This window comes from Sphingobacterium thalpophilum, from assembly GCF_038396785.1.
GTDB lineage: Bacteria > Bacteroidota > Bacteroidia > Sphingobacteriales > Sphingobacteriaceae > Sphingobacterium > Sphingobacterium thalpophilum_A.
Window position 1 is genome coordinate 2,883,577 of the sequence record NZ_CP151087.1, and the last position, 115,343, is coordinate 2,998,919.

Annotated in this window: 94 protein-coding genes, 6 tRNA genes, 3 rRNA genes and 1 pseudogene (2 of these 104 only partly in view); 60 read left to right on the plus strand and 44 right to left on the minus strand. The window is 40.7% G+C overall.

The window, feature by feature from the left end; all coding sequences use genetic code 11:
* Nucleotides 1–141 carry the beginning of a prolyl oligopeptidase family protein gene (locus tag AACH28_RS12735; protein ID WP_286752240.1) on the minus strand. It extends 1,983 nt beyond the left edge of the window, so the window shows 141 of its 2,124 coding nt (coding positions 1–141); its start codon is at nucleotides 139–141; the stop codon falls past the left edge of the window.
* Nucleotides 142–462: 321 nt separating this feature from the next.
* Between AACH28_RS12735 and AACH28_RS12740 the strand changes: the two genes are divergently transcribed.
* The 11 genes from AACH28_RS12740 (at nucleotide 463) to AACH28_RS12790 (ending at nucleotide 7,583) form a co-directional block, all read left to right on the plus strand.
* Nucleotides 463–2,631 carry a M1 family aminopeptidase gene (locus AACH28_RS12740; RefSeq protein ID WP_341830668.1) on the plus strand — a complete coding sequence of 723 codons (2,169 nt, stop codon included), beginning with the start codon at nucleotides 463–465 and terminating at the stop codon, nucleotides 2,629–2,631.
* Nucleotides 2,632–2,691: 60 nt separating this feature from the next.
* On the plus strand, nucleotides 2,692–3,447 hold the full coding sequence (locus AACH28_RS12745) for a UDP-2,3-diacylglucosamine diphosphatase (protein WP_341830669.1): 756 nt from the start codon (nucleotides 2,692–2,694) through the stop codon (nucleotides 3,445–3,447).
* A complete protein-coding gene (locus AACH28_RS12750; protein ID WP_341830670.1) occupies nucleotides 3,429–4,019 on the plus strand; it encodes a Crp/Fnr family transcriptional regulator in 591 nt (196 codons plus the stop codon). Before AACH28_RS12745 ends, AACH28_RS12750 begins: the two co-directional genes overlap by 19 nt.
* A 66-nt stretch (nucleotides 4,020–4,085) precedes the next feature.
* Nucleotides 4,086–4,415, plus strand: a complete 330-nt coding sequence (locus AACH28_RS12755; RefSeq protein WP_070563291.1) for a multidrug efflux SMR transporter — start codon at nucleotides 4,086–4,088, stop codon at nucleotides 4,413–4,415.
* Between the two features lie 98 nt (nucleotides 4,416–4,513).
* Nucleotides 4,514–5,587, plus strand: a complete 1,074-nt coding sequence (gene prfA / locus AACH28_RS12760) for a peptide chain release factor 1 (protein ID WP_070563288.1) — start codon at nucleotides 4,514–4,516, stop codon at nucleotides 5,585–5,587.
* A 73-nt stretch (nucleotides 5,588–5,660) separates the two neighbouring features.
* A tRNA-Asp gene (locus AACH28_RS12765) sits at nucleotides 5,661–5,734 on the plus strand.
* Nucleotides 5,735–5,792: 58 nt separating this feature from the next.
* Nucleotides 5,793–5,869, plus strand: a tRNA-Asp gene (locus tag AACH28_RS12770).
* A 31-nt stretch (nucleotides 5,870–5,900) separates the two neighbouring features.
* Nucleotides 5,901–5,974 (plus strand) — tRNA-Asp (locus tag AACH28_RS12775).
* Between the two features lie 24 nt (nucleotides 5,975–5,998).
* Nucleotides 5,999–6,075, plus strand: a tRNA-Asp gene (locus AACH28_RS12780).
* Between the two features lie 178 nt (nucleotides 6,076–6,253).
* Nucleotides 6,254–6,607: a transposase gene (locus AACH28_RS12785; protein WP_286767917.1), complete on the plus strand. Its 354-nt coding sequence runs from the start codon at nucleotides 6,254–6,256 to the stop codon at nucleotides 6,605–6,607.
* The gene (locus tag AACH28_RS12790) at nucleotides 6,600–7,583 is read left to right on the plus strand and encodes a transposase (RefSeq protein WP_286767918.1); all 984 of its coding nucleotides are present in this window, start codon (nucleotides 6,600–6,602) and stop codon (nucleotides 7,581–7,583) included. The genes AACH28_RS12785 and AACH28_RS12790 overlap by 8 nt, the downstream gene beginning before the upstream one ends.
* On the opposite strand, the gene AACH28_RS25525 is transcribed toward AACH28_RS12790, so the two are convergent.
* From AACH28_RS25525 to AACH28_RS12800, 3 genes are all read right to left on the minus strand, one after another.
* Nucleotides 7,513–7,800, minus strand: coding sequence for a (4Fe-4S)-binding protein (locus AACH28_RS25525; protein WP_407073616.1), 288 nt, complete (start codon nucleotides 7,798–7,800; stop codon nucleotides 7,513–7,515). The two genes, AACH28_RS12790 and AACH28_RS25525, sit on opposite strands and share 71 nt — an antisense overlap.
* Nucleotides 7,801–7,862: 62 nt before the next feature.
* Nucleotides 7,863–9,104 carry an MFS transporter gene (locus AACH28_RS12795; protein WP_070563286.1) on the minus strand — a complete coding sequence of 414 codons (1,242 nt, stop codon included), beginning with the start codon at nucleotides 9,102–9,104 and terminating at the stop codon, nucleotides 7,863–7,865.
* A 359-nt stretch (nucleotides 9,105–9,463) separates the two neighbouring features.
* Nucleotides 9,464–13,555 (minus strand): glycoside hydrolase family 2 TIM barrel-domain containing protein, encoded by a 4,092-nt coding sequence (locus AACH28_RS12800; protein WP_341830671.1) that lies wholly within the window; start codon nucleotides 13,553–13,555, stop codon nucleotides 9,464–9,466.
* Nucleotides 13,556–13,901: 346 nt separating this feature from the next.
* Here AACH28_RS12800 and AACH28_RS12805 point away from each other — a divergent pair, with 346 nt between their 5' ends.
* On the plus strand, nucleotides 13,902–14,474 hold the full coding sequence (locus tag AACH28_RS12805) for a sigma-70 family RNA polymerase sigma factor (protein ID WP_341830672.1): 573 nt from the start codon (nucleotides 13,902–13,904) through the stop codon (nucleotides 14,472–14,474).
* Between the two features lie 24 nt (nucleotides 14,475–14,498).
* The gene (locus AACH28_RS12810; protein WP_341830673.1) at nucleotides 14,499–15,605 is read left to right on the plus strand and encodes a serine protease; all 1,107 of its coding nucleotides are present in this window, start codon (nucleotides 14,499–14,501) and stop codon (nucleotides 15,603–15,605) included.
* A 79-nt stretch (nucleotides 15,606–15,684) separates the two neighbouring features.
* Here AACH28_RS12810 and AACH28_RS12815 read toward each other — a convergent pair whose 3' ends face one another.
* Nucleotides 15,685–16,320, minus strand: a complete 636-nt coding sequence (locus AACH28_RS12815; RefSeq protein WP_070563280.1) for a peroxiredoxin — start codon at nucleotides 16,318–16,320, stop codon at nucleotides 15,685–15,687.
* Between the two features lie 413 nt (nucleotides 16,321–16,733).
* Here AACH28_RS12815 and AACH28_RS12820 point away from each other — a divergent pair, with 413 nt between their 5' ends.
* Nucleotides 16,734–17,870: an acyl-CoA dehydrogenase gene (locus tag AACH28_RS12820; RefSeq protein WP_046672309.1), complete on the plus strand. Its 1,137-nt coding sequence runs from the start codon at nucleotides 16,734–16,736 to the stop codon at nucleotides 17,868–17,870.
* A 74-nt stretch (nucleotides 17,871–17,944) separates the two neighbouring features.
* Here AACH28_RS12820 and AACH28_RS12825 read toward each other — a convergent pair whose 3' ends face one another.
* From AACH28_RS12825 to uvrB, 4 genes are all read right to left on the minus strand, one after another.
* Entirely contained in the window at nucleotides 17,945–18,349 is a 405-nt protein-coding gene (locus AACH28_RS12825; RefSeq protein ID WP_046672308.1) for a hypothetical protein, read from the minus strand.
* Nucleotides 18,350–18,358: 9 nt separating this feature from the next.
* Nucleotides 18,359–19,609, minus strand: coding sequence for a glutamate-5-semialdehyde dehydrogenase (locus tag AACH28_RS12830; protein WP_341830674.1), 1,251 nt, complete (start codon nucleotides 19,607–19,609; stop codon nucleotides 18,359–18,361).
* Complete coding sequence (gene proB, locus AACH28_RS12835) at nucleotides 19,606–20,637, minus strand: glutamate 5-kinase (RefSeq protein WP_046672306.1); 1,032 nt, start codon at nucleotides 20,635–20,637, stop codon at nucleotides 19,606–19,608. The genes AACH28_RS12830 and proB overlap by 4 nt, the downstream gene beginning before the upstream one ends.
* Nucleotides 20,638–20,993: 356 nt before the next feature.
* Nucleotides 20,994–23,027: an excinuclease ABC subunit UvrB gene (gene uvrB, locus AACH28_RS12840; protein ID WP_070563271.1), complete on the minus strand. Its 2,034-nt coding sequence runs from the start codon at nucleotides 23,025–23,027 to the stop codon at nucleotides 20,994–20,996.
* Nucleotides 23,028–23,310: 283 nt separating this feature from the next.
* Here uvrB and upp point away from each other — a divergent pair, with 283 nt between their 5' ends.
* The 8 genes from upp to AACH28_RS12880 all read left to right on the plus strand — a co-directional run bounded on the left by upp (nucleotide 23,311) and on the right by AACH28_RS12880 (nucleotide 31,973).
* Complete coding sequence (gene upp / locus AACH28_RS12845; protein ID WP_046672304.1) at nucleotides 23,311–23,958, plus strand: uracil phosphoribosyltransferase; 648 nt, start codon at nucleotides 23,311–23,313, stop codon at nucleotides 23,956–23,958.
* Nucleotides 23,959–24,062: 104 nt separating this feature from the next.
* Nucleotides 24,063–24,536 carry a ribonuclease H-like YkuK family protein gene (locus tag AACH28_RS12850; RefSeq protein WP_046672303.1) on the plus strand — a complete coding sequence of 158 codons (474 nt, stop codon included), beginning with the start codon at nucleotides 24,063–24,065 and terminating at the stop codon, nucleotides 24,534–24,536.
* A gap of 52 nt (nucleotides 24,537–24,588) precedes the next feature.
* Nucleotides 24,589–25,191: a nicotinamide riboside transporter PnuC gene (pnuC, locus tag AACH28_RS12855; protein ID WP_341830675.1), complete on the plus strand. Its 603-nt coding sequence runs from the start codon at nucleotides 24,589–24,591 to the stop codon at nucleotides 25,189–25,191.
* A gap of 23 nt (nucleotides 25,192–25,214) precedes the next feature.
* A complete protein-coding gene (locus AACH28_RS12860; protein WP_341830676.1) occupies nucleotides 25,215–25,748 on the plus strand; it encodes an ATP-binding protein in 534 nt (177 codons plus the stop codon).
* 150 nt (nucleotides 25,749–25,898) lie between these two features.
* Nucleotides 25,899–26,309: a BrxA/BrxB family bacilliredoxin gene (locus tag AACH28_RS12865; protein ID WP_070563263.1), complete on the plus strand. Its 411-nt coding sequence runs from the start codon at nucleotides 25,899–25,901 to the stop codon at nucleotides 26,307–26,309.
* Between the two features lie 270 nt (nucleotides 26,310–26,579).
* A complete protein-coding gene (locus AACH28_RS12870) occupies nucleotides 26,580–28,214 on the plus strand; it encodes an amidohydrolase (RefSeq protein ID WP_341830677.1) in 1,635 nt (544 codons plus the stop codon).
* A 196-nt stretch (nucleotides 28,215–28,410) separates the two neighbouring features.
* A complete protein-coding gene (locus tag AACH28_RS12875; protein ID WP_070563257.1) occupies nucleotides 28,411–29,313 on the plus strand; it encodes a GLPGLI family protein in 903 nt (300 codons plus the stop codon).
* Nucleotides 29,313–31,973, plus strand: coding sequence for a hypothetical protein (locus AACH28_RS12880; RefSeq protein WP_341830678.1), 2,661 nt, complete (start codon nucleotides 29,313–29,315; stop codon nucleotides 31,971–31,973). The genes AACH28_RS12875 and AACH28_RS12880 overlap by 1 nt, the downstream gene beginning before the upstream one ends.
* Before the next feature lie 262 nt (nucleotides 31,974–32,235).
* Here the strand turns inward: AACH28_RS12880 and lipA are convergent, their stop codons facing one another.
* Entirely contained in the window at nucleotides 32,236–33,117 is an 882-nt protein-coding gene (lipA, locus tag AACH28_RS12885) for a lipoyl synthase (RefSeq protein WP_046672297.1), read from the minus strand.
* A 173-nt stretch (nucleotides 33,118–33,290) separates the two neighbouring features.
* Between lipA and AACH28_RS12890 the strand changes: the two genes are divergently transcribed.
* Both AACH28_RS12890 and carB read left to right on the plus strand, forming a co-directional pair.
* Nucleotides 33,291–35,525 (plus strand): family 20 glycosylhydrolase, encoded by a 2,235-nt coding sequence (locus AACH28_RS12890; protein WP_341830679.1) that lies wholly within the window; start codon nucleotides 33,291–33,293, stop codon nucleotides 35,523–35,525.
* Nucleotides 35,526–35,879: 354 nt separating this feature from the next.
* Nucleotides 35,880–38,699 (plus strand): carbamoyl-phosphate synthase large subunit, encoded by a 2,820-nt coding sequence (gene carB, locus AACH28_RS12895; protein ID WP_115047090.1) that lies wholly within the window; start codon nucleotides 35,880–35,882, stop codon nucleotides 38,697–38,699.
* Between the two features lie 44 nt (nucleotides 38,700–38,743).
* Here carB and AACH28_RS12900 read toward each other — a convergent pair whose 3' ends face one another.
* From AACH28_RS12900 to AACH28_RS12930, 7 genes are all read right to left on the minus strand, one after another.
* Nucleotides 38,744–39,682 carry a formylglycine-generating enzyme family protein gene (locus AACH28_RS12900; protein WP_286777011.1) on the minus strand — a complete coding sequence of 313 codons (939 nt, stop codon included), beginning with the start codon at nucleotides 39,680–39,682 and terminating at the stop codon, nucleotides 38,744–38,746.
* Between the two features lie 168 nt (nucleotides 39,683–39,850).
* Nucleotides 39,851–41,257, minus strand: coding sequence for a Gfo/Idh/MocA family protein (locus AACH28_RS12905; protein WP_286752228.1), 1,407 nt, complete (start codon nucleotides 41,255–41,257; stop codon nucleotides 39,851–39,853).
* Between the two features lie 711 nt (nucleotides 41,258–41,968).
* Nucleotides 41,969–42,080: ribosomal RNA gene (rrf, locus tag AACH28_RS12910) — 5S ribosomal RNA — on the minus strand.
* A gap of 130 nt (nucleotides 42,081–42,210) precedes the next feature.
* A 23S ribosomal RNA gene (locus AACH28_RS12915) occupies nucleotides 42,211–45,092 on the minus strand.
* A 228-nt stretch (nucleotides 45,093–45,320) separates the two neighbouring features.
* Nucleotides 45,321–45,394: transfer RNA gene (locus AACH28_RS12920), tRNA-Ala, on the minus strand.
* Nucleotides 45,395–45,405: 11 nt separating this feature from the next.
* Nucleotides 45,406–45,479 (minus strand) — tRNA-Ile (locus tag AACH28_RS12925).
* Nucleotides 45,480–45,601: 122 nt separating this feature from the next.
* Nucleotides 45,602–47,130, minus strand: a 16S ribosomal RNA gene (locus AACH28_RS12930).
* The 16S, 23S and 5S rRNA genes sit together here with 2 tRNA genes alongside, the layout of an rRNA operon.
* A gap of 516 nt (nucleotides 47,131–47,646) precedes the next feature.
* On the opposite strand from AACH28_RS12930, the gene AACH28_RS12935 reads away from it, so the two are divergent.
* On the plus strand, nucleotides 47,647–47,880 hold the full coding sequence (locus tag AACH28_RS12935; protein ID WP_341830680.1) for a hypothetical protein: 234 nt from the start codon (nucleotides 47,647–47,649) through the stop codon (nucleotides 47,878–47,880).
* Between the two features lie 985 nt (nucleotides 47,881–48,865).
* Here AACH28_RS12935 and AACH28_RS12940 read toward each other — a convergent pair.
* Nucleotides 48,866–50,038 (minus strand): acyl-CoA dehydrogenase family protein, encoded by a 1,173-nt coding sequence (locus AACH28_RS12940; protein ID WP_341830681.1) that lies wholly within the window; start codon nucleotides 50,036–50,038, stop codon nucleotides 48,866–48,868.
* A 124-nt stretch (nucleotides 50,039–50,162) separates the two neighbouring features.
* On the opposite strand from AACH28_RS12940, the gene AACH28_RS12945 reads away from it, so the two are divergent.
* Together AACH28_RS12945 and lat are read left to right on the plus strand one after the other, a co-directional pair.
* A complete protein-coding gene (locus tag AACH28_RS12945; RefSeq protein ID WP_341830682.1) occupies nucleotides 50,163–51,692 on the plus strand; it encodes an aldehyde dehydrogenase family protein in 1,530 nt (509 codons plus the stop codon).
* Nucleotides 51,693–51,711: 19 nt separating this feature from the next.
* The gene (gene lat / locus AACH28_RS12950; protein WP_286770668.1) at nucleotides 51,712–53,001 is read left to right on the plus strand and encodes an L-lysine 6-transaminase; all 1,290 of its coding nucleotides are present in this window, start codon (nucleotides 51,712–51,714) and stop codon (nucleotides 52,999–53,001) included.
* 59 nt (nucleotides 53,002–53,060) lie between these two features.
* On the opposite strand, the gene AACH28_RS12955 is transcribed toward lat, so the two are convergent.
* From AACH28_RS12955 to AACH28_RS12965, 3 genes are all read right to left on the minus strand, one after another.
* Nucleotides 53,061–53,828, minus strand: a complete 768-nt coding sequence (locus tag AACH28_RS12955; RefSeq protein ID WP_341830683.1) for a suppressor of fused domain protein — start codon at nucleotides 53,826–53,828, stop codon at nucleotides 53,061–53,063.
* A 77-nt stretch (nucleotides 53,829–53,905) separates the two neighbouring features.
* Complete coding sequence (locus tag AACH28_RS12960) at nucleotides 53,906–54,310, minus strand: energy transducer TonB (RefSeq protein ID WP_070562031.1); 405 nt, start codon at nucleotides 54,308–54,310, stop codon at nucleotides 53,906–53,908.
* A gap of 115 nt (nucleotides 54,311–54,425) precedes the next feature.
* Nucleotides 54,426–55,409, minus strand: coding sequence for a hypothetical protein (locus tag AACH28_RS12965; RefSeq protein ID WP_286770666.1), 984 nt, complete (start codon nucleotides 55,407–55,409; stop codon nucleotides 54,426–54,428).
* A 224-nt stretch (nucleotides 55,410–55,633) separates the two neighbouring features.
* Here AACH28_RS12965 and AACH28_RS12970 point away from each other — a divergent pair, with 224 nt between their 5' ends.
* Together AACH28_RS12970 and AACH28_RS12975 are read left to right on the plus strand one after the other, a co-directional pair.
* Nucleotides 55,634–56,140 carry a GbsR/MarR family transcriptional regulator gene (locus AACH28_RS12970; protein ID WP_112373885.1) on the plus strand — a complete coding sequence of 169 codons (507 nt, stop codon included), beginning with the start codon at nucleotides 55,634–55,636 and terminating at the stop codon, nucleotides 56,138–56,140.
* A 4-nt stretch (nucleotides 56,141–56,144) separates the two neighbouring features.
* Nucleotides 56,145–57,062 carry a TIGR01777 family oxidoreductase gene (locus AACH28_RS12975; RefSeq protein WP_341830684.1) on the plus strand — a complete coding sequence of 306 codons (918 nt, stop codon included), beginning with the start codon at nucleotides 56,145–56,147 and terminating at the stop codon, nucleotides 57,060–57,062.
* Between the two features lie 29 nt (nucleotides 57,063–57,091).
* Here the strand turns inward: AACH28_RS12975 and AACH28_RS12980 are convergent, their stop codons facing one another.
* Entirely contained in the window at nucleotides 57,092–59,203 is a 2,112-nt protein-coding gene (locus AACH28_RS12980) for a type IA DNA topoisomerase (RefSeq protein WP_112373886.1), read from the minus strand.
* A gap of 111 nt (nucleotides 59,204–59,314) precedes the next feature.
* Complete coding sequence (locus AACH28_RS12985) at nucleotides 59,315–60,673, minus strand: deoxyguanosinetriphosphate triphosphohydrolase (RefSeq protein ID WP_286727371.1); 1,359 nt, start codon at nucleotides 60,671–60,673, stop codon at nucleotides 59,315–59,317.
* Nucleotides 60,674–61,282: 609 nt separating this feature from the next.
* On the opposite strand from AACH28_RS12985, the gene AACH28_RS12990 reads away from it, so the two are divergent.
* Both AACH28_RS12990 and AACH28_RS12995 read left to right on the plus strand, forming a co-directional pair.
* The gene (locus tag AACH28_RS12990) at nucleotides 61,283–61,636 is read left to right on the plus strand and encodes a transposase (RefSeq protein ID WP_286767917.1); all 354 of its coding nucleotides are present in this window, start codon (nucleotides 61,283–61,285) and stop codon (nucleotides 61,634–61,636) included.
* Entirely contained in the window at nucleotides 61,629–62,612 is a 984-nt protein-coding gene (locus tag AACH28_RS12995; RefSeq protein ID WP_286767918.1) for a transposase, read from the plus strand. The genes AACH28_RS12990 and AACH28_RS12995 overlap by 8 nt, the downstream gene beginning before the upstream one ends.
* Here AACH28_RS12995 and AACH28_RS13000 read toward each other — a convergent pair.
* On the minus strand, nucleotides 62,609–63,730 hold the full coding sequence (locus AACH28_RS13000) for an IS110 family transposase (RefSeq protein ID WP_341830685.1): 1,122 nt from the start codon (nucleotides 63,728–63,730) through the stop codon (nucleotides 62,609–62,611). The two genes, AACH28_RS12995 and AACH28_RS13000, sit on opposite strands and share 4 nt — an antisense overlap.
* A gap of 135 nt (nucleotides 63,731–63,865) precedes the next feature.
* Here AACH28_RS13000 and AACH28_RS13005 point away from each other — a divergent pair, with 135 nt between their 5' ends.
* Nucleotides 63,866–64,924 carry an aldose epimerase family protein gene (locus tag AACH28_RS13005; RefSeq protein ID WP_341830686.1) on the plus strand — a complete coding sequence of 353 codons (1,059 nt, stop codon included), beginning with the start codon at nucleotides 63,866–63,868 and terminating at the stop codon, nucleotides 64,922–64,924.
* 84 nt (nucleotides 64,925–65,008) lie between these two features.
* On the opposite strand, the gene argH is transcribed toward AACH28_RS13005, so the two are convergent.
* Nucleotides 65,009–66,340, minus strand: coding sequence for an argininosuccinate lyase (gene argH, locus AACH28_RS13010; RefSeq protein ID WP_341830687.1), 1,332 nt, complete (start codon nucleotides 66,338–66,340; stop codon nucleotides 65,009–65,011).
* 583 nt (nucleotides 66,341–66,923) lie between these two features.
* Between argH and rbfA the strand changes: the two genes are divergently transcribed.
* From rbfA to AACH28_RS13030, 4 genes are read left to right on the plus strand one after another with little or no spacing between them, the layout of a single operon-like run.
* Nucleotides 66,924–67,295 (plus strand): 30S ribosome-binding factor RbfA, encoded by a 372-nt coding sequence (gene rbfA, locus AACH28_RS13015; RefSeq protein ID WP_070562015.1) that lies wholly within the window; start codon nucleotides 66,924–66,926, stop codon nucleotides 67,293–67,295.
* A gap of 29 nt (nucleotides 67,296–67,324) precedes the next feature.
* Nucleotides 67,325–67,972: a leucyl/phenylalanyl-tRNA--protein transferase gene (gene aat / locus AACH28_RS13020; protein WP_286754838.1), complete on the plus strand. Its 648-nt coding sequence runs from the start codon at nucleotides 67,325–67,327 to the stop codon at nucleotides 67,970–67,972.
* Nucleotides 67,965–69,053 (plus strand): aminotransferase class V-fold PLP-dependent enzyme, encoded by a 1,089-nt coding sequence (locus AACH28_RS13025; RefSeq protein ID WP_341830688.1) that lies wholly within the window; start codon nucleotides 67,965–67,967, stop codon nucleotides 69,051–69,053. Before aat ends, AACH28_RS13025 begins: the two co-directional genes overlap by 8 nt.
* A 2-nt stretch (nucleotides 69,054–69,055) precedes the next feature.
* Nucleotides 69,056–69,706 (plus strand): hypothetical protein, encoded by a 651-nt coding sequence (locus tag AACH28_RS13030; RefSeq protein ID WP_070562009.1) that lies wholly within the window; start codon nucleotides 69,056–69,058, stop codon nucleotides 69,704–69,706.
* A gap of 50 nt (nucleotides 69,707–69,756) precedes the next feature.
* Here AACH28_RS13030 and AACH28_RS13035 read toward each other — a convergent pair whose 3' ends face one another.
* Nucleotides 69,757–70,155: a hypothetical protein gene (locus AACH28_RS13035; protein ID WP_341830689.1), complete on the minus strand. Its 399-nt coding sequence runs from the start codon at nucleotides 70,153–70,155 to the stop codon at nucleotides 69,757–69,759.
* A gap of 221 nt (nucleotides 70,156–70,376) precedes the next feature.
* Here AACH28_RS13035 and AACH28_RS13040 point away from each other — a divergent pair, with 221 nt between their 5' ends.
* The 5 genes from AACH28_RS13040 to hemL all read left to right on the plus strand — a co-directional run bounded on the left by AACH28_RS13040 (nucleotide 70,377) and on the right by hemL (nucleotide 77,004).
* On the plus strand, nucleotides 70,377–71,216 hold the full coding sequence (locus AACH28_RS13040) for a hypothetical protein (RefSeq protein ID WP_070562005.1): 840 nt from the start codon (nucleotides 70,377–70,379) through the stop codon (nucleotides 71,214–71,216).
* A gap of 219 nt (nucleotides 71,217–71,435) precedes the next feature.
* Complete coding sequence (gene hemA / locus AACH28_RS13045; protein WP_336830176.1) at nucleotides 71,436–72,677, plus strand: glutamyl-tRNA reductase; 1,242 nt, start codon at nucleotides 71,436–71,438, stop codon at nucleotides 72,675–72,677.
* Nucleotides 72,678–73,029: 352 nt separating this feature from the next.
* A complete protein-coding gene (gene hemC / locus AACH28_RS13050) occupies nucleotides 73,030–74,616 on the plus strand; it encodes a hydroxymethylbilane synthase (protein WP_341830690.1) in 1,587 nt (528 codons plus the stop codon).
* A 90-nt stretch (nucleotides 74,617–74,706) separates the two neighbouring features.
* Nucleotides 74,707–75,690, plus strand: coding sequence for a porphobilinogen synthase (gene hemB / locus AACH28_RS13055; protein WP_046674929.1), 984 nt, complete (start codon nucleotides 74,707–74,709; stop codon nucleotides 75,688–75,690).
* 3 nt (nucleotides 75,691–75,693) lie between these two features.
* A complete protein-coding gene (hemL, locus tag AACH28_RS13060; protein ID WP_046674928.1) occupies nucleotides 75,694–77,004 on the plus strand; it encodes a glutamate-1-semialdehyde 2,1-aminomutase in 1,311 nt (436 codons plus the stop codon).
* Nucleotides 77,005–77,095: 91 nt separating this feature from the next.
* Here the strand turns inward: hemL and AACH28_RS13065 are convergent, their stop codons facing one another.
* The 4 genes from AACH28_RS13065 to AACH28_RS13080 are packed head-to-tail and all read right to left on the minus strand — an operon-like array spanning nucleotide 77,096 to nucleotide 79,422.
* Nucleotides 77,096–77,641: a DUF4252 domain-containing protein gene (locus AACH28_RS13065; protein ID WP_083295802.1), complete on the minus strand. Its 546-nt coding sequence runs from the start codon at nucleotides 77,639–77,641 to the stop codon at nucleotides 77,096–77,098.
* Between the two features lie 6 nt (nucleotides 77,642–77,647).
* A complete protein-coding gene (locus AACH28_RS13070; protein ID WP_046674926.1) occupies nucleotides 77,648–78,169 on the minus strand; it encodes a DUF4252 domain-containing protein in 522 nt (173 codons plus the stop codon).
* Nucleotides 78,170–78,175: 6 nt separating this feature from the next.
* Nucleotides 78,176–78,865 (minus strand): hypothetical protein, encoded by a 690-nt coding sequence (locus AACH28_RS13075; protein WP_286710086.1) that lies wholly within the window; start codon nucleotides 78,863–78,865, stop codon nucleotides 78,176–78,178.
* 41 nt (nucleotides 78,866–78,906) lie between these two features.
* Nucleotides 78,907–79,422 (minus strand): RNA polymerase sigma factor, encoded by a 516-nt coding sequence (locus AACH28_RS13080; RefSeq protein ID WP_286710087.1) that lies wholly within the window; start codon nucleotides 79,420–79,422, stop codon nucleotides 78,907–78,909.
* Nucleotides 79,423–79,695: 273 nt separating this feature from the next.
* On the opposite strand from AACH28_RS13080, the gene AACH28_RS13085 reads away from it, so the two are divergent.
* Complete coding sequence (locus AACH28_RS13085) at nucleotides 79,696–80,532, plus strand: hypothetical protein (RefSeq protein ID WP_112374060.1); 837 nt, start codon at nucleotides 79,696–79,698, stop codon at nucleotides 80,530–80,532.
* A 105-nt stretch (nucleotides 80,533–80,637) separates the two neighbouring features.
* On the opposite strand, the gene AACH28_RS13090 is transcribed toward AACH28_RS13085, so the two are convergent.
* On the minus strand, nucleotides 80,638–81,930 hold the full coding sequence (locus AACH28_RS13090) for a DUF3472 domain-containing protein (RefSeq protein WP_341830691.1): 1,293 nt from the start codon (nucleotides 81,928–81,930) through the stop codon (nucleotides 80,638–80,640).
* A 429-nt stretch (nucleotides 81,931–82,359) separates the two neighbouring features.
* Between AACH28_RS13090 and AACH28_RS13095 the strand changes: the two genes are divergently transcribed.
* The 4 genes from AACH28_RS13095 (at nucleotide 82,360) to AACH28_RS13110 (ending at nucleotide 85,761) form a co-directional block, all read left to right on the plus strand.
* The gene (locus AACH28_RS13095) at nucleotides 82,360–83,514 is read left to right on the plus strand and encodes a sensor histidine kinase (protein ID WP_341830692.1); all 1,155 of its coding nucleotides are present in this window, start codon (nucleotides 82,360–82,362) and stop codon (nucleotides 83,512–83,514) included.
* 62 nt (nucleotides 83,515–83,576) lie between these two features.
* On the plus strand, nucleotides 83,577–84,266 hold the full coding sequence (locus tag AACH28_RS13100) for a LytTR family DNA-binding domain-containing protein (protein WP_341830693.1): 690 nt from the start codon (nucleotides 83,577–83,579) through the stop codon (nucleotides 84,264–84,266).
* Between the two features lie 75 nt (nucleotides 84,267–84,341).
* Nucleotides 84,342–85,064, plus strand: a complete 723-nt coding sequence (locus AACH28_RS13105; RefSeq protein ID WP_070561986.1) for an intradiol ring-cleavage dioxygenase — start codon at nucleotides 84,342–84,344, stop codon at nucleotides 85,062–85,064.
* 10 nt (nucleotides 85,065–85,074) lie between these two features.
* Nucleotides 85,075–85,761: a hypothetical protein gene (locus AACH28_RS13110; protein WP_341830694.1), complete on the plus strand. Its 687-nt coding sequence runs from the start codon at nucleotides 85,075–85,077 to the stop codon at nucleotides 85,759–85,761.
* A 273-nt stretch (nucleotides 85,762–86,034) separates the two neighbouring features.
* Here AACH28_RS13110 and argC read toward each other — a convergent pair whose 3' ends face one another.
* The 3 genes from argC to AACH28_RS13125 form a co-directional block, all read right to left on the minus strand.
* Nucleotides 86,035–87,048 (minus strand): N-acetyl-gamma-glutamyl-phosphate reductase, encoded by a 1,014-nt coding sequence (argC, locus tag AACH28_RS13115; RefSeq protein WP_139144907.1) that lies wholly within the window; start codon nucleotides 87,046–87,048, stop codon nucleotides 86,035–86,037.
* A gap of 102 nt (nucleotides 87,049–87,150) precedes the next feature.
* Nucleotides 87,151–88,335 (minus strand): argininosuccinate synthase, encoded by a 1,185-nt coding sequence (gene argG / locus AACH28_RS13120; protein ID WP_070561980.1) that lies wholly within the window; start codon nucleotides 88,333–88,335, stop codon nucleotides 87,151–87,153.
* Between the two features lie 161 nt (nucleotides 88,336–88,496).
* A complete protein-coding gene (locus AACH28_RS13125; protein ID WP_070561978.1) occupies nucleotides 88,497–89,213 on the minus strand; it encodes a GNAT family N-acetyltransferase in 717 nt (238 codons plus the stop codon).
* 575 nt (nucleotides 89,214–89,788) lie between these two features.
* Between AACH28_RS13125 and AACH28_RS13130 the strand changes: the two genes are divergently transcribed.
* Complete coding sequence (locus AACH28_RS13130) at nucleotides 89,789–90,052, plus strand: hypothetical protein (RefSeq protein ID WP_046674987.1); 264 nt, start codon at nucleotides 89,789–89,791, stop codon at nucleotides 90,050–90,052.
* A 22-nt stretch (nucleotides 90,053–90,074) separates the two neighbouring features.
* Here AACH28_RS13130 and AACH28_RS13135 read toward each other — a convergent pair whose 3' ends face one another.
* Nucleotides 90,075–92,183 (minus strand): S9 family peptidase, encoded by a 2,109-nt coding sequence (locus AACH28_RS13135; protein WP_341830695.1) that lies wholly within the window; start codon nucleotides 92,181–92,183, stop codon nucleotides 90,075–90,077.
* A 326-nt stretch (nucleotides 92,184–92,509) separates the two neighbouring features.
* Here AACH28_RS13135 and AACH28_RS13140 point away from each other — a divergent pair, with 326 nt between their 5' ends.
* The 6 genes from AACH28_RS13140 (at nucleotide 92,510) to AACH28_RS13165 (ending at nucleotide 98,362) form a co-directional block, all read left to right on the plus strand.
* Entirely contained in the window at nucleotides 92,510–94,135 is a 1,626-nt protein-coding gene (locus AACH28_RS13140; protein WP_341830696.1) for a S8 family serine peptidase, read from the plus strand.
* Nucleotides 94,136–94,215: 80 nt separating this feature from the next.
* Nucleotides 94,216–94,407 carry a hypothetical protein gene (locus AACH28_RS13145; protein WP_341830697.1) on the plus strand — a complete coding sequence of 64 codons (192 nt, stop codon included), beginning with the start codon at nucleotides 94,216–94,218 and terminating at the stop codon, nucleotides 94,405–94,407.
* A 165-nt stretch (nucleotides 94,408–94,572) separates the two neighbouring features.
* Entirely contained in the window at nucleotides 94,573–95,250 is a 678-nt protein-coding gene (nth, locus tag AACH28_RS13150; protein ID WP_341833116.1) for an endonuclease III, read from the plus strand.
* Between the two features lie 67 nt (nucleotides 95,251–95,317).
* Entirely contained in the window at nucleotides 95,318–96,343 is a 1,026-nt protein-coding gene (recA, locus tag AACH28_RS13155; RefSeq protein ID WP_046674918.1) for a recombinase RecA, read from the plus strand.
* 191 nt (nucleotides 96,344–96,534) lie between these two features.
* Nucleotides 96,535–97,302, plus strand: a complete 768-nt coding sequence (locus tag AACH28_RS13160) for an endonuclease/exonuclease/phosphatase family protein (protein WP_341830698.1) — start codon at nucleotides 96,535–96,537, stop codon at nucleotides 97,300–97,302.
* 19 nt (nucleotides 97,303–97,321) lie between these two features.
* Nucleotides 97,322–98,362, plus strand: coding sequence for a metallophosphoesterase (locus tag AACH28_RS13165; protein ID WP_341830699.1), 1,041 nt, complete (start codon nucleotides 97,322–97,324; stop codon nucleotides 98,360–98,362).
* A 204-nt stretch (nucleotides 98,363–98,566) separates the two neighbouring features.
* Here AACH28_RS13165 and pruA read toward each other — a convergent pair whose 3' ends face one another.
* The 6 genes and pseudogenes from pruA to AACH28_RS13195 all read right to left on the minus strand — a co-directional run bounded on the left by pruA (nucleotide 98,567) and on the right by AACH28_RS13195 (nucleotide 102,922).
* Nucleotides 98,567–100,204, minus strand: coding sequence for an L-glutamate gamma-semialdehyde dehydrogenase (gene pruA / locus AACH28_RS13170; protein ID WP_341830700.1), 1,638 nt, complete (start codon nucleotides 100,202–100,204; stop codon nucleotides 98,567–98,569).
* A gap of 168 nt (nucleotides 100,205–100,372) precedes the next feature.
* Nucleotides 100,373–101,032, minus strand: a pseudogene (gene msrA / locus AACH28_RS13175) (peptide-methionine (S)-S-oxide reductase MsrA).
* A 155-nt stretch (nucleotides 101,033–101,187) separates the two neighbouring features.
* Nucleotides 101,188–101,796 carry a superoxide dismutase gene (locus AACH28_RS13180; protein WP_088160108.1) on the minus strand — a complete coding sequence of 203 codons (609 nt, stop codon included), beginning with the start codon at nucleotides 101,794–101,796 and terminating at the stop codon, nucleotides 101,188–101,190.
* Nucleotides 101,797–101,897: 101 nt separating this feature from the next.
* Nucleotides 101,898–102,365, minus strand: a complete 468-nt coding sequence (locus tag AACH28_RS13185) for a nucleoside deaminase (RefSeq protein WP_088160107.1) — start codon at nucleotides 102,363–102,365, stop codon at nucleotides 101,898–101,900.
* 9 nt (nucleotides 102,366–102,374) lie between these two features.
* Nucleotides 102,375–102,716 (minus strand): tRNA-binding protein, encoded by a 342-nt coding sequence (locus AACH28_RS13190; protein ID WP_075990896.1) that lies wholly within the window; start codon nucleotides 102,714–102,716, stop codon nucleotides 102,375–102,377.
* Nucleotides 102,713–102,922: a hypothetical protein gene (locus AACH28_RS13195; RefSeq protein WP_070561956.1), complete on the minus strand. Its 210-nt coding sequence runs from the start codon at nucleotides 102,920–102,922 to the stop codon at nucleotides 102,713–102,715. The genes AACH28_RS13190 and AACH28_RS13195 overlap by 4 nt, the downstream gene beginning before the upstream one ends.
* Nucleotides 102,923–103,009: 87 nt before the next feature.
* On the opposite strand from AACH28_RS13195, the gene AACH28_RS13200 reads away from it, so the two are divergent.
* The 5 genes from AACH28_RS13200 to AACH28_RS13220 all read left to right on the plus strand — a co-directional run bounded on the left by AACH28_RS13200 (nucleotide 103,010) and on the right by AACH28_RS13220 (nucleotide 111,243).
* Nucleotides 103,010–103,606, plus strand: coding sequence for a porin family protein (locus AACH28_RS13200; RefSeq protein ID WP_341830701.1), 597 nt, complete (start codon nucleotides 103,010–103,012; stop codon nucleotides 103,604–103,606).
* A gap of 171 nt (nucleotides 103,607–103,777) precedes the next feature.
* A complete protein-coding gene (locus tag AACH28_RS13205; RefSeq protein WP_341830702.1) occupies nucleotides 103,778–104,548 on the plus strand; it encodes a succinate dehydrogenase cytochrome b subunit in 771 nt (256 codons plus the stop codon).
* A 57-nt stretch (nucleotides 104,549–104,605) separates the two neighbouring features.
* The gene (locus AACH28_RS13210) at nucleotides 104,606–106,540 is read left to right on the plus strand and encodes a fumarate reductase/succinate dehydrogenase flavoprotein subunit (RefSeq protein ID WP_317668549.1); all 1,935 of its coding nucleotides are present in this window, start codon (nucleotides 104,606–104,608) and stop codon (nucleotides 106,538–106,540) included.
* A gap of 14 nt (nucleotides 106,541–106,554) precedes the next feature.
* On the plus strand, nucleotides 106,555–107,328 hold the full coding sequence (locus tag AACH28_RS13215; protein WP_317668550.1) for a succinate dehydrogenase/fumarate reductase iron-sulfur subunit: 774 nt from the start codon (nucleotides 106,555–106,557) through the stop codon (nucleotides 107,326–107,328).
* 162 nt (nucleotides 107,329–107,490) lie between these two features.
* Complete coding sequence (locus AACH28_RS13220; RefSeq protein WP_341830703.1) at nucleotides 107,491–111,243, plus strand: ATP-binding protein; 3,753 nt, start codon at nucleotides 107,491–107,493, stop codon at nucleotides 111,241–111,243.
* A 310-nt stretch (nucleotides 111,244–111,553) separates the two neighbouring features.
* Here the strand turns inward: AACH28_RS13220 and AACH28_RS13225 are convergent, their stop codons facing one another.
* The 3 genes from AACH28_RS13225 to AACH28_RS13235 all read right to left on the minus strand — a co-directional run bounded on the left by AACH28_RS13225 (nucleotide 111,554) and on the right by AACH28_RS13235 (nucleotide 114,534).
* On the minus strand, nucleotides 111,554–112,480 hold the full coding sequence (locus AACH28_RS13225; RefSeq protein ID WP_336836808.1) for a hypothetical protein: 927 nt from the start codon (nucleotides 112,478–112,480) through the stop codon (nucleotides 111,554–111,556).
* 99 nt (nucleotides 112,481–112,579) lie between these two features.
* Nucleotides 112,580–113,731: a GDP-mannose 4,6-dehydratase gene (gene gmd / locus AACH28_RS13230; RefSeq protein WP_046674906.1), complete on the minus strand. Its 1,152-nt coding sequence runs from the start codon at nucleotides 113,729–113,731 to the stop codon at nucleotides 112,580–112,582.
* 248 nt (nucleotides 113,732–113,979) lie between these two features.
* On the minus strand, nucleotides 113,980–114,534 hold the full coding sequence (locus AACH28_RS13235; protein ID WP_075994619.1) for a lipocalin family protein: 555 nt from the start codon (nucleotides 114,532–114,534) through the stop codon (nucleotides 113,980–113,982).
* 54 nt (nucleotides 114,535–114,588) lie between these two features.
* Here AACH28_RS13235 and AACH28_RS13240 point away from each other — a divergent pair, with 54 nt between their 5' ends.
* Together AACH28_RS13240 and AACH28_RS13245 are read left to right on the plus strand one after the other, a co-directional pair.
* Nucleotides 114,589–114,921, plus strand: coding sequence for a hypothetical protein (locus tag AACH28_RS13240; RefSeq protein WP_341830704.1), 333 nt, complete (start codon nucleotides 114,589–114,591; stop codon nucleotides 114,919–114,921).
* An 87-nt stretch (nucleotides 114,922–115,008) separates the two neighbouring features.
* Nucleotides 115,009–115,343, plus strand: partial view of a lysylphosphatidylglycerol synthase transmembrane domain-containing protein gene (locus AACH28_RS13245; protein WP_341830705.1) — the 5' portion only. It continues 580 nt past the right edge of the window; the window shows 335 of its 915 coding nt (coding positions 1–335); the start codon lies at nucleotides 115,009–115,011; the stop codon falls past the right edge of the window.

The following is a 115,343-nucleotide window of genomic DNA, read 5'->3' on the forward strand; positions in this document are numbered from 1 at the left end:
GGCTATCTTTTCACCCCAAAATTCATCCACGACGGTTCCTTTATTTGTCGTCGGATATGTCAACTGTTGTCCATAACCAGTCGTCGCTGTACCTGCCATACCTATCATCATTAGGATAAGACCAAAATTCTTATTTATCATAAAACCTTATACTTGTTTCAACCAATCTAAGTTTTATTCACTTAGCATTTGAAAATTCAATTTGAGTTGAATATAAACAAATTTATCGACCTCTTACCTACCTCAGGCAGTTTTTTCTCTTCCTCGAATAATAACTAAAAAGCCTAGATTCATCACTTCCCGCTTGTCCTTTACGTTAGTATCCAAACTACCTAAATCAAAGCGAATAAATAAACAAAACATGGGCCGCTCATAGTAGCGTTAGACACATTTCTGCAGCGTATATTTTTATCCCAACCGAAATTTCTTTAGATTTATTTAAATCTTGAAAATACTATAACCATGTTTAAAAAAGTCATATACCTTTCTTTGTCGATTTTCATTCTTCAAATCGGAATAAGCGAAGCACAACAATTACCTATAGATCAGCAATATCGAGCCACCCCTACCAAGATCAACGATCTTGTCCACACCAAACTCGATGTACGTTTTGACTATACAAACCAATTTCTGAATGGCAAAGAATGGGTCACTTTACAACCCTATTTCTACCCAACAGACTCCCTCCGCCTTGACGCAAAAGGCATGGATATTAAACAGGTATCTTTGGTCAATGGCACACAAATGATTCCCTTGAAATATACCTATGATGATCACTCTCTACTGATTAAGCTCGACCGGAATTACCTTGCAAAGGAGCAATATACAGTATACATCGATTATACCGCAAAGCCCAATTTATTGAAGGCGCAGGGCAGTGCAGCAATCAACGATGCTAAGGGGCTTTATTTTATCAATCCAGATGAACGCACACCCAACAAACCTCGTCAAATATGGACACAGGGCGAGACTGAAGCATCATCAGCCTGGTTCCCGACAATTGATCGCCCCAACCAAAAGACGACGGCTGAAATCTCCATGACCGTTCTTGACAATTACGTCAGTTTATCGAACGGTGCATTGAGCAATCAACAGAAAAATAGTGATGGCACACGTACAGATACCTGGAAAATGGATTTACCACATGCCCCATATCTATTTATGATGGCCGTTGGTGATTTTAAAATCTATCAGGACAAATACAACAATATCCCCGTTGACTACTACCTTGAACCGAAATATGCACCCTATGCCAAAGATATCTTCGGAAAGACACCGGCCATGATGGATTTTTACAGCAAGACTCTAGGCGTTCCTTACCCTTGGAATAAGTATGCACAGATTGTCTGTCGCGATTATGTCTCAGGCGCCATGGAAAATACAAGTGCAACCCTACATGGCGAACATGTACAAAAGACAAAACGCGAATTGTTGGACGATAATCAGGAGGGAACGATTGCCCATGAACTGTTTCACCAGTGGTTTGGCGATTTGGTAACAGCAGAATCTTGGTCCAATTTGACCATGAATGAATCTTTCGCTACTTTCGGCGAGGTTATCTGGCGTGAGCACGATGGTGGTAAAGATCGTGGCGATAAATCTAGATTTGAAAAACTCCAGTCTTATCTCAAATCGACAAAAAATGGAAAAAGTCCGACTTTAGCCCGTTATTATTATCATGATAAAGAAGATATGTTTGATAATATCAGCTATGCAAAAGGTTCATTGATTCTCTATGCTTTAAAAGAACAAATGGGTGATGAAGCGTTCTATCAATCGCTGAAAAAATATTTGACAGACAATTCCTTTAAAACCGGCGAACCGCAACAGCTCCGTCTAGCGATGGAAGAGGTGACCGGAAAAGACTGGGCTCCGTACTTCAATCAATGGTATTACCAAGGTGGGCATCCAATTTTGAAAATCACGACAAAAAACGGAGAGAACAGTATCATCCTGAATGTAGCCCAAATTCAAGATTCAACCGTGCAGACATTCCAGCTTCCCTTAGCCGTCGATATCTATACGAAAAATGGGAAGATCAGACAGACCTTTCAACTCAACAAGCGGAATGCCCAATTTATGATTCCTTTACCTGCTGCTGTTGAATTTATTGATGTCGATCCCGAAAAAACACTCGTTGGTCAAATTCAAATCGATAAGTCAGATGCCGACTATCTGTATCAATATGAGCATGCACCTTCATTTGCTAACCGCGTCGGTGCGATTGCATACGCCTCAAAAAATCCGACAAATACCATCAGCCAGCAAATCTTAACAAAAGCATTGGCGGATACCGATGCGGATCTTGCTGCAACAGCAATTCAAGGGCTCGATTTAAGCAATCCCACGGTTCGCAAATCAACAGAAAAAACAATCTTGACACTTGCAGAGAAATCCGAAGCCTCTGTCATCCGCGCCTCTGCGATTCAAAAGCTCGCACAGACAAAAGATAAAAAATACAAAAGTCTAATTCTGAACGCTGTAAATGACAAATCTTATATGGTTATCGCAAGTTCAATCATGGCGATAAAAAGTGCTTATCCCGATCAACTTCAGCAGTCTTTGAAGCGCATTGATCCCGATGCCACGGAATATCTAAAGGCGCTCATCACCGAATTATCGAAATCATAGCAAATTATATTGTGGCGGCGAATTTTGTATTCGCCGCCATTTTTTTTTAGTTTTGGCCACATGTCAACAAGAACAAAAATTTATTTTGCCTCCGACTTTCATCTTGGATCTTACCCCTTGGAACGTTCACGGGAAAGGGAGCTGCAAATTATACAGTGGCTGGACCAGATCAAAACAGATGCTGCACAGCTCTATCTTGTTGGTGATATTTTTGATTTCTGGTTTGAATATGCCACGGTTGTCCCGAAAGGCTATATCCGCTTTTTGGGTAAATTAGCCGAAATTTCGGATCTCGGCATTCCCATTACTTTATTTAAAGGAAACCACGATATGTGGATGTTTGACTACCTCAAAAAGGAATTAAATGTTCAGATCATCGACAATGAGCTGGAATTAAAACTCAACGGAAAACACTTTTATATTCACCACGGCGATGGATTAGGTTCGGGTGATTACAAATACAAGGTACTCAAGAAAGTATTTCGGAGCCGTCTCTGCCAATGGTTATTTGCGCGGTTGCACCCAAATTTTGGAATCGGAATCGCGACACGCTGGTCCCAACATAGTAGGCTTTCGAATAATGAGGACGAAAAGTTTTTGGGTGAAGACAAAGAATGGCTGATTGGCTATGCAAAGGAGCTGGAGTCAACCCAACATCACGACTATTATATCTTTGGCCATAGACATCTTCCCTATGATGTTGAACTCAACTCCAATAGCCGTATTCTAAATTTAGGGGAATGGATCAATTACCATACCTATGCAGTATGGGATGGTGAAACTTTACGTTTGGAAAAATGGGCGAGCAAATCCTAATTTCTTTATCCGATTGCCTGAACGGTTACCACTTTCTAACGCCTGAAAGTGCTGTAAAATTGGAGCAGGTCAGTAAGAAAATCACAGCGAAAAGAAATAGCCTGCTGATCGAACAGGACAAAATTCAAAAAAATCTCTATTTTCTGGCTTCCGGATTAGCCCGCGTTTACTACGAGACGGCCAACCGTCAGATTACCTTGGATTTCGTTTCACCCGGTGGAACGCTCATATCCATGAATAGTTATGTCCATGATACCCCGGGTTATGAAAATATAGACCTTTTGGAGGACAATGTTGTTTATCAGATAGACCAAAAGCAACTTTTTGATCTCTACGAAAGTGATATTGCCATTGCCAACTGGGGAAGAAAGATGGCTGAACTTGAATTTATCAAGGCCGAGCAACGAACCATGTCCAAGCTCTTTAATACTGCCCAAGAGCGCTATGCCGAGTTACTTCAAAAATACCCTCAATATATTCAACGGATCAAACTTGGTTACATCGCCTCCTATCTCGGTGTCAGTCAGGTTACCCTAAGCCGGATTCGCGCAAATATTCACACAAATTTTTAACATTTGTAAAAATTATTATCGCCCTAAAGCCGGATCTTTGTATCGAAACAAAAAATCAAAAAAGATATGAACTGGGTATTTTTAATATTGGGTGGATTATGTGAAATCGGCTTTACGACCTGCTTAGGTAAAGCCAAAGATGCGACCGGAAATGCGCAATGGCTCTGGTACGGTGCCTTTGTCGTATTCTTATTTGCAAGTATGGGCTTATTGATCAAAGCTACACAGACACTTCCCTTAGGCACAGCTTATGCTGTTTGGACCGGAATAGGTGCAGTAGGTACCGTTTTAATGGGGATCATCTTCTTTAAGGAGCCTGCAGATTTTTGGCGCATATTCTTTATTTTCACGCTGATTGCTTCCATCGTGGGACTAAAAGCAGTTTCCTCTCATTAATAGCAGGCTAGGTTGTTTAAAAGCAACAAAATTTCCTTACTTTTGTACACTCAATAGTAATCTAGGTCATACATTCCTAGAAGAAGCATTTTTGATATATGTTAGATAAATTACAAGCGATAAAAGAAAGATGGGAAGAAGTGGAAGCTGAATTGAGCAACCCTGATACCATGCAAGATATGAAACGTTTTGCCAAATTGAATAAAGAGTACAAAGATTTGGGCAAAATCGTGGATCAGTACCATATTTACAAAAATATGGTGAGTAATATTGATACCAATAAGGACATCATCATGAACGAGAAGGATCAAGAACTTCGTGAGATGGCTAAAGAAGAATTGGATCTTTTATACGTAGCAAAAGAAGAAAAAGAAGAAGAAATTCGCTTAATGTTGATTCCTAAGGATCCTGAAGATGCGAAAAATGCCATTATCGAAATTCGTGGTGGATCAGGTGGTGATGAAGCAGCCTTATTCGCTGGCGACCTTTACCGCATGTACACACGTTATTTCGAAACCAAAGGCTGGCGCAACGAAGTAATGGACGTTACCGAAGGAACTTCTGGCGGTTATAAGGAGGTGATCTTAAAAGTCATCGGTGAAGACGTTTACGGACAATTGAAATACGAATCAGGTGTACATCGTGTACAACGCGTTCCGGATACGGAGACACAGGGTCGTGTACATACTTCTGCAGCATCTGTTGCAGTTCTTCCTGAAGCTGAAGATGTCGATGTTGAGATCAATCCGGGTGATATTGAATTACAGACATCCCGTTCAGGTGGTGCTGGTGGACAGAACGTCAACAAGGTTGAAACAAAAGTGCAGTTGACGCATAAACCAAGTGGTATCGTTGTGGTTTGTCAGGTAGAACGTTCCCAATTAGCCAACCGTGAGTTAGCGATGGAGATGTTGCGGAACAAACTTTACGAGCTCGAGTTGAACAAAAAGAACGGCGACATCGCTGCAAAAAGAAAAACTTTGGTATCTACTGGAGACCGTTCGGCAAAAATTCGTACCTATAACTACCCACAAGGTCGCGTAACGGAGCACCGTATTGGAATGACGATGTACAACTTACCGGCAATTATGGACGGTGATATTCAAGGTATTATCGATGCATTGCAGTTTGCGGAGAATGCAGAGAAGATGAAAGACGGTCAAGTAGATTAGTTTTTTTTCAAAAAATCTTTGCAGATACGTAAACAAACGCTATATTTGCACACCTTCTGAGGAGAAGGGTTGAGGTCTGGTAGTTCAGCTGGTTAGAATACATGCCTGTCACGCATGGGGTCGCGGGTTCGAGTCCCGTCCAGACCGCTTCAAAAGAGAGAGAAATCTCATACGTTCTTTAACAAATAAGTTTTTAAGATTTTTAGGTCTGGTAGTTCAGCTGGTTAGAATACATGCCTGTCACGCATGGGGTCGCGGGTTCGAGTCCCGTCCAGACCGCCAAAAATTATTAAAAACAATCCTTAAGATTTTAGGTCTGGTAGTTCAGCTGGTTAGAATACATGCCTGTCACGCATGGGGTCGCGGGTTCGAGTCCCGTCCAGACCGCTAAAATTTTAAAAACACATTGTTGGTCTGGTAGTTCAGCTGGTTAGAATACATGCCTGTCACGCATGGGGTCGCGGGTTCGAGTCCCGTCCAGACCGCCAACAAGAAAAGCATCATTTATAATTAAATGATGCTTTTTTTTTGCCTTAACAATACAACAACTATTATTTTTTCAATTCGTACTGAAGTGCTCCAGAAGGGCAATGCTTGGGATCAAGCTGAATTCTTGGGGGGAATGTCAAAAATTTCTTAGTTTAGCATCCTTAATACAGATATCCCTTGCAAGAAGCCGAACGTAAATTACTGTCCCTATTGATGCCCGAAGGGCTATTGGAATACTTTCAGATTTTAGAAGTCGATCAGGTTGACAATCAGCTCCACATTTATTTAGATGAGCTTAATATTGCTCCGACAGGCTATCAGAACAGCAAGTTGGAGTCAAAGGGCTTCATGCCTTCCACTGAGATTTCAGACTTTCCCATTCGAGGCCAGAAAGTTACGCTACATATCCGCCGTCGTCGCTGGACGGTCCTGGATACCGGAGAGATCATCACAAGAGATTGGAATCTGGTGCGTGAGGGTGCTCGAATGACTACGGAATTCGGGCTTTTTTTAAAGAAGATATTTGGATAATCATCCTGTAAGCGCCCAATTGGTAGGTCTGTTCTTCCAAATGGACGGTAAGCAACTACAGGATCAATACAAGAACCATCTCAGTGACTTCCAGGACTGGGACCAAAAGCCACACGCAGAGCAATGGACCCTTTTTCCTGATAACATATCGGAACACCTGAGCATCGATGAGACCAGCTTTAGCAACGGTGAACTTTACACGATCGTAAGCAGTAAATCAGCAAAGGGCAGGAAGGGAACCATATTGGCTACCATAAGAGGGACAAAGGCGGAAGATATTATTGCTGTATTAGAGCGCATTCCACTTAAACTAAGGAACAAAGTTAGGGAAGTAACGATGGATATGGCCCCCAATATGGCAAAGGCTATCCGTAGGTGTTTCAGAAATGCCAGAAGGGTTATCGATCGGTTTCATGTACAAAAACTTGCTTATGATGCTGTTCAGGAACTCCGTATCAAATACCGATGGGAAGTCTTAGATGCAGAAAGCAAAAAAATAATGGAATCGCGAAAACGGGGTATCCCATATGACCCCGAGTTGTTGCCTAATGGTGATACGCTCAAACAGCTATTAGCTAGGTCGAGACACCTCCTGTTCAAGCATCCAAGTCGATGGTCGGAAAGCCAAAAACGCCGTGCAGAACTGCTGTTCATCAGGTTTCCCAAGCTAAAACAGGCTTATGATCTTGGAGTTGCCTTAGGTGACATCTTCAATAAATGCAGGGATAAAAAAGTTGCTTTCACAAAGTTAGGACTGTGGCACAACCAGGTTGAGAACGCGGGTATTGCTTCATTCGAGAGTGTCGCAAGATCCATTGCAGCACATCATCAATACATTCTCCACTACTTCGACAATAGAAGCACCAATGCATCCGCAGAGTCCTTCAATGCAAAACTCAAAGCTTTCAGGAGCGTCTTCCGTGGAGTAAGGGATACAACATTCTTCCTGTACAGAGTGATGAAATTGTATGCTTAAAAATGATTACCCCCCAAACTTTCGGTATGATCCAATGCTTGATCTGTTCAATCAATTCAGCTGTACTGGCATTTTGGGCTGTGATCCAAGGCCTATCTTTCGGATGATACACATTTGGGAGACTCTTCACGCAAACCGCAGCATGTGCACAGCGTTCAGGTATCCAAAGAACGGTTATCTCTCCATTTGGATGTGGATATCTAACTATTTTTTCCATAATTCCATCTCTCTTTAGCAATTTATATTTTAAGAACTAATAACGATAAGAACAATTTTGTTTTAAGAATTGGCTTTTCGCTTTTTAATCATACTGCTCACCCGGTAGATCATAAAAATACCGATGATAGAGAGCAGAATCACACTCATCCCTAATGTAGGATAATGTTCCAAGGGGCTTTCTTTTGTTTCTTGAACAATGATTACACCTGCTAGCGAAGCTGCCACACCTCCTGCCAGCTGCTGCAACGATGAACTGATACTCATAAATGCACCCCGATCTTTCATCTCCGGAACAGCCGTGATCAAAGCGGAAGAAGGCGTCATCCGACTTAAAATGCCCGCCATCATTAAAATGTTTAAGATAACAACAATATAAAATGGAGTAACGCCTAGGTTCGTGTAGATAAATACGACAACCATGAGCCAAAGGGAAGCGAACGCGAAAATCTTAAACTTATCGTAACGGTCGCTCAATTTCCCGACGATAGGCATAATAATCAATGAAGCGATACCCGAAATCATAAACAACATCGGCAGCTGCTCGTGGCTAACTTTGAGGTTATTGACTGCAAAAGCACTTCCAAAAGGCATCATCATATAACCTCCAATGGATAGCAAGGCTGTTGCAGCAAAGCCGATACGATATTCTCGCTGTGAAAAAGTCAGCCAAAGGTGCTTTAACGCAGATTGATGTTTCTGAAGACCGATATGTGCTGTAATCGGAATGAGTTTAATTGCAATGATAATGACAATAATTAAAGCCATCACGGCAATCCATAAAAAGGCACTATGCCAGCCCCAATTGTTTGCGATATACAGACCTATCGGAATGCCTAGGACCTGGCTGGCGCCAAAGCCCATCTGTACAAAGCCCATCACACGTCCACGTTGCTGAAGCGTAAAGATATCGGTGATAATAGCCATGGAGATCGAACCAATGACTCCTCCAAAGAGGCCCGTGATAATTCGAGCAGCGACCAAAGTCCAATAATCGTTGGCAAAACTACAGCAGAAAGTTCCGATAATAAAGCCAGAATAGAAAAAAAGCAGCAGCTTCTTTCGATCAAAACGATCGGCAAAACCCGCGGTAAGCAGCCCCGAAGCACCCGCGCTAAAAGCATAGGCCGAAACCGCAATGCCAAATTGAGCTGGTTTGAGATCGATGGCTTTCATCAGGATATCCCCCATCGGTGACATCACCATAAAATCAAGCACGACCGTAAATTGTGTCATGGCCAATAAAAAGACCACCAGTTTTTGGTATGCCGTAAAAGGCGCATTATCAAGTTTATTTATTTCCATACTGTCCGGTTTGCCTCGGTTTAAACTGGCCTAAAAATACAGAAGTGCGCGAACATTATATGTAATAAGTTTGCAAAATTATCGCCCGAGACCTTACCTTACCTTACCTTACCTTACCTTACCTTACCTTACCTTACCTTACCTTACCTTACCTTACCTTACCTTACCTTACCTTACCTTACCTTACCTTACCTTACCTTACCTTACCTTACCTTACCTTACCTTACCTTACCTTACCTTACCTTACCTTACCTTACGTAAAACGAAACGATCGCACTATTTAATCTTATCCTAGGTCGCCAACAAAAAAGCCAGCACCTGTTTGACAGGTGCTGGCTCAATATGCGATTTAAAGCAAATTATTCAGCGATAACAGCAAATTCAGCTCCGGAAGCATAATCATCACCACGTTGGGAGTTAAGTCCTGTAAAGCGGATATAACGTCCTTTCACAGGCTTTTCGAATCGAACAGTTTTTAATTTTTTATTCCGTTCAAAAGATCCGGACATCACATCTTCCCAGTTCTTCCCATCTTTACTCACCTGGATCTTATAATCCTTGATATCACCATTCGGTCCATCCTGTCTTGGTAGAAAAGTGAAGCCCTTAATTGTTTTGCTACTTCCAGCATCAAAATCAACCCAATGTGGATACTGTGCTACGGTAACCGAATACATCGTGTGCCAAATCGAGGAAGGATCTCCATCCAATAGGTTCTTGGCATCCCCTTCACCAGTCTCCTGACTTGAAGCAAAAACAACCTCCATTGGAATGGTTTCGATTTTAGTGTATTGTTGTGTTACCTTCAATTTTTCATTTTGCTGATACCAAGCCGTTACTGTACCACCGGCGCGTAAGTCAAAAGGCGCTTTATAGACACTTGCCTTTGCATTGTTCAAACTGTATAATACGGTCTCATTTTTATTTCCCGATTGAATAGAAACTTCTCCATTTGAACTTCTTGCCAACGAAATGGGCGCGTCACCGGCAGTCGCTACCTGAGCCTTTGCTATCATATCATTGTTCTGAATCGGACGGATAATGAAACCGATAGCCGTTGGTACTGCTTTCACACGGTCCTTTTCTAACGGTGGCCCTTGTCCACAGCTATTACCACCAAGTCCTGTTACAGCTGCATCAAGATGCACGTGTACGCCCGAACTTTTTGGTAATTGATAAGAGTGCGGTGCAAAGGTCAACTCAAGCTCACTATAGTCCAAAGCGGATGTTGATAAATGCTCTTTCGCAATAAAAACAACTCCCTGTCCAGCATTATTTGTCAATGCTGTCCAACGCACATCCTCATTGTTACTCATATTTTGCGGATTAGGCCATGGCACAAACTGATCTTTTACAGTGCTTTTGTGCAATTCAATAAATTGTGCTGTCTTCCGATCAGCATAATTATTGATCGGTCCACGTCCATAATAACTATAATTGCCATACTCGGTCGGTAATTGCAAAGCATATCCCAATCGAGCTAATACAACACTTGCATTATTGGATGTAATACTCGACGACAATTCAATAGAGCCATCCTTATAAATTGTCCAGATCTGATTGCTTGTAAATTTAAAATCATCTTTGCCAAAAGGCTTATCCGTATGCTCTTTAAGCGTGTAGGTTCCCGAAGTTCCCCCCAACAAAGACGCGCCATATGGAGCTTGCGATTCAACCGTAAACGCCAATACAACTGTTCCATCTTTCTTGGTATAACTGTTTGAAGACAAAACCTTATGTTTAAGGTTATGTAATCCTTTTTCAAACCATTGTTGGTAAGCCCAGTTGTCATTGTCAACCGGAGCACGTAGTGCATCCAATTTTGGGCCTTCGCCATCGCGGATAACTTGTTTACCGGCATATGTTAGATTATATATCGAGCCTGTTTTATTGTCAAACTTCGCGATAAACTGATCTCCTTTCACCACCTGCAAATCACCTTCTTTGGAAAGCGACGGAGCCCCTCCTTGTGCAACAGCGGAAATCAACGGTTTATTTTCAGCCGCTTTGACAAACAGTTGTTCCTCCATTTGAACAAAACCTTTGGCCGCCCAAGGTCGATCTGTATTGAGAATAAACTGTACTTTTACAAAATACTCCGATCCCGCATCTAACTGCGCATAATTTAACGGCAATATAAGCTGCTTGCGTTGGCGCGCTGTCGGCAAATCAGCGGCACTGATTGTACCTGCACTATTTTTTACTTCTACCCCATCCTTATATAGCGACCATTGAACCTGATAATCGGATAGATCTTTAAAATAATTTTTATTGAAAAGCTCAATTTTCCCCTGTTGAATATCAACAGCCTTTACGCCCGCATTTTGGTACACTTTCTTGACCTCAAAATTCTGTGGTTTAGGTTTCATATCGGCAAAGATCAACCCATTATTGACAAAGGTTCCATCATTGGGTTTGTCTCCAAAGTCGCCGCCATAAGCGAGAAAGCGTTCGCCGGTCTTCTTATCGTAATAATACATGGCCTGATCAATCCAATCCCAAATGGCACCGCCCATAAAGAAGTTGGTCGATTCGATGGCTTCCCAATAATCAATTAGGTTACCAACGGCATTACCCATGGAATGTGAATACTCCGAGATATGAAATGGATATTTCAATTTGTAAGTGCCTTTTACAGCTCCTCTTACCCAGTCTATTGAGGGGTATTGATTGGAGCCCATATCAACGATTGTATTGTTACGCTCGTATTGAACAGGTCTTGACGTATCGATTTTCTTGATAGCCTGATAGGCGGCCACGAAATTATCACCCGGACCGGCTTCATTTCCTAAAGACCAGATAACCACTGCCGGATGGTTGATGGTCGAATGCACCATCTCGATATTACGGGCTACATGGGCATTTTTCCATTCAGGAACATGAGAAAGAGACTCTTTGCCATAATAATATTCATGGCTTTCGATATTGGCCTCATCCTCGAGATAAATTCCATATTTATCGCATAAATAATACCAATAAGCAGGTTCTGGATAATGCGAATTCCGGACATGGTTGATATTCGCCCGTTTCATTAATTTCACCTCAGCTTCCATCTGTTCTCTGGTCACTACTTTGCCATGTTCAGGATTGGTTTCATGACGGTTGACGCCTTTCAGTTTCACCGTCTTACCATTGACATAATAATAACGTCCGGCCAAGCCAAATTCATCATCCGCAGCCTTGGTATCTTTAATCTCAACCTTTCTAAATCCAACATAGGTAGAGATAGTCTCAACTGTTTTGTTCTTTTTATCCTTCAATTCAGCCACCAAAGTATACCGATAAGGTAATTCGGCAGACCATTTATCCGGATTTTTGACGTTCAACGTTGCGGCGACGCTATTAGAAACTTGACCATCCAGGGCTGGCACAGCTGATGAAGCTTCTGTCTGATCAACAAGGGTATTCTCGTCACTGTATAGCTTATTTTTATAAAGTGAATAAACTACTTTATACCCTTCAGCTTTCTTACTACCCAGATTGCGTACAGTACTCGTAATTTTCAACGAACCATTTTCGTAATTGCTGTCCAAGTCTGGAATGGCCGCTAAATCGCGAATCTGAACTTTTGGCGTTGAAGTAAGCGAAACATCCCGAAATATCCCGGGCAATCTAAACATATCCTGATCTTCCAAAAAGGAAGCGTCCGAACTCCGGTAAACTTCAACAGCCAACACATTTTCAGCACCTTTTTTTAAGTAAGGCGAGATATTGAAAGATGCGACGTTTCTGGAATTTTTTGAAAATCCGACATATTTGCCATTTATCCACAGGTAGAAAAAGGAGTCTACACCATCAAAATTGATAAATACCTCACGACCGTCCCAATGAGTAGGTACTGTAAAGTTACGTCGGTACGATCCCACTTCATTACGGTAGACATAAGTTGTCCAATCTTGGGCCGGCGTCCGCATAACTCCACCGCGCCAATCATCGACCTTTACTTGATGATGAAAGATCACACGTTGATTGGTATAAATAGGTACACCATATTTTAAGCTTCCATCCTTCTGTATACCATAAATATTCCAGCTCATAGGGACTGGAACAGATTCCCAGGCACCCACATTATAATTCGGATCATAAAAGTCCTTTGGTCGCTCTTCCGGGGTCTTTACCCAGTTAAACTTCCAGGATCCATTGAGCGAAAGCCAATAGTTACTATGCTCGGGAAGTACTTTTCGCGCACTTTCTACGTTCTGAAAGGAGAAGAACGACGCATGCGGCAACTCCTTATTAAGTGATAATAATTGAGGCGATTCCCATTCATTCCCTTTTGGAGCCGTTGTGGCTCCATACTGGAAACCGTCGATAGATGACGTAATCGTTTGCCCTATCGTGACGGTAGTGTCCAGCGACAGCAATGAGGCTAGAATCGTTGAAAAAATAACAGAGTTTCTTAACATAATGTAATTAAGCAATTTAGTCCAGGAAACCAAATGTAACTTCATTTTGTAGTAATAACAAGCAGATTATTAAAGCACTCGATTGCGAAACTTTTTCGATACAAAAAAGATCATATCGAACTTTAAAATTGTTCTATAGGTTCTCCATTTGAGGATCGTACATAAAACAATGTAAAAATGTAAAAACGTAAAAAATTGACCCGGCGAAAAATAACGATGTCCTCCCAAAAGAAGCTGATTCCAATAAAAAACAAATGCTTTCGGTTTCAAGGAATAAGCCTTATTTTTGGGGATAGATTTCACTTTAAACAAATAAAAGTTTACGTTTGAAAATATTTCGAAGAATTTTATTTTTCAAAGGGTTACAATTTAAGCATTAAGGTATTAATAGGTGAGTAAATTCAGTAAATCAATCCTGCTAGAAAATGATGAGCAAATCATTGAAGGCATCAAAGACGGCAACAGCTTGGCGATAGATGCTATCTACAAGCGGTACTATCCGTCTATAAGCCATATGATCTTGCAAAACAATGGAAGTGAGGATGAAGCGAAAGATATTTTTCAAGAAGCTGTCATTGTGCTCTACGATAAAGTTTCCAAAGGGAACTTTGAGCTCAGCAGCAAACTTAAAACATATCTTTACTCGATTTGCAGAAGGCTTTGGCTTAAGCAACTCAATCGTGCTGGTTTTGGCAACAGTGACATTAGCGGTTATGAAGATTCCTTATTTGAGGAAGAAGATCTACAACAGCATCAAGAACTTGAAAAGAAGTTCGACCAAATGGAACTTGCCTTAGAGAAAATGGGAGAACCTTGTAAGACAATCTTACATGATTTCTACATCTTAAACCATTCGATGCAGGACATCTGTGATAAATTTGGTTATACCAATACAGATAATGCCAAGACTCAGAAGTATAAATGCCTACAACGGCTGAAAAAAATATTTTTTTCAACAGATTAAAATTAGTGTAACACCATGGGAACAATGAATCAAAAAGAATTTTTCGAATTAGCAGACCAGTATCTTCGCGACGAATTATCGGCCGAAGAAAAAGCTGCATTTGAATCTTTTTGTGCTGATCAGCCCTCCTATGCTGCCCAATTACAACAACACTGCGCATTTGTTGCCAATATGAAAGAAACCAGTCAACGGCTGGATTTCAAAAATGCTTTAGCACAATCAGCAAAAGAATACCATAAAACCCAAAACAAACCCGCAAAGGTAGTTCCTATAAAACAATCAGCGGTAATTTCACTTTGGGAACGCATCAAAGCAAGTTCTTTAGTGGCTGCAATGGTAGCGGTATTTGCAGTATTTGGCACATTATGGCTGAGCGGTTATTACAGCAACCTCGAGAAAGCATCTTCCGATTACAGTGCATTACGTAGAGACATGAACAATGTCAAAAAGAACGTCAACGCACACAACGCTGCTATCAGGGATATCAATGACAAAAAATTTGTAAAAGGTACCGAAAGCCAGTTTGGTGCAACAGGATTTATGTTGACGACAGATGGCTATGTCGTCACCAATTACCATGTCATTAGCGGGGCTGATTCGATCTATTTACAAAATAGTAAAGGCGAATCGTATAAAGCACAAATCGTACACACCGATCCAAGCAAAGACTTGGCTATCTTATACATCGCAGATAAGACCTTTAAGAAAGCTAAAAGCTTACCTTACACGTTCAAAACGTCGACTTCAGATCTTGGTGAAGATATTTATACGATCGGGTTTCCTCGGGACGAAGCAGTATATGGTCAGGGATACCTAAGTTCATCAACAGGTTATGCCGGTGATACCATCGCTTATCAGATCTCCGTACCTGTCAATCCAGGTAACAGTGGCGGTCCGGTATTGGATAGCAGAGGTAATGTGATTGGTATTATTTCCGGAAAACAACGTGGCATAGATGGTGCCGCCTTTGCAATCAAAACGAAATCAATCTTGAACGCCTTAGCGGACATACCAAGTGATTCACTGGTTACCGGTCTTAAGATCAACAAAAAGAATAGCTTGGCAGGTTTACCAAGAACAGAACAAATCAAGAAAATGCAAGACTATATCTACATGGTTAAAGTCTATTAGGAGGCATTTAGAACTTATAAAAAAGGCAACGTTTTTCAACGTTGCCTTTTTTTGTTCTTTAATTCCAAGGGCTTACTCCCTATAGATTAGGCTGTGGCGTCGTTCTCAAATACGGTTTGATCTCTTTGAAGCCTTTTGGAAATTTAGCAGGAATATCTTCTGTCTTGATCGCTGGCACAACAATAACATCTTCACCATGCTTCCAGTCAGCGGGCGTAGCGACTTGATAATCGGCAGTTAACTGTAAAGAATCAATGACCCGTAAAATTTCATCAAAATTACGACCTGTTGATGCTGGATAGGTCAGCGTCAATTTGATCTTTTTGTCAGGACCGATAATAAATACGGAACGTACGGTCGCTGTTGCGGAAGCATTTGGGTGGATCATATCGTACAATTCGGATACATGATGATCTTCATCAGCAATAACCGGAAAATTCACTTCGGTATTTTGCGTTTCATTGATATCCTTAATCCAATTCAAGTGATCGTTTACATTATCGACGCTTAGCGCAATGGCCTTCACACCCCTCTTGTCAAATTCAGATTTCAATTTTGCCGTACGGCCCAACTCTGTAGTACATACCGGCGTATAATCTGACGGGTGCGAAAAGAAAACGACCCAGCTATCTTTGATATAATCGTGAAAGTCTATTTCACCAATGGTTGTTTGCGCTTTGAAATTTGGCGCTTCATCCCCTAATCTTAAACTCATAATCTTATTTTTTAAATGTGTTTAAATTATATAGTCTACAAATATAGTAGATTAAATTTAGCAAACAAGTAATTCTTCAATTTTTTAAATTGAAATGAAAAAACTAAACTTAATCCAATTGAAAGTAGGGATTTTACAATTATAAACAAAATGAAAACCAACATGCCCCTTGCTACTTGTCCGCCCTACCCTGGCCATTACTTTCCAAAATGCTTATAATGATTAGCTCAAGTAGTTTAAAAAGTAATTTGCTATATTACTATGCTTGCATAATATATATTTTGTATATTTGAGTATGTTGGTACACCGAGCTCATAAAATGATTGTGAGTTGGGAGGAAACTTTTTGACAGCAAACCTTATTATATAGACGTTATCGGCTTGGTAACTGATGAACCAAAAAACTGAAATGCCATGAATTTTGAATTAAGCGAAGAGCATAAAATGATCCGCGACGCAGCGCGGGAATTTGCCCAGGAGCTAAAGGCTGGGGCAATCGAGCGCGATGAAGCCGCAAAATTTCCAACAGATTTTGTCAAGCAAATGGGCGAACTAGGGTTTATGGGTATCATGACCCCCGAAGCTTATGGCGGAGCTGGAATGGATACGTTGGCCTATGTTCTTGTGCTCGAAGAAATTGCCAAAATTGATGCCTCAGCGGCCGTTATCGTATCCGCCCACAATTCCCTGGTATTATATGGACTCAATGCTTATGGTACAGAGGAACAAAAACAAAAGTACCTGATTCCTTTAGCGAAAGGTGAAAAACTTGGTGCTTTTGCGTTGTCAGAACCTGAAGCTGGTTCGGACGCCTCCTCACAGCATACCACCGCCGAAGATAAAGGGGATCACTATCTCCTAAATGGTACAAAAAATTGGATCACCAATGGTGGCCATGCCGATATCTATCTTGTCATTGCACAGACACACCCTGAAAAAGGTCACAAAGGAATCAATGTATTGATCGTTGAAAAAGGGCTGCCGGGATTTACTATAGGTCCCAAAGAAAACAAATTGGGTATCCGTAGTTCCGATACCCATTCACTTCTATTTTCTGACGTTCAGGTTCCCAAGGAAAACCGTATCGGAGAAGATGGCTTCGGATTTAAATTTGCGATGAAAACACTCGATGGCGGTCGCATTGGGATTGCGGCACAGGCCTTAGGAATTGCTGCGGGTGCCTATGACCTTGCTTTGGCTTACTCAAAAGAACGAAAGACCTTTGGAAAACCGATTTCGGACCATCAGGCCATACAGTTTAAATTGGCCGACATGGAAGTTGATATCGAGGCGGCTCGACTTTTGACGTATAAAGCTGCCTGGACGAAAGACCAGGGGCTTCCTTACGGTAAAGAAGCTGCCATGGCCAAACTGCATGCGTCTGAAGTTGCCATGAAACACACTGTCGAAGCTGTACAGATCCACGGTGGCTACGGTTACGTAAAAGAATATCATGTCGAAAGGTTAATGCGCGACGCAAAAATCACGCAAATATATGAGGGAACTTCTGAGATCCAACGTCTGGTGATTGCCCGTGAGATCCTTCGCTAAGCTGTCCGTCATGCAATGAACCCAAAAAGTTAAACACTTTTTTAGGGCTTTGCATGACGGATAGCTTTATTAATCTAAAGACTCTTCAATTTGTTATCGATCATAGCAAGATATTGATAATCCTGAAAGGCAAAGCTCGCCGTTTCAGCCATCGCCAGATTCAAAATAAACTTTGCTTTACGAAGTAAATTCTCCTGATTGCCATCTGTAGCATTCAACCCATCAAATAACAACGTTAAAGCCAATGGATGTAGTTGCTGAATTTGAAGATCTGTTTTGAGATATGCCGAAAGTTCATTTTCGGAGAGATTTAAAAAATAGGTCCTACTCTTTTCGAAGAATTTCTCATAAGCATCTTCAAACACTGCTGGATCAGTCGGCTCCGTAAAAGCATCATGCCCTTCTGTCCATATGCGAAGAAATTTACCAATTTCTTCGATCCAATTCATCAATACATCTTTCTTAAAACTTAATCCCATGATCTATGCTTATCTGATCTGTCCATTTCCACGGACAATCCACTTCTCTGTTACCAATTTTTCCAATGCAAATGGTCCACGGGCATGTAACTTTTGGGTCGAGATACCTATTTCTGCACCCAGACCAAACTCACCTCCGTCCGTAAAACGTGTAGATGCATTGGCATATACCGCGGCAGCATCCACTGTATTCAAAAATTGTTCAATATGGAGTTCACTGGAAGAAACAATACATTCCGAATGTTTGGAAGAATATTTTGCGATATGCTCCAAAGCTTCGTCCAAACTGGTGACCGTCTTTATTGAACACTTCAAATCTAAAAATTCTCTTCCAAAATCCGCTTCTTCTGCGCGCTTTAAATTTGAAAAATTTTGACCCTGTAATACCTCATAAGCTGTAGGGTCCGCGAAGACTTCCACCTGAGCATCTTCAAAATAAGTTTTCAATTTCGTTAGGAACTCGGCAGCAACAGCACGATCGACCAAAACAGTATCTAAAGAATTACACACCGATGGCCTGGAAATTTTAGCATTGGCAACAATTTTCGCTGCCATATCCAAATCTGCTATACGGTCCACATAAGTATGGCATACTCCTGCTCCAGTTTCAATAACTGGTACTTTAGCGTGTTCCCTGACATAATCGATCAGCGACTGTGAACCCCGTGGTATGATAATATCCACGAATTGGGTAGCTTCCAATAATTCCGAAACATGCTTCCTATCAACAGGCAACAGTTGCACAATAGTTGTTGCAATACCATACTGCTCTAAGACAGCATGGATCACTTTCAACAACGCCTCGTTGGTGTGTAACGCGTCCGAACCACCGCGCAATAGACAAACGTTACCCGACTGAATACACAATGCAGCAACGTCTATCGTCACATTAGGTCGCGATTCGTAGATGACCCCAACGACTCCGAGTGGAACCGTAATTTTCTCGATCTCCAATCCATTTGGCAATATCTTTTTTAGTAATAACTGATCTGTTGGATCCGCCAACTGAGCGATCTGCTTAACACTGTCAGCCAAACCTTTTAGACGATCGCTATTGAGCAAAAGACGATCCTTTTTGGGGTCGTCATCAGCCATACGATCCAAATCAATCTTATTGGCTTTTAATACATCAGTAGTATGTGCGATAAGACCTTCTGCGATGGCATTTAAAATAGTTATTTTGGTATCAGGAGCCAGTTGTTGCAAAATTTGTTTTGCTTTGGCCGCCGCCTGAAGTTGGTTTAAGATGGATTCACTCATAATAATACAATATCATTTGCATGTGCAATTTCTACATTTTTTTTACTGGTCTGGGACAAAGCGGATGAATCCATCTTCGCGCGGGCAACGGCAACAGTTAAGCCTTCTAGATTGACAATATTTAACACTTCTCCTTTTTCAAAATGCTCGACGATACGGGTTACCCCCACAGCGAGTAAACTTTTGTGCTTCAATAATGCTTCCTCCGCTCCACGATCAACCATCAATTCCCCTTTTATTAAACTTCCACTCGCGAGCCATTTCTTGCGGGAAGAGATCTTCTTACTTTGAGCCAGACACAATGTGCCAGTCTCGTGCTTAACCGCTTTTTGTATCGCCTCCTCGGTTTGCATACTAAAAATCACCACAGCAATCCCCATTTGATTGGCCAATCGGGCAAAGTTCAATTTCGAGGTCATTCCCCCTAATCCTACGGAAGATTTATCCTTCCTTGCCAGCCCTAAAATATCCCGGTCAATTGTTTCAATTTGCGGTATAATCTTGTTGTTTGCATCCAACACACCAGGAACGGAAGTGCTAAACAGTAATTTTTCGGCACCAAAACCAACAGCAATCAAGGTTGCCAGCTCATCATTATCTGAAAACTTCAGTTCTTTATTACTCACCACATCATTTTCATTTGCGATTGGAATAACATTGTTCCGCCACAATTCCTCATACGTATTTTTCAATTGTAGAAATTGATCCCGATTGGAAAAGTGATGTCGCTCACATAAACTCTGCGCCAATGAAATTTTAAACGGTCGGAAATAAGTAGAATACGTATTAATCAATATAGGGTTCCCAATTGCAGCAGCTGCTTTGCGTTCGGATAGCGTTCCTGTGTAGCTGGGCAGAAAACGTTTACCGGCAGCAACAGCACCTGAAGAGACCAAGACGATATTGTATTTCTTTTGTAAGGAAGCAATTTGCCTAGCGATCTCCAAAACAATACGTTCATCAACTTCTCCCTCTTTCGTGGTAATAGAAGCCGATCCAAATTTGACAACGAGAATTGGCTTTTTCATTTTTTAGTATGTTTTAGTTTAGATTTGAGCACTAATTTACTGAGAAGAATTTGATTTACGCAAAATATGTTAACAATTGAACAATATAGTTCAATCGTTAACCTTAGGAAGTACGGCCCAATCTATTAGGTCCAGGAGCATTCGTGTACCCGGCGTTTATCCCGTAGGAAATTTTACTTTGGCAGAATGCTGCGGAAAGCACAAAAAACAGTATTATGCTGTAGATTAAATGTTTCATATGTAGCCAATTTATTTACAATTGCTACAAATATGGACGGTGGAATCTTAATTTATACGCTATTTAGCGTCGTTTAACAAATCTTAAATTGATTAACAATAACTAAAACCGACTTCCTTTACGAAGGGAATCGCTCTTCATAGAGCTTCTCCAAGGAGAACATTTCATCACGATATTTCGCTGCTTCCAAGAAATCCATTTCTTTCGCTGATTTATCCATTTTCTTCCGTACGTTATCGATCGCTTTCTTCAGATCCTTCTCACTGAGATACTGCATCACTGGATCAGCTGCAATGGCCTGCGACGGATCAGGTTCAACATAAATTTTAGGTTCAATACCCGAGAAATCAGCAACAGAAGTCTGCTCTAAGATCTCTTCTCTTGTTTTGCCCACAGTACGCGGTGTAATGCCATGTTCCAAGTTATATTTCATCTGCTTGTCTCGGCGACGATTGGTTTCATCTATTGTGACACGCATGCTATCCGTCATTTTATCCGCATACATAATAACCCGACCTTTATCATTCCGGGCCGCGCGACCAATCGTCTGAATAAGCGATCGTTCGGAACGCAGAAAGCCCTCCTTATCCGCATCGAGAATAGCAACAAGCGTGACCTCCGGCAAATCAAGCCCCTCACGAAGTAAATTCACCCCGACCAGGATATCAAATTCACCCAAGCGGAGCCCCCGCAAGATTTCAACCCGCTCCAAGGTTTTAATTTCAGAGTGGATATAACGGACTTTTAAGTTCAGCTTGGTCATATATTTGGAAAGTTCTTCAGCCATGCGTTTGGTCAATGTAGTAGCCAAAACACGTCCTCCCTCTTTAATGGTCTTATCGACTTCTTCCAAGAAATCATCGACCTGATTAATCGCTGGTCGTACTTCAATAATTGGATCCAGAAGTCCTGTTGGGCGAATGACCTGCTCAACGACAACACCTTCGGTCTGCTGCAGTTCGTAATCGCCCGGAGTCGCCGATACATAAATCGTCTGATTTGTCAAGGATTCAAACTCCGGAAAGTTTAAAGGTCTATTATCCAAAGCCGCGGGCAACCTAAACCCATGTTCTACCAAGGAAACTTTTCGCGATCGGTCACCTCCATACATCGCACGTAATTGTGGTAAGGTCACGTGACTCTCATCAATGACCAGCAGGTAATCTTCCGGAAAATAATCCAGCAAACAGAACGGACGCATCCCCGGTTGTCTACCATCAAAAAAGCGGGAATAATTTTCAATCCCCGAACAATAGCCCAGTTCACGCATCATTTCCAGATCATAATTGACGCGCTCCTCTAAACGCTTCGCCTCCAGCATTAAGCCCTCGTCTTCCAGTTGCGTTTTCCGTTGCATCAATTCATCTTGGATAGCCCAGATCGATTCTTTGAATTTTTCTTTCGGTGTAACGAAGAGATTTGCTGGAAAAAGAGCAAGATCTTCCATCTTGTTGAGCGTTTTCCCTGAAATGGGATCGATCTCACTCAGTTCATCAATTTCATCCCCAAAGAATGAAATCCGAATAGCATTATCCAAGTATGCCGGAAACACGTCCACTGTATCACCTTTAACCCGAAAGGTACCCCGTTTAAACTCTGTGGTCGTTCGCGAATATAAAATCTCCACCAGCTTATGCAGGAAAGCGTTTCTAGTGACAGTCATACCGACCCCAAAACGAAAGATAGACCGGGAGAAATCTTCCGGATTTCCCATACCGTAGATACAGGATACCGAAGAGACGACAACGATATCACGCCGTCCCGACATCAATGACGACGTGGTTGCCAAACGCAGCTTTTCGATTTCCTCGTTAATCGCCAAATCCTTCTCGATGTAGGTATTCGTCGAAGCAATAAAAGCTTCGGGTTGATAATAATCGTAATAAGACACAAAATAGTTGACCGAGTTATTGGGAAAGAACTGTTTGAATTCACCGTACAACTGAGCCGCCAAAGTTTTATTGTGGCTTAAAATCAATGTCGGCTTTTGGGTTTCCTGAATCACATTAGCCACAGTAAAGGTCTTACCCGAACCTGTCACCCCCAAAAGCGTCTGGTATTGCTCTGCCTGCTCTACCCCTGCTACCAACTGCTTAATTGCTTCTGGCTGATCGCCTGTGGGTTTGTACTCCGATGTCAATTCAAATTTCATATATTTCCTGTGTCTTTAAGAAAACCATTCAGGCCTTTTCCAGCAAACATTGCACCACGAATTGCTTGAGCCCTAAGCTCAAAAACAGTTTTTGTAATCCGATGGTTTCAATCTGCTTCAAGACGATTTGTTGACCTGTGGTCCAGGCCATATCCTGCTATGTTCTTACACAAATTTACTAAAAATTTTACCATTTTAGCGCAAACTATAATAATACCATAGATGTTATTACTTTCAATTGATTATTTATTATCTTTAGCTTAACTGAACTAGCACACACGCCATGGTCACTATTCTATCTACCCAAAATAGCATTGCAAATCATTTTATTGCCGAACTGAGAGATATCACGATTCAACAGGATCGCATGCGCTTTCGTCGGAATCTGGAACGATTAGGTGAAATTTTCGCTTATGAAATCAGCAAGACGATGGCTTATAAACCTGTTGAAGTTGAAACTCCGTTAGGTGTGGCCAAAACCCATCTCTTGATGGAACAACCCGTACTCGCTACAATTCTGAGAGCGGGGCTTCCCTTTCATCAGGGACTTTTAAATGTATTTGATCATGCCGACAATACCTTCATTGCGGCCTATCGGCATACCAAAAAGAGCGGTGAGTTTGAAATTCATAAAGAATATGTTAATACACCAAACTTAGATAATCGTACAGTAATCATTGTAGACCCCATGTTGGCCACAGGAAAGAGCCTTGTATTATGCTGTAAGGATCTCCTGGCCGAATATGACATCAAGGAATTACATATTGTTGCAGCCATTGCATCCGAGGAAGGACTGAATCACGTTCAGGCTTTTGTACCTACGGCACACATCTGGGTAGGTGACGTCGACCACGAACTGACCTCAAAAGCTTATATTGTACCTGGACTCGGTGATGCCGGAGACCTGGCCTACGGTGTAAAACATCATTAATGTGGATAAATTATTTAAAACTAAATTAACACTTAGCTCATTGAAATTCAGTAAATTTATGTCAATGATGAAGTTTAATTTTTTTATATCTAATCTATATCGCTATGAGATGGCAAAAATACAATGGCGAATCCATTCGCTCCACGATTTTCGATGCTGTTGAGGAAGTCATTAAACGAGAAGATGCCCTAGGGAATAAGCTCAAGGTTTATATAGGCACCGATTCCCAAGTCAAGAGAGGCATCATCGACTTCGCTACAGTCATCGTCTTTCTCCGGGAACATAAAGGTGGATTTATGTTTATCCAACGGGACAAAAGGCATCACCGAATGAGCATTAAAGAAAGGATGCTGCTCGAAGTCCAAAAATCCATCGATATAGCCTATCAACTCTGCCCCCTCCTCGAAAAACACAAAGTAGACCTCGAAGTCCACGCCGACATCAACACCAATCCAAATTTCCAGTCAAATGTTGCCCTGAAAGAAGCCATGGGCTATATTATGGGTATGGGATTTGTTTTTAAGGCCAAGCCCGAATCTTTTGCCAGTACCAATTGTGCGAATAAACAGGTTCAATAATTGACTATAGGGCAGACTTTGTATATTTAGGGTGTAATTTTTAATACACCACATGCAGGATTTTTTTCAGCAGATTGCACGTCAATTTGCCCAGACCTCTTGGCTCGAATGGTTAGGTACGCTGACAGGCTTTCTTTGTGTCTATTTGGCCGCTAAGCAAAATATATGGAACTGGCCAATCAGTATCATCAGCGTAGCGTCCTACGCGATTCTGTTTTATAATGCCAAACTGTACGGAGATACTGTACTACAGTTCTACTTCCTGTCCACAGCTGTGTACGGTTGGTATTATTGGATAAGACGAAAAGAAGAAAAAAAGAAACCTATCGTCAAAACCAGCAAGGGACAATTGCTCCTTTGCCTCCTGGCAATCCTGATCCTAACGCTATCAATCGGTTATCTCCTCGATAGCAAGACAAATTCCGATGTCCCTTATATTGACGCATTCTGCACCTCCGTAAGTTTTATTGCTCAATTTCTGATGACGCGCAAAGTGCTTCAAAATTGGCTCTTATGGGTATTTGTGGATATTTGTTATATCCCGCTCTATATACACAAAGACCTTATGCTGACCGCAGTACTCTACCTTGTTTTCACGCTCATCGCTTGGAATGGCTATCGCGATTGGCAGAAAACCTATAAAAATTTTGCGTAATATTGCCTATCAAAACGATCGATGTGGAAAAAGATTTCATAAAAATTGCCGTTGTTGGCCCCGAGTCCACCGGAAAATCAACGATGGCACAATTTCTTGCCAAGGAATTTCAGACGGTATGCGTACCCGAGTATTCACGTTATTATTGCCAAAGCCTCAACAATAAATATACCCTGCAGGACGAAGTCAATATGTTTTATGGACAGGTAGCCCTAGAGGAAGCCCTGACCCCTTTAGCGCAAGACCAGCTCCTCATCTGTGACACCACCTTTCTTACGGTAAAAATTTGGTCAGATCATCTTTTCGGTCATACGCCGCAGGAAGTCACCGATAAAATTCAACAACATGTTTATGATCTCTATCTGCTGATGGATATCGATCTACCTTGGCAGGATGATCCACTACGGGATTTTCCCGAACACCGCGAACACTTCATGGAGATCTGGAAAAGCGAATTGAACGCCATTAATGCGAATTACCGTCTTATTTCCGGGCTCGGCGACCAACGTCTTGAAAATGGACTTCATGCGGTAAAAGATTTTCTGACATTGATTTGAGACAAGTGTCTTGACGAAGCAGCCTTTTACAGCTATATTTGTAAGCATAAAGTATAGCTGTTGTTTATACGGACTAAGAATACTTGCCCAGCGACAGAAAGCTTTATAGAAACAATTAAAATAGAATATTAACATTTTACTTAAGAAATAATGTATCCAGAATATTTAGTAACTCCAATGCGTCAAGAGTTAGTTGATGCAGGATTCGAAGAATTAAAAACTCCTGAAGCAGTTGATCAGGCTATCGCATCAGAAGGAACTGTCTTTGTGGTTGTAAACTCTGTTTGTGGTTGCGCTGCAGCAAATGCACGCCCAGCTGCAAAAGCTGCTGTAAAAAATGAAAAACACCCAGCTAAATTGGTCACTGTTTTCGCAGGTATGGAAACTGATGCTGTAAACACTGCACGTAACTACATGTTGCCTTATCCGCCATCTTCACCAGCAATGGCTTTATTTAAAGACGGAAAATTGGTACACATGATTGAAAGACATATGATTGAAGGTCGCCCGGCACAAATGATTGCTGACAATTTAGTTGCAGCATTTGACGAGTACTGTTAATCACGTATTTTGATTTTTGAATTAAAAAGGCTGTCCAAGTTATTTGGATAGCCTTTTTGCATTTGGATAATCCGTATTCGCATTACTTTTCCTTCAGGTTGCCTTTCACTACTTTACTGATGATCTCCTGTCCCAATAATACGCGACAATTCAGCGTAGGTACTTCACGTAAAGCAATTCGATAAGTCAAAACCCCGAGTCCGCATCTCCAATAGATCTAGCCCCAAGCCTAGTTTCCGTTTATTCAAAGCTTTTTGCTATTTTTAGGTTATGAAAACCTTCCCAATCATCATTTTTTTGTTCTGCTTGACCATCATTTCATGTTCACCACAAACGAAAGTGGATCTCATTGTTTATCATGCGCAAGTATATACTGTAGATTCAGCTTTTAGTACGGCACAGGCTTTTGCTGTCAAAGACGGTAAATTTATTGCCATCGGTTCCGATGAAGAAATACAGCGGAAGTACAAAGCAATAGAAAAAATTGATGCGCAGGGGAAGGCCATTTATCCGGGATTCTACGATGCTCATGCCCATTTATTTGACGAGGCCGAACTAATGGATCAAGTCGACCTAAACGGTAGCGATTCTTTCGAGGAGGTTATTCAACGTGTCAAAAACTACCAGCAAAAAAATCCGGACAAAACTTGGCTGATCGGTGGTGGCTGGGACCAAAATCGCTGGAAAGATAAAACTTTCCCAACCAAGGACCTACTCGACAAAGCTTTCCCAGATATCCCCGTCTACCTCATGCGTGTAGATTATCATGCGGCGGTAGCCAACTCCAAAGCGCTAGAATGGGCCAAATTAACCAGTATTCCCACGATTCGTGGCGGTGTGGTCGGCGGGAATAATAATATCCCCAATGGCCTCTTGATCGACAATGCAATGGATCTTGTCAATAAGACAATCCCGGTTCCGAGTGAGAAAGATTACTTAAGAATGCTCAAGCGAACGCAAGACTCCCTCCTTTCCGTCGGTCTAACCACTATTGTAGACGCAGGTTTATCAAAAGAAAGACTCGATCTCCTAAAAAAATACTATCGCGAAGGACAGTTGAAAATTAGAGATTATGCCATGATCCTCGGCAATCCCCAAAACATAAAGTCATTTATCGAACAGGGTTTCTATGAAACGGACCGTTTCGAGATCAAAGGATTTAAACTGCTCGCCGATGGTGCATTGGGATCTCGTGGCGCATGCCTCCTCGCACATTACCATGATGCCCCCACCCACGGCTTTCTCCTCCATAGCCCCCGGGAATACGAAGCCATGATCAAACAGATTGCCGAAAGTAAGTTTCAGGCAAATACCCATGCAATAGGCGATTCGGCCAATCGTATTATTCTGGATATCTATGGCAAATACCTCCACAATAATGGCGACCGTAGATGGCGCATCGAGCACGCCCAAATTATATCGCCTACAGATTTTGACAAGTTTCGAAAGTATCAAATCATACCATCTGTACAACCTACACACGCAACCTCCGATATGTACTGGGCCAAAGATCGACTTGGTGAAGAACGTATGAAAGGCGCTTACGCTTATAAGCGTCTGTTGGCAGAATATGGCAAACTCGCTTTGGGGAGTGACTTTCCGGTTGAACATTTTAACCCCATATATGGTTTCCACGCCGCTGTAGCACGTGTCGACAAAAAAGGCTATCCTAACCACGGGTTTCAGATGCAAGATGCCATAAGCCGTGAAGATGCCTTAAAAGGAATGACGATCTGGGCGGCATATTCTTGTTTTCAGGAGAAAAAACGAGGAAGTATCGAAGTGGGAAAAGATGCCGATTTTGTTATCCTCGAAAAGGATATCTTGAAAATTCCAAATGAGCAACTGCGAAATGTAAAAACAGAACGGACAGTAATTGCAGGTGAGACCCTGTTTAAAAGATAACAAGAACTGATATGCCTAGCCATACCCAATAAACTTATACCGCTAACGAAACAAGATAGCTAACAAAAGTATTGCTAACAAGTCAAACCTTTCTTAACCTGCATTAGCATAACCCTAGGGAGGATAATAACGAAAAGTTCAAATAAATTTTTAGAATTACGAATGTTTCGTATATTTACGATATAAACATATATTTATGAAATATTCATTATCAATCCTACTGTCTGTGGCCACGCAGCTATTATTTGCACAAGAGCGTACTCCTGCCATCGCTAAAGTACATTACGAATTCAAACATGTCAATGACAGTACCCAACGGGACCAATTTTTACGCGATGAAACAGTGGTTTACCTGAATCAGCAGGGCAGCTACTATACGTCATATTCATCCAAACGCATGCAGGAAGAGGTCAAAAAACAGATGGAAGATCCCGCATTTTCCGGCAATCTAACCCTTACTACGCGCTCCTCGCCCTCATCATCATCTTATCTAATCAACCCCGATCAAAATAAAATAACTGAGGTAATATCCGTTGCTAGTGACCATTTCTCCATTACTTCACCATATCCCACACAGGATTGGGAAATCTTGGGAGATCGTAAAGAAATCGGTGGTTACAATTGCCAAAATGCAAAGGCAACATTCAAAGGCCGCACTTATATCGCCTGGTTTACAACCGAACTTCCGTTTTCCTATGGTCCCTGGAAACTCCATGGTCTACCCGGACTTATCCTTGACGCACGGGACACAAAAAATGAAGTGATTTTCGCTTACGCCGGATTCGATAAAATTGAAGATGGAAAAACATTTGTCGAACTACCACAAAATACCATCGCAAGTACGGCAGATGAAGTAAAGAAAATTCAGGAAGCCTTTAAGGCCAATCCTCAAGCCTACATGCAAGCGCAATCCGGAAAGAATAGAGCCATCAATGTAGGCTCAAACGGAAACATCGTTGCCGTTCGATCCGGTAATTCAGGTGGAAGCTCCCCTATTGGTGCTTTGGATCCATCCAAAATAAAAAGTTTCAATATTTCAAGAGACGATAAATACAAACCTTCGAAGGTTACCAATAATCCGATAGAGCTGACGCCTTAATGAAAGTATTTCTATGTTTATTTATAGTCGTTTTGCTTGGGCAAATAACCTTTGCCCAGCAAACGATTAGTGGAACGGTCCAAGTGGATAAGACACAGCATCCCGTACCCTTTGCCAGTGTCAACATCCTTTCAGACGGTAAAATCATCGCTTTCAAGCCGACAGATAAAGATGGGCGTTTCACAATCACATTGACAAAGGAATATGCGAGCCTTTACCTGCAGATCAATCACCTTACTTACGAAAAATTTGAACTCAAACTTGGCACACAGACATCCAATCTTCGGATCGCCCTCGTTCCAAAAACCAATCTGCTACAAGACGTCATTGTAAAGAGCAAACCTAAAGTGAGCCGTTCAAATGATACGATTTCCTACGACGTCGGATCTTTTGCCAAAGAGGAGGATCGCAATATAGGCGACGTAATCAAACGCCTTCCGGGCATGGAAGTTACCGAATCGGGGCTTATAAAATACCAGGATAAAACCGTTTCTAAACTTTACATTGACGGTGACGATCTGTTGGAAAATCGCTATGGTGTAGGTACACGGACAATCCCGCATAAAATGGTAAAGGACATTCAGGTGCTCGACAATCACGAACATTATAAGGTCCTTAAAAATAAAAGATTTACAGACGACGTCGCCATCAATCTCGTTATCAAAGAGGAAGCCAAGCTGAAGCTCACTGGACAGGCCAAAATTGGCGTCGGCACCCCCAATCTCTATGATCCTGAATTGAATTCAATCCTATTCAACAAGAAAGTAAAGATGCTGAATGTTCTCAACGGGAATAATACAGGTCATGATCTTTCCGGAGATATTATTGGAGCCAATCAATCCTCTTTACTGGCCAAGTTCAGCAGCTCGACTATCAACAATCTCCTGGCGACGAGCACAACAGGCAGTCCAAATATTCCTAAAAACAATTATTACTTCAACAATACCGGTTCACTGAACACCAATAACCTATACAATCTCAAGAATCTCTGGCAGCTAAAATCCAATATTCAGGTTTTATACGACAACGATAGGCAAAATAATGCCTCAAACACGCAATACCTGCTCGATGATGGTGACGTTTATTTTAATGAGCAAAATCACATGAAAACAGCGCGTTGGCTTGGCGCAGCCAGACTTTCGGCATCTACCAATACGGAAAAGAAATATGCGAGCAATACTTTATCATTTGAATATGAAAAAAAAGATATTACAGCATTGCTGGCAAACTCCTCAGGGCAGATCGAGCAGTTCCAAAAACACCACATCAAGGGATTCAGCAACTTGTTCAGCTATATACCCCAACTTAAAAACAATGACATTATTGCAATCAACTGGTCTTTAAATTATGGCAATAAACCGCAGACATTACAGATCTATCCCGGTGTTCTTCCAGAAATACTCAACGATAGCATTCCCTATAAAAGCAGCCGCCAGCAAATCGAAGTTCCTTCCTTTTTTACGGAGATCAGTACAGGTTATCGCTTCAATAAAGGCAGAATCAAACAATATTATCAAATTGGCTTCAATACAGATCGTCAACATTTCAACTCACTCCTTACCATAGTAGATAATGAGCAACGTGTTCGAACATTGGGCGATAATACCCGTAATAATCTGTATTGGAGCAGATCCCAAGCGTTTATTACACCGCAATATTCCTGGAAAACAAATCGATTTGAAACCCAGCTCGAGATCCCGATCACCTATTTGTTTACGCATTATGAAGATGTCAGCCATCAACTGGCCACGTCCAAAAATTCCATGCTGATCAATCCTAATTTAAAAGCAAGATGGCAGATTTCACAAGAAGACTATCTTCAATTTAACTATCAATTTGCGCAGGATATAGGCAATATTGAAGATATATACCGTGGTGCCGTATTACGGAACTATAGAATGCTTAGCCAAAATAATGCAGCGCTAAATGAATCCAAAAAACATACGTTTAATCTCAATTATAATTTGGCCCGCACCCTAAAAGTATTATTTGCAAATGCAGGTATTAGCTATACAAGATCGCTTTCCAACACGATGTTATCGTCCGTTATAAAAAATAATATCACCGAAAACATATTGGTCAATATGGATAACCTGCAAGATCGATGGTCATCTCAGATCGGATTTGATAAATACATCTTCCCTTTGGCAAGTACCCTCAAACTAAAAGGAAGCATTTCTTACTTCAAATACAATCAATTGTTAAACAATGCGCTAGTGCCTACTCGAAGTATGAGCTATCTATTTCAGCCCAGTATTGAAGCTAAGGTATTTAAATCTTATAATATTTCCTATTCAGGACTATTCAATTGGAGCCGGAGCAAACAACAGGGCCTTGACAATGCGATCCAAAACAAAACTACCACCATGATGCATAACATAGGCTTTCCAGCCAGTCCCTTTAAAAATGGCTTTATGCGGCTAAACCTACGTAATCTTTCCACCTTTCAAACAAACATGAAGAATGCAAGTTATACCTTCATCGACTTTTTTACGCGCTATAAGATCAACAAGTGGAAAATGGATATCGAATTGGAAATGAATAATTTGGTCAATATCAAAAACTATCGCACCTACCTGATGACGGCCAATATGATTTCACAGAATGAATTTGAACTTCGCGGGAGAACAATTTTACTTCGTACAGTTTTCAACCTTTAAGACTCGAACCATCGGAAAGAAACAATTACGTTTTCTAGTGCTCGTCTATTGTTGTGCCCATAGACCAATCTCTTCCAATTGAAATCTCGCTATTTTAGCAGATTATCGATGATGAACAAGAGTAATAAGTTTTTCAACCCCTAGAGGCAAACCGTTTCATTTAAAAAAAAATAGAAAAAAGAAGCCTGAGCAAAAAAATCACCCAGGCTTCTTTTTATATCTTGCGAAAAATATTCTTTGTTAAAAAACTTAGAAATGTTTTCTATTGCATATCAAATAAATGTTTCTCTGCATGGTAAGAAGAACGAACCAGCGGTCCAGACTCCACATACTTGAATCCCATTTCCAAACCAATTTTCTGATATTTCTCAAATTGTGCAGGCGTAATCCACTCGATTACAGGATGGTGAGCTTTGGTAGGCTGTAAATATTGCCCCAGTGTCAAAATATGTACCCCAACGTTATATAAATCTTGCATTGCCTCGATAACATCTTCCTCTGTTTCACCTAAACCAAGCATAATTCCTGATTTTGTACGGAGTCCAGCTTCAGAAATTCGACGCAGACACTCAAGTGAACGATCATATTTAGCTTGAACGCGAACTTCTCTTGTCAAACGACGTACAGTTTCAAGGTTGTGCGAAACAACCTCTGGACGTACTGCAATCACGCGGTCCAAATTATCCCATTGTCCTTTAAAATCTGGCAAAAGTGTTTCTAAGGTTGTTTCAGGACTTTCCCTTCGGATGGCATTAATTGTCTCCGCCCATATTATCGAACCACCATCTTTTAGGTCATCACGATCCACCGAAGTGATCACACAGTGTTTTACCTGCATTAACTTGACAGAATTGGCAACACGATTAGGTTCATCCAGATCCACCGCCAACGGACGGCCTGTTGCTACCGCACAAAATGAGCAAGAACGTGTACAGATATTTCCCAAAATCATGAAGGTTGCTGTTCCAGCCCCCCAACATTCGCCCATATTCGGGCAATTTCCACTCTCACAAATTGTATGTAATTTATGCTCGTCTACAAGACTTCTGACATGTCTATATTCTTTACCAACAGGCAATTTGACACGCAACCAATCAGGCTTGCGTTGTGCAGGAGTTGCCGGAATAACTGGAAGTTCAATCATACAACAAAGTTAAGGATTAAAAATGTAATTTCTAACCGTCAATTTGTTGGTTTTATATCATAAAAAATGAGCGATTACCGTCAATAATAGAATTATGAAACAAAAATTAGGATATTTGTGTTGATTATCATTAATCTAATAACAAAACTATGCGACTGAGCCGATCTTTATCCATGTTGTTACTTGGGGGTGCAACCATTTTTACAGCACAAGCCCAAACCAACTTTGACATTATACCCAAACCTTCGAAAATCACCTTGGCTACTGGAACATACGCTATCCCTGCACATCTTCAGGTTATTGTTTCAGATGAATTTCAGGAGGCGACACAGTTACTTACTGAACACCCCGCCATCAAAAGCCTCACTGTCGAAGTACTCAAGAAAAATAAAAAAGGCCCTAAAGAAGGCTTTCGCATTATTAAAGCTGTCGATGCAGATAATCTGAGTAAGAACGCCTATTCCATTCAAATCGATGAAAAAGGCCTGCTACTCAGGGCTTGGAATGTACCTCAGGTGATCAATGGGATTTACACGCTGGTTCAATTAGGCTATCTACAAGCCGATCCAAGTAAAGTAGCCTATGCGACTATAGTCGATGAGCCTCGCTTTGCTTATCGTGGATTACACCTGGATGTATCGCGCCATTTTATGCCGCTATCTTTTGTAAAAAAGTATATCGACATCATGGCCATCTATAAGTTCAACAACTTTCATTGGCATTTAACCGATGGAGCGGGATGGCGATTGGAGATTAAGAAATACCCGGAATTAACACAAAAGGCGGCCTGGCGAACACATACCAGCTGGAAAGATTGGTGGAACAATGGTCGTCAATATGTAGAAAAAGGTACGCCAAATGCCAGCGGTGGATTCTACACACAGGAGGAAGCCCGCGAATTGGTCGATTATGCAGCCGGCAAAGGAATCAATGTTATTCCCGAAATAGAAATGCCCGGACATTCGGAAGAAGTATTGGCTGTGTATCCCGAACTCTCCTGTTCCGGAAAGCCCTATAGTCAGGGAGAATTCTGTATCGGCAATGAAAAAACCTTTGAATTTCTGAAAAATGTATTGGATGAAGTGCTTACAATATTCCCTTCCCAGTACATTCATATCGGTGGTGATGAGGCTGAGAAAAAGCATTGGGAAACCTGTCCAAAAGATCAGGCACTCATGCAGAAAGAAGGACTGAAATCTGTCGACGAACTGCAGAGCTATGCCATCAGACAAATGGATCAATACCTGCAATCTAAGGGTAGAAAACTGATCGGTTGGGACGAAATCCTACAAGGGGGACTTACCGAAGGAGCTACCGTCATGAGCTGGCGCGGTGAAGATGGCGGCATAAAGGCCGCAAATGCAGGACACGATGTCATCATGACTCCCGGTTCACACCTCTATTTTGATTCTTATCAGACAGACCCTCGGACACAGCCTGAGGCCATCGGCGGTTACCTGACACTGGATAAGGTGTATTCATATGATCCTATTCCAGCGGCCATACAAGGAGATAAAGCCAAGCATATTCTCGGAGCACAAGCGAATATATGGACAGAATATGTTTCTACCACCGAACACCTTGAGTATATGGTATTCCCACGTGCATTGGCTTTAGCAGAGGTCAATTGGACCAATAAAGATGGGAAAAGCTGGACTGACTTTCGTCGAAGACTGCAATCTCATTATAAGCTTTTACAAGATCTGAACGTCAATTATTACCGTCCTTCCTTTAATGTCGCTTATACGGCCACCTACAATGCAGCTAGAAACAACAATAAAATTATGCTGACAACCGAGCAACTAAAAACAGATCAGATCCGATATACCATTGATGGCAGTGAGCCTACAATCCAGTCTACGCCGTATACCGGACCATTTGAACTCAGCTCGACAGGCCATATCAATGCGGCTTATTTTCTAGATTCTATCAAAATTGGTCCAACCCTATCCTTTGATATTGACATTCATCGCGCTATCGGAAAAAAAGTAACGTACAACACAGCATGGTCGGGATATCCAGCACAAAAAGATTCTACCTTAACAAATGGAATCATGGGTGGACTTTCCTATCACGATGGCCAATGGCAAGGATTCACCAGTCCGATTGATGTGGTCGTGGATATGGAACGTAGAGAAGAAATACACCAGGTAGCCATGAATTTTATGCAGATGATTGGCCCGGGCGTTTACATGCCCGGAGAAATGGAAGTCCTGCTTTCGGATAATGGCCGTACCTTCAGATCGGTAGGAACAATCAAAAATGATATATCCGATAAAGAGTCCAAGTTGACTTTCAAAAGGTTTGAACTCAAACTTGACAAAGCACAGCAGGCGCGTTATATAAAGATCAAAGCCAGCAATCCTAAAAAAGGATACTTGTTTACAGACGAAATCATCGTTTATTAAACACATCTGGACAGTTTTCTAAACCTGCATGTTTTATTGACTTGTGGTTTCTCATTAAAGCATCAATGAGTTCAAAACTCACTGTTATCGGAAAACAACAACCTTCATGATTTCACAGCACCAATAGCTCTAAAATCATGAAGGTTCTATACTCGTTTTTGTTTTTCAGGACTACTTTTCCAACAAACGGCATTTAATTTTGAAATATTATTAAAATAAATACTTAATTTTCAAAATTTAAAATGTAACTTTGCACTCCGACAAAGCAGTCGGAATGACCCTTCCCCATGAGCTATTTTTGATTGTCTTTGCTCAGATTTACAATAGGAAATTTAATTTTTTGAACTAGATATAATGCCAAGAAACACTTCCATTAAGTCGGTTTTAATCATCGGATCAGGTCCCATCGTTATCGGTCAAGCTTGTGAATTTGATTATTCTGGATCTCAAGCATCCCTTTCATTGAAAGAAGAAGGTATTGAAGTATCCATCATCAACTCAAACCCTGCAACAATCATGACGGACAAAGTTGTTGCGGACAATGTCTACTTACTTCCATTAACTTGCGAAAGTATTGAAGAAATTTTGCAAAAACACAACATTGACGCTGTACTTCCTACCATGGGTGGCCAAACGGCTTTGAACTTATGTATCGAAGCTTCCAACCTAGGCCTTTGGGAAAAATACAATGTAAAAGTTATCGGTGTTGATGTTGCTGCCATTGAAAAAACTGAAAACCGCGAAGAATTCCGTCAATTAATGGTTGATATCGGTGTGGGCGTTGCAACATCCAAAATTGCAAACTCATTCCTTGAAGGTAAAGAAGCGGCACAAGAGATTGGCTATCCGCTTGTTATACGTCCATCTTATACCCTTGCAGGTACGGGAGGTGGATTTGTTCACAGAAAAGAAGATTTTGACGCAGCCTTAAATAGAGGTTTACATGCATCACCAACACATGAAGTTTTGGTTGAACAAGCTGTATTGGGCTGGAAAGAATTTGAGTTGGAATTACTTCGCGATACCAATGACAATGTTATCATCATCTGTACTATTGAAAACTTTGATCCAATGGGTATCCACACTGGAGACTCGATCACTGTTGCACCAGGCATGACATTATCAGACAAATGTTATCAAGATATGCGTAATCAGGCTATCCTGATGATGCGTTCAATTGGTACATTTGCGGGTGGTTGTAACGTTCAGTTCTCTGTAAACCCAGAAAACGAAGAGATCATCGCCATCGAAATCAATCCACGTGTATCACGCTCTTCCGCTTTAGCATCGAAAGCAACGGGTTATCCAATTGCGAAGATTGCAGCTAAACTGGCGATCGGTTACAACTTAGATGAATTACAAAATCAGATCACAAAGACAACATCCGCATATTTTGAACCAACATTGGATTATGTGATTGTTAAGATCCCTCGTTTCAACTTCGATAAATTCAAAGGAGCAAACAAGGAATTAGGTCTACAGATGAAAGCGGTAGGTGAAGTAATGGCAATCGGCCGTACATTTATCGAAGCTTTACAGAAAGCATGTCAATCCTTAGAGACTGGCCGCGCTGGTTTAGGCGCTGATGGTCGTCAATGGAGAAACCTTGACGAAATCATGGATAGTTTGGAACATCCAAGTGGTGACCGCTTATTCCATATCAAAGATGCTTTCGAATTAGGCGTTCCTTTGGAATCTATCCGTAAGGCAACACGTATCGACAAATGGTTCTTAGTACAAATCCAAGAGTTGGTACACCTTGAGCAAGAATTACGTCGTTATCAATTGAATAATATTCCACGCGACTTCTTCATGACCTTAAAACAAAAAGGTTATTCAGATGTGCAAATCGCATGGTTATTAGGAAATGTAACCGAGGATCAAGTTTACGATCGTCGTAAGGAGTTAGGCATCAACCGTGTTTACAAAATGGTCGATACTTGTGCTGCAGAATTCCCTGCACAAACACCATACTACTATTCGACGTTCGAAGAAGAAAACGAATCCATCTCTTCAGATAAAAAGAAAATCATCGTTTTAGGTTCTGGTCCAAACCGTATTGGTCAAGGTATCGAGTTCGATTACTCTTGTGTACACGGCTTATTGGCGGCTAAAGAATGTGGTTACGAAGCGATTATGGTTAACTGTAACCCGGAGACTGTATCGACAGACTTCAATATGGCTGACAAATTATACTTCGAACCCGTATTCTGGGAACACGTACGTGAGATCATCGAATTAGAAAAACCCGAAGGTGTTATCGTTCAGTTGGGTGGACAAACGGCTCTTAAAATGGCTGAGCGTCTAGAGCAACTTGGCGTAAAAATCATCGGTACTTCATTTGAGAACATGGACTTGGCAGAAGACCGTGGCCGTTTCTCCGATCTATTGAAAGAATTAGAAATTCCATATCCAAGATACGGTGTCGCAACTTCAGCAGAAGAAGCATTACAAGTTGCAAACGAAGTTGGCTATCCAGTATTGGTTCGTCCTTCGTACGTATTGGGTGGACAAGGCATGAGCATTGTCATCAACGATGAAGATTTAGAAAAAGCTGTCGTCAACTTATTGAAAAACCTTCCTGGAAATCATATTCTGATTGACCACTTCCTGGATCGTGCAGAAGAAGCTGAATCAGATTCAATCTGTGATGGTGAAGATGTACACATCATTGGTATGATGGAACACATCGAGCCTGCAGGTATCCACTCTGGCGACTCATCGGCAGTATTGCCTCCATTTGGCCTTTCACAAGCTGTTCAGGACAAAATGGAAGAATACTCTATTAAGCTAGCAAAAGCGTTGAACGTAAGAGGTCTATTAAACATTCAGTTTGCTGTCAAAGGTGAAAATGTGTATGTTATCGAGGCTAATCCACGTGCATCACGTACAGTTCCTTTCATTGCTAAAGCATATGATGTTCCTTACATCAATATCGCAACTAAAGTCATGTTAGGTGTCAATAAGTTGAAAGACTTTACGATTGAACGTAAATTACAGGGATACGCGATTAAAGAACCTGTATTCTCTTTCAACAAATTCCCTGAAGTAGACAAGCAATTAGGCCCTGAAATGAAATCAACTGGTGAAGCAATTCGCTTTATCAAAGATCTTCACGATCCTTATTTCAGAGAATTGTACAATCAAAAATCAATGTTTTTGAATGCACAATAAGGCATATCAATCAAATAGAAAAGGCTTGCAAATGCAAGCCTTTTCTATTTGATATCTTTCACACAGCGAAATCCAACATTATTTGTAGGACTGTTGACCTCCCCTTTTCCTCTGCTTCCGGCTTTATACCTTTCACAATATTGATCGTTGCAAAGAAATGACCCGCCCCGTTGAACGCGTTTTTCGAGGTTTGGCTCCTGCGGATCATAAGAATCCTGTGGTCCTTTGGGATTCACTGCTGTACTATGCTGATAGTAATCGGGCCTATAAAAATCAGCACACCATTCCCACACATTCCCTTCCATATCATACAGTCCCAATGCATTTGCCTGAAATGATTTTACAGGTGCAGCCCCCTCAAACCCATCTTCCTTTGAATCTTGCACAGGAAATTTTCCCTGATAAATATTTGCGGTCCATTTACCATTAGGCTTCAAGTCCTTTCCCCAATAATACAAGTCGTCGTTTGCATCATTACTTCCCCTAGCCGCATATTCCCATTCCGCTTCTGTCGGCAGTCGTTTGCCCGCCCACTTCGCATAGGCTGCGGCATCTTCATAGGCAACCTGAACAACAGGATAATTCATTTTGTCCTTTATTGAGCTATTCGGTCCCTCGGGATGTTGCCAGTTAGCACCAGGGACATACTCCCACCACATCAGGTAATTATTTAATGAATTGAGTTCTTTGGGCTTAGAGAACACAGCCGATCCCGGGACTAACATCTTGGGATCCACCCCCGGAAAATCTTTCGGATCCAACTCCCGCTCAGCAACAGTTACATAACCCGTCTCCTTTACAAACTGCGCAAACTGTGCATTTGTGACCTCATGTTCATCCATATAAAATGAATTTAGTTCAACCTGATGTAGGGGCTTACTATCTTCAAAATTTGAACTTCCCATTAGAAATTTGCCCCCTTCGACCAATATCATTTTGTCCGCATTCTTGCTTTTTAGCTGGGCAATTTGGGATTTTATCATACCAGCGCGCGTAGGTATATTTTCCCCAACACAACAGGAAAGTGTATCCTTAGTGGAAAATAACGATAAACAGGTAATTAGAGTCAGATTGAATAACATAATTAAAGATAAACATAAAAGGGGAACAATAAAAAGTTCCCCTTCAATAAGTCATTTTATATAGGAGGGCTATACGCCCAATTGTATATTTTCTTTTTTCGCTGATCTCGAACGGATAGGCGTATTTCCGCCACCTTTTAACGTGATTTCTACCGGCGTATTATTTTTCCATGCACCTTTTGTGAAATCCGGTACATCAACTGTTTTACAGTTCTTTTCGACAGATTCGAAACTCAACGGTACGATACAGCTCCATGAAGCAGCGTCATAGACATCCTGATCCAAAGGTAATCCATTGCGCAAACAATCAATTAGACGCCAGTCCATCATAAAATCCATCCCACCGTGTCCACCGACCTGCTTTGCCTGCTCACCAATATATTTTACCAATTCTGGGGTGTATTTATCATACAGTTCTTTCAATTTCTGTTCTGTAATGAATTCATGACCAAAAGCAATATTCTCCGTAGGATACTTTTGTGCAAACCCTTTGGTACCACTCAGTGTATGTAGCCTAGAATAAGGTCTAGGAGAAGTAACATCATGCTGCAACATAATCGTTTTCCCTTTGGCCGTACGGATAAGCGTTGTATTCATATTACCACGGTATTTCTTTCCTACAAATTCCTGAAAAAAAGAATCCTTAGCGGCTAACTCTTTCGCTTTTTCTCCCATCATAAAATCACTGGAAGACATCGCCACAAGATGATCCATTTTATCCCCTCTATTGATATTTAAGCATTGTGCCACAGGTCCAAGTCCATGTGTAGGGTACAGATTTCCATTTAGTTTTATATTTTCTCTTAGGCGCCACATGTTATCATAGCCATTTTTTGCAAAGTTAAGATCAAGCAAATCGTGAATATAAGCACCTTCAGCGTGAACGAGCTCGCCAAACAAGCCTTGGCGCACCATATTCAATGTCAGCATTTCGAAGAAATCATAACAGCAGTTCTCCAGCATCATACAATGCTTTTTAGTTGCCTCGGATGTTTTTACCACCTCCCAACAATCCTTGATTGTCAAAGCGATCGGGACTTCACAAGCCACGTGATTACCCGCTTTCATCGCCGCAATACTCATCGGAGTATGATAATCCCAAGGCGTACAAATATAGACCAGATCAAGCTTCTCTTCTTTCAACAAGGTTTTCCAGCCATCTTCACCTGAATACGCTTTAGGAGCTGCTAGACCTTTCGATGTAACAATTTTTGTTGCGCGCTCCACCCGGTCTGGATGCTTGTCACAAAGTGCGACAATTTCGCATCCCTCAATAAAGGACAAGCGTTCAACAGCACCAGGACCGCGCATACCCAGTCCTATCACCGCTACTCTGACTTTATCGATTTTTGGAGCTGCATATCCAGACATATTAAACGACGCGGCTGCCGTATTGGCATTGACCAGAGTAGGGAGTGAAACAGCCAGCGATGACAATATTCCGGCTTTTTTAAGAAAATCTCTTCTAGAATCCATAATTTAAAGTTCATATAAATTTAAAGGGACCAATTGGTCCCTCTAAAAAATCACCTATTTTAAAACAAACTAAACAGTCAATAGAAAAAATCCTTTTGGATCGGATTTTATAGTTGGTTCTATTTAAAGAACTTAATCTCTATAACAATAATATAACACTTTTTTCTAAATAAAAAATGAAACTTGAAAGCAATCGTTTGCTTAATCTACACAAACGATTGCTTAAATTTTTATCTTCGTTGTTTTTCAATCGATATTCTGCAGCCACAGAGTTTTTAATAATGAAATTCCGAGTAGAATAATGGCATTGCTACAATATAATCCAGCAATGATTACTAATGAATGCCGAGCTGCATTTGTTATCGTTAAGCAATTGTAACTTCACAGAGGCCTAGCTAGAGGTATAATGTTATCGGGTTCCTGATCGGGATATGTGGATGAGAAATAGTATGTGGATACAATGATATCTGCCTTATTAAGCTTAATAATAGTGTAGAATGACCGTATAACATATGAATTTTATAGCAAGAACTATAGCCACTCACTGTATAATTCGCAACAGTTGGATAGCCTATAAGGAAAGTAAACTCAAGCAACGTACTGCGATAACCAATAGGCGGAGGATATGCAATAGCATTGTACGGGGAAGTACAGGCAGGTAGCTAAACGAAAGAAGCCCTTGACTGTTTCCAGCAAGGGCTTCCGTGTAAAAAAAGGCACCGACCTACTCTCCCACCTGTTACGGCAATACCATCGGCTCTGGCGGGCTTGACTGCTCTGTTCGGAATGGGAAGAGGTAGACACCGCCGATATAGGCACCTAAAAATCTTTATTGGTCTGCTTCCTTTTAGGAGCATCAGGCCAACTGACATATCTATTGAAAGAGCTTCGTTTCTGTTTTGTTATTCTTTTCGTTTCTAAAAATTAAAGAGGAAGACAACAGTGTTATCTGCTTGAGAAAGCTTCGGGCTATTAGTACCACTTGGCTTTGGTCTCTCAACCTTTACACCTATGGCCTATCAACGTAGTCATCTTCTACGACCCTATAAGGAAGTCTCATCTCGTGGCTAGTTTCGCACTTAGATGCTTTCAGCGCTTATCTATTCCAGACGTAGCTACCCTGCCGTACACCTGGCGGCATAACAGGTTCACCAGAGGTCTGTCCAACCCGGTCCTCTCGTACTAAGGTCAGATCCACTCAAACTTCCAACGCCCACAACAGATAGGGACCGAACTGTCTCGCGACGTTCTGAACCCAGCTCGCGTGCCACTTTAATGGGCGAACAGCCCAACCCTTGGGACCTTCTCCAGCCCCAGGATGTGACGAGCCGACATCGAGGTGCCAAACCTCCCCGTCGATATGAGCTCTTGGGGGAGATCAGCCTGTTATCCCCAGCGTACCTTTTATCCTTTGAGCGATGGCCCTTCCATACAGAACCACCGGATCACTATGTCCGTCTTTCGACCCTGTTCGACTTGTCGGTCTCACAGTCAAGCAAGCTTATGCCATTGCACTCCACGTACGGTTACCAAGCGTACTGAGCTTACCTTTGAAAGCCTCCGTTACCTTTTTGGAGGCGACCACCCCAGTCAAACTACCCACCAAACAATGTCCTCCACATGATGGAGTTAGAAACCGAATACAGAAAGGGCGGTATTTCAAGGTTGATTCCATGACTCCTGGCGAAGCCACTTCAACATCTCCCGCCTATCCTACACATCCTGTACCCAATCTCAATGTTAAGCTATAGTGAAGGTGCATGGGGTCTTTCCGTCCCGTTGCGGGTAATCGGCGTCTTCACCGATACCACAATTTCACCGAGCTCATGGCTGAGACAGCGCCCAGATCGTTACACCATTCGTGCAGGTCGGAACTTACCCGACAAGGAATTTCGCTACCTTAGGACCGTTATAGTTACGGCCGCCGTTTACTGGGGCTTCGATTCAATGCTTCTCTTGCGATGACATCCCCTCTTAACCTTCCAGCACCGGGCAGGTGTCAGGCCTTATACTTCATCTTGCGATTTTGCAAAGCCATATGTTTTTGTTAAACAGTCGCCTGGGCCTTTTCACTGCGGCTGCTCTTTCGAGACAGCGCCCCTTCTCCCGAAGTTACAGGGCCATTTTGCCGAGTTCCTTAGCCATGACTCACTCGAGCACCTTAGGATTCTCTCCTCGACCACCTGTGTCGGTTTGCGGTACGGGTCTTCATAACCTGAAGCTTAGCGGGTTTTCTTGGAAGTCTGTTTACCTGCTCTATCAGCGCCACCGGAGCTTTGCTGTACTATTGGGTTTCAGCAGGGTCGGCGGATTTGCCTACCGTCCCTATACCTACGCCTTTCAACGAACTATTCCGTCAGTTCGCGGCAGTGTCACTACTCCGTCACCACATCGCAGTTATGAAGAGTACTGGAATATTAACCAGTTGTCCATCGGCTTGCCCCCTTCGGGTGCGCCTTAGGTCCCGACTGACCCTGATCCGATTAACGTTGATCAGGAAACCTTGGTCTTTCGGTGGGCGGGTTTCTCACCCGCCTTATCGTTACTTATGCCTACATTTGCTTTTCCATAACCTCCACAGTTCATTGCCAAACTGCTTCCCCGGCGATGGAATGCTCCCCTACCAGATGCATATCTTTCAATGCAAATCCATAGCTTCGGTACCGTTCTTGATGCCCGTTTATTATCCACGCCCGGCCGCTCGACTAGTGAGCTGTTACGCACTCTTTAAATGAATGGCTGCTTCCAAGCCAACATCCTAGCTGTCTGGGCAACCGGACCTCGTTAGTTCAACTTAGAACGAATTTGGGGACCTTAGCTGATGGTCTGGGTTCTTTCCCTCTCGGCCTTGGACCTTAGCACCCAAAGCCTCACTGCCGGCTATATTTGATAGCATTCGGAGTTCGTCTGGATTTGGTAGGATTTGACTCCCCCGCACCCAATCGGTAGCTCTACCTCTATCAAACTCTACGCCGACGCTGTTCCTAAAAACATTTCGGGGAGTACGAGCTATTTCCCAGTTTGATTGGCCTTTCACCCCTACCCTCAGGTCATCCGGAAACTTTTCAACGTTTATCGGTTCGGTCCTCCATTACATGTTACTGCAACTTCAACCTGCCCAAGGGTAGATCACAAGGTTTCGCGTCTACCTCATCTGACTATGCGCCCTATTAAGACTCGCTTTCGCTTCGGCTGCGTCCCTGAAGGACTTAACCTTGCCAGACAAGAGTAACTCGTAGGCTCATTATGCAAAAGGCACGCTGTCACAGGACCTGCCTGCTCCAACCGCTTGTAAGCACACGGTTTCAGGTTCTTTTCACTCCCCTGTTCGGGGTTCTTTTCACCTTTCCCTCACGGTACTGGTTCACTATCGGTCTCTCAGGAGTATTTAGCCTTACCAGATGGTGCTGGTGGATTCCCACAGGATTTCTCCGGTCCCGCGGTACTCAGGATACCACTATGTCAACATTCTTTACCTGTACGGGGCTCTCACCCTTGTCGCGCAGTTTCCCACCTGCTTCCAGTTCATAGCGCTGTACAATGTCGTGGTCCTACAACCCCGACCATGCCGTAACATGATCGGTTTGGGCTCTTTCCCGTTCGCTCGCCACTACTTGGGAAATCATTGTTATTTTCTTCTCCTACGCCTACTTAGATGTTTCAGTTCAGCGCGTTCGCGTTTTATACGACTATTCTTCAAATAGTCAGGTTGCCCCATTCGGAAATCTCTGGATCAAGTCGCATTTGCCAATCCCCAAAGCTTATCGCAGCTTATCACGTCCTTCTTCGCCTCTGAGAGCCTAGGCATCCCCCGTGTGCCCTTATTTACTTTCTTCACCGGCATAGCCTTTTGCTACTATGCGGCTGCTTTTGATATATATACCCATATGCTACGTAAAGATTCGTTCGGCCTTGACCGAGGGTCTCCTCTCTACATCGAACACATACACGTATTGTCTCTATACTGTTGTCTTCTCTTGTAATTTTTTTTCTCTTTCAATATGTCAAAGAACTCTTTTTCCGGTATATATGAAGTATATCGCTATATACTTCCCCGGAGATGTGGAGAATAACGGATTCGAACCGTTGACCCCCTGCGTGCAAGGCAGGTGCTCTAGCCAGCTGAGCTAATTCCCCAAACGTTTTCGTAGTCCCGAGCAGATTTGAACTGCTGACCCCTACATTATCAGTGTAGTGCTCTAACCAACTGAGCTACGGGACTAGCTTATCTTGTTCATCTCTTTCTCTCGGTCCTGCTCCCTTAGGGGCGGGCACTTTCTTCTGATGTTTTTTTCTTCTTGCAATCATATGTAACGTGACGAGCACCGATCTTCGATACTCTAGAAAGGAGGTATTCCAGCCGCACCTTCCGGTACGGCTACCTTGTTACGACTTAGCCCCAATTATCGGTTTTACCCTAACACGCTCCTTTCGGTAACATGCTTTAGGTACCCCCAACTTTCATGGCTTGACGGGCGGTGTGTACAAGGCCCGGGAACGTATTCACCGCGTCATTGCTGATACGCGATTACTAGCGAATCCAACTTCATGGGGTCGAGTTGCAGACCCCAATCCGAACTGTGAATGGCTTTTAGAGATTAGCATCATATTGCTATGTAGCTGCCCGCTGTACCATCCATTGTAGCACGTGTGTAGCCCCGGACGTAAGGGCCATGATGACTTGACGTCGTCCCCACCTTCCTCTCTGTTTGCACAGGCAGTCTGTTTAGAGTCCCCATCTTAAATGCTGGCAACTAAACATAGGGGTTGCGCTCGTTGCGGGACTTAACCCAACACCTCACGGCACGAGCTGACGACAGCCATGCAGCACCTAGTTTCGTGTCCCGAAGGACGAGTGCGTCTCTGCACTCTTCACTAACTTTCAAGCCCGGGTAAGGTTCCTCGCGTATCATCGAATTAAACCACATGCTCCTCCGCTTGTGCGGGCCCCCGTCAATTCCTTTGAGTTTCACCCTTGCGGGCGTACTCCCCAGGTGGATAACTTAACGCTTTCGCTTGGACGCTGGCTGTCTATCGCCAACATCGAGTTATCATCGTTTAGGGCGTGGACTACCAGGGTATCTAATCCTGTTCGATCCCCACGCTTTCGTGCATCAGCGTCAATACCAGCTTAGTGAGCTGCCTTCGCAATCGGAGTTCTAAGACATATCTATGCATTTCACCGCTACTTGTCTTATTCCGCCCACTTCAAATGGATTCAAGCCCATCAGTATCAAAGGCACTGCGATGGTTGAGCCACCGTATTTCACCCCTGACTTAATAGGCCGCCTACGCACCCTTTAAACCCAATAAATCCGGATAACGCTCGGATCCTCCGTATTACCGCGGCTGCTGGCACGGAGTTAGCCGATCCTTATTCTTCCAGTACATTCAGCTAGATACACGTATCTAGGTTTATTCCTGGACAAAAGCAGTTTACAACCCATAGGGCAGTCTTCCTGCACGCGGCATGGCTGGTTCAGGCTTCCGCCCATTGACCAATATTCCTTACTGCTGCCTCCCGTAGGAGTCTGGTCCGTGTCTCAGTACCAGTGTGGGGGATTCTCCTCTCAGAGCCCCTAGACATCGTCGCCTTGGTAAGCCGTTACCCTACCAACTAGCTAATGTCACGCGAGCCCATCTCTATCCTATAAATATTTAATCAACCGAACATGCGAACTGTTGATATTATGCGGTGTTAATCTCTCTTTCGAGAGGCTATCCCCCTGATAGAGGTAGGTTGCTCACGCGTTACGCACCCGTGCGCCACTCTCACCATCTTCGAGCAAGCTCTCCGATGGATCCCGTCCGACTTGCATGTATTAGGCCTGCCGCTAGCGTTCATCCTGAGCCAGGATCAAACTCTCCATTGTAAAATGAAGTTTTTGATTCCAACTATTTATAATAATCAGAATTCTTTTTTTATATCTCTGATCTTGGATCGAATTGAACAATTACTTGAATTTGTTCATGACTTTCGACTTTCGTCTGTCTACTCGTCACGCTTACATGATTGTGTTTTCTTAAAGAACTTTTCTCGCTTCAACTTCCGTATCCGCTATATTCCGAGGGCATTGCGCCCCTCTTTATCGTTTTGTTTTTCCCTTCGTTTCCGTTGGGACTGCAAAGGTAGAAATCTTTTTTGAACTTCCAAAAACTTTCTGAAGTTTTTTTTCTTTTCTCTTTTTCCGATTTCCGCGTTTAAAATAAAATCAGCGGGATTTTAAATCCTGCCAGACTTCTCTTAAACCCTTCTTTTTTTTCATGGTTCCTTCTTTTGAAGTAACCGTCCCTCCCTTGCGGAGTGGTGCAAAGATAAGGAGTTTACAAACAAACTTCCAAGCCTTTTGTTCTTATTTATTTCATTTTCCCCTTAACTGCCTGTAACGGTGCGATATTCTTTTTGTAAAGCAGGTGATCGGAAGGCTGGGATGGTTGATTCCGCAGCGGAATGGGACTGGGAACCGGACTTTGGTGCGGGCTTTACAGGGAAAGAGGGATGGACATTGTATTGTTCGATCTGTTTCTGCCTAAACTCAGGAACCACTTTGGTAGCCCTCTTGGCTCAATGCCCAATTGAAGATGGTGTACACTGGCGCAGCCGATGGACGGACGGATATTGATAAGGCCAGAAAGATCGCAGCGGAAAGAAACCGCAATGCAGGATATAACAGGGGACGGACGGATACCGTACTTTCTTATCTGTTTACTTAGGTTTAGTTTAGGGTTTAGTTAGGGTTTGTTTAGGTATAGTATAGGTTATATCTAAACAAACCCTAACTTATTGCTAAGCTAAATATAAACAAAAGCTAACCTAAGGAATAAGAAGCCCTCAACTTTTCTTTATTTACTGGGGAAGCATGGCTCATTTAGGGCAAACTAGGGTTCCGCCTCGTGGACAGGGCTCCGGCTGCTGCGCAGGGCTTGCGGGAACCTTCGGCCCCCATATCCACCTGCTTCGTACCATGCTCGGGGCAGATTTGCCCTGCAACCGTGTTCTGTCCGTGTTGAGTCCGTGTTGAGTCCGAGTCTAAGCCCGCACTTACCCCGCTGCCAACACGGGCAAATGACGCTCCGAACGCGACCATATCCCCTGGATGCCCCTAAAAAAGGCCAACGCCAATCCGAACCGCAGCCGAAAAACTCCGCAGCGACGCTGCAACACGAAAACAACTCGGAAAAACACGCTATAAAGAAGGAAAAAACCATTTCGCGGTACTGATTTGCCGTACTGATTTCAAGCATCGGAATTAAATACAATGCTTATGAAGAAGTTAGCCTGTTATCGGCTTGAACGGCGACTGATCATAGCGCTCACATGGAATGACCAAAAGAGAACGATAGAATATACCTACAGGGACAAATGAGGTCTATTGAATCCTTATTACATAATAAGTATTAACACCACATAATTATATAAGTATTAGCGCTAACAAAATTATATAAGTAATAAAATTACATAGGCATTAACATGATGTAGAAGCATCCACGAATCCACACTAATGCAGCAAAATATACACAAACGATGCCACCTCTTATTGACTAAAAATTCAATAAATCATAGCATCGTTTATTACTGTATAAAGCGTGTTCGTACGAAGAAAAAGATTAAGAAAAAGCGTTCAGCCCCGTAATATCTTGTCCTGTGATCAATAAATGAATATCATGCGTCCCTTCATAGGTAACTACAGACTCTAGGTTCATCATATGCCGCATCATTGGGAAGTCACCGACAATCCCCATTCCGCCAAGAATCTGCCTAGATTCACGCGCTATCTGCAGCGCCATATTCACATTGTTCCGCTTTGCCATGGAGATTTGCTGAGGAGTAGCACGCCCCTCATTCTTGAGTACTCCTAAACGCCACGACAGCAACTGCGCCTTGGTAATTTCTGTCAGAAATTCCGCCAGCTTCTTTTGCTGCAATTGAAAACCGGCAATTGGCTTTTCAAACTGATGTCGCTCCAACGCATATTGAACCGCAGTTTCATAACAGTCTATTGCTGCTCCGATCACGCCCCATGAAATTCCATAGCGGGCCGAATTCAAACAGGAAAGTGGGCCACGCATTGAATTTACAGCAGGAAGTATATTTTCCGCAGGGATATAAACATCATGAAAAACCAATTCACCTGTTTTGGAAGCGCGCAACGACCACTTATGCATGGTCTCCGGAGTTTCAAAACCAGCCATTCCGCGCTCAACAATAACTCCCCGTACTTTCCCGGCCTCATCTCGCGCCCAAACGACGGCAATATCACAGATAGGCGAATTTGTAATCCACATCTTTGCTCCATTTAATAAAAAACCAGCTCCTTTTGCCGTCAATTTCGTTTCCATTCCACCCGGATCAGAACCATGATTAGGCTCAGTAAGCCCAAAAGAACCGACCAACTCCCCCGATGCCAACCGCGGTAAATATTTACGACGTTGCTCCTCACTACCAAAGGTATAAATCGGAAACATCACCAAAGAGGATTGCACCGATGCTGCCGAACGAATTGCCGAGTCGCCGGCTTCCAATTCCTGCATAATTAAGCCATAGGAAATCTGATCCAACCCTGCCCCACCATATTCGACAGGAATATAAGGTCCCAACGCTCCAATTGCCCCCAATTTAGGCATCAAACCCGCAATAGCACGGTGCTCCTGCGCCGCATCTTCAATGAAAGGCTTTATCTCTGTTTTCACAAAATCACGGACAGACTGCCGTATCAGTTTATGTTCTTCGGACAATAAATCGTCCACCTGGTAATAATCGGTATTAATCTGTTTGATCATGATATAGTCTACATTAGCTATCTAAGATAACGATTATTTTTCACTGAACAATATTCAGAACAAACTTGTCAACAAAAAATTTATTTCATATATTTAAACTATTCCACGAATAAAATAAACCATTATGATAAAATCAGCGCTTAAAACACTTGGAATATCTTCCCAGAATTTAGGATCATCAACTGGACAGCAATGGTTTTCCGAAGGTAAAGAATTCGAATCCTTTTCACCTGTCGATGGAAAACTCATCGCAAACATAAAAAGTAGCAATCGTAAAGACTATGAAGCAGTCATTAAGCAGGCCGGAGATGCATTTTTACACTGGCGCCTACTGCCTGCTCCAAAAAGAGGAGACATCGTTCGCCAGTTGGGAGACAAGCTACGTGAGCTTAAACCTACTCTCGGAAAATTAGTTTCCTATGAAATGGGAAAATCTTACCAAGAAGGCATGGGTGAAGTCCAAGAGATGATCGATATCTGTGACTTCGCCTTGGGCCTATCCCGTCAATTGTATGGTAATACCATCCATTCGGAACGTCCTGGGCACCGCATGTACGATCAATATCATCCTTTGGGTGTCGTCGGTATTATTACAGCATTTAACTTTCCAGTGGCGGTATGGGCATGGAACACCGCCCTCGCCTTGGTCTGCGGCAACACTGTCGTCTGGAAACCCAGCGAAAAAACACCGTTATGTGCCATAGCTTGCCAAAAATTATTTGCAGAAATCTTACACAACAACGGGCTGCCCGAGGGAATATCCAACCTCATTATGGGCGACAGGGAAGTTGGCGAGTGGCTTTCGGCAGACAACCGCATCGCCTTGATTTCTGCAACAGGATCTACCCGAATGGGAAAAGAAGTCGCCGTTACCGTAGCACAACGCCTTGGTAAAACACTTTTGGAGCTCGGTGGAAACAATGCGATCATCGTTACTCCAGACGCCGACTTAAAAATGACCATTATCGGTGCTGTATTTGGTGCCGTAGGTACAGCCGGACAACGCTGTACAAGTACCCGAAGACTTATTATCCATGAGGACATTTATGACAACGTCAAAAAACAACTGACAAAAGCTTATGGTCAATTAAAAATTGGTGACCCTTTGGACACGAAAAATCATGTGGGACCATTGATCGACAAAGCCGCCGTAAAATCATACTTAAACGCACTGGACAAAATTAAAACACAAGGGGGAAAAATGCTGATCAAGGGAAAGGTCCTTGAAGGCAAAGGGTATGAAAGTGGCTGTTATGTGCAGCCTGTCATTGCCGAAGTTGAAAATCATTATGAAATCGTACAGCATGAGACCTTTGCCCCTATTCTTTACTTAATCAAATACAAAGGGGATATCAGTGCGGCCATAGCACTTCAAAACAGCGTCGCCCAGGGATTGTCTTCTGCCGTTATGACCAACAACCTACGGGAAGCCGAGCTATTTCTCAGTGCTGCTGGCTCTGATTGTGGTATTGCCAACGTCAATATCGGCACATCGGGCGCCGAAATCGGAGGTGCTTTTGGAGGCGAAAAGGAGACTGGCGGAGGCCGGGAGTCTGGATCAGATGCCTGGAAAGCTTATATGCGCCGCCAGACAAATACCATCAATTATACAACTGACCTTCCCTTGGCACAAGGTATCAAATTTGATTTATAAACCATTTACACACAAAACTATGAGCAGCGTACATGAAAGATTAAGCAAACATATATTAGCCGATGGATTCCCTTTGGTTATGGATATGGAGAAATCCCATGGTTCTTATGTCGTGGATGAAAATGGGAATGAATACCTCGATATGTTCAGTATGTTTGCCTCCATGGCCGTGGGTTACAATCATCCACATTTGGTCAAACAACGTGACTTCCTGGGTAAAATGGCCGTCAATAAGCCAGCCATGTCAGATATTTACCCCAAAGAGTTTGCTGATTTTGTCGACACTTTTGATCGCGTAGCCATACCGAAAGAACTCCCCTATGCCTTTTTCATCTCGGGGGGAACACTCGCCGTGGAAAATGCATTAAAAGCTGCCTTCGACTGGAAGACAAGGCTTAATTTCGCACAGGGAATACAAAAGGAAGCCAGCCAGGTCATTCACTTTAAACAGGCTTTTCATGGTAGATCGGGCTATACCCTGTCATTAACGAATACACAAGACCCCAGAAAATACCTTTATTTTCCAAAGTTCAACTGGCCACGCATTACCAATCCTAAATTGAGCTATCCCTTAACAAGCGAACATATCGATCAGACGATTGCTTTGGAGGAAAAAGCTGTCTCGGAAATACGTCAGGCGATCACGGCTAACCCCAACGATATTGCCTGCATTATTATTGAACCGATACAGGGTGAAGGTGGCGACAACCATTTTCGAAAGGAATTTTTCGTACAGCTTCGTCAAATATGTGATGCAAATCAGATCCTCTTAATTTTTGATGAAGTACAGACGGGATTGGGTATCACGGGAAAAATGTGGGCTTACCAACATTACAACGTCATTCCCGATATCATTGCCTTCGGCAAAAAAGCACAAGTCTGCGGTATACTGGCGAGCAAGGAAAAATTTGATCAGGTGGAACATCATGTCTTTCAAGAATCCAGTCGTATCAATTCGACATTTGGTGGCGATTTTATGGATATGCTCCGCTTTAAATTAATTCTTGAAGTCATAGAGCAAGAAAACCTGATTCAAAATGCGGCAGAAAAAGGGCGCTATCTACAAGATAAGCTCCAGGAACTGCTATCGAAAAAACCGCAGCTGTCCAATTTACGGGGTGAGGGTTTATTCGTTGCAGTGGATTTCGAATCGGAAGCTGCACGGAATGAATTTATCAAGAAAGCCTACGCCAATAAACTGATTATGTTAGGCTGTGGAGAGAAAAGTATCCGTTTTAGACCGCACCTCAATGTGAGCTATGAGGATATCGATAAAACGATAGCAATTATAGAAAAAAGTATTTCCTAAAAAGATATGCAATGCTAAAAGCTCTAAAATAGCCCATCGCATTGCATATTTTTTATAAACTATCTATCTTTACAGACATTGGGACGGTCGATATCGACCAGCTCGGAAATTCCATATTCATCAAACAAGTCTAAGAGTGCATCTGTGCCCTCTTCCAGTTTGTAATCCATCTCTTCTTTATACACGGGAATCATTGCATAAAAATTGATCAGATTACCATCTTTGGTCTTTAACTCCAAAAATTCCTCATCAAAACTTAACATAGGCGGAAGCAGCAACATACAACCGAAACCTGTATTTGCAATATCTTCGGCTTCCATGCCATTGGGAATGGTATGCCCATAGCCCAGCCAGGTTTTGTACTCATGTGGAAACCGCGCTAATCTTTTCAAAAAGTAGACCGGCCAATAATTATTGTCATCCTGAAATTCCTCTTCTCCGATCTTCCAATCAGCGGGTAGCACAACCATTAGCTCTGCGCGCTCATAAGACTCTTTGTTTTCCACTTCATCTGGAACATGCATAGCCAGGTCACTCATGCCCGAAGTAACCAAGATATGGTATGGATAATTTGCACTTGGTTTAATCCAATGCACATCGATATGAACAAACTCAGAGATTATCTCATGGAACACCATATCGGGTTCGGCAATATATTTGGTCAAATGCTCCTCAATCTCATCCAGATAAACACATTGTACCTCCGGAAATAAGTTTTTTGGATCCTTATCATCAGATTGATCTTCATAACGGTAGACCGTAGAACCTCCGGCAGTAATTTCTGTATCTTTTTTATCAGGCGAAGATTCCTCCGCTCCGCTACTCATAATCTTTTTGACTTTATCCCAAAATGACATATTATCTTATAAATGGTGAAAATTTAAGCTATTCTTTTCTTATCAATTTATTCGATCACAGCAACGACAGGTTGCCTGAATCTTGTTTTAACCGGTTTTCCCTTGACCTGACCAGGCATCCATTGTGGCGACCGGCGCATAGCAGACAACACAGCCTTTGCAAACTCGGGGCTTATCTTATCGGGATTCTCGATTTCAATATTGCAGATCGCCCCATCCTCGCAAACAATAAATTTCAGAATTGCCGTTTGCCGAGATCCGTATTTTGCATAGGCCACACTGTCCATTGCCCGGACTGTTCCGGACAGATCCAGATTATTTTGTATAAATTTGGACCAGGCCACCACCCCGCCCTTGAAATAGGGAAAATCATCAACATGCTGTGCGATACTGTCTGCAGGGATATCCCGCTTAGCAATCACTTGTGCACTTGCGGAAGTACACCATACCATAAAAAGTAAAACTGAAAAAAGAGTCTTGAATCCTGTTAAATACATACCCTATCCTATCCATAACCGTACCATTTAACGCTTATATAAGATAATTTATTACTTTAATTCTTTTGGACTAATTGAGCGGCCTAGCAATATCAGTAACAAACTCTCCTGCTTCGTCAACAAGAAAACTAATCGGATGCTCTGGATTTTTAATAATCTCGAACAAGGTCAAACCCCAAGGTTTCCAAAAATTTTCCAAAACTTGGCCATAGGTCTTGTTTTGCCAATGATCAAAGATAGGTTTCATCGACATATCTGCTAATGGCATCGGTTCAACATAGACTTTTTGCGGGGTATTTAAATAGGTATAATCTGGTAAACGATTAAATAAGTAGGCTGAATAAAAATAGCGTGCACACAATTCTTCAAACTGAATGGGATGCAATGTTTTGCCCGCAATAACCTTGAGGATATCTTCGTGATAAATATTGTTTGTGGCATTATCTTGAAGACAGGCGATTACAGCAAAGTCCTTCATGCGGATAGAAAAGATCAAGGTATTGATTTCATCACGATACATAAATGTATCGGGTGCATTCTCAACCGGTACAACAACCAATGAAAATGGGAAGGTATTTTCAAACTCCATCGGTACAACCAGCGACTGCAACATCGCATGGAGATTTGTAAAACGCTGTGCAAGCGCCTGAGAAAAGTTCATATCTTCGCCAGAAGCTTTTTGCTGCCGAATTCCCGCAAGAATTTCATTAAAGACCACCCCATAGATGATTTTTGTCATCCATTGAAACAATAATAAGGGATCCAACTGTTTGACGGCTTCATAACCTTGTTCAAACGACTGTTCTACCACACGTTCCATTTGTTCGATCGCTTCAGCTGCAGTTATGGAACAGGGGAGCTTCAACGATTTATAAGTCACCAGATTCTCATCCAGCATTTTAAAAGGTTTATCTTCCAATTGAAAAGATTTCATCATCCATACAGGAAACACCTGAATGGATTCTTCTTCCGATTGGAGTTTATTTCCTGTTAAAAAACAAATATCTGAATCAAACTGAAATTGTTTGAATGGATTATACAAAGTTGCCGCCATAATGCAGGCAAAGTTAAAACAAATCGAAAAGTCCGCAAGAAAAGCAAATTCTTATTACGATATGGTGACTTGTCTATTTAAACTTATTTTATTTTCAGAAATTTTTGAAAGTTCAAAAACTTTAAATAACTTTAATATAGGCAATCATAAAAAAAGGACGAGAAAGCCGATCGGTTCAATAGTCCGATAAAAACAAATTGAGGTATTGGCAAAATAAAAGCACGATGGAATTACAAGAAGCAAAACAGCAATTTATAGACACCTGGGGGGCATTAGGTTCTGAATGGGGAATCAACAAGTCCGTTGCGCAAGTTCATGCCTTACTCCTCTCGGCAAGCAATCCCATGTCTACAGACGAGATTATGGAAAAGTTGGTGATCTCGCGCGGCAATGCCAATATGAGTATCCGACAATTGATCGATTATGGCATCGTCTACAAAAAGCATATTGCCGGCGACAGAAAAGAATATTTTGTTGCCGAGAAAGAAGTCTTAAAATGGGCCATGAAAATTGCGGTAATGCGTAAGCAAAAAGAACTTGACCCCGTTATGGATATTCTAAAGGATATCAGCCGAAATACAGAGAAGGATCAGACGGCAGAAGGTAAGGAATTCCATAAAACGGTCAAGGACATCCAAAATCTGACGGATCAACTCGAAACTATTGCCAACAAGATTTTCAATACTAGCGGTGGAGATTTATTAATTAAATTGATCAAATTAATGATGTAGCATCATGAACTGGACTGTAAACACACTTGCCATGCGTAAAATAGTCATCGCTGGAGGAACAGGTTTTGTTGGACAATATCTTTCCGAGAGATTTCAGACATTGGGTTACCAGGTTATCGTCATTGGCCGTCGGCAGGGCAATATCCTTTGGACCGATCGATCCGGCATTTCCGATGCACTGGAAAATGCGGAGATGCTAATCAATCTAGCCGGAAAGTCTGTCAACTGTCGATATAACGAAAAAAATAAGGCCGAAATATTTTCTTCAAGAACAAAGACCACAACGATTCTTGGTGAGCTGATCGCAGGCTGTACCAATCCACCAAAATTGTGGCTCAACTCCAGTACAACAACCATTTATAGGCACGCCGAAGATCGTCCGATGACCGAAAGTTCGGGGGAGATCGGAACAGGTTTTTCTGTTGATGTTGCCAAATTATGGGAAAAGACTTTTTTCGACTTCAAATTGGAAAAGACAAGACAGGTGGCACTTCGGATGGCGATTGTTTTGGGTGCGGATGGAGGTGTTATCCTGCCTTTTAAAAATCTTGTCCGGGCTGGACTAGGGGGCATACAAGGAAATGGCCAGCAATATTTTAGCTGGATCCATATTGAAGATCTTTTTCAAATTATTTTGTTCTTAAAAGATCATGCGGATATGGATGGTGTCGTCAATTGTGCGGCCCCCCACCCCGTTACGAATAAAACTTTTATGGCGACTTTTCGACAAGTAATGAACTGTAAAATTGGTCTACCATCTCCCAAATGGCTGCTGGAAATAGGTGCTGCTTTTATTGGCACGGAGACAGAGCTGCTTTTAAAAAGCCGTTGGGTATTACCTGAAAAGCTGGAGAATAGTGAATTTACGTTCAGGTTTCCATCGATTTCAAGTGCTTTACAGGATATTCTGCAGCGGGAATAAAATTTTAAGGTTAACGTGGGGTAAACCATTTACCCCACGTTAACCTTAAAATTTTCAAATACAAGCGGCGCAGTGACAATAGCACCCTCATTATTTTTTACCCCTTTAAACTCGGAGGTTTTTCCTTTCTCCAACAAGTTCTTCATCTCTTTTTCGTCGAGAAAGATACCATTCAATGTCCGCCAGATCTTAAAATCACATCCACGGGCATAATGGTCGCATTGGGCTACTTTATCGTAGAGCAAAATCAATCCCTGCTCACATTTCGGACATTTTATCTTTCCTTTTTGTTGAGGTTTAACTTCCTCTTGCGCGAGAGAAATCCGCAGCGTCAACAGTTCTTTTGTAATTTTGGCCGTATAATCCTTAATATGTTTCATAAAAACATCATAGGACACTTTATTGGCTCGCATTTCCTCCAGCTTCTGCTCCCATTTACCGGTCAAGGTTACCTTGGCAATGGAACGATCTTTTACAAGATTGTATACCGCAAGTCCTTTTTCCGTTGGGATCAGTTTTTTCTTGTCGCGTTTAATATAATCCCGCTGGAAAAGTGTTTCGATAGTTGCGGCTCGTGTAGCAGGTGTACCAAGTCCACAGTCCTTCATAGCCTGCCGCATTTCATCGTCTTCAATTTCCTTTCCCGAAGTTTCCATGGCCTTCAATAAGGAGGCTTCGGTATGTATGGGTCTTGCTTTGGTAAAACGTTCGGCAAGTTCGAGGGTCAGAATCTGCAATAATTCCTCAGCTAACAGCTTCGGTAACTGCGCATTTTCATTATCCTGATCGTCATTGTTTTTATCTTCATCGGGCGCTTCGATCTGCTCCGCGGAAAGACGCCAGCCGTATTGCTTGATTACAGTACCTTTGGCGATAAGTTCAACCCCCTGCGCATCAATTGTCACGGTGGTAATATCTTTTATACATACTTCCGAGAAACTTTCCACCATGCGCTTGGCGATCATATTGTAAACATTCTGTTGCTCTTTGAGCATGGGACCCGGCTTTTCATCCGTCACCAATAGGGCGTGGTGATCGGTTACCTTTTTGTCATCGACAGAACGTTTGTTCAATTTTGCACCGATCAGATTTTTTGCGATCGACGAGATGGATTCATCTGCGGTATCCGACAAATGTTGAAAAAGTGCGCCAATTTCTTCAAAAACATCCTCACCGATGTAACGGGAACCCGTACGCGGATAAGTGATGACCTTCTTTTCGTAAAGTGTTTGCGCAATACTCAGTGTCTGATCGGCCGAATAACCATACTTCTTATTTGCATCCTGTTGCAGCGATGTCAAATCAAATAGCAAGGGCGGTTGCTCTTTTGTTTCTTTGGCTTCCACCTTTGCCACGCGGGCATTAGAACCAACGGTCAATCGCGCAATGGTTTGCTCGGCGACATCCTTTTTATCGATCTTATTGGAGGTTGCCTTAAAACTGATATTATCTTTTTCAAAACCGGCCTGAATTTTATAGAATGCCTGGGGTTTAAAGTCTTTATTTTCCAGATAGCGCGAACAGATCATGGCCAAGGTTGGCGTCTGAACGCGGCCCAAAGAAAGTAATCCTTTATTCCCGGCCGCCAAGGTGATGGCCTGCGTCGCATTGATACCGATTAGCCAGTCCGATTCCGAACGTGAACGGGCAGACATGTACAGGCTATCGTATTCCGTACCTGCTTTCAAATTGGCAAAACCTTCTTTAATGGCTTTATCCGTTTGGCTCGATATCCAAAGGCGTTTAAAAGGTACTTTAGAACCTAAAAAATAGTATATATTACGAAAGATCAATTCACCCTCCCGTCCCGCATCGGTAGCCACAATGATTTCTTCGGCCTGTTCCAACAGGGATTTTATGGTGTTGAGTTGCTTAACTGCTCCGGTATCATCCATCTGCTTGCCATCACGCTTCACTTTCTTCGATTCTAGCTTAAATGTGGATGGAATGATCGGCAAATTTGAAATTGTCCACGAATTGTATCCGTAAGCCTGTGGCGTACAGAGTTGAACCAAATGGCCAAAAGCATACGTAAAAGCATAGCCATTGCCGGCGATATAACCGTCTTTGACTTCCTTCGCCCCCATCACTCGAGCCAGATCACGCGCCACGGAGGGCTTTTCAGCAATTACAACCTTCATTTTAGATATGAGATGTTAGATTTTCGATCCGAGACTTTAGGATAATACCCTCAGGTATTACAGCGAGTCTCAATTTAATATTGATATTTTACCCCTTTACCTGAAACGTCCCTATTCTATGGATGGTATTGTTATTCCCTTGATTTTACGGTACAGCTCTATGGCATAAACGTCAGTCATACCTGAAACAAAATCCAATACACAACGGATTTTGGAATACGAATCTTGTTTATCCGTATAAAATTGTTCAGGAATTAATGCAACGAGCTTTTTATCGTAATTGTTCTTGTTCTTCTTTAGGTATGCCGGAACAAACTCTTTTAATAGGGCATCCATCACCCGGTAACCAGCAATCTCAATTTGCACAACCGTGGGCGCATTATAGATTTTTGCAATGGAAATCTTCGAGATTTTTTTCATTTGTGTAACAATGTCCTCATCTAAGGCATCCATTAACGCTGATCCGAAAGTTCCTGACAGAAATTTGTCCTGCTCACGTACAAAGACATCAACACATCCTTTAATCAAGGTATTGATCGCTTTAGCACGCAACAATGCTACACGGCTTGGGGTATCCAGCAATCCATCGAGCCTGTCGCGAAGATTTTCTTTGCCACAGAGCGGCAATAGTAATTCTTCCACTTCTTGATAGGACAATATCTTAAGATGATGTGCATCTTCCAAATCAATAATATTGTAACAAATATCATCCGCAGCCTCCACGAGATAAACCAAAGGATGTCTTAGGTAGCCCTTTGAATTGGAAGGATCTTTTAATAATCCCAATTCATTAGCAACCTTCTCAAATGCTTTTTGTTCTTCCGTAAAAAAGCCATATTTCTTGCGATGATGGCTTTTCTTGAGGTGGCCATCAATTGCCAGACAGGGGTATTTTACAATGGAAGCCAGGGAAGTATAGGTCAATGCAAAACCTTTGGGATCCTTTCCTTGAAAGGCATGTGTCAGAATCCGTAGCGCATTGGCATTTCCTTCAAAGTGGGTCAGATCGGCCCATTCTTCGGCTGTTACCTGCTCTTGGTATTTACGTCCATCGCCATCTGTGAAATATGTGGAAATAGCGGATTCACCAGAGTGACCAAAGGCCGGGTTGCCCAGGTCATGTGACAAACATGCCGCAGAGATAATATTTCCTACTTCTTGCAAAAAAGGGTAATCATTATCCAGGTTTGGATTTTCCTCTTTCAACTGTGCATAAAACATACGTCCCAAAGAGCGTCCTACACTGGCAACTTCTAAACTATGTGTCAACCTATTGTGCACGAATACAGCGCCAGGAAGTGGAAAAACCTGCGTTTTATTCTGTAATCTCCGAAATGGGGATGAAAAGATCAAACGATCATAATCCCGTTGAAATTCCGACCGGGCCACCAGGTAACTATCTACGCTCCGATCTTCGTAACCCCAGCGCTTTGCAGAGAGCAAATCTTTCCAATTCATTTTTTCAGACATAGCGCAAACTTAGATAAATTTGCCTTTAAATACAATTATAATCATAGGAGACCGGCTCAGAAATTCCCCGAATGACTGTGCACATATCCCTATATTTTACTGCTGTTATTTACCTGTTCAGGAGTCATTTTTGCAACAGTATCCTGGATTGCATTTCAAAATGACAAATTTTACAAACAGCTGTTGTCAAAGTCATTTTTATACTGGTTATATTCTGTATCTTTCCTCTATAAATTAACTATAATACAGTCCCCTTGCGCATTGGGTTTTGCGATTTTCCTCTTCGAGTTTGGTCAGCCGTAAGGCTGGCATTAACTCATGCTTGTGTACTTATAGCCTTTTCAGGCATTTGCATTGGCCAATTTAAAAACGGGGTCTTTTAGCCACCATAAAGATACCCGGCCTTTACGCAAAAAATTGTTATGGTTTAAGTTTCGCTATGCGTTCCATTTCTTTTTGGTGATACCGTATCCTGGCATCTAGTTTGGCTGGTTCGTAGATCACCTGTAGTGCCGGATTATAAGGGGTTAAGTCTTTTAGGGATCAAGCTGAATTCTTGGGGGGAATGTCAAAAATTTCTTAGTTTAGCATCCTTAATACAGATATCCCTTGCAAGAAGCCGAACGTAAATTACTGTCCCTATTGATGCCCGAAGGGCTATTGGAATACTTTCAGATTTTAGAAGTCGATCAGGTTGACAATCAGCTCCACATTTATTTAGATGAGCTTAATATTGCTCCGACAGGCTATCAGAACAGCAAGTTGGAGTCAAAGGGCTTCATGCCTTCCACTGAGATTTCAGACTTTCCCATTCGAGGCCAGAAAGTTACGCTACATATCCGCCGTCGTCGCTGGACGGTCCTGGATACCGGAGAGATCATCACAAGAGATTGGAATCTGGTGCGTGAGGGTGCTCGAATGACTACGGAATTCGGGCTTTTTTTAAAGAAGATATTTGGATAATCATCCTGTAAGCGCCCAATTGGTAGGTCTGTTCTTCCAAATGGACGGTAAGCAACTACAGGATCAATACAAGAACCATCTCAGTGACTTCCAGGACTGGGACCAAAAGCCACACGCAGAGCAATGGACCCTTTTTCCTGATAACATATCGGAACACCTGAGCATCGATGAGACCAGCTTTAGCAACGGTGAACTTTACACGATCGTAAGCAGTAAATCAGCAAAGGGCAGGAAGGGAACCATATTGGCTACCATAAGAGGGACAAAGGCGGAAGATATTATTGCTGTATTAGAGCGCATTCCACTTAAACTAAGGAACAAAGTTAGGGAAGTAACGATGGATATGGCCCCCAATATGGCAAAGGCTATCCGTAGGTGTTTCAGAAATGCCAGAAGGGTTATCGATCGGTTTCATGTACAAAAACTTGCTTATGATGCTGTTCAGGAACTCCGTATCAAATACCGATGGGAAGTCTTAGATGCAGAAAGCAAAAAAATAATGGAATCGCGAAAACGGGGTATCCCATATGACCCCGAGTTGTTGCCTAATGGTGATACGCTCAAACAGCTATTAGCTAGGTCGAGACACCTCCTGTTCAAGCATCCAAGTCGATGGTCGGAAAGCCAAAAACGCCGTGCAGAACTGCTGTTCATCAGGTTTCCCAAGCTAAAACAGGCTTATGATCTTGGAGTTGCCTTAGGTGACATCTTCAATAAATGCAGGGATAAAAAAGTTGCTTTCACAAAGTTAGGACTGTGGCACAACCAGGTTGAGAACGCGGGTATTGCTTCATTCGAGAGTGTCGCAAGATCCATTGCAGCACATCATCAATACATTCTCCACTACTTCGACAATAGAAGCACCAATGCATCCGCAGAGTCCTTCAATGCAAAACTCAAAGCTTTCAGGAGCGTCTTCCGTGGAGTAAGGGATACAACATTCTTCCTGTACAGAGTGATGAAATTGTATGCTTAAAAATGATTACCCCCCAAGAATTCAGCTTGATCCTCTTTTAGGATATTCCATACAACAACGGATATTTTTCGTGCGATAGCGATCAGGGCCTTTTTCGAGGATTTTCTTATACTTAGACGGTTGAATTTGTCTTTAAAATAGGAGCCTTTACAGCGGCTTGCCGCCCAGGCAACCTGTACCAGTATTGGCTTGAGATATCTGTTTCCTTTAGTGATTGCTGTACTTTTATATTTCCCTGCGCTTTCATCATTCTTTGGTCGTAATCCGACCCATCCGCTCAGTTTACCGCTGTTTTCAAAAACTTTCATGTCTGCGCCGGTCTCGGCGATGATCACAGCGGAACTGATACGGCTAACGCCGGGAATCGTCTTTAGCAAGGCACTCTGCCGTGGAAAATCACGCAGGCAGATAGCTTCAATCTTTTCTATATACTCAGCAGACTGCTTGATCAACAGGTCGTATTCAACTTTTGCCATCTGCAGGTTGAAGCGGTGGTGCTCCTTCATGCAGCCGGTTAGTGCTGCTGCCAGCTTTCCGTTTTCTTTGTTCTTCTTACTGGCATAGACCAGTTTGCTTAAACGTACGGCATCACGCTCCCCGGCTATCAGGGCATCAATGACACTCAGCATACTTTTCCCTCCGATATCGGTCACAAGACTACCCAAACGGATTCCGGCCTGTACGAGGATATTGTCCATTTTGGTAAGCATACGGACTATCCGCTGTTGCAACTTGCTATAGGAACGGGTGTAGCTCCTGAGTTCCTGTATTCGCTCACCGGGCACAAAACTCCCGCGAAGCATATCTTTGTGAAGTAGCTGGGCAATCCACTGTGCATCCTTTACATCGCTTTTGCGGCCGGGCAGCTGTTTGATTAAAAAGGGATTCACCAGCATCAGATCAAAGCCCATTTCAGAGAGAATATTCCAGACCGGGATCCAGTAAATACTGGTACTCTCCATCGCTACTCGGAGAACACCCGCAGCCTTCAAGTAGGCTCCCAACTGTCGAATGCCCGTACTGAAGGTTTCGAAAACCTCCACATCCGAATAATGCTTCCCATTAAATACCGCACAAAAAATACTATCTTTATGCACGTCAAGTCCTGCTGTTTTCATATAACTTTTTTTTTCAACATAAAGATAAGCAGCGGGACTTGCTTTGATTGCGATAGCTCTCGCCAATTTTTATCCGCTTGTGTGTAATCGGAAAATTAAATGTAAATTTAACCTAAATACCAATAGGGATTCATCATGACGAAATATCAAACACTTATTCCAAAACATTTTGAAGGTACAATTGACGGCAAAAACACGCATTTGCTCTTATTAAAAAACGAAGGAGGGATGCAGGTACTCTTAACGGACTACGGTGCGCGTATTGTCAGCATTTTGGTACCTGATAAAAAGGGAAATTTGGTGGATGTTGCACTGGGCTTCGATTCCATTCAGGCCTACCTGGATTCTGATGAGAAATACCATGGCTGCACAGCGGGGCGTTTCGCCAATCGCATTGCTGAAGGCAAATTTGAAATAAACGGAAAACACTATACGCTTCCGCAAAACAATGGCAATAATTGTCTTCATGGTGGTATTTCGGGCTTTCATGATAAGGTTTGGGACAGAAGGGTCACTTATCAATCGCACGTCGAATTTTATTATGTTTCCCAAGATGGTGAAGAAGGATTTCCAGGGAATCTAAAAGTTATGGTTTCTTATACCCTAACCAGAAATAACGAGATTATTATCAAATATCATGCGCAATCGGATGCCGATACGCACGTCAACCTGACCAATCATACGTACTTCAATCTGGATGGGGAAGGCAGTGGCGACGTATTGCAGCAGATCCTTCAGATCAATTCAGATAAAGTCTTATTTGTAGACGACAACCAGATACCGAATGCAATAGTACCTGTGGAGGGCACCGCCTTCGACTTCCGCATACCCAAACCTATTGTGCAAGATATTACTGCAAATAACGAACAATTGATCGCTGCCAAAGGATATGATCATTGTTATGTCAACAACCAGCCTATTTCGCAGCCTTGTGCAACAGTATATTCTAAAAACACGGGCATTCAGCTGGATGTCTTTACAACGGAGCCGGGCGTACAACTCTATACAGCAAACTGGATGACCGGAAATGATTTTGGCAAAAGAGGTTACAAGTATCTTCCTTATGCCGGATTCTGTCTGGAAACTCAGCATTTTCCGGATACACCCAATCAAGCGGAATTTCCTTCAACTTTGTTAAAAGCAGGCGAATCATTCGACTCCGAGACACATTTTAAGTTCTCCATAAAAAAATAAGAACATAAAACGGCCGATAAGCACATGCTTACCGGCCGTTTTATGTTGATGTGCTATTTCCTCTGTAGGGCTACAGCATATTTTTTATTTTAAAAGGTCATCCAATGCTGATTCGACTTTTTCAAAACCAAAAGTTACTTTGACCTCGGCGAACATACGTTGGATCTGATCATTGCAGAGATTTCCAATACTTCCCTCGTGGGTATGATTTACCTCTTTTGATGGCTTGAAACGCCCTTCATCAATATCAATACCAATAGTCCTGTAGGCCTCCCGGAAAGGAACTCCTTTCAGGACCTCATTGTTCACCACTTCAACAGAGAACAAATAATCGTATTTTGGATCGTCCAGGATATTGTCTTTTACAATTATATTTTCCAACATAAAGGTTGCGATTTCAAGACATTCATTGAGCGATTTAAACGCTGGGAATAAATTTTCCTTTAACAATTGAAGATCTCTATGGTAACCCGATGGAAGGTTGGTCGTCATCAACGCAATTTCATTTGGCAAGGCCTGTATTTTATTACAGCGTGAACGGATCAGCTCGAAGACATCCGGGTTTTTCTTGTGTGGCATGATGCTCGATCCCGTAGTCAAATGTGCAGGAAAAGAGATAAAGCCAAAATTTTGGTTGATATACAGACATACGTCCATGGCAAACTTGGCCAATGTCGCCGCGATGGAACTCATGCCCTGTGCCAAGATACGTTCAGTCTTCCCTCTTCCCATTTGTGCATAAACCACATTGTAATTGAGGTCTTCAAATCCCAGCAATTGTGTCGTCATCGTTCTATTCAATGGAAAGGATGATCCATACCCTGCAGCAGATCCTAAAGGATTCTTATTACAAACCTTCCATGCTGCACGCATCATCTCCAGATCATCCACAAGGCTTTCCGCGTACGCACCAAACCATAATCCAAACGATGAAGGCATGGCAATTTGCAAGTGGGTGTATCCAGGGATCAGAATATGTTTATATCGCTCGCTGAGCTGGATCAATTCATTAAAAAGAGCCTCCGTATTCTGGATGATATGCTGAATCTCTGAGCGAAAGTATAATTTTAGGTCGACCAAAACCTGGTCATTACGGGATCTGCCGGAGTGAATTTTTTTACCAGCCTCTCCAATACGCTGTGTAAGCAACATTTCAACCTGCGAATGCACATCTTCTACCGAGTCTTCTATACGAAAGTCACCGGCTAAAATTTCTTTATAGATATTTTTCAGTTCTTTTTGTACAAGCGCTAGATCCTCATCGGTCATCAGGTTTATGCTATTCAGCATGCGTGTATGGGCCAATGAACCCAAAACATCCGCAGCAGCAAGTTGCAGGTCCATTACGCGGTCATTGCCCACCGTAAACGATTCTACAAAAGAATCGACATCTATATTTTTTTGCCAGATTTTCATTCGTATAATTTCTTTTTGATCCTGTTATCATCAAAAGCCTTTGGTCGGTTTAGTGTTGATTGAAGCTTCTGATAATTCTATCACATACAATTTTTACAAAAATACCAATTGCAAATGGTTATATCAATGCAAAGATTGCATACATTTTACTCGGATAATTGGATGAAAAACAAAAAATCAGGTGGAAAAAAAAGACTGTTACAAAAAAAATAAAATGTTAAAAGTTTGTTAAATCGCGATAAACACATATTATAAGTAACCACTCACTTTATTTTTAAAAGTTATTTTGTCAGTTTTTTAAGTATTCCTATGTTTGTAGTGTAAGGGAGATGAAAAAATAGAAGATGGTAAGGTTAGTAAATACTTACCGCTTTAAATACACCGAAATTTCAAACCAAATATGATAGACCCCAAAGTCTTAAAACTTGAAAGAAATTACCTAACCAATTGTGAATCGAAATTTAAAGGCACGTCAAACCAAGATGTGCCTTTTTTCTTATGTAGAGTCAAGTTTCTCTTTTAATTGAAATTTTGGCTATTTTTGTTTAACATAATTGAGAATATTCAACATAAAACGTATACGATGGGAACAGAAAGCAAGAGACAGCAACGTTTTGCTGGGGTGATTCAACAGGATTTAGCAGCATTATTTCAACGCGAAGGTAATTCATGGGCTCCTGGAGCGTTTATCACGGTTACACGGGTTCGTGTTACACCTGATTTGGCAATTGCCCGTGTTTACATAAGCTTTTTGAACACAAAAACGGCACAGGAAAATATGAAGTCCATTCGTTCCAAAACATCTGAAATACGCTACAAACTGGGAGCAAAAATTAAGAACCAGGTAAAGATTGTTCCTCAATTGGAGTTCTTCCTCGATGATACCAACGAATATGTTGAACACATGGACAAACTATTTGACGAGATCGGCAAAGAACCGCGTCAGCCAGAATAATGCTATCTATCGCAGCCTGTTAAACAACCATGGTATTTGAACTGGATACGAACAGACTGGAGTTTCCACACCCAAGTTATGCAGAAGAAGATGGTTTACTCGCCGTAGGTGGAGATCTTTCGCCAGATCGTTTGCTACTGGCCTATAGTAACGGAATTTTCCCCTGGTTCAGTGATGACAGCCCCATACTTTGGTATGCCCCAGACCCCAGATTTGTGATCGATCCCTCCAAGGTCAAGATCAGCAAAAGCATGGCGAGTGTACTCCGGAAAAAAACATTTTCTCTATCGATAGACCGCAGCTTTAAAGAAGTCATTCAGCTTTGTGCGTCTATCAATAGAAAAGATCAGGCTGGAACCTGGATAACCCAGGGCATGATCCAAGCATATAGTAAACTTGCGGAGCTAGGTTATGCACATTCGGTGGAAGTATGGCAAGGCGGTATACTCGTTGGCGGGCTTTATGGCGTGTTAATCAATGGTGTCTTTTGTGGAGAAAGCATGTTTTCAAAAGTCCCCAACGCTTCGAAAGCGGCCCTGATTTATCTCGCCCAAGAAATTGAAGTACGTTTAATTGATTGCCAATTTCACACGGATCATTTGGAAAGCATGGGCGGTGAATACCTTTCCTTGACAGATTATTTAGCAATACTAACAAAAGACCAAAGACATGAGTAGTCCCTATCGTAAACATTTTGACATCGCTTCAGCCGTAACTTACCTCACGACACCAGGATCCGGCTTACTTTCACGTGAAACAAAGGCTTGGCGCTCCAAAAGAGACCAAGATTTCTTTGACGCGAACACTACCTTACGCGAACAGCAAGGTGCAACTTTAGATGCCTGTCGGGATACGCTCGGTAAATTCTTTAATTGCCCTTCCCAAAATGTGTTCTTATCAAGTTGTTTTTCCTTTGCCTTCAATGCGCTATTGGCAGGTTTACCGAAACAATCGAAAGTGCTGCTATTGGACAATGATTATCCTTCGGTTAATTTTCCTACAATTATAAGCGGTTTTGAACATCAATTTGTCAGGATGGACGAACAGCTGGAAACGAATTTATTGGACACAATAGCAACATTTAAACCAGATGTCCTTATTCTTTCCATTGTTCAATATATTTCGGGATTAAAAATAGACCTATCTTTCATACAGGAATTGAAGCATCGGCATCCCGACTTGTTGATTGTAGGCGACGGCACACAGTTTTTGGGAACAGATCTTTTTGATTTTACGCTTTCGGGCTTTGACGCCGTATTATCCAGTGGATACAAATGGCTTATGGCTGGCTTTGGCAATGGTTTTGTTCTCTTAAGTGACAGACTCAAAGCGATACTTTATGCGGATATCCAAAAAAATTACAGCTTCCTCAACAACCAATGGATGAATAAATCTGTGGTACAACTTTGTTTTGAACCAGGGCATCTGGACACCCTGTCGCACGGAACGCTACAGCAGTCCCTTCTTCAATTGGAGGAATGGGGATTTTCCGAAACAGTGGCCTATACCCAAAAGTTAATTGCAGATGCCCGCGCTGAACTTGCCGACCGGAAACTGTTATTGGACAGCATCATCAATAGACGTCCGCAGAGCAATATTTTCAATATTCAGATCAACCCCGACAATTATCAGACTCTCCTGGATGAGGGCATAAAATGCTTTCCCCGAGGATCGGGGATCCGTGTTGGATTTCATTTATACAATGATCACTCGGATCTTGAGAAGCTATTATATATTATTGACACAAAAGTAAAGTAAACATGAAATTTAGAATAGGCGACTTAGTACGGTTTGTCGATGAGCCCATTGAGGGGCATATCACATCCATGCAGCCCAACGATATTGTAGGCGTTACAGATGACACTGGTTTTGAGATTCCGGTGCCAATGGATAAAATCACTCTTGTCTTCGGTAATATGCGTCGAGCAGATGATGAACTTGACCAGCATGCGACACCACTGACACCACATCGATTTATCGAAAAAGGAATACTTTTGGCAATTTCGGGAGACCACAAAGATGGACTTGCCAAATTACATATCATCAATGAAACGAGTTTTGAGCTCCTAGTGTCCGTAGCTGAAGCTACAGCGAATAAAGTAAAAGGTATTTTCAGCAATAAAATACCGCCACACGATTCGATGCAGTTTTATACAGGCAACTTTGCAAATGTTGGGAAATGGCCTACCTTCCGTTTTCAGATCATACGGCATAGTGCCAGTTTGCAGGAACTGACATCACCAATCAACAGAGAACAACGTGTACGTCCTGTAGATCTAACTAATCCAAAAGTCCTGAACGAAATTTTGGATGAAAAAATATGGTCCTACGAACTGGATAAGATTGAAGAGGATTTAGGACTGGACAAGTTGAAAAATCATTTCATACCACATCGTCCAAATAAAAAATAAGCTAGATGAATTTCATCTAGCTTATTTTTTATATACCAAACGGCTTTATTTTATTCAGCCGTCGCAGAAACCTTCCTGGTGCTCAACAATAATAATACGATGCCGACCAAATAGACAATCCAGCCCCAGCGCATGTGCAGGGATTTAGAAAGCAATTTATCGGCAAATCCCCAGCCGAAATAATTATTGATCTTAAACCAGACCGCTGTTATACTCAACAGGTACCAACAGGCGGCCACTCGGGTCATCCACTGATAAGCTCGAACCGCACGGACAAAAAACAAGAGGGCAGTCACCCCGAGAATAGGTAATGTGATAAAGAACAAATAGGAATCTACCTGATATAAATTCCAATTTCCCTTAATAGGCACTTTTAAGAATGGTGTCATGCTGGACAAAAACGAAATGACTAGTCCAACAATGGCAAAGTATTTTTTGATAATAATCATGGTTCAAATTACTTTAAAATTGCTACGAATATAAGTTGAATATTGACACATATATAACTTGTATTTCACTTTTTGAAAAATTATTCTATTTTTAAGCGCAATTAACACTTAGAACAAATAAAAAACAAGACTAATCCAAAGATCATCAATCATTTAAATCTGGTTTTCACTTGTTTAAAAGAGATGAATATAATTTTTAGCATTTAAGCCGAATAATAAACATGAAAAGAGAAGTTGAAGAAATCGCAGCAGAACAACCTGCACAGCCTAATAAAAAGAAAAAGATCTATATCATTATTGGCGTCGTGCTATTGGTTGTCCTAGCGGGTGGCGGATATTACAACTATAGCCATCGACAAGCTATCGACGGCCTGCAGGTGGATAGTACCGCGACAGCTGTTGTAGGGTTTGACAATGCAGATCCCAAAGACCTGGAAGACGCTGATGGTTGGAGTTCACTGGAAGACTATCAACACTGGAACAATGCAATCTTCACGATTCCCGAATACGATAATATCCCGTTACGCTATAGAAGGGGTATTACAAAGATATTCATGGGTAATAACTACCTTGAACCTGTAGATGATAAACCTATATACAAGTTTACACGGATAAAAGATCGTGCTAAATCTGTTTTCTGTTATGGTAACTTTACCGATCGCAACGATTCAGACAGTTGGAATAAAGAAATGGCTTTTTTGGTAGAAAAGAACGACTATCAGAGCAGTGCCATCTGGATCATTTCAGCAAAAGGCGATATTTTATTCTGGAAGGAATATTCAAGCGAACTGCCACTCATCAACAGCTTCAAAAAGGGACAGAAAATTTTTATGGATGAGATGAAGTTAGTACCTGCTCCTGCTGATGGAATTATTGTCAAGAATAAAAATTCCAAGTACGCATTAATTTACAATAAAAACAGCAAGACCTTCGACAGCTATTACCAATACAGTGATAGTGAAATTCAGGAAGCTACCACTTCCGAAGAGGAGCCTTATGTGGAAGAATTGCAAGATGTCACCATCGACTCTGCAACTACAAATACAGGTATTAAAGAGTAGTTTATCGTATTTTATCGCTTAAAATTTTCGTCACGACAGATCGTGACGAAAATCATTCGATATTGATACGCAAAACAAACACCTGAATTACAGACATATAACCATCAAAATCGGCTATTTAAAATCTTTCTAAATTAATCCCTTTGACAGATTTTTGACACAAGCACAAAGCTTTTAAGCTACATTTGTACCGTTAAATATAAGCGAGGGATTAGAGCTTTGAAAAATCTTAAAGTATTAGCGTTTACTCATAAACATGTCGAACTAAAAGATCTAGGTAATCTAGTGATCTGCAATGAGGATTTAGAAAGTCGCCTCATCAATCTAAAGCATAGCCTAGACATTCCAGAGATCTTTTATATTGGTACTTGTAACCGAGTAGAGTTTGTATTTTATGGTGCTCACGAATTGACCCATGAATTCATTGCTGATTTTATGGGAAAATTGAACTTCTGTGTTCCTCAGGAGAGACTACAATGTTATTTAGGACAGGTCAACAAATACGAGGGTATGGATGCTTTAAACCACCTGCTTCGGATGTCATGTTCACTTGAAAGTCTTGTTGTTGGTGAAAAAGAAATTTTGGCACAGGTACGTCGGGCTTATGATCGTTGTAGAGAAGCTGGTTTTACTGGAGATTTTCTACGTCTGATGATGGATCGTCTCGTAAAAACGGCTAAAGAAGTATACACCTATACTAAAATTTCCAGAAACCCAATTTCCGTTGTCTCGCTTGCCTATCGCAAATTGCGCGAACTAAAACTGGTTGAAAACCCTAGAATCGTCATTATCGGTTCTGGAGAAACCAATCAGAACTTAGCGAAATATTTCCAAAAGAACCAAAAAGCTAAGTTCGTTATTTTCAACCGCACAGTAGAGAACGCAAAGGCCTTAGCCGAAGAATTAAATGCTGAAGCTTATCCCCTAGCGGATATTGATCAGTACAAAGAAGGCTTTGATATTTTAATTACTTGCACAGGTGCGCCGACCTCCATTATTGACAACACACTTTATCAATCCTTATTAAACGGAGAAACGGATAAGAAAATAATCATTGACTTAGCCGTTCCGAATGATATTGATGCTGAAGTTCTCCAAAATAATCCGATTCATTACATTGAAGTGAGCAGCTTACAAGCTATTGCGGAGAAAAACATCCAAGAGCGTTATAACGAATTGGAGAGTGCCGAAAAGATTATACAGGACAATATCCAAGAATTTTTACCTTTAATCAAACAGCGACGTGTAGAGGTTGCTATGCGTGAGGTTCCTGAAAAGATTAAAGAAATTAAGTCATTTGCGCTAAATGAGGTTTTTGCTCAAGAGGTTCAAGCCCTAACCCCCGAAGCGAGAGAAGTATTGGAAAAAGTCATCAACTATATGGAAAAGAAATACATCAAAGTTCCAATGGTTATGGCGAAAGAAATTTTGGTTAAAACTCCAGAAACGGAAAAAAACTAATACTAAGCTTCCTCTTCGAACAGCGTTATATTCTATTACTTTTTGTTGCTTCCCTAGGTTTTGTACCAATGCCTATTAGCGGAATGAATCTGTGCCCGTCACCCGGAGCTATCCTTTGACTGTTTCTTTAAATTTCGGTTTGTCAATTATTTCCTGACATATAATGACAGTAACGTGTCAACATATTCCTTCTATTTATTTATTTTTGCTCTGATTAATGGTATTAAACACATTTTTCCGAAATTGTTTATTTCCGGGGCTCAATTGAATTAAAACACATGCTGTGCTAGTTGAATACGTCGCTACTGGGGGAACATTTTGTGATTGTTTTAATAGGTAAAGTAAAATTAACGTGAATAGAAAACTAATTATTGGTACCCGGGGAAGTGTTCTTGCCATGTGGCAGGCAAATTTTGTAAAAGATCGATTGGCAGAAATCGGAATTGAAGCAGAATTAAAAGTCATTAAAACACAAGGGGATATCATTCAACACCTTCGTTTGGATAAATTAGAAGGCAAAGGATTTTTCACCAAAGAGCTTGAAGAGGAGCTTTTAAGCGGTACCATTGATTTAGCTGTACACTCACACAAAGATTTACCTACGGTCAACCCTCCGGGATTGATCATTGCAGCGGTTTCTGAGCGTGAGGATCCCGCTGAATTATTGATTATCCACAAAGATTGTGTGGATATCAAAAAACGTCTTTCATTAAAACACAATGCGACTGTTGGGACATCATCCAACCGTAGAAAAGCGCAGATCTCGGCGCTACGTCCGGATCTAGAATTTGACGATCTCCGTGGTAATTTACAGACAAGAATCCAGAAGCTACGTGATGAGCAATACGATGCTATCGTACTTGCAAAGGCAGGTATTAGCCGTATTGAAATGGATATTACAGATTTTCATGTGGAAGAGATTCCTCCTGTTGAAATTATCCCGGCACCGGCGCAAGGAGTACTTGCTATTCAGATCCGTGAAGTTGACAAGGAACTTTTTGACGCTTTACAGCCCTTAAACAATGAAGAAGTAGCAAAAACAATCTCCGTAGAACGTTTGGTATTAAATAAATTTGACGCGGGATGTCATGCGCCATTAGGCTGTTATTGCCGTAAAAGCGGTGATGAATACGAAGCTTGGGCCTCTATTGCTGACACAAGCGAAGATTTTCCTGACCGTGTTTACCTTAGAGATACCGATGCGACACGGTTAGCGGAGCGTATTTTCAGCAAATATGCAAAGGATAGAAAATTGCCACAATCTGTATTTATCTCCCGGGAGGTAGACGAAAATTCCTATTTCGCAAGAGCAATGGCCAAGCACAATATTACTATTGAGGGCCGCTCTTTGATCAAAATATTCCCCATCATCAACAAATTGGATCCTTTTATCCTAAAACACGCGGATTGGATTATATTTTCAAGCAAGAATGGTATTGAGCACTTTTTCAATTTAGAGCCACGTTTGAGCAAAAAGACCAAGATTGGTGTCATTGGCCGTGGCTCGGAAGAGATTTTGCGCAAATATGACCGCGTTGCTGATTTCTCTGGCGACAGTGAGGGCATCAATATGGAGGAAATTGCGAAGAAATTTGCTGAGTTGGCCAATGGTGGTACCGTGCTTATACCACGTGCGAAGGAATCTTTGGAGACGATCCAAAAAGCATTAAGCCCGGAGACAAAAATTATCAATATACCGGTATATGAAACGGTCTTAGAAGAAAATGTAGATCCATCCAACGCGGAGGTATTGGTCTTTACCAGTCCGAGCAATGTGGAAGCTTATTTTGCAGACAACCTACTGGAACCAGGCCAAAAAGTAATCTGTATTGGCCGCTCTACCGGTGCAAAGTTTGATGAGATGAATGTCCCTTATGCACTTCCTTATTCTCCAGATGAAATAGGTCTTTCTGAAGCCGTTTTTGGATTGGAGTATTAGAATCGTATAAAGTAGTTTGTATTTCAACGTCGGTAAACGATTCCACTGACTTTGAAATAAACAACATAGATCATAAATAATCTTAATATAATGTTACAACGTCCGAGAAGAAATCGTAAATCTGCCGTGATTCGCGACATGATTCAAGAGACACGTTTAGACGCGTCAAATTTGATTTTCCCACTTTTTATCGTCGATGGGCAAAATCAAAAAACTGAGGTTAAATCGATGCCGGGCATCTATCGCTATTCAATAGACAATCTATTGAAGGAAGTAGAAAGTTGCCTGAAGTTGGGCTTACGTTCATTTGATCTTTTCCCTAACATTGAAGAGTCATTAAAAGACAAATATGCTACAGAAAGCTACCGTGATGGAAGTTTATACTTACGTGCAATTGCTGCGGTAAAGAAAAATTTTCCGGAGGCTTGTATCGTAACGGATGTTGCCATGGACCCTTACAGCAGTGACGGGCACGATGGAATTGTCGAAAACGGTGAGATCCTAAACGATGAGACATTAGAAGTATTGGGCAAAATGGCCTTGGCACATGCACAATCAGGTGCAGATATCATTGCACCATCAGATATGATGGATGGCCGCATCGGTTACATCCGTGAGCTATTGGACCATAATGGTTTTACTAACGTTTCTTTGATGTCGTATACGGCAAAATATGCTTCGGCCTATTATGGTCCTTTTAGAGATGCCTTAGGCTCGGCACCCAAGCATGGCGACAAGAAGACCTACCAGATGAATCCTGCCAATGCAAAAGAGGCGCTTATTGAAGCACAGCTCGACGCACAGGAAGGAGCTGATTTTCTGATGGTAAAACCGGGACTTCCCTACTTAGATATCGTTAAACTTCTTGCAGACAACTTCGATCTACCTATTGCAGTATATAATGTCAGTGGAGAATATGCGATGTTAAAAGCGGCTATCCAAAACGGTTGGCTCGATGAACGTGTCATCCTAGAAACGTTATTGAGCTTCAGACGTGCTGGCGCTACAGCAATCTTATCCTACCACTCCAAAGAAGTATTGGAGAAAGGTTTTATTTCGCATTCAACTATTTAGACTATGCAAGCACCTGATATTTCAAGAGCAAAATCTGCTGAGCTATTTGAAAAAGCAAAACAATATTTCCCTGGAGGCGTAAACTCTCCTGTTAGGGCTTTCAAATCCGTATATGGTACCCCATTATTTATTGAGCGTGGCGATAAAGCACACCTGTGGGATGCTGACGGAAATGAATTCATCGATTTTTGTTGTTCATGGGGCCCCTTAATTTTAGGGCACAATAATGATCAAGTTCGTGAAGCTGTAGCGGCACAACTCGGGAAAGGCTTAAGTTTTGGCGCTCCCACTGCGTTGGAGAACCAACTGGCTGAGTTGATTATCGAAAACAATAGGTTTATTGAGAAAATTCGCTTTGTCAGTTCCGGAACTGAGGCCGTAATGTCTGCAATCCGTTTGGCTAGAGGCTACACGAAACGTGATAAGATCATCAAATTTGATGGCTGTTATCATGGCCACTCCGATTCTCTTTTGGTTAAAGCGGGTTCTGGTTTGGTCACTTTTGGTGAGACATCATCGGCTGGTGTACCTAAAGCATTTGCAGACGAAACCATTGTTATCGAATTAAACGATAAGCAAGCTTTAGAAGCTGCTTTTGCAGAATTTAAAGATCAGATTGCCGCAGTTATCATTGAGGGTATACCTGCAAACAATGGCTTATTGTTGCAATCTAAGGAATATGTTCACTTCTTACGTAATATCACCAAAGAACATGGTGCAATGTTGATTATGGATGAAGTGATCACGGGATTCCGTATTGGTTTTGAAGGTGCTTCGGCTTACTATGACGTACAACCAGATATTATTACCTACGGCAAAATTATTGGTGGCGGAATGCCTGTTGGTGCCTATGGAGCCTCAAAAGAATTGATGGCCTGTATATCTCCTGATGGTGCAGTTTACCAAGCCGGAACTTTATCCGGAAATCCAGTTGCTATGGCTGCAGGCATTGCCGCATTAGGTATCTTGGCACAAAAGGATTTCTACACAAATTTAAATGCCAAAACAGAAGCTTTCGTCAATGATATGCGTACTTATATTGCGGAGAAAGGATATAAAGTTCAACTTTTCCATGTGGCTTCTATTTTTTGGTTTGCCTTCACAGAACAGCACGAAATTAAAAAAGCGAGTGAAATCGATCCTAAATCGATGGAATCTTATAAAATTATGCACCGCGAATTGTTAAATCGTGGCGTATATTTTGGTCCTTCAGGCTATGAAGTAGGCTTTGTTTCTGATGCACATACAGCAGCGGATCTTGACCAGGCAAAAAAACATATTTTCGATGCTTTAGACATTGTCTTTAGTGCATAAAATCAAACTACTATAAAAAAGCCCTCCAGTATATTACTAGAGGGCTTTTTTTATAGGTTAGTGGAAGTATAGGCTCGAATCAACGTGCTTATTACAGTTTGTTTGCCAGCTTCTTATCTTTAGATTTCATCTTATTTAGTCCGGCAATAAGTTCATCCAATGAAAACTTACCTTTGATATCCATAAAAACACTTTCATCTTCGTTATCATGAACGAGTAGAGAAACCCGCTGAATAACATTATTCTTATCAATACGCGCATTCAGCGAAATCTCCTGTCCATCCGTGTTAATAACCAGTAATTCCTCAAATTTGTTCTTCTTCAAAAACTTATGGTAATCGTCCAAAATCCGTGCATTCTTCGTTTTGTCATTATTTGAAAGTGTCAGCATTCTGAACTTCTTTAATTTCTTTACAATTTCAGCCATTGCACGAGACTCTTCATCATTATCGTCCTTTAAGGCTTTTTTCATAAAGGGTTTTGTTAACCACATCGGTAAATTAATGGCAACAATCTCAGCGTCGTCCGATACATTAGACCGGCTGACGAAATCCATATTGGAGGCTTTTTTTATCATGCATGACTGCATGGAGAAAAGAACGCCAACTAGGCACAACAAGGTTAGTAATCTTTTCATAATCTTCTACTTTTTGTTGTTATCACCTTTATTCTTACTCACTTTATTGTTCCCTTCGTTGACCAAGCTAGTCACGTCTTTCAACGGTATAGCCCCGTCAAGGATCATAAATAGATTTTGCCCATCTCCGTTGATCGTTAGTAACAGATTGTTTAAGATGTCGGCATTTGCAGACATATTTTCGACCATGAACCGGATATCCTGACCTTCATTATTGAGCGACATGAGTTCTTCATACTTTAAATTTGAAACTGCCCCTTGAATAATACCTGTTAAGGCTTTATCCTCCCCATCTTCAACAATCAGCATCCGCAACGATTTAACATTCTTAAGTAGTGGTGTAATTGTCTGCATATCCTCATCGTCTATTTTCAAATTACCCAATAGCTTGAACATCGGCGCCCCGATTTTGAGTGTTGTCACACCTTTCTTTCCTTGATATTGTTCAAAAAGTTTATCCAATTTTGAAATTTGTGCATTTGCCATACTTGCTACAAGTAGAAGGCAAGCTATTAAAAAACCTTTCATTTTATTTTAGTTAATCGTTATTGACATTTGTTTTATATTCATTGCTTTATCTACACCATTTTCCAGATTATTTGCCAGTAAGCCTAAAGATTTTAGGGTCAGTTCAACAGCTTCCTGTTCGTTCGCGACAGGTTTCCCATTCAAAACCACATAATCTGCCTGATAGGGTTCACTTTCGACTGATTGCAGACTTTCAGCAACTATTTTCTTCTTTTCAGTCCATGCCTTCGCTCGTTTTTTAACTTTAGAATGTTTGAGCGTTTCTGCGATCTGTAACGTCTTACCGCTTTCCACCGAAGGGGTCCCATCATTAGCATTGGAAACTACCGTTTCTTCATTTTGTTGTTCGATCAGCTTCTTGTCCGCGGATTTTAGCTCTTTCATTTCCTTTTCGGCAAGTACAGGTACTCGCGTTGTTGGTTCCTGATTTAGGAATAGTGCAATTCCAATAGCCATTAACAACATGGCTGCTGCTGCATATTTTATCCAGCTATTATTCCACCAGATAATACGTTTCTTATCATCATTGATCTCACTTTGGAAGTCCTCAAAGGACCAATCCATTGTCCTATTCTTTTCCTGATTCAATGATTGAAAAAAAGCATCATCCGAGCTTTTCAATGCTCTTTCTTCCTCTAATGACGACTGGCCATTAAAGTACTTCTCTTCCAATTCTTTTAATTTCTTATCTTTCATCACTGTTCATCTTATTTTCAAAGACGATGAAACAATCGGGTTTATTTCTTATCAGAATAAATCCTCATGGTTTCATAATCGAATAATTTTGTCAATTGTTCTTTTACCTTCTGTCTAGCACGCATCAGATTAACTCTTACCGCAGACTCGCCCATCTCCAATACTTCACCGATTTCATCGATGTCATAATCCTCAACATCGCGCAGATGCATAACAAGCCGTTGTTTTTCGGGAAGGGAATTGATCATTTCAAGGATAATTTCTTTCGTATTCCCAACAGTATGTTCCGTCATGGTAACAACCTGATGCTGCTCAACAAAGTCTGCCCTGACCTTATCTTTTTTTAGACGATTGAGCGCTTCATTTTTGACACTCTGCATGCAGAAGGCTTCCATATTTTTATACTGAAGCAGCTGATCTTTTAATTGCCACAAACGCATCATCACATTTTGTACCGCATCAAAAGCCTCGTCATCATCAACCAAGATCCGTTTCGCAAAGCGAAATAGCTTATCCTTATGGATGAAAACGGTATTTTTAAATTGCTCTTGGTTCATGTTATCGTCAATATTGAGACTTACGCTATTTTAATCTTCTAATCGGCTTTTGCTCCATCTCCGTATCACCTGTGCCTTTTATATTATCAAGACATTTCAGCTTATCGATTTATTACATCTAATATGACTATTTTTTTAAAAATATTTAATTCACTGTGTATTAAACTTCAATGAGTAGCCCAAACGGCCTATTTTTAACCTTATTACAAACAAAATAGGTATATAGACTGTTACTTAAGATGCTGAATGATTAAAAATTTAAACAAAAAAATTATGAAGTATTACAGAATTACAGGTATTACTGCTGCAGTAGCACTCCTAGTAGGCGCCATTGGATGTAACAACTCTTCTACGAAAAGTACAGGTGGAGCTGACTCAAGCAGCAGTATCGACACAAATACTGCACAAAAAATGGACTCTATCACCGTTAGTCCCATTGCAGACTCGAAAGAATTTCCTGGAGCTGATCTGCAGATCGCCTCGATCACTGCAGAAAAGGTAGGAACAGACTCCGCAAAAGTAACTGTAAAATATGCGATTAAGAATTTCAAATTGACTGAGATGACCGATGATGCCCATGCCGCCCATATGGCGAATTCGCATGATGGACAGCATATTCATTTTATTTTAGACAATAAACCTTATACGGCTCTTTATAAGCCCGAGAACTCCGTAACCGTACCGTTAAATTCGGAACATTACCTACTCTCGTTTCTATCGAGATCCTATCATGAATCCATAAAAACCACTGAAGCTTCTAAATTGGTAAAATTTAAGATTGATGCAACGGGTAAATTGACGACAGATGCAACGCCAAAGGAACCATCGCTTTTCTATTCTCGACCTAAAGGCGAGTATAAGGGAGATGAAACAAAAAATCTACTGTTAGATTTTTACCTAGTCAATACCAAACTTGCTCCAGACGGCAACAAAGTAATTGCAGATATCAATGGCCAGACATTTACATTGGACAAATGGGGGCCGTATGAGATAAAAGGGCTGCCAATGGGCAACAATAAAGTAAAATTGACCCTAGTAGATAAGGATGGTAACGCTGTTACAGGAGATAATGTTTCGGTAGAACGTGATATCAAACTATCTGAAAAATAAATCCAGAGCTGTACAAAACAAAAAAGAGTCGCATTGAAATGCGACTCTTTTTTGTTTAGGATAAACTTTGAGCAACAATAAGGCATCGTCTTTATTCCTTTTTGATTAAGGTAGTTTGTCAAAATCAATTTTCGGAGCACTATTTTTATTCATGAATTCAAATGTACTTCCTGGCTTAACAATGTCATTAAAGAAACCACCATTACGGAGAAAGTATCCATTTTTCGTAATCCCGCCGATTGCATCAATGCGCTGATTTGCACGATAGGTATTATCGACACTGAAAGAAGCCGCTTGTACAGCTTTCCATTGCCCATCATAGACCCATTGATTGCCAAAATCGACCTTTCTACCCAGGTAGCCTTGATTCGGACTAAAGTTCTCCAAGAAACTATGGAATCGTTTCAGGTAGGTATTTGTCTGTGGACGTTTGAAGCTTGCGATCACATTCCATGCATGCTCTTCAGGCACAAAAAACCAAGCCGTATAATCGGTATTCCCTTTTCCATCGGGCACACCTTTCAAGAGAAACTTATAAGTTATACCTGCTTTCCAAAAGTACTTACGGTAACTCTGCCCGCCTGACCCTTCATTTCCAAACTCGCCCGAATGCACATCCTTTCCTTTTTTTAGCAGATGGATTTTTTGCTCGTCCGGAATACTTTTCGGATCATCTGTATGGAAAGGACTCCATACGGAAAATAAAATACGCCGTTCGGTTTCTGAATTAACCTGTATACCAAAGTAGCCTTCGCCAAAACCATTCGCCATAAAATAGGAACCAACTTTATCTTCGCCTTGAGGGACGGTAACTTCATTATAATAGTAACTCACGTTGCCCTCCGTAGGAACGGTATAATTAAGATGACAGGAAGGTCCTCTTCGGGACCAGTAGTAATAGTCGGGGTTATCAGAATAGATAAGTCCTTCTGACGCGGCTTCACCGCTAACAAGTAGTTCTGTCACATTAGCAAAATTACTGCCCGATTTACTGACTCCTTTTAGGTCGACCCGAACATAACCGGGAGCCTTTATTTCAATGGACAGCGGAGCTGTTTCGGCAAGTTCAGTACCTTCAACATCTACAACGGCTTTTTTCCCTAGTGCGTCAATTTCTATTTTAGATTTCCCAGCATCATTTTTCGCTTTCAGCTTTAATGTCAATTTCCTTGCTCTCTGAGCCCGAAAATAAACCGATGCCACTTCCTGATTGCTTGACCATTTTACGAGGCCATTACGACCGGAAATTTCCGCATCACCGGCTTGCCCTGCGGTGATGAAAGCATTCCCGGCTAGAGGAACGGCATACGTCTTCACTGCTGTCTGCGCTATACCGCTTATCGTAAGACAGGATAAAGCTCCCAGAAAGAGATACTGGATAAAGTGTTTTCTTTTCATACTTTATTTTTTTTATCAATTTATATATCAACCTTAAGTTAGTTATACTACCTGTGGTTATTCATATTCGTCATAAACTCGAGATGCTATTACACTCGAATACTTCACAAAACCAAACTCCTTTAGCTATTCTGAAACTCAATTTATAAGCTATCTTTCTGTTGCACTTTACTATTGAATAAAGATGGTCTCGGTTTGTGAAACTGGATTATTTGATGAAGATAAGGCTTAGATTTACAGAAAAAGAAAGGAAATGTATATCAATCGATTGTGTAAAAAAACAGCAATAATTGACCACCATTCCTTTCCATTTAAATGAACTATTATAAAATGAGATGCATATTTTAACATTTTAAAAATACGATCTAATCTTTTTGTGTATTTTTAGGATCAGAGTCCCCTTTTATAAAAGCTAAAATAGCAAGCTCCATGGACAAATCTGCTTATAGCACATCAAAACGTATCTTAGGACAACGACAAATCTCCATATTGATCCATGGACTCGCCTGGCTTATTTTCTTGTCTTTTCCAGTACTATTTTTTAACAACGGCCAACTGGGAATCAAGGAAATGCTTATTGCAGCAGCATTTTGGATTTTCACGGGCTGTTTTTTAATCCTATTTTATGTCAATGCCTATGTACTGATTCCATACAGCATAAGGCATCGAAAATTTATCAGTTACGGAATCTCCATTATTTTGACAGGTTTGTTACTAGCTTGCTATCTTCAGCCCTTTGACCGGCTGATGCGTATTGGACGTCAACAATTACCGACCCCTGGGGACAGAGAATTTTCACCTAGGCATCATCCTGATTTTCCACCGCCACCATCTGCTAGGCATTTCCCATACCGAGGTCCAGGGCAATCCCCGGGACAACGGCCACAACCTATCGATATCGCTTCTGTGTATATTTTCCTGTTAACTATTAGCCTTGCCGCGCTCTATAGAATCGTAACCTATTGGATGGAAACGCAGCAAAAAATGCAATTGGTCGAACAAGACCGTATGAAGGCCGAACTTTCCTTTTTAAAAGCGCAAGTCCACCCCCACTTCTTGTTTAATACCTTAAATAATATTTACGCATTGGCACTGACCAATGATGATGCCGTCGCAAGTAGTATTCATCGTCTTTCGCAATTAATGCGTTATTACATGGATGAACGGCACAGTGATACGATTGACATCAAGATCGAAATCCAGGCTATACAAGATTTTATCAATTTCCAAAAGCTACGCATTGGCCCGAATTGTTCGATCAGTGAACACTATACGGGGCTCGAACACCCTAAAACGATACACGCATTTGTGCTGCTTCCTTTTGTTGAAAATGCGTACAAATATGGATTAAGCACCATAGAGCCCTGCCAATTAAGTTTTGAGGTCATTCTAACGCCAACATCCTGCACATTAAATGTAAAGAATAGCATTGCTACACAGTCAACCGAACAACACCGCACAGGAACAGGCCTTAAAAATGTTCAACGTCTATTGGAACATTTTTATGCCGACAGGCACCGCCTGACGATCCAACAGGAGGATCATTCTTTTTTTGTTCAGCTTATCCTCTATATTTCTCCATAAATTGTTTTTATATTAGGCTATACGATTATGTATACATAAAGCAGTCTATCTTAATTTAATCGATGTTAACTTGCATAGCTCTTGACGATGAACCATTGGCTCTTCGTGTTATTTCTACGTTCACAGCAAAGCATCCCGCTATACAGCTTGCTGGAACCTTCAATAACCCCCATGAAGCGAAGTTGTATCTCGCCAATAACAGTGTTGATTTGATTTTTTTGGATATTGATATGCTCGAAATCAACGGTATTGATTTTGCAAAAAACTTAAATCCAAGACCCTTATTGATTTTCACTACGGCACATAAAGAATATGCGATAGATGGATTTGAACTTGATTCAGTAGACTATCTTCTCAAACCATTTGACTTCACTCGTTTTGAACGGGCTATCGATAAGGCAATGACACGTTCAGCTTCACAGAGCCATCGCCCTTTCTTAATCGTTAATATGGAATATCAACGCATCAAAATCTACCTTGATGAAATTGAGTGTTTGGAAAGCATGCAAGATTATATCAAAATTCATCTCATACAAGGAAAAACAATATTGACTTTGTCGACGATGAAAGCCATGTTGGATCGTTTACCGCCAAATCAGTTTATCCGCATTCATCGCAGTTTTGTTATCGCGGTCAAACACATCATTACGTTTTCACAACGTAAAATACAATTACCCAACTTCACATTGAAAGTCGGCGATGGGTACTATAATGAAGTGATCAAATGTTTACGTGATTCGTCGATGCAATAAGCCTCTTTATCGACACTTAACATTATTTTACATCTCCGTCCACTACCTTGCTTCCATTCATAAAAAAGAAGAGATATGGAACGCAAAAATTTTATAAAAACCTTATCATTGCTGGCATTTACAGGTCCAATGGTCTGGGCAGCCTGCAAGAAAGACGATACCGCATCAACCACGGACGAGGGCACTGACGTCAATGTCGATTCAAGCTGTAGTGTGACACCATCTGAAACCGAAGGGCCCTTTCCGACAAAAACACCTTCAAGTTATGTCCGCTCAGATATACGCAAAGGTGATGGTATTGGGGCTAATATGCTCGGTTTAATTACTATTGTCAATACAAATAATAACTGTGCGGCACTAGAAGGTGCCTTAGTGGATATATGGCATTGTGATGTGGAAGGTAATTACTCGCAATATGGTGGAACACAAATGCAATCCAGCAACTATCAGTCTGTCAATTGGTATCGTGGTAGACAAGTTACCAATGCCAATGGACTTGTTTCTTTCCAAACCATCTTTCCGGGCTGGTATCAAGGCCGAGCAACACATATTCACGTCCATGTATATGATGCTACCGGTAAATCGCTATTAGTGACACAAATCGCTTTTCAAGATAGCCTGTGTCTTGAAGTCAATAATACAGGTTCATCTTATGGTTACAAAAAAGGAGTTTCAGGCTATACCTATAATGCCAACGACAACGTATTCAGCGATGGTGTTACCAAGGAAATGTCTACGGTCACAGGATCCTTATCTGAAGGTTTCCAAATGAAAATGACAATTCATGTAAATGCTTAACAGCCTGATCATGCAGGATATTAGAATCTATATCGCGGAACAGCGTGGGGAAACATCCATCGGAACTCATGTAGTCAGAAGCACACTCAATTATGGTTCCTTTGCTTCTCCTCACCGGGAGTCTATTGGTCGACTTCAACAGGTCAATAACTGGGAAGTTGCGCCTCAAGGCACTTTGGATCTCCCGACCAATAAAGGTACGGTCTCGCTTTTGATTCCTTTGATTGGGGATCTACTTGTAACAATGAATGGCCAAACCTACACGGTACCCGTTGGGACAATCTTAATATGCAATCCTGGAAATAGTACGGCAATTCATATAAGGGCATCGTCCGAAACTGAAGGCCCAGTGACCTTTCAAGAATTTGGACTTAATTCGACAATACACACTCCTACACTACCTCATATCGTGGATCTTCCATTTACATCTTCATTTGAGAAAAACAAGATGTATCCTGTAGGCACCGATTTAGCTACTGATTTTCAGTTCTACTTCGGTGCATTTGCTGGAAAACATGATTTTGAATTACAAACTGGCCCAGACCACAAAAACGTATTTGCATTTACGTTAGATTGTAATTTTGAAATTGAAGAACGCATCCTTTATCCATTTGATGGTCTTTATCTACCATATTCAAACAATTTGGACATCGAATGTTTATCAGCAACTGGCCTTTTGGTAGTTTTGAGTTTCTAAAAATAATATCCATCATCAAAGTCCAACCTATCAATTCACTCTGATTCAATAGGCTGTCGACATAAGAGTCCGTTTTTTTGAAAAACGACATATCATTGTTCATAACTGGATAATGTACGTTTCGAAAGCCCGATTCATAAAAAAAGTGAAGGATCTACCCTTCACTTTTCCACACGATGTTAATAAAATGTTGAAAACCTTATTTCGCTTTCAGGACGAACTCCCAAGTTATTCACAACTTGTTAATATTGCTGTTTAATATCCTAAAAAGGGTTAAAAACCAACGCTTTTCAAGTTTAATCCTGTACGCTCGTCTAAACCGAACATTAAGTTCATATTTTGTACAGCTTGACCGGATGCTCCTTTAAGCAAATTATCAGTCGCATTTAAAATAAGGAGCTTATTTCCGTGCTTTTCAAGGTGGATAATACTTTTATTTGTATTGACAACCTGCTTAAGGTCGATATTTTTTTTGCTGATATGCGTAAAAGGGTGAGCGGCATAATAGCTCTCATACAATGCGTAGGCCTGCTCTTCAGACAAATCGGTGTCTACATAAATAGCCGAGAAAATTCCCCGGGCAAAATCTCCACGTTGTGGAACAAAATTAATTTTTGCTGCAGCACGTTCCAACAACGATCCTGCTGACACCGGTAAAAATCCCGCTTGCAGCTGATCCAAAGATTCTGAAATTTCCTGTAAATGCTGGTGTTCAAAAGATTTGTAAGCAGAAAGATTATTGTTACGCCAGGAAAAATGCGTGGTTGCACCCGGTTTTTGCCCCGCTCCTGTTGATCCAGTCGTTGCATTAACATGGATTTGATCCGGTAATAAGCCTTTACTCGCTAATGGCAATAAAGCCAATTGTATGTTTGTAGCAAAGCATCCTGGGTTTGCAATATACTGCGCTGTTTTGATTGCTTCTTTGTTTAGTTCTGGAAGCCCATACACAAATTGGTGCCCTTGGAAAGCTGTATTCGCACGAAGACGATAATCTTGTGAAAGATCAATAATCTTCACGGATGCATCGATCGGATTTGCATCTAAAAATTTGCGTGCATCTCCATGGCCCACACATAAAAACAAGACATCAATCGCGGAGTGATAGTCGGAAGAGAAGGTCAATTCAGTATCGCCAAATAAATCATTGTGAACTTCATATAACTTATTTCCTGCATTGGAAGCACTATTAGCAAATACGATTTCCACCTCAGGATGATAAATCAATACACGTAATAATTCACCACCAGTATATCCTGCCGAACCAATTATTCCTACTCTTATCATTTTTTTGAATTTAGAATTTAGGGATGTGTTGTCCCCCATTATGCCCTGTATTTTTTCTTATCAATTTTACGTTAAGAAAAAATACAGGGCACAAAACACGGTTTATTTTTTATTCACTTTGTGCCAAATGATGGTTTGATTTCCAAAAATTTTGGAGAAACCTTTCACATCGTCACCTGTATAGCCCTTATTCATCTCACCATAGCTACCGAATTTATTGGACATCAAATCGTGTTCAGACTCGACACCAATGACGACAAAACGGTATGGGTGAAGTTCAACAATCACTCGGCCAGTCACTGTTTCTTGTGAAGATTGTAAGAAAGCTTCGATATCACGCATAACGGGATCGTGCATTTGGCCTTCGTGCATATAATTTCCATAGAAAGCAGCGATTTGGTCTTTCCAAGACAATTGCCATTTGGTCAAGGTATGTTTTTCTAAGGCATGGTGTGCCTTAATTAAAATGACAGAAGCAGCAGCTTCAAAACCCACACGACCTTTGATACCAATGATGGTATCACCCACGTGGATATCACGGCCAATACCGTATGGTTGAGCGATTGCCTGCAATTCTTGGATCACTTTAACAGAAGCCATTTTCTCACCATTTAAGGCCACAGGCTCTCCTTTTTCAAAATCGATTGTAATTTGTTGTGGCTCTGAAGAAGTCACTGGAGTTGGCCATGCCGATTCAGGCAAATATTGGTTGGATGTCAATGTTTCTGCTCCACCAACAGAAGTACCCCAAAGTCCTTTATTGATGGAGTATTTTGCTTTTTCAGCAGAATACTCTACACCATGCTTATTCAAATACTCAATTTCGGCTTCACGCGACAATTGCAGATCACGGATTGGGGTGATAATTTCCACTCCTGGAATCAGGGTCTGGAAAATCATATCGAAACGTACTTGGTCGTTTCCTGCGCCGGTAGATCCATGAGCAACACATTCAGCACCAATTTTCTTTGCGTAGTTTGCAATTGCGGTTGCTTGGCATACACGCTCAGCAGATACTGACAATGGATAAGTCGCATTTTTTAACACATTGCCAAAAATCAAAAATTTAATAGTTTCGCGGTAATAGTCTGCCGTTTCGTCTATAGCTGTATGTGATTTCACACCTAAAGCATAAGCACGTTCTTCAATATTTTTTAATTCTTCATCCGAAAAACCACCTGTATTTACAACTACGGAATGAACTTCTAAACCTAAATCTTGTGTAAGATAAATACAACAGAATGAAGTATCTAATCCGCCACTAAATGCTAAAACTACTTTTTTCATTAGAATGTTATTTTATGAGTGTTTGTTTTCAACGGCTGATTTAAGCTCGTTTCACTCGGTTTTTTATTATTATGTTGAGAGAACCTTGAACTGATCTTGTTATTATGAACGTCTTCAGTTACCTGTTACATCTATTTTCAATATAATCGCTCAGCTTTAGCTTAATATCCTTTTGCGACTTTGTTATGCTTCGGAAAATTGACGGCAATAAATTTATTGGCCGATTTCCAAAACTTCGCCTGTATACGCTTTAACAGAGACTGTTTTTGTGTAATTCTTTCCAAGCGTTCTTTCGCTTCATGCTTGCGCTGGATCTTCTCTCGCAATTCACGTTCTTTCTCTTCAGGGTCCCAAAGCATGGCTGTACACATACAGTTTTTACGGTCTTTGCTCATCAGAATTTCATAATTCACGCAACTTTGACAACCCTTCCAAAATTCATCATCGGAGGTCAATTCGGAATATGGAACCGGTTCATAGCCTAGTTCTGAGTTGATTTTCATCACGGCAAACCCGGTTGTCAAACCAAAGATCTTCGCTTTAGGGTATTTCTCACGGGAAAGTTCGAAGACTCTTTTTTTGATCGCTTTTGCCAAACCGACTTTTCTGAATTCGGGATTGACAATCAAACCTGAGTTCGCAACATAATCACCATGCCCCCAAGTTTCTATATAACAAAAACCTGCCCATCGGCCATCTCTATGTAAAGCAATCACTGCTTTACCTTCATTCATCTTGTTGGCAACGTATTCTGGTTTACGACGCGCAATACCAGTACCACGAGCCTTTGCAGACTCGAACATTTCGTCGCAAATAACCTCTGCATAATGTGCATGCTCAGGTTTAGCCGGGATAATTAAAAAATCTGATATAGTCATTGACTTACGACCCTAATAATAAAACAACAACTACTGTTGTGTTTTGTTACTAAATAAATTAAAATAATGGATTCAAAACCATCGGACAATCATGGTCTTGCTTGGAAAGATTCACTACCTCAAATCAAGCCCGAGGTAGTATAGGTCGTCGGAGGCGTAAAACAGGTATTTCTACAAAAATGAAAGCACAAAAGACCTTCTTCATAAACTTCTCAAAAGTTTGAATATAAGAATAATCGTTCTTTTTGTTCTGTTTCATTTTTTTATGCTCTGTCAATTGTTTCTGACGATGCAAATGTATAAAAATATTTTTTTCTTTTCCACAATATTCTCCTTGATTTTTTGCAAAAATTAAAAATTTACAATCCACCGTCAAAACCTTCCTGCAAGCTTCATTTTCAAGCAATTAATCCACAACAAGTCGGCAATAGAATGATCACATTCGCGATATTAATTTGACAATAAAACGGATAAAGGTTTAAGGCTTTATCAATTGAAATTGTTGTTTTTTCTATCGGTTCGTTATTTTTAGTCAAAAACGATACTTTTGTAGGGATCATTTAATGGAGAATAGTATGTCACCGAGTTTAATTTTCTATCTTATTTTTGCCGTCCCTTACATTATCTTTATGTATTGGCTCGTCAAACAGGACAAACATAAATATGCCTGGGGAATAGCAATCATTACTATTGTTGCCCTATTAGCGATCTACGTATCGCAGAAAGCCAGTAAAGTGGCCATGGACAATTATCAACAGCATCAGATCGACTCTAGAGAGATCGAGCGGGAAGAGCGTTTACAAAAACAACAGGATAGCATTAATCATGCTCAACAATAAAAAAGCGGCTAATACCGCTTTTTTATTGTTCGTTTGTATAATTTGGAATAATCCCTTCCAATTTAAAGAGAAAAGCATATTCCAATGCAATTTCCTTTAAATAGTCAAATCGACCCGATGCCCCACCATGACCATAATCCATATCTGTTTTTAACAGTAAAACCGCATCTCCTATTTTAGTAGCTCTCAGTTTTGCTACCCATTTTGCTGGTTCAAAATACTGCACCTGACTATCGTGCAGCCCGGTTGTGACCAATAAATTAGGGTATTCTTTTGCTTCAATGTTTTCATATGGAGAATAGGCCTTCATATAATAATAGGCTTCCTTCTCATTGGGGTTACCCCATTCATCATACTCATTTGTAGTCAACGGTATTGTATCATCCAACATGGTATTCACCACATCTACAAATGGTACCTGAGCTATTATGCCATGATATTGCTCAGGCGCAATATTAGCGATTACACCCATCAGCAAACCTCCGGCACTTCCCCCTTGCGCATAGAGATGTTCGGGCATACAATAATGTTGATCAATCAGGTATTTACCACAATCCACAAAATCATAAAAGGTATTCATCTTGTGCATCATTTTTCCATCTTCATACCATTGGCGCCCCATTTCCTCACCGCCTCTGATATGTGCCAAGGCATAGATAAATCCACGATCCAACAGACTTAGTCGATTGCTCGAAAAAGTGGGATCCATCGACGCACCATAAGATCCGTAGGCATATTGCAACAATGGAGCTGAACCATCAAGTTTGGTTCCCTTTTTATAAACAATAGAGATGGGCACTTGAACACCATCTCTTGCTGTTGCAAAAACACGTTCGGTGATATACGCGGTTTGGTCATACCCTCCCAAAATCTCCTGTTGCTTTAATAATATTTTCTTCTGCTTAGCCATATCATATTCATAGACTGAGCTTGGTGTCACTAAAGAAGTATAGCCATATCGTAACTTATCACTGTTGTATTCAACATTAATACCCGGGTATACCGTATAGGCAACTTCTCCGAAATCCAAATAGTGCTGATGCTGACTCTTTAAATTATAAATTGCCAATTGGGTCAATCCATTTTTTCGTTCAGCAATCGCCAGAAAATCCTTAAACTCTTCAATATCGCTGACCAATACATCCGGTCGATGGTCTATGAATGGCTGCCAGTGGCTGCGATCTGTACGATCTAAGGGACATTGCATGATTCGGAAATTAATAGCTCCATCATTTGTCAGTATTAAGAACCGATCTTCCAATACAACAACGGAATAGAGAACATCCTGTATCCTAGGTTGAAAAATACGAAATTCCGATTGCGGTGAGTCAGCATTTAATAACCAAATTTCTGAGGACAATGTCCCTTCAGAATTGATCATAATATATTTTCCATTTTTGGATTTACCAACTCCGATATAATTTGTGTTATCTTTTTCTTCATACACAAGCACATCTGCTGCAGGATCGCCCCCCAGTGTATGCCGCATAATCTTTTCACTAAGCAAGGTAACAGGATTCTTGGCCGTATAGAACAAGGTTCGATTATCATTTCCCCATATCGCTGCCCCCTCTGTATTCTTTATCTGGTCGGGATAAATTTCTCCGGTCTCAATATTTTTGATAAATATGGTATATTCCCTCCGGGATACGGTATCCACACTAAAGGCAAGCAAACGATTATCCGGACTAACCGAAAATCCCTTTGCCGTATAATATGCATGCCCTTGGGCAAGCTGATCTACATCCAATAGCACTTCTTCTTCGCCCTCAAGCGTACCCTTTTTCCGACAGAATTTAAAATATTGTTTTCCCTCTTCCGTCCGGCTATAATAATAATAGCCATTTTTGTAATAAGGCACAGACTCGTCCTTTTCCTTAATCCGGGATTTCAATTCATCAAAAAGATTTTCCTGTAAATCTTCGGTATCTTGAAGCATTAAATTGGTATAATTGTTTTCCTCTTCCAGATAGTCAATAACTTCTTGCGATTTTTCTCCTTTTTTAAAGTAATCAATCATCCAGTAATAATCATCTTGCACAGCATCATCATGTATCTTTCTGACATGAGGGTAAATTGCCGCCACTGGGGCCATCACATTAGGCCAAACTATTTTCTTATTTTGTTGCATTCGCTCTTTTATACGCTAATCAATATATACTCTTTCTTATCCTAGCTATCTAGATCATCTAAATAAAACAGGCGACTCTTAGAAATGGTTTGAATTTAAGATATTTCGTCAACAGTTTGCTAAGAGATATGGATTATAAATACTTTTAATAAAAATTAACAGTTCAGAAGAGGCATTAGCATTATCTTTGCTATTCTGCTATAGGCAGGAATATGCGAGCTTACACGCTCATGAAGAAAATTTAAAATAAACAGGAGAGAATAACCAGGTGGAACGCGTGCATTGCAACAAATGAAAGCAGACACTTCATTAAGAATTATTTACATATGAATTTAAAACAATCACTATATCTAATTGCTTTAGGCTCATTGCCCCTTATCTCTTTCGGACAATCCGATACCATTCCAGCAAATTGGTTCAATTTGGATTATAAAACAGATGGGGTCATGGGAATCAGTACCGAAAAAACATATAAAACGTTATTGAAAGGAAGAAAATCTACTCCAGTCATTGTTGGGGTATTGGATGGAGGTGTTGATGTTTATCACGAGGATCTCAAAGATGTTGTGTGGATCAATACGAAAGATAGTCTCACGAATGGTATAGATAATGATGGTAATGGCTATATTAATGATAAATACGGCTGGAATTTTATTGGAAACGCCGATGGAAAGGACGTTCAGTTCGATAACCTGGAATTGACAAGACAGCTTAGGGTTCTGGACAAAAAGTTTGCAAACATCACAGCAGCAACAGAACTCAATGAAACTGATCGAAAAGCTTTCGCTAGTTATCAAAAGATGCTTGCCAAATATAAAAACAAGTTAGAAGAAGCTAAGATGGGCCAATTTTCCTACGATGCGCTCAAACGTAACATAGACGCTGTGGTACGTGAAATAGGTAAAAAGCCCGAAGATATCACACAGGAGGATATAGACAATTTCAAAGCAACCACAAACACGCAACGTATCGCACTTGGCTATGCAAAGGATGAAATCAACAACGGCGGCTTCGCCAAATTTTTTGATGATATCACCGAAGGTGCAAAATATTTCAACAATCAAGTTGATTATCATTTAAACAAAGCATACGATTCTCGACCTATTGTTGGAGATAATTATGAAGATGCTTCAGAGCGACATTATGGCAACGCGGACGTAAAAGGACCGGACGCATTACATGGTAGCCATGTCGCTGGAATCATTGGTGCAAAACGTAATAATAATGTTGGTATCAACGGCGTAGCGGACAATGTTAAAATACTCACAGTTAGACTTGTCCCTGATGGTGATGAACGTGATAAAGACGTCGCAAATGCCATTCGCTATGCAGCAGACAATGGCGCTAAAGTACTTAACATGAGCTTTGGAAAAAGTTATGCCTATAATAAACAGGCCGTAGATGATGCCATCAAATATGCTGAATCCAAAGATGTACTGATGGTACATGCCGCAGGAAATGACAGTGAAGATAACGATATAGAACCTAATTTTCCGATGAAGTATTATACGGATGTAAAAGGTGACACAACCGGGGTTGCCAATGCCTGGATCACAGTAGGTGCAACAGGCCTTCATTTGGACAATGAACTTTTGGCTGATTTTTCCAATTATGGTAAAAAAACTGTCGATGTTTTCGCGCCTGGTGTCTACATCAACTCTACCGTACCGGATTCCAAGTATAAAGAAGAACAGGGCACCAGTATGGCTGCTCCCGTTGTCGCCGGTCTGGCCGCCATGATTCGTTCTTATTACCCTAATTTGAGCGCTGTGGAAACGAAACAAATTATTATGGAATCGGTAGAAAAGCCGAATCAACTGGTACAGGTAAAAGTCGGTGAAGATGCCAGCAAAACGGTTAGATTAGCAGACATTTCGGTCACTGGAGGAATCGTTAATGCGTATAACGCTATTATAAAAGCGGAGGAATATACTAACAGAAAGAAAAAATAAATATTTTCTCGTTTTTTATACCAAAACTATCTTTTGTCCGTTTAATTAATTAACTTACAGAGACAAAACAACAGATGCTTATGGTAGAAAACTTTACCCAATCAGAAAACGAAGTTCAAAATTTGCGAACCCAAAACGAGAAGGTAATGACAGACGAGGACGTAGAAAATGAATTGAAACTTCAATTACCAAAAATGTTGCTTCATCCAAGCAAAAGATGTGTTGAGAATATCCTTGCATATTCTAAACAACTAGAAAAAAGAAAGGCCTAATCTGGAGATTAGGCCTTATTTTTTCACCTTACGACATCCATGATCAGCTATAGTGTAAAACAACTGTGACTCACCTTACCTTTCACAAACTAAAATCAGATTATTCTCCTTCTACTAGGTTTCAAAATTTCTTTTTTAATGGAAATTTTGGCTAGTTTTGAACCGATGTTAAAACAAGAACGATACAAGGCTTTCGTAGATTATTTCTCCAAAAATAGTCCTGACGCACAGACAGAACTCAACTATAGCAATCCATTTGAATTACTGGTTGCTGTTATTTTATCTGCACAGTGTACAGATAAAAGGATCAACCAAGTCACGCCCAAATTGTTTGCACGCTACCCAGATGCACACAGCTTGGCAGCCTCTAGTGTAGATGAAGTATTTAGCTATATCAGATCGGTAAGCTATCCAAATAATAAGGCCAAACACCTTGTAGGAATGGCTCAGCTACTCATTGAAAAGTTCGACAATATTGTCCCCGAAAAAATTGAGGATCTTGTGAAACTTCCGGGTGTGGGTCGAAAAACTGCTAATGTTATTTCTTCTGTTGTTTATCATAATCCCGCTATGGCCGTAGATACCCATGTTTTTCGTGTTGCAAACCGTCTTGGGCTAACCTATCGTGCAACAACACCATTGGCCGTGGAAAAACAGCTGGTAAAAAATCTACCTAAAGATACAATTGCGATCGCCCATCATTGGCTTATCTTACACGGGCGTTATATATGCCTGGCCCGAAAGCCACTGTGTAAGAAATGCCCGATCACTTATATGTGCAAATACTTTGAAAAAAATCACCATATAAAAAGTGTCTCAGCTATACCAGAGACAAAAAGCTAATTTTTTTAGTGAAAATATTTGGTTTATGATTTTTAATTTTTAATTTTGAGAAATATATACTAAAAATATGAGCAACACAGATAAACTAAAAGCTTTACAGCTGACGTTAGATAAATTAGAAAAGAACTTTGGAAAAGGTTCAATTATGAAATTAGGTGATACTGCTGTTGAGCCGATCGAAGCTATTTCTACAGGATCTCTAGGCTTGGATATCGCCTTAGGAATTGGTGGTGTACCAAAAGGCCGTATCATTGAAATATATGGACCTGAATCTTCAGGTAAAACGACCTTAGCAACTCACATTGTTGCCGAAGCACAAAAAAAAGGCGGTATTGCAGCAATCATTGATGCTGAGCATGCTTTTGATAAATATTACGCTCAAAAATTAGGCGTAGATGTAGAAAATTTATTGATTTCTCAACCAGATAATGGCGAGCAAGGTTTAGAAATTGCTGATAATCTAATCCGTTCTGGTGCAATCGACGTTATTGTTATTGACTCCGTTGCGGCTTTGGTGCCAAAAGGTGAGATCGAAGGCGAAATGGGTGATTCTAAAATGGGGCTTCAAGCTCGTTTGATGTCACAAGCTTTACGTAAGTTGACAGGTACAATTTCAAAAACAAACTGTTGTTGTATTTTCATCAACCAATTGCGTGAAAAAATTGGTGTGATGTTTGGCAACCCAGAAACAACAACTGGTGGTAATGCATTAAAATTCTACGCTTCTGTACGTTTAGATATCCGTCGCACATCACAAATCAAAGATTCTGATGAAGTATCGGGTAACCGCGTAAAAGTGAAGATTGTAAAAAATAAAGTTGCACCTCCGTTCCGCATAGCGGAATTTGATATCATCTTTGGTGAAGGTATCTCTAAAGTAGGTGAAATCATTGATCTAGGTGTTGAATATGGTATTATTAAAAAAGCAGGCTCTTGGTTTAGCTATGGTGAGACCAAATTAGGACAAGGTCGAGATGCTGTTAAAGCCTTATTATTCGACAATCCGGATTTAATGGACGAACTTGAAGCTAAAATCCGAGCTGAAGTGACAGGAGAAGATCCAATGCTTAACATCGAGGAAAACGAAGACTAGTTGCTGTAAAAATTAGTATAATGTAGGTAGCCATCCTGTTTAGGATGGCTATTTTTTTTGCGAAAATTCAAGTGCTTAGATGATTATTTTGTTACATGTCCAAAGTTTTCAATTTGTACTAATAGATTTTATTAATTTTAGCAGGTCGAGCCAAAAACGCCTGACATCCAATGCTAAACTTAATATAAACAATGAATCGTAAACTAATTCTATTTCTTTTAATACTGCTAGGCTCAGTATTTCATCTACATGCACAAACGATACGCATACTCTCCTTTAATATCCACCACGGAAACCCACCCACCGAAAAAGAATCAGTTGTCAACCTTGACACAATTGCCAAAATTATTAAAAATTCAAAAGCTGACCTCGTAGGTCTTCAGGAAATCGATGTCAATCTCGGTAGATCATACTTTGAAAATCAAGCCAAAAAATTAGCCGAATTAACAGGCATGCACTATATCTTTTCCAAAGGGATAGACCTGGATAAAGGTGAATATGGTACCGCCATCTTATCAAAAAATCCAATTGAACGTGTAGAGAAACACTTTCTACCTTCCCCTGTGCAAAGCGAAACACGTAGTTTATCTGTAATAGAAGTCACGATACACAAAAGGAAAATCTTATTTGCAAATACACACCTTGACCTGAAAGACAAAAACAAAATCGAACAGGCAAAATTCATCATCAAGCGTTTCAAAAACGAAAAGTTACCCACTATCCTTGTCGGTGATTTAAACTCAGAACCCAATGATCCAGCGATTACTGAACTTAGCAAAATATTCACAAAAAGCAGCATTGCTAACGGATTTACGTTTCCTCAAGATAAACCCACTACTGAAATCGACTATATCATGATCAATACACCATCTGCCGCAAAGTTCTCCAACCACCGTATTCTGAACGAACAATATGCTAGTGATCATCGTCCATTATATGTCGAGATAAATATTAAATAACCACTTGTGACCTTTAAATATGAATTTTAACAGAAGAAGATTTTTAGAAGTCCTGGCGCTGGCTGGGATTACATTACCGAATATAAGCGTCGCGCAAGAAAAAGAAGCAAATGAGGCAGAAGGCGAGTTCAGTTTTCTCGTACCTGCCTATCTACAGAATCAAACGGAAACAGGCGTCAGTATTTTTACAATTTTGAGCAAAGAGGCTTTTGCTTGGCTCGAGATTCTCGATAACGCAGGAAATGTCCATAAAAAAATCTACCAATCCGAGGATGGGATGATCAATGCCAATACTGACTTTTTTCATTTTACAATTGAGGACGCGCCGCGCTCATTTCGCTATCGCATCAAGGCGAAGGAAATCCAAAAATTCGATCCTTATAAAATCGTATACGGTCAAGAAATAGAAACCGCTATTTTCGAGGCTAAATTAGCCAAGAGCAATCAAGAACAGATTCGATGTCTGGTCTATAACGATGTACATGAGGAAAAAAGCAGCTATCGTGACCTTATTCCGCGTCAGGATATTTCACCCTACGATTTCTTTGTACTGAATGGTGATTCATTTCATTATGTCACCAATCAGCAAGATATTACGGAGAAACTACTAAAGCCAATTGAATTTTTTGCGACAGGAAAACCATTCATTATGAATCGGGGAAACCATGAGACAAGGGGATCCTTCGCACGTAATTTCAAACGATATTTTGGTTATCCTGACAACAAGTATTACCAAGCCTTTAAAAGAGGTCCTATTTTTTGGATCATGCTGGACAGTGGCGAAGACAAGCCTGACAATCATGAGGTATACGCCGGAACAGTCGATTATGATAACTACAGAAAAGAACAGGCTCAATGGCTGGAAAAGGTTCTACAATCCAAGGAAAGAAAGCGTGCACAACATACTGTTGTTATTAGCCATATACCGATTTTTCATTCGGATGACTGGCATGGTACCTTGAATAACAGAGCATGTTTTCATCCCTTGTTTCAGAAATATAAAATTGATGCCATGATCTCTGGCCACACACATCAATATGGATACTATCCAGCAGATTAAGACCACAATTATCCTGTATTTATAGGCGGAGATCCAAAAGTTGGGAAAAGAACTATCATCGATGTAGCCGGGAACAACAAGTCATTGAACATACGGATGACAAGAGACGATGGCACAGAACTGGGATTATTTAAGAAATAGAAAAGGGCGCTTGATAAGCGCCCTTTTCTATTTTGATTGAAGAAAGCTGCTATGCGAGCTTCCTTATTCTCCCTTTTCCAAGAAAGGGTATCGATAATCTGTATCTGGATTAAATGTCTCTTTGATTGTACGAGGAGACACCCAACGAAGCAAATTGATCATTGATCCCGCTTTGTCGTTTGTACCCGAGCCTCTAGCACCACCAAACGGTTGTTGACCTACGACAGCACCTGTACACTTATCATTCACGTAGAAGTTACCAGCGGCATGTCTCAATTTATCTGTTGCTAAATTAATCGCATACCGATCTTGCGCAATGATTGATCCAGTCAAGGCATAAATAGATGTTGTATCAACAATATCTAAGGTTTCTTCAAACTTAGCATCCTCGTAAACATATACGGTCAGGACAGGTCCAAACAATTCCTCAACCATTGTCTCGTAATCTGGTTTTGAAGCCTCAATGATTGTTGGATGAATGAAATATCCTTTAGATTTATCGTATGTACCACCAACTACAATTTCTGCGTCATTAGATTCTTTAGCTCTGTCGATATACTTCGCTAATTTATCAAATGACTTCTCATCAATTACAGCATTGAAAAAGTTTGTAAAATCTTCTGTTCCACCGATTGTAAAAGATTTTACGTCAGTAGTCATAGATTCTTTCAATGCAGGCCACAACGATTTAGGAATGTATGCACGTGATGCAGCAGAACATTTTTGACCTTGGTATTCGAAAGCACCACGAACCAAAGCTGTATTTGCAGCTTTCAAATCGGCCGAAGGGTGTACAACGATAAAATCCTTACCACCAGTCTCACCAACAATACGTGGATACGTTTTATAACGGTGGATATTGTTACCGATCGTCTTCCAGATATCCTGGAATACTCCTGTTGAACCAGTAAAGTGGATACCTGCGAAATCTGGGTGTTGGAAAATCACATCACCAGCGTCAGGACCTGAAACATACACCAAGTTGATTACACCATCGGGAAGACCCGCTTCACGGAAAATTTTCATCAATACATTTGCTGAATAGATTTGGGTATTGGATGGTTTCCATACCACAACATTCCCCATCATTGCAACACAGGAAGGTAGATTACCCGCAATAGCTGTAAAATTGAATGGAGTCAATGCAAATACAAAACCTTCAAGAGGACGTTGTTCTACACGGTTCCAAACACCTTTACCTGATATAGGAGGTTGTTGTTTATAGATTTCGCTCATGTATTGTACATTGAAACGCAAGAAATCCACAATCTCACATGCCGAATCAATTTCTGCCTGATATGGGTTTTTCGATTGCCCCAACATCGTAGCAGCATTCAATTCATAACGGTATTTTCCCGAAATCAATTCAGCAGCTTTTAAGAATATCGCAGCACGATCTTCCCAAGTAAGGTTTTCCCAATCCTTTTTGGCCGCTAAAGCTGCATTGATTGCATCTGTTACGTGAGATTTATCGCCTTGATTGTATTGACCTAAAATATGTTGGTGTTCATGTGGAGGAGCTAGGTTTACTTTTTTAGAAGTAGTGATTTCTTTACCGCCAATATACATTGGGATATCGATTTGTTTCGAACGTGCCTCATCAATTGCTGCTTTCAACAATTTACGTTCTTTCGTTCCGACAGCGTATGTGTACACCGGTTCATTGGTAGGAACAGGAACTGTAAAAAATCCTTTAGACATATTACAATTATTAATTATTCATCCAAAAAATACTATTTAGGAATCATGAAGCGATCAAGTTCGTTCATTCCATTATTTGCATCAGAAACCATGGTTTCAACTTGTTAGCATGACACTAAATAGCGTTAATAGAAGTAAAATTACCTCAAATTTTATGAATACCCAAAGTTACTGTCCCTCTTTGAGCACCTTGGAAAAGATACGTTTAAATTTTTCCAATTTCGGTTTAATCACCAATTGGCAGTATGGCTCTTTTCCATTTAATCTATAATAATCTTGATGATAGTCCTCTGCCGGATAAAATACTGTTGCCGGAACTACTTTTGTTACAATAGGTTTATTAAAAACATGCTCCTTCTCTAACGCCGAAAGATAATATTGCGTCCTATCAAGCTGCTCTTTATTGTGTACAAAAATAGCTGAACGATATTGGGTGCCAACATCATTCCCTTGACGATTGAGCTCCGTTGGATCGTGTGCTACAAAAAAGGCCTCCAACAGTTTGTCGTAGCTGATCACTTTTGGATCAAAAATAATATTGGTTGCTTCTGCGTGCCCTGTACTTCCGGTACAAACCTGCGCATAACTTGGATTTGCTACCCATCCGCCAGTATATCCTTAAATAACATGTACAACACCCTTTAACTCCTTAAATTGTGCCTCAGTACACCAAAAACATCCTGCAGCAAATGTCGCCGTATCCAAACTCGCCGTATTTTTTGCAGGTAATTTGGTGAAATCAGGTTTCTTCACCCGATGCCCCTGCTCCTGCCCCTGGCAGGAATTCAATACAAAAAGTACTGTTAAAAGTATCAGAATATTTCTCATAAATAATTACCCTTCTTCTTTCCTTTTATGTTCCCTGGATTATTGGAGTTAAATTCATGCCCTATAAACAAATACCAACTAGGTTTTGTTTATAAAATAGAAAAGCGACAATAAGTTATTATTGTCGCTTTTCTATTGTTCTATCAAATGATCAACTATTTAGCTGCAGCATAGTTTTGTGCTACGGCATCCCAATTGATAACATTAAAGATTTCCTCTAAATACGCTGGACGCTTATTTTGGAATTTCAAATAATAAGCATGCTCCCAAACGTCGATACCTAAGATAGGCGTACCTTTTACCTCAGCAACATCCATCAATGGATTGTCTTGGTTTGGTGTAGACGTTACGGCCAGTTTACCATCAGCACCAACAATTAACCAAGCCCATCCTGAGCCAAAACGAGTGGCACCAGCAGCTTGAAGTTGTTTTTTCAACTCATCAAATGAACCAAATGTAGCATTGATTGCTTCAGCTAATTCACCTGTTGGAACTCCACCTGCATTTGGGCCTAAAACCTTCCAAAACAAAGAGTGGTTGTAGTGACCACCACCATTATTACGTACGGCTGCGCTGTATTTACTTACATTTTTAATAATATCCAATAGGGATAAGTTTTCTGCGTCTGTTCCTGCGATAGCTTTATTTAAGTTATCCACATATGCCTGATGGTGTCTGTCATGGTGGATTTCCATTGTAGTTTTGTCAATATGTGGTTCCAATGCGTCGGCTGCGTATGGTAACGCTTCTAATTCAAATGCCATATCTATTTTAATTTAAATGTTTATTACTTCGTTTATACATACAAATATAACACAATATACACGGTTATGTTTTTATGTGTTACAATAAATCCATTATTTCCCTACCGTTTTTGACGAAAAAATGATTTTACCAAATCAGCACATTCTTCCTGCAAAACGCCATGTGTAATGACAGTTTTGGGGTGTAATATTTTATCGTGAAAATGGGAATAGCCACGCTTTTCATCTTTGGCTCCATATACTATTTTACCAATATGTGTCCAATAGGCCGCTCCGGCACACATAATACAAGGCTCAATGGTAACGTATAATGTACATTCATCCAGGTATTTGCCCCCAAGGTAATTTGCTGCTGCTGTAAAAGCCTGCATTTCAGCGTGAGCTGTCACATCATTTAATCGCTGCGTCAAATTATGACCTTTCCCTATAACACGTCCTCGATGAACAATAACTGCCCCAATAGGCACCTCTCCCTCTTGGTAAGCGACCTTAGCTTCATTCAATGCCATACGCATGAACGACTCGTCACTATCGATGAGTTGTGTTCCTTCAAAATCTATAAATGTCATGGTACAAACTTAACTAAGTTTAGATCCATTTGGTAATTTTTTGTCGACAGATGTCAAAATAATATCTCCATTTTCGTCCGGAAATCCGGTCACTAGACACTCAGAAAAGAAATTAGCGATCTGCTTTTTGGGAAAGTTCACAACTGCGACAACTTGCTTCCCAATCAACTCCTCTTTGTTGTAGTGTACTGTAATCTGGGCACTACTCTGTAATACACCAATTTCATCGCCGAAATCAAGTTTCAATTGATATGCTGGCTTTTTAGCTCTTGGAAAGTCTTTTGCTTCTAAAATAGTTCCTACCCGTAAATCCACTTTCTCAAAATCGCTCCAACTAATGGCATCACTCATAATCGGTTGCTACTAATATCCTGAATCTCTTTACCTATCGTAAATAAAACATAGGAAGGCTTCCGTCCCAAACGTAAAGACAATCTATTGATCAGTTTATCTTCCTCTCCTGCTTGAAAAGCTAAATCTTCATCACTTAAGTGGTTGTACTTGCGACGGAGTTTTTCTTTGGCTACTTGCCACTGTTCTTCGTTAATTTTCAGCATAACTCAGATTTAGGTATAAAATTTGTATATCTTTACTGAACTGTAAAAGTTTGTTTAAAGATACAATATATACATAAATAAAAGATTATGAAAAAGATTTTACCAGCATTACTTTTGATTTGTGGTAGCGTAGCAACGGCACAGGCGCAGCTTTTGCCAGGGTTTGAGGTGGGTGTAAAAGGAGGCTTGAACTTCTCTAAACTTAAAAGCGATGGAAAATATTTCAATTCTGACACGAAAGCAGGCTACCAAGCAGGTCTTTATGGACGTGTTGGTGTATTGGGATTCCATATTCAGCCTGAGGTTTACTTAACAGGTAAAAACACGACAGTGAAAGCAGAAAATGGCGAATCGACAGATGTAAAATTTACAACGGTCGATGTTCCAGTATTATTAGGCAAACGCTTTGGTTTAGGTCCGATTGGAGCAAGGATTCAAACTGGCCCAATATTTTCATTTAAAGTCGATGACAAGCAAGATAAAGTCATTGACCAATTGAACCCAAATAACTACAAAAAAAGTGGTACATCTTGGGCGTTTGGTGTAGGCGCTGATATTTCAAGCTTGCGTGTAGATCTACGTTACGAAATGGGCCTAAACAAAATCAACAACGAAAGTCAGGCAAATCCAAAAATCAACATGTGGAGTATCGGTTTAGGGTATAGATTATTCAGTATTCTATAGTACTTTAACCACTGTTCATATACCGTTAGAAAGTCCGTTTTGAATAAAAACGGACTTTTTATTTCAATAAACTTTAGAACCGTTCTAAATTGTTGCTTTTTCTTGTCAAAATGGTATCATATTTAATAGCAAATAGTAGATTTGCCTAATTAAAATTAAATTACAAGGATAATGAGTAAATCAAAGCCAGTTTTCAGTTCTTCGATTGGGAAGAAGCTAATCATGAGCTTAACAGGAATCTTCCTATGTTTATTCCTAGTTGTTCACTTGGTTGGTAACTTGCAATTATTTAAAGATGATGCGGGTCTAGCGTTCAACAAGTACGCCTATTTTATGACTCACTTTACACCAATCAAAGTTGTTTCTTACTTATTGTATGCTTCGGTAATTGTTCACGTCATCTACGCTATTACATTGTCGATGAAAAACAAGGCCGCTCGTCCTATTGGTCATGCCAAATATGATGGTCAAGCAAACAGCAAGTGGAATTCACGCAACATGGGTATTTTAGGTACTGTCATTTTAGTATTCTTAGCTACGCACATGTCTAATTTTTGGTGGAAGTTTCACAATGATGAAGTGCCGTACATCGAATACCGTACTGATTTGGCAACTGGACAAACCACAGCGCGCGAACTTCAAGCTTCTGAATTCCACGACTACCAAGAAACGGTAGAAAACAATGTTCAAATCTTGAAAGCGAGAGATTTGTACAAACAAGTTGACTTTGCATTCAAAAATGTTGCATTGGTAGCTTTGTATGTGATTGCTATGGCAGCTTTGGCGTTCCACTTAATTCATGGTTTCCAATCTGCATTCCAAACTCTAGGTTTTAACCACAGAAGATATATTGGAATCATCAGAGCAATCGGTGTTTGGGTATTTGGGGTATTAATTCCAATTGGCTTTGCAATAATGCCGTTGTTTTTCTTCTTTAAATAATTCGGAATCTTTTAAGATAAAGCTTAGGTTTTATCGATCAATATAAAATTAAGAGATATGTTAGATTCAAAAGTACCAGCGGGCCCATTAGCCCAAAAGTGGTCAAATCATAAATTTAATCTTAAGTTGGTTAACCCTGCTAACAAACGTAAATTTACCGTTATTGTTGTTGGTACAGGTCTTGCTGGTGCATCTGCAGCAGCATCTTTAGCTGAATTAGGATATAATGTAATTACATTCTGTTATCAAGATTCACCTCGTCGTGCACACTCTATTGCAGCACAAGGTGGTATTAATGCAGCAAAGAGCTACCAAAATGATGGTGACTCTGTTTTCCGCTTATTTTATGACACCATCAAAGGTGGTGACTACCGTTCACGCGAAGCAAACGTTTATCGTTTGGCTGAAGTATCTGTAAACATCATCGACCAATGTGTTGCTCAAGGTGTTCCATTTGCACGTGAATACGGAGGTTTATTAGACAACCGTTCTTTCGGTGGTGCACAGGTAAGCCGTACGTTTTATGCCCGTGGTCAAACTGGACAACAATTGTTGTTGGGTGCTTATTCAGCATTAAACCGCCAGATTAAAAAAGGAAAAGTAAAATCTTATACTCGTCATGAGATGTTAGACCTTGTTATGATCGATGGTCATGCTAAAGGTATCGTAACTCGTGACCTAGTTTCAGGTAAAATCGAAACTCATGCTGCACATGCAGTATTGATGTGTACTGGTGGTTATGGTAACGTATTCTTCTTGTCTACAAATGCAATGGGATGTAACGTTACAGCAGCATGGAGAGCACACAAACGTGGTGCTTATTTTGCGAACCCTTGTTATACTCAAATTCACCCAACGTGTATCCCGGTAACAGGAGATCACCAATCTAAATTGACATTGATGTCAGAGTCTTTACGTAATGACGGCCGTGTATGGGTTCCTAAAACTCAAGAAATGGCAGAAAGATTACGTAAAGGTGAGATCAAAGCCAATGATATCAAAGAAGACGACAGAGATTATTTCTTGGAGCGTAAATACCCTTCATTCGGTAACTTGGTACCGCGTGACGTGGCCTCTCGTAATGCAAAAGAAGCTGTTGATGATGGTCGTGGTGTTGGTAAAACAGGTTTCGCTGTATTCTTGGATTTTAAAGAAGCTATCGGTCGTCTAGGCGAAGATGCAGTACGTGCTAAATACGGTAACTTATTTGACATGTACTACCAAATCACTGATGAGAACCCTTATAAACAACCAATGCGTATCTACCCTGCTGTTCACTACACAATGGGTGGTGTATGGGTTGATTACAACTTGATGACTACAATCCCCGGTTTGTATGCTTTAGGTGAGTGTAACTTCTCTGACCACGGTGCAAACCGTTTAGGTGCTTCGGCATTGATGCAAGGTCTTGCAGACGGTTATTTCGTAATCCCTTACACTGTGGGTGATTACTTAGCTAAATTAGGTTCATTCGCACCAGTTGATCATACCCATCCTGCTTTCGAGACTACTCGTAAAGAAGTTGAAGATAAAATCAACAAATTGTTGTCGTTAAACGGTACACAAACTGTTGATGATATCCACAAAAAATTAGGTCTCATCATGTGGGAATATTGTGGTATGGCTCGTACAGCTGAAGGATTACAAAAAGCACAAGGTTTGATCCAAGAATTGAAAAAAGAATTCTGGACAAACGTTAGAGTTCTTGGAGAGAACGAAGAATTAAATCTTTCTTTAGAAAAAGCTGGTCGCGTAGCAGACTTCTTAGAGTTAGGTGAGTTAATGGTTGTTGATGCATTGCAACGTGCTGAGTCTTGTGGTGGTCACTTCCGTCTTGAAAGCCAAACTGAAGAAGGTGAAGCAAAACGTAACGATGATGAATTCGCCTATGTATCTGCTTGGGAATACAAAGGAGACAATGTACCTGAGGAATTACACAAGGAAGATTTGGTATTCGAGAACGTTCAGTTAACACAAAGAAGTTATAAATAAGAAGGAAAATTATCATGGCACAACATATGAATTTAACGCTGAAAGTTTGGCGTCAAAAAAATGATAAAGATAAAGGTCAATTTGTAACTTATCAGGCAAACAATATCGCTGATGATATGTCTTTCTTAGAGATGCTTGATATTGTCAATGAAGAATTGACTCGTAAAGGAGAAGATCCTGTATATTTCGATCACGACTGTCGTGAAGGGATCTGCGGGATGTGTTCATTAGTAATCAACGGTCGCCCCCACGGTCCTAAAGAAGGTACAACAACATGTCAATTGCACATGCGTAGCTTCCACGACGGACAAACTATCGTAATTGAACCATGGAGAGCTGCTGCATTCCCGGTATTGAAAGACCTTGCAGTTGACCGTACTGCTTTTGACCGCATTCAACAAGCCGGAGGATATGTAAATATCAATACTGGCGGTGTTCCTGATGCGAATGTTATTCCTATTCCTAAACGTATTGCTGACGAAGCTTTCGAATCGGCAACATGTATCGGTTGTGGTGCTTGTGTTGCAGCCTGTAAAAATGCTTCTGCAATGTTATTCGTATCTGCAAAAGTATCTCAATTTGCCTTGTTACCACAAGGTCAAACCGAGCGTTACGAACGTGCACAGGCAATGGTAGATCAAATGGACGCAGAAGGTTTCGGTAACTGTACAAACACGGGAGCTTGCGAAGCAGAATGTCCTGTAGGCATCAAATTAACAAACATTGCTCGTTTAAACCGTGAGTATTTGACTGCTAAAATCTTCCGTCAAGAAGAGCCTCACGTTTAGTTGCATTTTCCATCTTCTGTGGTTTCGTTAGCATCAATAGCGACGAAAACTCACTGAAGATCCTTTCTGACCATTGAAAATAAGCAATCCAGAAAAATAATATAAAAGTCCTTGCCCTAAGAAAGCAAGGACTTTTTTTTATATTTACAATAATGTAAATTGATGAACGTGAATTCTGGTATAAAAATTCGACTACTCTTACTTATCTTGACTTTATGCTTTATAGGAACAGCTATCACCATTAAAGAATCTGTTACCAATAAGGAGATACTAGACATTGATACAAAATCACTCAATGACTACATCGCGCAACAAGAAAAAAAAGTCGATCGTATTTTCAATGATTCACTCCTGCTCAAAACATTTAAAAACTACGATCAGTATCCGATAGCAGTTTATCAGGCTTTTGAAAAATTTAAAACCAACGAGAAGGTTTTTCTATTTCTTTTTAAGGACCATGAACCGAAGATGTGGAGCACACATCTATTCGTGCCTATCACAGATCAGGGATTTCCAGAAAAATCCAATTTTATCCAGGATGATAACCGCTCTTACGTTGTTCGAAAAAAAACAATTGGCAATATCAGTATACTCGCTTATATTATTGTAAAAGGCTATACAAATAATAACAACCCCTATTTAAATAGCTCTTTGCGGAGAAACTTCTTCGACTCCAGAAATATTGACATTGCCTCCTATACAGACACGGTCACGATTAAAAATATCTATAGCAATGAAGGGTCTTATCTGTTCTCCGTTAAGCTAAAAGATGGAGAGCATGAAAATGCCTATACAATTTTGCAATTCTTCTGCTGGCTACTTGCCTGGATCGCGTTACTGATCTTCTTCAATAGCCTCTGCTTACATATGGCCAAGACAGGAAGGGCCTGGTGGTCTGCAGTATTGCTATTGTCAGTATTTAGCCTTGTCAAATTTGCCGATCTTAAATGGAACCTGCTGTCCGAAAATGCGACATTTTCAATTTTCGATTCGCGAAATTACGCCTATAATCGCTTCTTCCCCAATATATGGTCCGTGATGTCCACCACCATATTGGTACTATGGTTGGTTCTATTTATCTATTCAATTCGCAAAGAGCTCAACTTTGACAAAATAAAAAACATCCGGCTCTTTAGAATTCCTATCGCAATCGGATTTATTCTAAGTATATATCTATCGTTCGGTCTATTGTATGATATCGCTGGTACATTGATTACACACTCCAACAATATCTATTTTGATTTCACAAAACTTGTCGATTTACATTTCTTAAGTTGGGTAGATCTAGGCATTGTTGGCATGGGTATTTTGGCCTTAAGTATCTACATTGATCTCGTACTATTTTTTCTTAAAAAATTAGAATTAAAACCGACGCAGCTACTCAATATTCAACTGGCATGTGTCATTTTTGTCATCCTGATCATTTCCTTCTATATAGAGAAAAATAGCCTGGTCAATTTGTTACTTGCACTGATCATCCTTATTAAATCATTTGGCGAGAAGTATTTCGACCGACATATATTAACAAATTATATCGCTGTACTGATACTTTGGGCAATCATAAGTGCGATCACGCACGCACGTTTCTATCAGGAACGGAACTTAATCGACATGAAAATCTTGTTGAGTAATCTACAATCAGAAGATGATGTCAATGCTGTTTCATTATTCTCTGATATTGAAAGCAGCATAGCAAACGATCAAGAATTAAAACATTTATTTAATATCAGTCTACCCTATACCAATACCGAAGGGATCAACGATTTTATCAAGAAAAAGTATTTTAGTGGCTATCTTTCCAAGTATGAGTTCAAAGCATATTATTATGATCAAAATAATATTCCGCTCAATCCCGCCAGTCAGAATAAGATCAATGAATATCGAGAAAAGGTAATCAACAAATCGATAAAAGTCACGCAGAACTTCTACCGTGCCAGTGCGGAATTAGGTACGCATGAATACTTCTCCATTATTCCTGTCGCCATTGACCAAAATAGGGTTGTCAATGTCATCATCAATCTTTCCAATAAAGATTTTAGTTATACGGTTCCCTATCCCGAAATCCTCACTGATATGCGGATCAACAATTCACAATATTATAATAAAGGGGATTATTCGATAGCCCTCTATAAAGGAAGCTCTTTAATAACACAGTTTGGAAAATATACCTACGAAAACAATTTAAGGGGGCTGAAAGGTGTTCCAGGAGAATATATTCAAGTACTGGACCGTGATGCATACCTACACATGGCTTATGTTGCCAATAAATTCTCAACATATGTTATCAGTAAACAGAAACCTTCTTTTTGGGATTATCTAGCGACTACTTCATTTTTGTTCCTGGTATTTTTTATGATTTTCATGTTTTTCCATTTTATAAAATCATTCTATATCTTTCTTAAGAACACCAAGCTAACGTTCCGTAATTTAAAATATCAGTTCTACAAAATAATAAATAAAATACAGTATTCTACACGTATTCAGACCTCCATTATCTCATCAGTAATACTGGCGATCCTTATATCGGCGGTAATTTCGTATATAAGTATCAACAAGCAGCTTTATAATAATAATAGAGCAAGTAAGGAACGTTTTATTATCGAATTAGGCAAACGGATGGAAAATATGTTGACCTACACGGATGAAACATCCACCGAAACGCAGCTTATCAGCATGCTCAAGACATTATCTGAAACTATTTCCAAAGACTTCAATCTTTATTCCAAATCAGGCAGATTACTTTATAGCTCCCAGCGTAGAATCTACGATCTGGAGCTTTTCTCTACATTCATTAATCCAGCTGCACTGAAGAATCTTTCTATCTTAAAAAAATCGGAGACGATTGAAGATGAGCGTATAGGCACTTTTCAATTTGAGACCAGTTATGCCACCATCAGGGATAAAAACTATAATACACTGGCTTATATAGGGATACCAAACTTCTCGCTTCAGAAGGAAGAAAACATCAATAAAAATCTTCTTTTAAATACGATAGTGAACATTTATTCGCTGATCATCATAGGCTTTGGTTTTTATGCGACATTTGTGGCCAACAGTGTCACCAACCCCTTGAGCATCATCAGTAAGAAGATCTCACAACTACGCCTGGGACAACCCAACGAACCTCTGTTTTGGCAACGAAATGATGAAATAGGTACATTGATCAAAGAATATAATCTCATGATCATCAAACTTGAGGATTATGCCAATAAAATCAAAGATACGGAACGTGAATCCACTTGGCGCGAGATGGCTCAACAAATAGCCCATGAAATCAAAAATCCGCTGACACCTATGAAATTAGGCATTCAGCAACTCCGCAGATCGTACAAAGACGAGGATCCTAAATTTCCAGATCGCTTCAATAAATTCTCCACTTCATTTATCGAACAAATCGATGCATTGACGCATATTGCCTCAGAATTTTCGCACTTCGCAAAATTCCCAAATACGGTAATGGAAAACATCAATATTGTAGAAAAAGTAACAAAGTCCATTTCCTTGTACAACAATACACCAAATGTAAGTATTCGTCTCATTAACAATGTCGATCACAAAACCCTTATTGTTAAGGCGGATGGTAATGAATTATTGAGAACCTTCAATAATTTAATAAAAAATGCGATTGAAGGCGGTTATGGGCGAAAAAACATGAAGATCGAGATTTCCATTGAACGCTACTCAGACAAATTTGTCAAGATCGACATCAAAGACAATGGTTATGGAATTCCCAAAGAGATGCAGGATAAGATTTTCCAGATTAATTTCACGACAAAGAGTTCAGGAAACGGTTTAGGGCTAGTTCTTGTCAAAAAAACAATTGAAGCCAGTAATGGACAAATTTATTTTGAGACTGTAGAAGGCGAAGGTACAACCTTCCATATACTGCTTCCTTTGCAACAGATAGAGTCTTAATATGTGAAGATAGCAGTCAACAAAAATAAGACATCGAAGAAAGCTTATATGCGCTCCATCTCCAGTGTCTCTAAATAATAAGGACCTGCCGCTCCATTTGTGTAAAGAAAGGGCCGTCACACCAACTGATGTAAATAAAAATATAGCACTCAATTAGGGCACAACTCAAACCTGATAGCATAAAACTAACCAGTTAATGGATAGCCTTATTATTATATTTTAAGGATCAGATAACAAGAACAGTATACTATAAACAAAAAAGCTCTTTGCGGTCATGCAAAGAGCTTTTTTGTTTATAGTATATCTATTTTTAACGCAATACAACAGTAGATCGTCCCATGATTGCATTATCTTCATATAGCAAAACAGTATAGGCTCCTTTAGAAAATCCATCCTCTGCTGCCCAATAAACGATATAATCCTCGCCTTTGTTGGTAAATAGAATATTATGTTTAAAAGTATATTGCAATTTCTCACCGTGTACATAGAAAATATTATCGCCTTGTACGACCAAATTTCCTTGTGGATCTATAATTCTGACATATATATCACGTTCTCCACTTTTAGCCAACGGATTATCAGCAATGGTAAAGTTGATTTTTAACTTATCGATTTTTTTAGCACGTTCTTCTACAAATTCCTTTCCATTCTTTTTGACTTCAAGGCCATTTATACTGATACTTGAAACCTTTAATGCTGAAGCAGTCGCAACCTTCTCTTTCAGATCCGAATTTGATGTAACTAATGAAGTAATCTGTTTTTCCTTTTCGACAACAGATTCGCTCAAGTTGGAGTTTTGCTTCGATAAAATCTGATTTTCCTGAATCAGCCGTTGCACATTTACACGATAAGTATCCACCTGCTTCTTAAGCTGATTGATCTTATGCTGTGCTTCATCGATATCTTTTGGAGTAATACTCTTATTTTCAAGCTTTTTACGAAGCTCTGCGATTTCAGCTCTAGAATCATCCTTCTGCACGGACATCTCTGGAGTCAATTGGACATTTTCTACATCAATTTTATCCAATTCAGCTTCAATACGATCGATTTGTACCTGCAAATTTTCTTTTTCAACTGTAAGTGTATAGACCTTTTCACCATTGGTCTTAAACTTGACATAAAAATATATGTTCGTTGCAAGTAATGCTGCTATCGCAATGATAAAGAAGTAAATCTTCGAAGAATCTTTCTTCTTTTCTTCTTCTTTCTTACTCGAAACAACTTCTGAATTTATCATAATATACTGTCATATTCATAGGTATAAATCTATAAATTTATACTATTGAATGTTTAAACAAAAATTATTCCAGTTTTATTTTTTATTACCAATTATGAATTATTCAAAATAATTCAAGGTCTCAAATCCGCCTTGTTTTAAGTATTCTTCCTTTCTCATCAGGTGAAGATCAGATTGTACCATATCTGTTACCAACATCTGAAGATCATATTTTGGCGTCCATCCAAGTTTTGTATTTGCTTTAGTCGGATCACCAATTAATAAATCGACTTCAGTTGGCCTATAATATGCTGGATCAACTTTGACAACTGTCTGACCGAATTTAATCAGCGATTTATCAATATTTAACTGGGCTAGGCGCTCCTCGTCAATATCGATAATTACCCCCTTCTCCTGCTCTCCCTTTCCACTGAACTCAATCTCGATTCCCAATTCTGCAAAAGCCATGCGAACAAAGTCTCTTACAGTTGTTGTCACACCTGTAGCAATTACAAAATCTTCTGCGGTTTCTTGTTGTAGAATCAACCACATTGCTTCTACATAATCTTTGGCATGCCCCCAGTCGCGTTGTGCCGACAAATTACCAAGATATAATTTATCCTGCAGCCCTAGCGCAATTTTTGCTACAGCCCTTGTAATTTTACGTGTCACAAAAGTCTCTCCCCTTACAGGGCTCTCATGATTGAATAAAATTCCATTACAAGCATACATCTTATAGGCTTCACGATAATTGACAGTAATCCAATAACCGTACATTTTTGCTACAGCATAAGGACTTCGCGGATAAAAAGGTGTTGTTTCACTTTGTGGAACCGCTTGCACCAATCCATACAGCTCGGAAGTAGAAGCCTGATAGATACGGGTTTTCTCAATCATTCCCAATAATCGGACTGCTTCAAGAATCCGCAATGTACCGATACCATCGGCATTTGCAGTATATTCCGGTGTATCAAAACTAACTTTTACGTGAGACTGCGCCGCAAGGTTGTAAATTTCGTCAGGCTGTGTTTCCTGTATAATACGGATTAAGTTGGTTGAATCCGTCAAATCACCAAAATGCAATGTGAAATTTCTATTGTCAAGATGGGGATCTTGATAAAGATGATCAATACGATCTGTATTGAATAAAGAACTGCGACGCTTCAAACCGTGTACTTTGTAACCTTTCTTCAATAGGAATTCTGCTAGATAGGCACCATCTTGTCCTGTTATACCTGTTATTAAAGCAGTTTTCGTGTTTTGTTCAGCCATGTTTCTCTCTAGATTAAGCAATACCTGACGAAATCGTTAGGTATATATCCCATTTTCATACTTAAAATAAGCTTATCCGCTCACAAGATTATCATGCATAGTTGGCTTTTTCACTGTATAGGTAAATTCCGCAGCCTATGACACAAATAAATCATAATGAATTGGGAGTGTAAAAGTATTAAATTTTAAACAAAAAAAGCCATAGGAATTCCTATAGCTTTCTGTAATTCTTCTTTTATCCTTTACGTTTAGTTCGATCGCGTAAAATTAAACACTAAATAGGCTTCTCCGTTAGCAACAGTCAATGGCATACGCATAACTAATTTATTCCCATCCGAATAAGATAAATCCAAACGGTAACCTGTTGTTACGTTCTTCGCTTTATCGCCTGCATAAATCTTTTTAAATTGAAACTGAGGTTCTCCTAAGCCTTTTCCAGGATTATAGATAGACCAAAAGATCTCACGTGATGCACCCGGAGCACATAAAGTTCCTTGCGCATTAAAAGTAATAGATCCTTTACCATTTCCAATAAAATTCCATGTACTACCTACGAAACATTCTGCAGGAGCTTCTTCAAATACACTTTTAATCGTGAATGAAGAAGGTAAATTCTCTCTATCGATTGTATTCAACGTCCATGTACCTTTTACAGCGGATTTCCAATCCGAAGCGCTTGGACCAGAAGCTGCACTCGTGTTGGAAGAAGGATTTCCAGTTGATGTACCTTGCTTTTGTGCTCCACAAGAAAATAAGGTCACCGTAGCAAAAATAGTTGCTAATGATAAAACGAATCGATTCATATCTATAAATTTTAATTTCAAATTGTATTTTTGGGGTAAATTAATCCACAAAACATGAAAATTACAGCCAAAAATCATACCATAAGCAAAATAATCGCAAAAACGCTGTTAAGGTTATTTATCATTTTATTGGCCTTTGCTTCTTATCCGCTTTTTTTAGGACAGGAAGCAAAAAGCAAATTGAATCAAATCAGCCTTGCTTTTACGAACAAGATAGCTCTCATCGCTCCTATCTTGTTATTTTGCTTCATCATTGGATTAATGATCGCTGTGCTCAAGCACAAATATTACAGAATTGACCTAAATTGGCTATTTTCTCTTGCTACTATCTTTGGTATTTTATATTTGATATTATTGTATTCAAGAATTTACCCAACGATTGCTTAAGTGTAATTGCACAATTCGCCAAAGTTTCTAACTTTGGATTCTCCAAAAAGCTAATTACAGCCGAACAAGATTGGATGTATAATTTATATGGATAAAAAAAAAGGGCTAAAAATAGCCAAAAATATAGCAAAGATTGTCGTTACTGTGGGCGCCTTATACTGGGTATTCAGCAAGGTATCTCTAAAGGATCTGAAAGAAGCGGTAATCAACTCCAATCCGCTCTATCTATTCTTTGCTCTAGTTGCTTATAGTATCTCTATTTTTATTTCCTCTTCGCGCTTATTGACCTTTTTAAAGGCAATCGGTCTAGATGTTACGGAAAAATATAATTTAAAACTATACCAACTTGGCTTATTTTACAACCTCATTTTACCAGGTGGCGTTGGGGGAGATGGTTATAAGATATTCTTCCTCAGGAAACG

What these genes read in the sequence shown, in the direction of transcription:
- AACH28_RS12740 (WP_341830668.1), top strand. Translation starts at nt 463, where the DNA reads ATGTTTAAAAAAGTCATATACCTTTCTTTGTCGATTTTCATTCTTCAA.
- AACH28_RS12745 (WP_341830669.1), top strand. Translation starts at nt 2,692, where the DNA reads ATGTCAACAAGAACAAAAATTTATTTTGCCTCCGACTTTCATCTTGGA.
- AACH28_RS12750 (WP_341830670.1), top strand. Translation starts at nt 3,429, where the DNA reads ATGGGCGAGCAAATCCTAATTTCTTTATCCGATTGCCTGAACGGTTAC.
- AACH28_RS12755 (WP_070563291.1), top strand. Translation starts at nt 4,086, where the DNA reads ATGAACTGGGTATTTTTAATATTGGGTGGATTATGTGAAATCGGCTTT.
- prfA (WP_070563288.1), top strand. Translation starts at nt 4,514, where the DNA reads ATGTTAGATAAATTACAAGCGATAAAAGAAAGATGGGAAGAAGTGGAA.
- AACH28_RS25525 (WP_407073616.1), bottom strand. Translation starts at nt 7,800, where the DNA reads ATGGAAAAAATAGTTAGATATCCACATCCAAATGGAGAGATAACCGTT.
- AACH28_RS12795 (WP_070563286.1), bottom strand. Translation starts at nt 9,104, where the DNA reads ATGGAAATAAATAAACTTGATAATGCGCCTTTTACGGCATACCAAAAA.
- AACH28_RS12800 (WP_341830671.1), bottom strand. Translation starts at nt 13,555, where the DNA reads ATGAAGTTACATTTGGTTTCCTGGACTAAATTGCTTAATTACATTATG.
- AACH28_RS12810 (WP_341830673.1), top strand. Translation starts at nt 14,499, where the DNA reads ATGAATCAAAAAGAATTTTTCGAATTAGCAGACCAGTATCTTCGCGAC.
- AACH28_RS12815 (WP_070563280.1), bottom strand. Translation starts at nt 16,320, where the DNA reads ATGAGTTTAAGATTAGGGGATGAAGCGCCAAATTTCAAAGCGCAAACA.
- AACH28_RS12820 (WP_046672309.1), top strand. Translation starts at nt 16,734, where the DNA reads ATGAATTTTGAATTAAGCGAAGAGCATAAAATGATCCGCGACGCAGCG.
- AACH28_RS12825 (WP_046672308.1), bottom strand. Translation starts at nt 18,349, where the DNA reads ATGGGATTAAGTTTTAAGAAAGATGTATTGATGAATTGGATCGAAGAA.
- AACH28_RS12830 (WP_341830674.1), bottom strand. Translation starts at nt 19,609, where the DNA reads ATGAGTGAATCCATCTTAAACCAACTTCAGGCGGCGGCCAAAGCAAAA.
- proB (WP_046672306.1), bottom strand. Translation starts at nt 20,637, where the DNA reads ATGAAAAAGCCAATTCTCGTTGTCAAATTTGGATCGGCTTCTATTACC.
- uvrB (WP_070563271.1), bottom strand. Translation starts at nt 23,027, where the DNA reads ATGAAATTTGAATTGACATCGGAGTACAAACCCACAGGCGATCAGCCA.
- upp (WP_046672304.1), top strand. Translation starts at nt 23,311, where the DNA reads ATGGTCACTATTCTATCTACCCAAAATAGCATTGCAAATCATTTTATT.
- AACH28_RS12850 (WP_046672303.1), top strand. Translation starts at nt 24,063, where the DNA reads ATGAGATGGCAAAAATACAATGGCGAATCCATTCGCTCCACGATTTTC.
- pnuC (WP_341830675.1), top strand. Translation starts at nt 24,589, where the DNA reads ATGCAGGATTTTTTTCAGCAGATTGCACGTCAATTTGCCCAGACCTCT.
- AACH28_RS12865 (WP_070563263.1), top strand. Translation starts at nt 25,899, where the DNA reads ATGTATCCAGAATATTTAGTAACTCCAATGCGTCAAGAGTTAGTTGAT.
- AACH28_RS12870 (WP_341830677.1), top strand. Translation starts at nt 26,580, where the DNA reads ATGAAAACCTTCCCAATCATCATTTTTTTGTTCTGCTTGACCATCATT.
- AACH28_RS12875 (WP_070563257.1), top strand. Translation starts at nt 28,411, where the DNA reads ATGAAATATTCATTATCAATCCTACTGTCTGTGGCCACGCAGCTATTA.
- AACH28_RS12880 (WP_341830678.1), top strand. Translation starts at nt 29,313, where the DNA reads ATGAAAGTATTTCTATGTTTATTTATAGTCGTTTTGCTTGGGCAAATA.
- lipA (WP_046672297.1), bottom strand. Translation starts at nt 33,117, where the DNA reads ATGATTGAACTTCCAGTTATTCCGGCAACTCCTGCACAACGCAAGCCT.
- AACH28_RS12890 (WP_341830679.1), top strand. Translation starts at nt 33,291, where the DNA reads ATGTTGTTACTTGGGGGTGCAACCATTTTTACAGCACAAGCCCAAACC.
- carB (WP_115047090.1), top strand. Translation starts at nt 35,880, where the DNA reads ATGCCAAGAAACACTTCCATTAAGTCGGTTTTAATCATCGGATCAGGT.
- AACH28_RS12900 (WP_286777011.1), bottom strand. Translation starts at nt 39,682, where the DNA reads ATGATAAAATCCCAAATTGCCCAGCTAAAAAGCAAGAATGCGGACAAA.
- AACH28_RS12905 (WP_286752228.1), bottom strand. Translation starts at nt 41,257, where the DNA reads ATGGATTCTAGAAGAGATTTTCTTAAAAAAGCCGGAATATTGTCATCG.
- AACH28_RS12940 (WP_341830681.1), bottom strand. Translation starts at nt 50,038, where the DNA reads ATGATCAAACAGATTAATACCGATTATTACCAGGTGGACGATTTATTG.
- AACH28_RS12945 (WP_341830682.1), top strand. Translation starts at nt 50,163, where the DNA reads ATGATAAAATCAGCGCTTAAAACACTTGGAATATCTTCCCAGAATTTA.
- lat (WP_286770668.1), top strand. Translation starts at nt 51,712, where the DNA reads ATGAGCAGCGTACATGAAAGATTAAGCAAACATATATTAGCCGATGGA.
- AACH28_RS12955 (WP_341830683.1), bottom strand. Translation starts at nt 53,828, where the DNA reads ATGAGTAGCGGAGCGGAGGAATCTTCGCCTGATAAAAAAGATACAGAA.
- AACH28_RS12960 (WP_070562031.1), bottom strand. Translation starts at nt 54,310, where the DNA reads ATGGTATGGTGTACTTCCGCAAGTGCACAAGTGATTGCTAAGCGGGAT.
- AACH28_RS12965 (WP_286770666.1), bottom strand. Translation starts at nt 55,409, where the DNA reads ATGGCGGCAACTTTGTATAATCCATTCAAACAATTTCAGTTTGATTCA.
- AACH28_RS12970 (WP_112373885.1), top strand. Translation starts at nt 55,634, where the DNA reads ATGGAATTACAAGAAGCAAAACAGCAATTTATAGACACCTGGGGGGCA.
- AACH28_RS12975 (WP_341830684.1), top strand. Translation starts at nt 56,145, where the DNA reads ATGAACTGGACTGTAAACACACTTGCCATGCGTAAAATAGTCATCGCT.
- AACH28_RS12980 (WP_112373886.1), bottom strand. Translation starts at nt 59,203, where the DNA reads ATGAAGGTTGTAATTGCTGAAAAGCCCTCCGTGGCGCGTGATCTGGCT.
- AACH28_RS12985 (WP_286727371.1), bottom strand. Translation starts at nt 60,673, where the DNA reads ATGTCTGAAAAAATGAATTGGAAAGATTTGCTCTCTGCAAAGCGCTGG.
- AACH28_RS13000 (WP_341830685.1), bottom strand. Translation starts at nt 63,730, where the DNA reads ATGAAAACAGCAGGACTTGACGTGCATAAAGATAGTATTTTTTGTGCG.
- AACH28_RS13005 (WP_341830686.1), top strand. Translation starts at nt 63,866, where the DNA reads ATGACGAAATATCAAACACTTATTCCAAAACATTTTGAAGGTACAATT.
- argH (WP_341830687.1), bottom strand. Translation starts at nt 66,340, where the DNA reads ATGAAAATCTGGCAAAAAAATATAGATGTCGATTCTTTTGTAGAATCG.
- rbfA (WP_070562015.1), top strand. Translation starts at nt 66,924, where the DNA reads ATGGGAACAGAAAGCAAGAGACAGCAACGTTTTGCTGGGGTGATTCAA.
- aat (WP_286754838.1), top strand. Translation starts at nt 67,325, where the DNA reads ATGGTATTTGAACTGGATACGAACAGACTGGAGTTTCCACACCCAAGT.
- AACH28_RS13025 (WP_341830688.1), top strand. Translation starts at nt 67,965, where the DNA reads ATGAGTAGTCCCTATCGTAAACATTTTGACATCGCTTCAGCCGTAACT.
- AACH28_RS13030 (WP_070562009.1), top strand. Translation starts at nt 69,056, where the DNA reads ATGAAATTTAGAATAGGCGACTTAGTACGGTTTGTCGATGAGCCCATT.
- AACH28_RS13035 (WP_341830689.1), bottom strand. Translation starts at nt 70,155, where the DNA reads ATGATTATTATCAAAAAATACTTTGCCATTGTTGGACTAGTCATTTCG.
- AACH28_RS13040 (WP_070562005.1), top strand. Translation starts at nt 70,377, where the DNA reads ATGAAAAGAGAAGTTGAAGAAATCGCAGCAGAACAACCTGCACAGCCT.
- hemB (WP_046674929.1), top strand. Translation starts at nt 74,707, where the DNA reads ATGTTACAACGTCCGAGAAGAAATCGTAAATCTGCCGTGATTCGCGAC.
- hemL (WP_046674928.1), top strand. Translation starts at nt 75,694, where the DNA reads ATGCAAGCACCTGATATTTCAAGAGCAAAATCTGCTGAGCTATTTGAA.
- AACH28_RS13065 (WP_083295802.1), bottom strand. Translation starts at nt 77,641, where the DNA reads ATGAAAAGATTACTAACCTTGTTGTGCCTAGTTGGCGTTCTTTTCTCC.
- AACH28_RS13070 (WP_046674926.1), bottom strand. Translation starts at nt 78,169, where the DNA reads ATGAAAGGTTTTTTAATAGCTTGCCTTCTACTTGTAGCAAGTATGGCA.
- AACH28_RS13075 (WP_286710086.1), bottom strand. Translation starts at nt 78,865, where the DNA reads ATGAAAGATAAGAAATTAAAAGAATTGGAAGAGAAGTACTTTAATGGC.
- AACH28_RS13080 (WP_286710087.1), bottom strand. Translation starts at nt 79,422, where the DNA reads ATGAACCAAGAGCAATTTAAAAATACCGTTTTCATCCATAAGGATAAG.
- AACH28_RS13085 (WP_112374060.1), top strand. Translation starts at nt 79,696, where the DNA reads ATGAAGTATTACAGAATTACAGGTATTACTGCTGCAGTAGCACTCCTA.
- AACH28_RS13090 (WP_341830691.1), bottom strand. Translation starts at nt 81,930, where the DNA reads ATGAAAAGAAAACACTTTATCCAGTATCTCTTTCTGGGAGCTTTATCC.
- AACH28_RS13095 (WP_341830692.1), top strand. Translation starts at nt 82,360, where the DNA reads ATGGACAAATCTGCTTATAGCACATCAAAACGTATCTTAGGACAACGA.
- AACH28_RS13100 (WP_341830693.1), top strand. Translation starts at nt 83,577, where the DNA reads ATGTTAACTTGCATAGCTCTTGACGATGAACCATTGGCTCTTCGTGTT.
- AACH28_RS13105 (WP_070561986.1), top strand. Translation starts at nt 84,342, where the DNA reads ATGGAACGCAAAAATTTTATAAAAACCTTATCATTGCTGGCATTTACA.
- AACH28_RS13110 (WP_341830694.1), top strand. Translation starts at nt 85,075, where the DNA reads ATGCAGGATATTAGAATCTATATCGCGGAACAGCGTGGGGAAACATCC.
- argC (WP_139144907.1), bottom strand. Translation starts at nt 87,048, where the DNA reads ATGATAAGAGTAGGAATAATTGGTTCGGCAGGATATACTGGTGGTGAA.
- argG (WP_070561980.1), bottom strand. Translation starts at nt 88,335, where the DNA reads ATGAAAAAAGTAGTTTTAGCATTTAGTGGCGGATTAGATACTTCATTC.
- AACH28_RS13125 (WP_070561978.1), bottom strand. Translation starts at nt 89,213, where the DNA reads ATGACTATATCAGATTTTTTAATTATCCCGGCTAAACCTGAGCATGCA.
- AACH28_RS13130 (WP_046674987.1), top strand. Translation starts at nt 89,789, where the DNA reads ATGTCACCGAGTTTAATTTTCTATCTTATTTTTGCCGTCCCTTACATT.
- AACH28_RS13135 (WP_341830695.1), bottom strand. Translation starts at nt 92,183, where the DNA reads ATGCAACAAAATAAGAAAATAGTTTGGCCTAATGTGATGGCCCCAGTG.
- AACH28_RS13140 (WP_341830696.1), top strand. Translation starts at nt 92,510, where the DNA reads ATGAATTTAAAACAATCACTATATCTAATTGCTTTAGGCTCATTGCCC.
- AACH28_RS13145 (WP_341830697.1), top strand. Translation starts at nt 94,216, where the DNA reads ATGGTAGAAAACTTTACCCAATCAGAAAACGAAGTTCAAAATTTGCGA.
- nth (WP_341833116.1), top strand. Translation starts at nt 94,573, where the DNA reads ATGTTAAAACAAGAACGATACAAGGCTTTCGTAGATTATTTCTCCAAA.
- recA (WP_046674918.1), top strand. Translation starts at nt 95,318, where the DNA reads ATGAGCAACACAGATAAACTAAAAGCTTTACAGCTGACGTTAGATAAA.
- AACH28_RS13160 (WP_341830698.1), top strand. Translation starts at nt 96,535, where the DNA reads ATGAATCGTAAACTAATTCTATTTCTTTTAATACTGCTAGGCTCAGTA.
- AACH28_RS13165 (WP_341830699.1), top strand. Translation starts at nt 97,322, where the DNA reads ATGAATTTTAACAGAAGAAGATTTTTAGAAGTCCTGGCGCTGGCTGGG.
- pruA (WP_341830700.1), bottom strand. Translation starts at nt 100,204, where the DNA reads ATGTCTAAAGGATTTTTTACAGTTCCTGTTCCTACCAATGAACCGGTG.
- AACH28_RS13180 (WP_088160108.1), bottom strand. Translation starts at nt 101,796, where the DNA reads ATGGCATTTGAATTAGAAGCGTTACCATACGCAGCCGACGCATTGGAA.
- AACH28_RS13185 (WP_088160107.1), bottom strand. Translation starts at nt 102,365, where the DNA reads ATGACATTTATAGATTTTGAAGGAACACAACTCATCGATAGTGACGAG.
- AACH28_RS13190 (WP_075990896.1), bottom strand. Translation starts at nt 102,716, where the DNA reads ATGAGTGATGCCATTAGTTGGAGCGATTTTGAGAAAGTGGATTTACGG.
- AACH28_RS13195 (WP_070561956.1), bottom strand. Translation starts at nt 102,922, where the DNA reads ATGCTGAAAATTAACGAAGAACAGTGGCAAGTAGCCAAAGAAAAACTC.
- AACH28_RS13200 (WP_341830701.1), top strand. Translation starts at nt 103,010, where the DNA reads ATGAAAAAGATTTTACCAGCATTACTTTTGATTTGTGGTAGCGTAGCA.
- AACH28_RS13205 (WP_341830702.1), top strand. Translation starts at nt 103,778, where the DNA reads ATGAGTAAATCAAAGCCAGTTTTCAGTTCTTCGATTGGGAAGAAGCTA.
- AACH28_RS13210 (WP_317668549.1), top strand. Translation starts at nt 104,606, where the DNA reads ATGTTAGATTCAAAAGTACCAGCGGGCCCATTAGCCCAAAAGTGGTCA.
- AACH28_RS13215 (WP_317668550.1), top strand. Translation starts at nt 106,555, where the DNA reads ATGGCACAACATATGAATTTAACGCTGAAAGTTTGGCGTCAAAAAAAT.
- AACH28_RS13220 (WP_341830703.1), top strand. Translation starts at nt 107,491, where the DNA reads ATGAACGTGAATTCTGGTATAAAAATTCGACTACTCTTACTTATCTTG.
- AACH28_RS13225 (WP_336836808.1), bottom strand. Translation starts at nt 112,480, where the DNA reads ATGATAAATTCAGAAGTTGTTTCGAGTAAGAAAGAAGAAGAAAAGAAG.
- gmd (WP_046674906.1), bottom strand. Translation starts at nt 113,731, where the DNA reads ATGGCTGAACAAAACACGAAAACTGCTTTAATAACAGGTATAACAGGA.
- AACH28_RS13235 (WP_075994619.1), bottom strand. Translation starts at nt 114,534, where the DNA reads ATGAATCGATTCGTTTTATCATTAGCAACTATTTTTGCTACGGTGACC.
- AACH28_RS13240 (WP_341830704.1), top strand. Translation starts at nt 114,589, where the DNA reads ATGAAAATTACAGCCAAAAATCATACCATAAGCAAAATAATCGCAAAA.